The sequence below is a fragment of the Rhizobium sp. K102 genome, from assembly GCF_022385315.1.
Taxonomy (GTDB): Bacteria; Pseudomonadota; Alphaproteobacteria; order Rhizobiales; family Rhizobiaceae; genus Rhizobium; species Rhizobium croatiense.
In genome coordinates this window covers 1,549,612-1,660,755 of the sequence record NZ_CP092436.1, presented here as the reverse complement: position 1 = coordinate 1,660,755, position 111,144 = coordinate 1,549,612, and the positions used below count along the sequence as shown (strand labels likewise).

Sequence of the window (111,144 nt, the reverse complement as noted above, 5' to 3'; positions counted from 1 at the left end):
TAGAGGAATTCGATCGTGCCGGCGCCGCGATATTTCAGCTTCTTCATGGCGTCGGCGCAGATCTGGCCGATCTTCATCCGCTGCTCGACATTGAGCGCTGGCGAATTCGCCTCTTCCCAGACCTTCTGGTGGCGGCGCTGCAGCGAGCAGTCGCGCTCGCCGAGATGGATGGCATTGCCTTCGCCGTCTCCGAATACCTGGATTTCGATGTGGCGCGGCTTGCCGAGATATTTTTCCATGTAGACGGCATCGTTGCCGAAGGCGGCTGCCGCTTCCGTGCGCGCCGTCGACCAGGCCTCGATCAGATCGGCCTCGCTCCTGGCGACCTTCATGCCGCGCCCGCCGCCGCCGGCAGTTGCCTTGATCAGCACGGGATAGCCGATTTCGGCGGCCGTCCGCAGCGCATCCTCTTCGGTCTTCACTTCACCGTCCGAGCCGGGAACGACAGGGATGCCGAGTTCCAGCGCCGTCGTCTTGGCGGTGATCTTGTCGCCCATGATGCGGATATGATCCGCCGTCGGCCCGATGAAGGTGATGCCATGGGCGTCGAGAATATCGGCGAACTTGGCGTTCTCGGAGAGAAAGCCGTAGCCCGGATGCACGGCGTCGGCGCCGGTGATCTCGCAGGCTGCGACGATCTGGTGGATATTGAGATAGCTCTCACGCGAGGAGGGCGGACCGATGCAGACGCTTTCGTCGGCAAGGCGCACATGCATGGCATCGGCGTCGGCGGTGGAATGCACCACGACGCAGGCAATGCCGAGCTCCTTGCAGGCCCGGAGCACACGAAGGGCGATTTCCCCGCGATTGGCGATGAGGATTTTCGAAATCATGGGCATGGGCCTATTCGATGACGACGAGGGCTTGGCCGTATTCGACGGGATGCCCGTCATCGACGAGAATTTCGGTCACCTTGCCCGACTTCGGCGAGGGAATCTGGTTCATCGTCTTCATCGCTTCGATGATGATCAGCGTCTGGCCTTCCTTGACGGTGGCGCCGATCTCGATGAAGGGGCGCGCGCCCGGAGCCGGCGCCATATAGACGGTGCCGACCATCGGCGCATTGACGACATTGGCAGGATTGCGGGTGGGGGCAGCGGCCGGCGCGGCGCCTGCCGCTGCCGGAGCGGCGGCTGCGGGCGGGGCAAAGGCCGGTGCTGCGATCGGCGCCTGCACATATTGCGTCGTGCCGTTGCGCGAAACGCGGATGCGCAAGTCATCCTGCTCGACCTCGATCTCCGTCAGATCCGTCTCGTTGAGAATGTTGGCGAGATCGCGGATCAGTGCCTGATCGATACCCGATTTCTTTTCAGCCATGGTGTTGCCCTGTCTTCTTCTTATGCCGTGATGTTCTTCAGCGCATGCAGCGCCAGTATGTAGCTGTGAGGCCCGAAACCGCAGATCACGCCCTTGCATGCCGGCGCGATCATCGATTTGTGGCGGAATTCTTCCCGTGCATGGACGTTGGATATGTGGAGTTCGACGACGGGAATGGAAATAGCGCGGATCGCATCATGCAGCGCGACCGAGGTGTGCGTGTAGGCGCCTGCATTGATGGCGACGCCGACAGCCTTTTCGTCGGCCTCGTGAAACCAATCCACAAGCGTACCTTCGTGATTGCTCTGGCGGAAATCGATATCGAAGCCGAGTTCGCGGCCGGCGGCCTTGCAGTCCGCCTCGATGTCCTTCAACGTCTTGCCGCCATAGATGCCGGGTTCTCTTTTACCCAGCATGTTCAGGTTGGGGCCGTTCAGGACAAAAATCGTTTGCGTCATCGAATGTTCCGTAAAATGCACGACGGCAACCTATAGACTCCGCGAAGGCTGAATGAAAGCCCTTACGGATTGCCCGGCAGGAATCGCGCCACATTTGTCCACATGGCTGAAACGCTTCGATTTTGGCGATGAGATGGCCGCCTTGCTCAGCAGGCGGTCTTGCCGCAGCTGCGCATATTCTTGACCTTGGCTTCGAGATCGTCGAGCCCGACGGCGCCCGGCACCATTTCATTGCCGATTACGTAGGAGGGCGTGCCGCTGATGCCGAGGCTGGAGGCGAGCTGGTAGGTCGCCTGGACGATGCCGTCGTTCGGGCTCTTCGCCATCTCGGCGCGGATCTTGTCTTCGCTGACGCCAAGCGAGGCGGCAACCGCGATCGCGCTTTCGTCCGAGGCGCGACCCTCGCTGCTGAGCAAGGCGACATGGAAATCGGCGTATTTTTCAGGCGCCAGCTTGCGGAAGGCGTCCGCCACCTTGTGGGCGGCGACCGAATCCGGCCCGAGGATCGGAAATTCCTTGAGCACGAATCGGACGTTCTTGTCCTTCTTCAGCATCGCCTGCATGTCGGGAAGCGCATGACGGCAGTAGCTGCAATTATAATCGAAGAACTCGACGACGGTAACGTCGCCCTTCGGATTGCCGAGCGTGACGTCGTTCTTCGAATCGAAGATGTCGGTCGTGTTCTCTTCGATCGCCATGTTGGCTTTCGCCAGCCGCTGGGCTTCCTGCTTCTTCTGCAAGGCCGCCTGGACATCGAGCATGATCTCGGGATTCTCGATCAGATATTGCTTGATGAACTCGCCGAACTCCTTCTTCTGCTGGTCGTCGAGCGCTGCCGCTGGAAACGGAAGGGCGATCGATGCGGCAAGCGCCAATGCGGTGAAGGTTTTCGGGAAGAAGGCCATGATATCCTCGTCAACGGCGATGGGTGGTCTCCCGATCGAGAAGACCGTCGCCGGGTTAATGGACTTGAATGCGTCGCGTCAAGGTAGAGGGCGTTCGGTTCCGCTCAAACAGGAATTTTTCATCCCCGCGTAACGCTCGCGGGATTGTGATGAGCCGATTAATGCGGCAATTGTCGGGCCGTCATTGAAGAAGCCGAGCGAGAAACGATCTTGTTTTCCATATCCAAACGCAGCGAAGTCGAGCCTTTTCATGCCATGGACGTGCTGGCGGAGGCGACGAAGCGGCGTGCGGGCGGACATCCCGTCATCTCGATGGCGGTCGGTCAACCCTCGCATCCAGCCCCTCAGGCGGCCCTCCAAGCGGCGCGCGAAGCCCTTGCCGAAGGCCGGATCGGTTACACCGACGCGCTGGGAACGGCGCGGCTGAAATCGGCACTTGCCTGGCATTACAAGGATCGCCACGGCCTGGAGATCGATCCGGCGCGCATTGCCGTCACCACAGGTTCCTCGGCCGGCTTCAATCTCGCCTTTCTGTCGCTTTTCGATGCCGGCGATGCGGTGGCGATCGCAAGACCGGGTTATCCCGCCTATCGCAATATTCTCGGCGCGCTGGGTCTGTCGGTCGTCGAGGTGCCGGTAACGGCCGAGACCCACTTCACGCTCACCCCCGAGAGCCTCGAGGCGGTGCAGAAGGAAAGCGGCGTGAGACTGAAGGGCGTGCTGCTAGCAAGCCCCGCCAACCCGACCGGCACGGTGACCGGCCGCGAGGGGCTGAAGGCGCTTTCGGATTACTGCGCGGCCCATTCCATCGCCTTCATTTCCGATGAAATCTACCACGGGCTGACCTTTGCCGGCGAGGAGGCGAGCGCGCTGGAACTGACCGACGAGGCGATCGTCATCAACTCCTTCTCCAAATATTATTGCATGACCGGCTGGCGAATCGGCTGGATGGTGCTGCCCGAGCGCCTGGTGCGGCCGATCGAGCGGGTGGCGCAGAGCCTCTATATCTCCCCGCCCGAACTCTCCCAGATCGCCGCCACGTCCGCCCTCGGCGCAGCCGAAGAGCTTGATAAAGTCAAAGCAAGTTATGCCGCCAACCGCGACCTGCTGCTCGACCGCCTGCCGAAGATCGGCCTCGCACCGGCTTCGCCGATGGACGGCGCCTTCTATGCCTATCTCGATGTCTCGCGCTTCACCAATGACAGCATGGGCTTTGCCAAACGCATGCTCGCCGAAATCAACGTCGCTGCAACCCCCGGCATGGACTTCGATCCGCTGGAGGGACACCGCACCCTGCGCTTGTCTTACGCGGGATCGCAGGCAGAGATCGCCGAGGCGGTGGAGCGAATCGCCGGCTGGTTGAAGTAGCGTTTACGGGTGGCCGCTCGCCTGCTTATCCATCAGCTGCGAGATGAAAACAGCGAGGCAAGCGTCGAAGCCGGCTTGTTGTTCAGCCGCGGCACGACCACCAGCTGCTTGATCTCGCCGCGCTTGTAAGCGGCCAGGAAGCGCTTGTAATCCTTGAAGGAGACGCAGCCGTTGGAATCGCCGTTCTTGCCGAGCATGTAGGTGTGGGCCAGCAGGCCGACCCGGTCGTAGATGGCGTCCGAGCCCTCGACCGGCGTCAGCCGGATCGCCGCGACGCCGTGGAACAGGGCCTCGCGCATGGTGAGGATATAGGTGTGCGGCGGCGTCGGTCCGCGCATCTTCTTGTTGGCGTAACGCGGATTGTCGCGCATCCTGCCGAGGCCGGAATGAGCTTCCAGCCGTTCGCCGTTCGGCAGATAGACGGTGCTGTTTTCGATATCGTAGATAGCGACGCCTGCGCGCAGCTTCGGCGAGAAGACCGGCTTGTCGTAACGCGGGACGGCGTCGTCCTCATCGTCCTCGATCAGCGCGTTCGGCTTGGCATAGGCAAGGACCGGCTCGGCGGCACGCTGTGCCTCCTTGGAACCTGGGGCCGGTTTGCCGATCAGGCCGTCCGGGCGCGCCATCGGCAGCGGCACGGAGCCGGCATCCGGCGCCAGCACGAGATCGAAGGGCTGCTGCTCTTCGGCCTCGGCAACTTCCACGGGCGCAGGCTTTTCCTGCGGCAGCGACGCCGTCTTGAGGGCGGGTGCGGCCGGCTCGACCGGGATTGGCGCAATCTGCTGCGGCCCGGCATCGGCAAGGGCGAGCAGGGCAGGGAGTTCGACGGCTGCGACGGCTTCCTTGGAGGGGATGATGATCCGGTCGTCGCTGTTTTCTTGTGTCTCCACCCGCGCAAGCTCGACCGGCGGCGTGACGATATCGTCCTTGACGAATTTCGCGGTGTCGGAAGGTGTTGCCGCGGCAACGGCGACCGGCGGTTCGGCAGGGGTGACAAGACGATTCTTTGCAAGCGCCAGCGATGCCGCTGCGGCAGCATTGGTCTTTTGCGCATGCGAATGGATGAGATGAGCCGTCAGGGCAACGACCGGCTTGGCATTGAAGGCGGCCAGCCGATCGGCTTTGCCGACATGGATCAGTCGGTCGTGGGACGTCGCCGGCTTGAGTTTCGGCGCCGACGCGACGTGCGTGAGGCTCTCGGACGGGGAAACGGGTGCGCCGATCGAATGCATTGTCGCGAAGGTCGCGATCAGCCATGTCGAGGTCAGAAGTCCGGCGCCGACGACGCCGCAAAGAAAGCCGCGAGATCTGCGCGAACGAACAGCAGATCCGCCAAGAGAAGTGACGCCATCAAACGCCCCGACCGCAAACGCCATACCAAACTCGTCTTTCAAACTCGCTACGCAGGCCGGCGGCACTGACTGACTACACTTCGCCGGGGCCGGTAATGGCGCAAATGGGCCGAATTTAGACCGCTTGCGACATCCGACTGTTTCGCAAGGATGACGAATTATGGTTTCTAATTTGTTTACGCGGCGCCGGACTTTCCCATGACGTCTCAAAAAGAGATGCGTCCGGCGTTTGTCAGACGCGTTCCATCACGTAACTTCCCGGCGCTTCCTCGATCGCATTCAGCGCATCGCCGCCGGGTTTGCGCGCCGCAACGCGTCTGCCGTCATGCGTCTCGATCCAGGCTCGCCAATGCGGCCACCACGATCCCGGCGTCTCGGTCGCCTGTTCGAGCCAGGTTTCATACTCGCCCTTGGCCGGGCCGCCCGTCCAGAATTGGTACTTCTTCTTGTCGGGCGGGTTGACGACGCCGGCGATATGTCCGGAGCCGGTGACGACGAACTCCACCTTGCCGCCGAAGAACCGGCTGCCGAGGAAGACGGATTTGGCAGGCGCGATGTGGTCCTCGCGGGTGGCGAGATTATAGATCGGGATCTTCACGTCTTTCAGCGACACGGGCTTGCCGTCGAGGATCATCTCGTTCTGCGTTAGCGCATTGCGGAGATAGCAGTTGCGCAGATAGAAGGCATGATTTGCCGCCGCCATGCGGGTCGAATCGGCGTTCCAGAACAACAGGTCGAAGGGCATGGGCTCCTGGCCCTTGAGGTAGCTGTTGACGAAATAAGGCCAGATCAGCTCGGAAGCGCGCAGCATGTTGAAGGCCATCGACATCTTCGAGCCGTCGAGATAGCCGGCCGACTTCATATGCTCTTCGAGCGCGGCAAGCTGCTCCTCGTCGACGAAGACCTTCAGGTCGCCGGCATGGGTGAAGTCGACCTGGGTGGTGAAGAGCGTAGCGGTCTTGATGCGTTTGTTCTTTTCCTTGGCGTGCAGCGCCAGCGTTGCCGCCAGCAGCGTGCCGCCGACGCAGTAGCCGACGGCATTGACCTCCTTCTCGCCGGTCGCCTTCTCGATTGTCTCGAGCGCGAAATCGATGCCTTCGCGGGCATAGGCCGCCCAGTCCTTTTCGGCGTGGCGCGCATCCGGGTTGACCCAGGAAATGACGAAGACGGTCTGACCCTGGTCGACGCACCATTTGATGAAGGATTTCTGCGGATTGAGGTCGAGAATATAGAATTTGTTGATCCAGGGCGGGCAGATCAGCAGCGGCCGCTTCAGCACCGTCTCGGTCGACGCCTCGTACTGGATGATCTGGCAGATGTCGTTCTGGGCGATCACCTTGCCCGGCGTCAGCGCCATGTCGCGGCCGACGGCGAATTTTGTCATGTCGGTCTGGCGAAGGCGAAGCTCGCCGTGGCCGGCGGCGATATCCTCGGCCAGCATCCTCATGCCGCGCACCAGGTTTTCGCCGTTGCTGGCGATCGTCTCGCGATAGAGCTGCGGATTGGTGGGGATGAAGTTGCTCGGCGAAAGCGCTGCCGTGATCTGCTTCACGTAGAAGCCGGCCTTGTGCTTGGTGTGCTCGTCAAGGCCGTCGGTCTCCGACACCAGCTTCTCCACCCAGTCGGTCGTGACGAAATAGACCTGGCGCAGAAAATCGAAGAACGGATTCTTGTCCCAGTCCTCGTCGGAGAAACGCTTGTCCTTGCGGGTGTCGGGCTCGGGCGGCGGGGGCTCGCCCTGCAATCCGCTCATGCTTTGCATGCGCTGCATCGAGCGCATCCAGATGCCGAAGAACGAGGACATCAGCTGCGTCTGCGCCTCGAAGGTGCGGCGGGGATCGGAAATCCAGTATTCGCTGACTTTCGACAGCGTCTTGACCATGTCGGCCATCGGATCGATGGCGGTTTCGCTGATCTCGCCGCGTTCGCGCGGCGCAAGCCAGGCCGAAGCGGCTTGCCCGAGATTTTCGAGCGCCCGGGCGAAATTCATCGCCATGGTCTCGGGATCCTTCAGCACATAGGGATCGAGATCGGTTGCGTCGAAACCGGCCTTGCCGCCATTCTTCTGGCTGCCACTCTCCTGCTTGCTGTCGGTCACCATTTCCTCCGGCGGCAGCACCCTTTTATCTCTTCGTTGTACATCGTGACCGAACGAGAAAACAAGTTCCACCCGCATCGGCTCGTGCTATTGCTTTGTGGCTGCGACAAATTTAACAGTCGAAGCAGTCAGAACTGGATTTTGAGGCATGACGAAGAACGGCATCCGGCGCATCGCAACCTTCAACCGCACCGCATTGATTTGCGCCGCGGCGGCGATGGCCCTTGCCGGATGCAATCTGACGGCGGAAGAGAAGGCCGCGGCCGCCGCCAAGCGAGCGGCGCCGACCGCCGTCGTCATGCCGGCCACCAAGGGCGAGGCGGTCGAAGGCGGCCTTGCGAAGTCGCCGGACGGCTATCCGAATTTCGGCGCGCCGCTGACGGCTGCCAATGTCCAGATGAGCGACGAGCAGGCGGCCGAACTGCAACATCAGCTGACCGCGCTTGCCGCCCGGCGCAAGGCCGGCACGATCTCGGAAGCCGAATATCAGGCCAAGGTCGCCGAAATGCGCCGCCTGGCCGCCGAGCACGGCGAGCAGACGCTCTCCGAAATCTCCAAATAGACCTTGCCTTTCAGGCAATTTGGACGCAAAGCCTTCGGCAAGGAACGGAAGATGCAATTTTCCTGATAATGCGCTTTGCGCGGCCTTTTCGTCAAAGATTTGCCGCGCGGCTTGGGTCTGATGAATACGGCGCTGCGATTCTGAAGTTCGTGTCGCAGCCGCCGGGAGACGGAACGAACTTCGACTGCGGCCGAAATGCCGCCTTTCCATGGGGAATGAAATGGAAGAGTTTCACAAAGTCCGGCGTTTGCCGCCTTATGTTTTCGAACAGGTCAACCGTTTGAAAGCAAGCGCGCGAGCGGGCGGCGCCGATATCATCGATCTCGGCATGGGAAACCCTGACCTTCCCACCCCCAGGCGATCGTCGACAAGCTGTGCGAGGTCGTGCAGGACCCGCGCACCCACCGTTATTCCTCCTCCAAGGGCATTCCGGGCCTGCGCCGCGCCCAGGCCGCCTATTATGCCCGCCGTTTCGGCGTCAAGCTCAACCCGGATACGCAGGTGGTCGCCACCTTGGGCTCCAAGGAAGGCTTCGCCAACATGGCGCAGGCGATCACCGCGCCCGGCGACGTCATCCTCTGCCCGAACCCGACCTATCCGATCCACGCCTTCGGCTTCCTGATGGCGGGCGGGGTGATCCGTTCGATGTCGGTTGAGCCGGATGAGAGCTTTTTCCCGCCGCTCGAGCGCGCCGTCCGGCATTCGATCCCGAAACCCCTGGCGCTGATCCTCAACTACCCCTCGAACCCGACCGCCCTCGTCGCGACGCTCGATTTCTACAAGGACGTCATCGCTTTCGCCAAGAAGCACGACATCATCGTGCTCTCCGACCTTGCCTATTCGGAGATCTACTTCGACGGCGCGCCGCCGCCGTCGGTTCTCGAAGTGCCGGGCGCGATGGATGTGACCGTCGAGTTCACCTCGATGTCGAAGACCTTCTCCATGCCCGGCTGGCGCATGGGCTTTGCCGTCGGCAACGAGCGGCTGATCGCGGCGCTCACACGCGTCAAATCCTACCTCGACTACGGCGCCTTCACGCCGATCCAGGTCGCCGCGACCCATGCGCTGAACGGTGACGGCTCCGACATTGCCGAAGTCCGCAACGTCTATAAACGCCGCCGCGACGTCATGGTCGAAAGCTTCGGCAAGGCCGGCTTCGACGTGCCGCCGCCGGCTGCGACGATGTTTGCCTGGGCGAAGATCCCGGAAAAGTTCCGTCATCTCGGTTCGCTCGAATTTTCCAAGCTCTTGGTCGAAAAGGCCGACGTCGCCGTTGCCCCGGGCATCGGCTTCGGCGAAATGGGCGACGACTACGTCCGTCTGGCGCTTGTCGAAAACGAACACCGCATCCGCCAGGCTGCGCGCAACATCAAGAAGTTCATGTCGACCGCGGATGAGACGATGCATAACGTCATTTCGCTGAACGCACACCGTTAATCTCAACTCTCGGCAGCCGCTTTCGCGGCTGCCGCCACACAGACATTTCAGGATCGATCCATGGCAGATGCCCTCAAAATCGGCATTGCGGGCTTGGGCACCGTTGGCGCCTCGCTTGTCCGCATCATTCAGCAGAAGAGCAACGAGCTTGCCGTCACCTGCGGGCGTCCGATCATCATCACGGCGGTCTCCGCGCGTGACAAAACGAGGGACCGCGGCGTCGATCTCTCAGCCGTCACCTGGTTCGACCGGCCAGAAGAACTTGCCGAGAAGGGCGACATCGACGTCTTCGTCGAGCTGATCGGCGGCGCCGAGGGGGCGGCCAACGTCTCCGTTCGCACGGCACTGCAGCGCGGTCTCCATGTGGTGACAGCCAACAAGGCGCTGCTTGCCTATCACGGCGTCGAGCTTGCGACGATCGCGGAAGAGAAGGGCTCGCTCCTGAATTTCGAAGCGGCGGTCGCCGGCGGCATTCCCGTCATCAAGGCGCTGCGCGAATCGCTGACGGGCAATGCCGTCTCGCGCATCTACGGCATCATGAACGGCACCTGCAATTACATCCTGACCAAGATGGAGAAGGAAGGGCTTTCCTTCACCGAGTGCCTCAAGGAAGCGCAGCGGCTGGGTTATGCCGAGGCCGATCCCGCCTTCGATATCGAAGGCAACGATACCGCCCACAAGCTTGCCATCCTGACGACGCTCGCCTTCGGCAACCGCATCGCGGCCGACGACATCTATCTCGAAGGCATCACCAACATTTCGATCGAGGATATCCACGCCGCCGCCGAACTCGGTTATCGCATCAAGCTCTTGGGCGTTGCCCAGCGCACCGATACCGGCATCGAGCAGCGCGTCCACCCGACCATGGTGCCGGTCGATTCGGTCATTGCCCAGGTCGACGGCGTCACCAATGCGGTGGCGATCGAATCCGATGTGCTTGGCGAGTTGCTGATGGTCGGTCCCGGCGCCGGCGGCAATGCCACGGCCTCGTCGGTGCTCGGTGACATCGCCGATATCGCCAAGAGCCAGCCGGGCGCCCAGCGCGTGCCGGTGCTCGGCCATCCGGCAAAGGCGCTGGAGCCCTATCGCAAGGCGCAGATGCAGAGCCATGAGGGCGGCTATTTCATCCGCCTGACTGTGCTCGACCGCACCGGCGTCTTTGCAAGCGTCGCAACCCGCATGGCCGAAAACCACATCTCACTCGAATCGATCGTCCAGCGCTCCAAGCAGCATCTGGCGCCGTCGCATCACCAGACGATCATTCTGGTTACCCATGCGACGATGGAGGAGTCGGTGCGCAAGGCCGTCGCCTCGATCAAATCGGAAGGTTACCTCTTCGGCGAGCCGCAGGTCATCCGCATCGAGCGGCCGAAAGAAGAAGCTTGATCCTTTCCCATCCGGGAACATGAGCCGCCCTGTCTTCCTGAACTGACCCGCGAAAGTTGGACATCAACCTTCGCGGGCAGTTCATGATGGCAGGGCGGTTTTTCTGTTGATCGTGTAACCCGCCCGTACGGAAGTCTATATTAACAAATGCGCAAATATTGATATAAATAAAACCATAGATGGTGAGTCGTCGGCGTGGAGAATTTCATGAGCAAGGACAGCCATGCCGGGAAGGGGTATGGCTGCCCGAGCGAGGTGCCGCCAAACCGTCCTGATGTGCCTGAGGAAATTCTCGAGCTGGTCCATCGCGACAATCGCGACGAGATTCCCGATGACATTGACGGCGAAGAAAATACCGAAGGCCGCAACTGGGCCATCCTGCTGACGCTCTTTTCGTTCCTGCTGGTGCAAATCGGCGGCGTCGCCATGATCGTCTGGGCGATCTTCTGGTAAAAATCCGTGTCTGCAAGCCCATCGCTATGTTATCTCCGCTGCTCCTGTAGAAAGAACAGATGACATCAGCGGAGTTTGGCATGGCAGATCTCGTCGATCCGGTACAGCGCGCGTTTCTCGGCGTGGAGAAATCCGCGCTCGACAATCGCTGGGTTGCGCGGCTCGACCAGGCCGGTCAGAATCGGGCGCTCGCCATGTCGCAGGTTCACGGGCTGCCGGATCTGATCGCTCGCGTTCTCGCCGGGCGCGGCGTCCCGGTGGACGAGGCGATCGAATTTCTCGATCCGACGATCCGCAGCCTGATGCCCGATCCCCATTCGCTGACCGACTGCGAGAAGGCGGCGACCCGCCTCATGCGCGCGATCGAGAGCGGCGAGAGCGTGGCGATTTTCGGCGACTACGACGTCGACGGCGCGGCTTCATCGGCGCTGATGTTCCGCTTTCTCAGCCATTTCGGCGTCAAGGCGAACATCTACATTCCCGATCGGATCTTTGAAGGTTACGGCCCCAATCCGGCGGCGATCAACCAGTTGATCGACAATGGCGCCCGGCTGATCGTCACCGTCGATTGCGGCTCCACCAGTCACGAGGCGCTTGCGGCTGCTGCCGCGCGCAATATCGATGTCGTGGTTATCGATCACCACCAGGTGACACACGAGCTGCCGCCTTGCCATGCACTGGTCAACCCGAACCGCGAAGACGATCTCTCGGGGCAGGGGCATCTGTGCGCGGCCGGCGTCGTCTTCATGGTGCTGGTGGCGACGCTGAGGCTGCTGCGCGCGGCCGGCAACAAGCGCATCCTGGCCATCGACCTGTTGCAATGGCTGGATATCGTCGCGCTTGCCACCGTCTGTGATGTCGTGCCGCTGAAGGGGCTCAACCGCGCCTATGTGGTGAAGGGGCTGGTCGCCGCCCGCCACCAGAGCAATGCCGGGCTTGCCGCACTCTTCCGCAAGGCCGGGCTCGCCGGCCCGGTGACACCTTATCATTTCGGCTTCCTGATCGGCCCGCGCATCAATGCCGGCGGACGAATCGGCGATGCCGCCCTCGGAAGCCGCCTGTTGACGCTCGACGATGCCGGCGAAGCTGAAATGATCGCCCAGCGGCTCGACGAACTCAATCGCGAGCGCCAGGCGATGGAGGCCATGATGCTGCAGGAGGCGGAAGCCGAGGCGCTCGCCGAATATGGCGACGGCGAGGGCGCCTCCGTCATCGTTACCGCCCATGAGAAGTGGCATCCCGGCATCGTCGGGCTGATCGCGGCGCGGCTGAAGGAAAAGTTCAAACGGCCGGCCTTCGCGATCGCCTTCGATCCCTCCGGCCGCGGCACCGGCTCGGGCCGCTCTATCAACGGCTTCGACATGGGCAGAATGGTGCGGGCGGCGGTCGACGAGGGGCTGCTCGTCAAGGGCGGCGGCCACGCCATGGCCGCGGGGCTGACCGTCGAGCGCGCCGATCTCGGCAGGCTCAGAACCTTCTTCACCGAAAAGGCGGCAAGGACGGTGGCGAACCTCGTCGCCAACGAGACGCTGAAGATCGACGGGGCGATCGGCGCCAGCGGCGCCACGCTCGAACTCATCGACCGCCTGGAGGCGGCCGGCCCCTATGGCTCCGGCCACGCCCAGCCGCTCTTTGCCGTGCCGGCGCACCGCGTGCGCGACGCGCGCCTGGTCGGTGAGAAACATGTGAAGGTGACGCTGGAGGCAATGGACGGGTCGCGGCTCGACGGCATCGCCTTCCGCGCCGCCGATACGGCGCTCGGCAATCTTCTCGTCAATTCACGCGGCGCCAGCCTGCATGTGGCGGGTACGCTCGGTGCCGAGCATTACCAGGGCGCCCGCCGCATCCAGCTGCGCGTCTGCGATGCCGCGCCGGCAATATAGAAGGCCGCCCAAAAAGGCTGGTGATGAGGAATTCGAAGGGAAGAAAGTGGCACGCCCTAGGGGAGTCGAACCCCTCTTCCCAGAATGAAAATCTGGTGTCCTAACCGATAGACGAAGGGCGCTTCCTTCGTGGTGGCGCCCTTATAGTCAGCACCTTCAAAAGCCGCAAGCGCCAAGGCGCGAAAAAATCATCGTTTTCGCCGATTTTTTTGTGGCTGTGGAAAATCGTGGCGAACGGTGTGGCGGATCGGAAGAATTCAAGCCTGGCGGATCGTTTTGCGGCGCTACGCGCCCACGACAAGAGCTCTGCACGACGCCTTGCGACATCTGCCGCCTCGATGACAGAGCGGTGCGAGCCGCTTCCTCGATGAATCAGATTTGGTGCGACGCGCTAGCCTTAGGGAAGGCTCTAGCCCGAATGTGGTACGCCCTAGGGGAGTCGAACCCCTCTTTACAGAATGAGAATCTGTCGTCCTAACCGATAGACGAAGGGCGCAAGCCAGCCTCGTTAAAATAGGAGCGCTTGCCGGCTTCTGCAAGCGGATGCGATGGCTTCTATGTGGAGAGAGTGGCACGCCCTAGGGGAGTCGAACCCCTCTTCCCAGAATGAAAATCTGGTGTCCTAACCGATAGACGAAGGGCGCTTCCTTCGTGGTGGCGCCCTTATAGTCAGCACCTTCAAAAGCCGCAAGCGGCAAATTCGATTTTTTTCAAAAAAATGACAGATATTTTTGCGGCACCAGCGTTGGAGATTACCGCTGCCGAATCAACGGCTTGTACGACTTGTCGGAAGCGCGGCAAACCAGGCTGACGCAGCGTGACGCCGTTCCCTGCGCGGGATATCAGATTGCTCTGGCGGTCGTTATGGGCGCGCGTTTGCCGCCGCAGCCCCAGTTCCAGTCGCGGCTCTTGCCGGTGTCGAGATGGACGGAATCCGTGTGGCAATAGGTGCCCACACCGCCGCGATCCGGCAAGGAGCGGATATAGGCGGCGATATCCCATTTCGACACGCCCTCGATCTGGATGTCGGCGGCCTCGCAGCTCTTGTGCATCGATTCGTCAGCGCCGCCGACCAGGCGGTTATGCTCTTCGTCGCGATAGCCTGAGGTGACGATGACGGGCCGCCCGAAGTGGTTTTCGAGCGTTTTGATCACTTTCAACAGGTCGGGCTTGAAGCAGCCGACCTCGACATGATCGTTCTGGACATGCAGCCCGTTCGGCGCGACACGCGTCATGCCGGGCAGGGCGGCCTTGTGCAGGAGGCCGGAGAGGCTGCCGAGCAGGTTCTGCTTCGGCGCGCTGTAGAGCGCGTTCGTCGTTGCTGCCGAAATGCTGCCTGTCGCCAGCGAGGCGGTTTGCACGGGCACAGGCTGCGTGCCGGAGTTCTCCGAGGATTGCTGCGGCAGCACCGGCGTCGCCGGCTCTGCGGGCACGGCAGGCTGGCTGTAGACGCTGCTTTTTGTCGGTGCCACGCCTTCCGTCGGCGCATAGGCTTGCGGCTGGATGATGGTGAACGTGCTGTTGTTTTGTGGCAGCGGCTGGTGATCCGAAAAGATGCTCATCGCCTGCGCGTTGATCCGTGTCGACTGCATGACCAGCCCGCCGATATTGGTAGGCGCTGCCATTGCCGGATCGGCCGGCGGGACGGCCGCACTCGGATCCGCTGCCACGCCCTGGGGCGCGGTCTGGGCGCCGGAGACATTGACGAGCCGGGGGTCGGTATAGACCGAGCGCGGCGCAGATTTCGCGGGCGTTGTCGCGGCAAGCTGGGGCGCTGCGGCCGCTGTTGCCGGAACCGCCGGAACGGCCGCGGCTGAATCGAGCGCCTTCTTGTTCGACGCGCAGCCAGACAGCGCCAGCATCGAGGTGGCGATCAGCAAAGCGCCCGTTACAGGCATCCGCATCTCATTGTTACGCAAGCAACCAGTCTCCAGTTGATGCGGAAAACGGCCGAAATCGCCATCTTCCGCGTCGAGTCAGCTGGAGCTTGCCTGCGGGGCCGGATCGCGGCAAGCGCCAAGGCTCCGGCCGGATCCGAAATCGCAAAAGCCGCAAGCTTCGCAAAAGCCTTGCGGCGAAAACCCTTTACCAGGCGCCGGTATTGCCCATGGAAGCCCAGGGTTCGGCGGCTGGAAGCGGGCTTCCCTTCTGCAGGATTTCGATCGAGATGCCGTCGGGCGAGCGCACGAAGGCCATGTTGCCGTCGCGCGGCGGCCGGTTGATGGTGATGCCGTTGTCCATCAGCTTCTGGCAGATTGCATAGATGTCGTCGACTTCATAAGCGAGATGGCCGAAGTTGCGTCCGCCGCTGTAATCCTCTGTATCCCAGTTGTAGGTAAGCTCGAGGCAGGGCGCTTTTTCGCTCCGAGCACGCTCGAGATCGTCGTGGGCAGCCAGGAAAACCAGGGTGAAACGACCCTTCTCGTTTTCGTGGCGGCGAATCTCTTCCAGCCCGAACAGGGTGGTATAAAAGGCGAGCGAAGCGTCCAGGTCTCTGACTCGAACCATCGTATGAAGATAACGCATTCTATCTACTCCTTTATTGGGGCTGGCCCTTAACGGCAAGCCGTGGTCAGCTTCGGGCAAGTCAACATGATAAAATGTGCAGCTGGGAATAACCGAAAACTAGGACTTGCGCTTATCCGTTACCAAGATGTTAATCTTGATTTCAAGAATCAGTTAACCGTAACAGTGTGACGCGTATTCGAGGGGCTGGCGACTATGGCTGATAGGATTTCATCGAATGAATACACCGATCTCGACGAGCTGTCGTCAGAGACGGTCGATCTTGTTGAAATCACCGGGGTCGTCAAGTGGTTCGACGTCGCCAAGGGCTTCGGCTTCATCGTGCCGGACAATGGCATGCAGGATGTTCTCCTGCACGTGACCTGCCTGCGCCGCGACGGTTACCAGACGATCTTGGAGGGAACGCGCATCGTTGCCCTCATCCAGCGCCGCGAGCGCGGCTACCAGGCTTTCAAGATCCTTTCGATGGATCAATCGACCGCGGTTCATCCCTCGCAGCTGCCACCGGTCCGCACCCATGTGCAGGTCACCGCCACCAGCGGGCTCGAGCGCGCGCTCGTCAAGTGGTTCAACCGCACTAAGGGCTTCGGCTTCCTGACGCGCGGCGAGGGCACGGAAGACATCTTCGTGCATATGGAAACGCTTCGCCGTTTCGGCCTCACCGAGCTGCGCCCCGGCCAGGTGGTTCTCGTCCGCTTCGGCGACGGCGAAAAGGGCCTGATGGCGGCAGAGATCCACCCCGATATTCCGAGCCCGGCCAGCCGGTCGCACTAAGATGCGGGGTCTCGTCCTTCATGCGATCAGAAGCGCCATCACGGCGCTTTTTTCTTGGTTGCCCTGCCGGCCCTGGCTGAGGAGCCGATGCGGTTCGACAGGGAGCCGCTGCTCATCCAGACGGCCGCCGGCAAGACGCTGCATTTCACCGTCGAGGTCGCGGTGACCGCCGACCAGCGCGCCCACGGACTGATGTTTCGCAAGACGATGGCCGATGACGCCGGCATGATCTTCGATTTCGGCGAACCGCGGCGCGTCGCCATGTGGATGGAAAACACCATTCTGCCGCTCGACATGCTCTTTGCCGACAATGCCGGCACGATCCGCCACATCAAGGAAAACGCAACGCCCTATTCGCGCGACATCATCGATTCGATGAGCCCGGTGAAATACGTCGTTGAACTCAATGCCGGCATCGTCGGCAAATTGGGAATCAAGGTGGGCGACAGGATCATGAGCGCTACGACGACAAAGGCGAAGTGACGGCGCGCAAGCGCCTGCACCCGCAGGCTGGTGCGCGGCTATCGGGAAACTCGAGAATATCAGGATATTGAATGGTCGGAGTGGAGAGATTCGAACTCCCGACCCTCTGGTCCCAAACCAGATGCGCTACCAGACTGCGCTACACTCCGTGCCGTGAATGGCTGGGGGAATACACGGTTCACTTCGCCCTCGCAACCCATAAATCCGGCTCTGCGCCGAGATTTCTCGCCGGGCCTGTGGATGCAATACGGAAAATCTCGAAAGGCCGTCAACTTGCCTGCAAGGCGCAATTGGACGTGGGCACGGTTCAGCCTTAGCCGTGGCCGAGCAGGCCGATATATTGGGCGTAGCTGATGGCGACATAGAAGAACGCGGTAATGCCGGCTCCTATCACAATGGCGTTGAACTCTGCCGAACGTCTCATCATGCGCGCAAATCCATGAAATTAATTAAGCTGTAAATAATGCCGGGGGCCGGCCGCGGCAATCGGGTTGTGATCACAACATGAGACGATCGGTAATATTGCGCAACTCGGCCGGAATTCCCGCGCTTTGAGCGGCGGCTGAACACCTGGCGGAATATCCGTGGCTGCGCCGTCCGCCGATATCCCTGTTTCCGTATGATCGCATCACCGGGGCGGGTGGGCAGGGGGTCGCGCACTGCCTTTTTTCTTGAAAAAACGGGGATTCGCGGATAAGCAAAATACATCTCTTCGCGTTATCCCTGCGACGAAGCGAGGCCCGGCGACGGGATCGAGACCATGAAAGGCGGGCGCAGCCCCGCATATTCGGAGATGCCGCAGTCATGCCTGCCAAGATCTATCGTCCTGCTAAGACCGCCATGCAGTCCGGCAAGGCCAAGACCCATCTCTGGGTGCTTGAATTCGATCAGGAGTCACCCCGCAAAATCGATCCGATCATGGGTTACACCTCCTCGGGCGATATGCGCCAGCAGGTAAAACTCACCTTCGAAACGCAGGCGCTTGCCGAAGCCTATGCCCAGCGCAACGGCATCGAATACCGCGTCATCGCCCCGAAAGACCCGGCGCGCCAGGTCGTGGCCTATCCGGATAATTTCCGCTATACCCGCACACAGCCCTGGACGCATTGAGATTTCTCGTCCACATATGCCGCATCGGGTCGCGCTTCATAAACGCGGCCGCCGGACGGCCCCTTAGCTCAGCTGGATAGAGCACCTGCCTTCTAAGCAGGTTGTCGCAGGTTCGATTCCTGCAGGGGTCGCCATCAATCTGTTTTCGCTTTGGGTTTGACGCGGATGGCAGCGTCAGAGATTAAAAATCCTCTGGTTCACGAGGGTCCACGCCGAAACACTTCTCAATCAATTGCGAGCTTAGTTTCCGGCCGTTATTCCGACGGTTTGGAGAAAAGCGTGTCGGTTGCAGCAGCGAACTGACGATGTTGGCCACGATCGGCCCATCCGCCTCGCTCCTCGCCTTCGCATCCTTCCACTCACGGTCGGCGATGCTGGCTAATCTCCATGCCCTCGCCCCTGCCGCCAGCTTCTCAAAGATCGCACGGCGGGTCGGCTCTGCCAAAGCAGCTTGCTGTTGCTGCGGAAATCCTAAGTTCGACGACTGACCTCTCAGCATCAAAAAATAAGAGGAATTCCTGTCGCAAAACCCGTGTGCAAGCGACGGGGTTTTGCAATCGTCCGCGCAGCGTCTTGTCACCCGCTCGGATCAATCTCCTGAAACCAGCGTGTCGATTTCGACTGACCTGTTCGATTAAGACGGAGGGCCTTGAGCCAGTCAAAGGAGAGACAAGTATGGCTGCCACTAAGCATTCCGAACAGGTCGAACTACAGTTGCTACACCTCAGTGTCGTGGGCACTTTGCAAGCCGTTTGCATACTGCTGAAGCATCATCGAAAGTACCGCCGAAGCTTGAGCGAGCTCTCGCGGTTTGACTCTCGCCTTCTCCGTGACATCGGCTTGGAGCCTCTCAGAGATCTCCACTGGCAAGATCGGAGAGCAGCAAGCAACTCTCACCGGATAAGCTGAACTGGCAGCATTTTTTGCTCTTTGCCGAATCGCGGTGTTCAACTGCGACTAACATCGACAGCACTATGGAGGAACCGGATGCGCTACCTTTGTCTCTTCTACATCGATCAAACACTTGTTGATGCCGCCAGCAAGGAGGAATGGGCCGAGATCGACCGGGAGTCCTTAGCTTCCAATGAAGAACTCCAACGTTCAGGCCACTATCTCGCCTCCAACGCTCTTGCCGACCCAAAGACCGCAAAGACATTGCGCGTTCGCGCCGGCAAGGCGAGTTGGACCGACGGGCCCTTCGCAGAGACCAAGGAGCATCTGGGTGGCTTCCTGCTCATCGAAGCGAAGAACCTTGCGGAGGCAATGGAGATCGCGGAGCGGGACTCGCTCGCTCGGATGGGGGCGATCGAAGTGCGCGAGACCGCCGGCTTTTAGATTCGGCCCATTTATGCTCGCGCTCCGCCAGCGACCGCCATTCGATCAGATAGGTCAGATCGTTGCTGGAAGAACCGATCATCGTCGTCCAGAAGCCGAGAGAGCGGATGCCGAGGGTTCCCAGATCGCCAGCGTCGCGGTCTCGAAACGCTGTTGCAGTGCCGGCAGCCTCTCCGGCAGACATGTATAGATGCGCAATTCGTGGATCATCGGATGCTCCAACCTGAAAGGAAATTCGGAGGATTGAGGAACATGCGGCGATGCAGCGTCAGATGCGACGATTTTTGGTTCGCAAAAAATGCCGGCGCAACCGAAGGTCTAAACAGGCTCCTTTACTTCGCCGTCCCGAACATTGCGTTCACGAACCGATCCTTCTCGTTCATTTGGGCAGACGAGCTTCCTCGAGTGAACATCAGCGTTCGCCAGGCATCTCGTCCGCTAACAGCCACCGTCAACTCGACTGCGGCGTCGGCGGCTTTCTTGGAGGTCCCTGTGGCGCGCAACGCCGGCATTCCATTCACCTGCACCGTACGCCACTCGGTGTTGATCGCAATCTCCGAAGCTATCACATCCTTAATGGCATTGGCGTAGGCGGAATTGCCCATTTTATCGGAGGCAAGAGTCTCGTGTCCGAAGATTGCCTCCGACAGAAACTCGTTAGAAACGAAGTAGAAGGCACTGCCGCCATTGGTGTCGATCGGCTGCGGCTGCCATGTCCGACCGATGGTTGCCGTCTTGCCGGTCACCGGGCAGGTAAGGAGAAGGTCGGGTTTTGCCTCGGCAGGCTGGAAGGCAGGCCGCGGGACCTTCGGTGGCACTGGAGGCGTGGGAAGAGGAGGCGGGAATGCGTTGGCGAGGTCGGGCTGTTCGCCCGCAACCTGCCAGTCGTCCATCCCCTTGCGCCGCACATAGGTTTGTTGGACGATCTTTCGGCTCTCGATCAGGCTGCGGATTTCGTCCTCGGTCAAAGGACCCATTTGGTCCTGTCCCATGGCATAGTACCAAGTTGTGATGATTGCATCCCCATGCTCTCGGCAGAAGGAATAGCAAGGCAGGGCAGGACCGTAAAGGATGGCGTCGACGGGGCTGGCGCATCATCACAGCCAATCAGCCGGTGGACGTTACAAAGCGGAATCTATTGGCGGTATCAATCGCATCGCGCAAAGCGACACCAGAAAGGCCGGCCGACACCTGCCGAAAATAACAGCGCGCGGATGGGATCGCCGCTCGGGCTATGCCCTGCCAGCTTGCTCATCCACGCGCTGAAGTAACCGAAGTTTGCGCGCCGTGTGGCGGAGTTTACTCCGCCGTCGACATATTTCCGGATTGTTGGCACGATTGTTGCGGCGGTCGGACGACCGCCGCAACGGGTATCGTTACAGGAGAAAATCGCCTGCACCCAGCTGGACGTGGCCCTTCAGCTGAATCTCGAAGTCATGAACACCGTCGCCGTTCAAATCGGCCTGGATAACGGTAGCATCGTCCTGGTAGTGCCAAGCGAGCGCGCCAGCCTTCTTGTCGAACAAGGCATTCTCCTGCGCCTGGAAATGGAAGGTTGCATCGCCCAGCGCAGAGCCATTCGCATCGATCGCCGAGACATCGATCTTATCGGTGCCGTGCTGGAAGTCGGTGATGACGTCGCGGCTCCAGCCGGACCCGGTCTCCGTCGGTGCCTTGAAGGCGAAGGTATCCGAGCTGGTGCCACCGGCCATGATGTCCCTTCCGGCACCACCAATCAGGACGTCCGAGCCGGCGCCGCCCTTCAACACGTCATTTCCGCCGAGACCCTTGAAGGTCTCGTTGCCGCCGTTGGACTGACCGGTGTGTGGCAGGTAGTCGTTGCCATCGGTGCCGGTGTATACCTTCGTCGATGTGGTCGGTTGCGTCGGCGCGGTCGGCGCGGTCGGCGCGGTCGGTGCTGTCGGCGCTGTCGGTGCTGTCGGCGCTGTCGGCTCTGTCGGCGTGGTTGGCGCTGTCGGTTGCGTCGGCGTGGTTGGCGTTCCCGATACCGGGGCGGAGCCCGATTCGTAGGCACCCATATCGATAGTTCCAACGACGCGAGCGTCGCCGTCGAGATCGACCGAGTCGACGCCGTACTTGATGGTTCCGCTGTCGATTGCCGCCGAGCCCGAGGCGAGGTGGAAGTCGCCGTTCGCTGCATTCACGAAATGCGGGTCGATGCCGAGCTTGTTGCCGTTCGCCGCGCTCGGCGTCGCGTTGCCGCCGTCGGTCCTGACCGAGGCCTGGCCGGCCGTGCCATTGAAGGTGATGTTGTTGGCCCAGACGGTGTTCTGGTTGGTGTAGCCGCCGTACGACGTGTTATCGACCGCAGTGTTGTTCGGGTTGACCGACGGGTCCGCTACGGCGATGTTGTTGACCCAGGTGTTGTTGCTCGACTGCGCGTTACTGAGTTCGCCGCGCCAGGTGCCGTCGTTCAGCGGGTCCTGGTTGTTGTGGTATGCGGTGTTGTTCTGCACCGTGACGGAGTCGCTCCAGGCAACCTGAATGCCTTTGCCGCCGTTCTCGTAGACGAGGTTGTTCTCGACCAGGGTCTTGAACGTGTAGTTCGGATGACCGCTGGTCTGCGTGCTCTGGAAATCGTCGATGATGATACCGTTACCATCGGTGTGCGCACCCGTCTTGGTCACGTTGTCGTGCGAGATGTTGTCGCGCACGATCGTCCGGTAGCCTTCCGTCGAGGTATCGCCGGTGATGTTCCGGTTCTGGTAGATCGAGATGCCCGAGTACCAGCCCGACGACGCATTGTTGTAGGTCTCGTTGCCTTCGATCCTGATGAAGTCCGAATAGTTGAACTGAACGCCCGACTCCCCACTGTCGTGCACCTTGTTGTTGAGAATTGAGACGTGGTGGACGTTGTTCCCTTCGATGCCGTCACCGTTGCCGCCCTTGATGTCGAAGCCGTCGATCGTCACGTAGTTGGCGTTGACACTGATCCCGGTGTACGAGCCTGCGGGCGGCCGGATCAGCGCTGCGCCGGGCACTTCCGAGCGGAGCGTGATGTCGCCTGCTGCCGAGCCGTCCTTATCGAAGTTGATGCTCTCGTTGTAGGTCCCGGGCTTCACCACGACCTCGTCGCCTGGCTTAAGGTCCGCCCTCATCGCCTCACTGATCGTGCGAAAGGGAGAAGAGGCGCTGCCGTTTCCGCCGCTGCTGGTCGTCGATACGTAGTATGTTGTCATAGTCCTGTTCCTCAACTCTGACGTTGTGTTTGTCAGTTAATATTTTCTAGCTAATCAGCTGTTACGGCGGGGGTTATAGGACGTCATCCTGGGAAAGTGCAACAGCATCGCGGCAGTAAGTACTTGAGAAGTATGGCCATATTGCTGCCACAATGTCCCGATCACTCCGGAGTTACATTTTGAAATATTTGCGGAATTTTGAGTCGCTCAAAATGTGGCAGTATTTATATCTCGCACTCCGAGAATTATTCTTTCTGCAACTACAGCGATGTGCACGGATTGAAAACATTGCAAAAACTTGCTGGGTCTAAGCGGATTCCTTCGGCCAAAGGCGGAATCTGCATTTTTTGTGGATCTAGCGTTTTTTTGGGCAAATTCGGCTTCAAAAGTGATACTTATCGACATGCCACGGGAGGGCATGATCGTAGAATCGGCCACACCCCGAACTTCAAAATGAGCCCGATCAAAGGAATTGGCGGCAAGGCAATGCTCTCGTTTGCTGAGCCCGATACAACGATCGAGGTACTCGGAAAGCTGCTGCAGGCAGGCCGCAAGGAACCGCGCCAACCACTCACTCGAGCGGGGCTGAACCTGTTCCCAATTATACGCAGAGCAGGCGATCTCCGACCGTCAACATTGCTGAACCGGGCAGGACTCGCATCACTCGTTCAATTGCTTGCCGCTCAACCCATCGCCGAAGCGGCAGGCACGAGCGGCATCCTGGTGCGAGACCTCGGAACGGTGGTACCGAGAGCATTGCCTTTGCCAGGGCTGTCGCCGATACGACCTACGACGGTGAAGAAACGTACCTAAGGCATGAATGACAGCCGCCTGCGAACGGTCGCCGACGGCTTGCTAGTAAGAGACCGCAAGCCGGCGAGCGATCTTGTTTTAGCGACCTTGGAAAATCTTGATGATCTTCGGAGTAAAGCGGCGTTGTTTGACGTCGACGACATCGTCATAGGTAATGCGGCCGGAAACAACGGCGGCAACAAATCGCTCGCATGCAACCCTCGGAGCGTCTTTGTCCGAAACGTTTGTCACAAGCCCGGCGCCGCGACGTCCGTTTGCATCGAATCCCTTCGCGCATTCTTTTACCGCTTCACTTCTTGCCCTTGCGCTGCCCTGCAGCAGTGTGACGTAAGCATCGTAGTCCTGACGCGTAGGGACGCAGGCGGTCAGAAGTCCCATGGCAATCATCATTATTACGGTATGAGCGCGCATTTAAGTATTATCCCCTTAATTGCCCACCGACGGGCGTCCGATATCTATTTCGATTCGTGCGACGCGGGAAGACTACAGCTGAAATCCTATGGGTTCCGCCGAAAGCTAAAATAAATTGCTGTTAGTCGAAAATTATTCTCAGCGATCCAGGAAATGATCGAAGTAAACCTTGGGAATGGGGTAGGCGTAGACGCCTCGGTCGACGAAGCCGCGCCTGTAGAGGCAGTTTCTGAGCGCCGCATTGTAATGCAGGCTCTGTGGATCCGGCGAGCCGCGTTGCCATGAACCTGCTTCCGGAACGCACCAGCGGAGTGCCTTGTCGTATCGGGTCAGAAGGACCGGGTCGGTGTCGACCCGAACGCCGCGATAGGATTGATAGTTTGAAGGAGATTCTGCGGCCGAAATACAGCCCAGGCCAAGTGCAACGCCAACGACGGCCATCAATCTCATTGGATTTAATTCTCCCTTGATCGATCATCGAAGTAATCGAACGGGAGGTTATTTGTTTCAATGCCTGCGGGCAAGAGGGGCGCACTGCGGCAGCATGAAGCCGAAAAGTGTGAGCGATTTTCGGACGACATCATTCTCTAACTCTTTAATTTAGATACTGCCGCCGCAGCGCGGCGGCAGTCATCCCTCCTCTCCGCGGGTCAATCCAGGAGATCGGCCGGCACCTTGCCGCCATTTTCCGAAAGCCGCTTCATCAGCGCCTTGTGCAGCCACATATTCATTTTTGCGGAATCGTTGGTGTCGCCGGTATAGCCGAGTTCGGCGGCGAGCTCCTTGCGTTCGGTCAGGCTCGCATCCATCCCGACGGCTTTCATCAGGTCGACGATCGAGTGACGCCAATCGAGTTTCTGGCCGCTCTTTTTGACAGCGGCGTCGAGGATAGGGACGATATCGACCGCGGAGGCTGTGGCTGGGGCGCTGGCCGGTTTGCTCTGAGCGGGGGAGGCCGCAGGCGCCGGACTGGGCGCTGCCGACGGGGAAACGGGAGCCTGGGCGGGCGGCGTCTTTGGCGCGCCGGCTGCGGCCGGTTCGGCTGCTTTTGCTTCTCCGAAGATTGCATGCTTGATCTTGTCGAAAATGCCCATCCTTGAATCTCCAGTTTCGCTAAATGAGAACATGCTGAAACATGGAATTCCGGACGGACTTATCCAGACAAGAGGGAAGCTATTTTCGCAGGTTCAATCGTCGGCAGAAAAACAAATTCCTCGGATAGCTGTGCCCGATTTTTTTGAAGAGGTTCTGCGACGGGATGAAGATATGGAGTGCAACCGGAAGCTATAGTTTCCATCGCCGCTGCAAATGTCTCGGGATATGCTCCGTTCTGGTGCAGTCGGTCAGGAAATTCGTAGTCCGATAACCGTAGAGATCATTGCCGGCCATTAAATCGGCCTGCTGTGCGACATGCTGAAACATTCCGCATCCCGCCACGTTGCCTTGCCACGGATCGCCTGCAGACAGCAGGCGTCCAAATGATCGAAGGTACGCGCGTCCCTCGATTTTCAACCGCCGGACAGATCGCCGGCGAATGAAAACGGAGGAAGAAACATGACCCATAATCATCACGGACTATCGCTTGCGGTGCTTGCGTCGACTTGCGCCCTCCTTGCCATGCCGGCAGGCAAGGCCCATGCGATCGATGTCGGCGTGTCGGTGACTACAGGTAATGCCGTCAGCGCCGATGCCGGCGCGTCGCTCGGTAGAGGGAGCGGCATCGCTGCAGACGCCGATGCCTCCGTCGGCGGCTTAGACGGCATCAATGCCGATGTGAGTGCTGATGCCGGTGGCGGCAGTGGTCTCGACACAGATGCCAATGCCCGGCTCGGCGGTTCCGATGGAATAGACGCCAATGCCACGGCTTCGATCGGACGCAGCAGCCGCGTCGATGCCAATCTCGCTCTCGGCGGGGCGGAGGAGCAAAGCGGCGAAAGGTCCGCGGCTTACGGCACCCTCAACGCCTCCGAGGCGCGTATCGTGGAACTCTTCCGCAGCAGGCCCGTCGAAGAACAGCGCAAGATGCTCGTTCGTTGCGTCGATCTCTCCGCGTCAGGCGGTGGTGATTCCGGTCTTGCCGGTCTCTGCAGTCTGTTGCAGGCGACCGCCTCCCGCTGAACATGAAAGACCCGCCGAACCCAAAGGGCGCGGCGGGTCCTAAACTTAGCGTTCCGGTCAGTGCAGGATCTGGCTCAGGAACAGCTTGGTGCGTTCGTGCTGCGGATTGTCGAAGAATTCGGCCGGCGAATTCTGTTCGACGATCTGGCCCTGATCCATAAAGATGACGCGATTGGCGACCTGGCGGGCAAAGCCCATTTCATGCGTGACGCAAAGCATGGTCATGCCTTCCTCGGCAAGCCCCACCATGGTGTCGAGCACTTCCTTGATCATCTCAGGATCGAGCGCCGAAGTCGGTTCGTCGAATAGCATGATCTTCGGGTTCATGCAGAGCGACCGGGCGATCGCCACGCGCTGCTGCTGACCACCGGAAAGCTGACCTGGATATTTGTTGGCCTGTTCGGGGATCTTGACCCGCTTCAGGAAGTGCATGGCGATCTCTTCCGCCTGCTTCTTCGGCATCTTGCGCACCCAGATCGGCGCCAGCGTGCAGTTTTCCAGGATCGTCAGGTGCGGGAAGAGGTTGAAGTGCTGGAACACCATGCCGACTTCGCGCCTGACTTCATCGATCTTCTTCAGATCGTTGGTGAGCTCGGTGCCGTCGACGATGATCTGGCCCTTCTGATGCTCTTCCAGGCGGTTGATGCAGCGGATCATCGTCGATTTACCCGAGCCGGATGGGCCGGCGATGACGATGCGCTCGCCACGCATGACCTTCAGGTTGATGTCGCGCAACACGTGGAAATCGCCGTACCACTTGTTCATGTTGATGATTTCGATCGCCACTTCCGTTGCGGAAACGGTGAGCTTTTTAGCTGGAGCTTCAGCCATGATTGTTTTCCCTCATTCTTATCGTTTGTGGCCGGTGTCGAGGTGACGTTCGACGAATGCTGAATAGCGCGACATGCCGAAGCAGAAAAGCCAGAAGGCGAAGCCGGCAAATATCAGTCCCGTCAGCGGCGTTACTGCGGTCGCCCAGTTCGGATCGACGAAGTTGAGGCGGACGATGCCGAGAAGGTCGAACATGCTGATGATCGATACCAGCGAGGTATCCTTGAACATCCCGATGAAGGTGTTGACGATGCCCGGGATCACCAGCTTGATCGCTTGCGGCATGATGACCAACCGCATCTTCTGCCAGTAGCCCAGCCCCAGCGAATCCGCTCCCTCGAACTGCCCCTTGGGAATGGCCTGCAAGCCGCCACGGATGACTTCCGCCATATAGGCGGAGGCGAAAATCGATACCCCGATAATGGCGCGCAAGAGCTTGTCCACCGTCCAGCCGGCCGGCAGGAAAAGCGGCAGCATGACACTCGCCATGAACAGCACCGTAATCAGCGGTACGCCGCGGACGACTTCGATGAAGACGATGCAAATCATGCGGATGACCGGCATCTGTGAGCGCCTTCCGAGCGCCAGGATGATGCCGAGCGGGAAGGAGACGGCGATGCCGACGAAGGAGAGGACCAGCGTCACCAGCAGGCCGCCCCAGAGCGGGGTCTCGACGATTTCCAGGCCAAATCCACCATAAAGCACAAAGAAGGAAATGACCGGCAGCACGCCGAAGAGCAGGAGGGCGTTGAGGCCCTTGCGTGGTGCCGAAGGGATGAGCATCGGCACCAGCAGGAGCACGAAAAGAATGCCGACCAGCGTCGGGCGCCAACGCTCGTCAAGCGGATAACGACCAAAAATGAATTGGTCGAATTTGGCGTTGACGAAGGCCCAGCACGCACCGTTCCAGCTATCCGGCTGGATGCCGCCCTGTACGGCAGTGGCACAGAAGGTGCGGTCTGGGCCGCTCCAGACAGCTTGCACGAAGAGCCAGTCGATCGCATGGAGCATCGCCCAGGAGATAAAGACTAACGCCACCATGGTAAGAACGATGTCTTTCGGCGTGGCAAGCAGGTTGCGGCGAATCCAGGCGACCGCGCCCTTTTCTCCCGGTGGAGGCGGCTCCGGCGCGAGTATGGCGGTTCTGACGAAACTGTTGCTCATCTTACCTCTCCACCAGCGCCATCTTGGCATTGAACCAGTTCATGAACAGCGAAGTTACGATACTGAGCGCGAGGTAAATGACCATCCAGATGAGGATCACCTCGACGGCCTGACCGGTCTGGTTCAGCGTCGTGCTGCCGACGGCGACGAGATCGGCAAAACCGATGGCGATCGCCAGCGATGAGTTCTTGGTCAGATTGAGATATTGGCTGCTCAGCGGCGGAATGATGATGCGGAAGGCCTGCGGAATGACGACCAGCCGGGTGATCGACGAGGGATGAAGCCCTAGTGCGCCTGCCGCTTCCGTTTGTCCCTTCGCCACGCCGCGAATGCCCGCGCGCACGATCTCGGCGATGAAGGCTGCGGTGTAGAAGGAAAGCGCCAGGAAGAGCGACATGAACTCAGGCCCGACGACGGAGCCGCCGGTGAGGTTGAATTTACCCACGATCGGATAATCGAAGGAAAGCGGCGCGCCTGCGATCAGGAAGGCAATCAGCGGCAGGCCGATCAGCAGGCCGATCGAAGCCCAGATCGTGTGGAACGGCTGACCTGTGGCCGCCTGCCGGCGATGCGCCCATCGCGCCGTCGCGATGACGGCGATGATCGCGATGACGAAGGCGACACCGACGAGCCAGAAACCCTCACCGAAAATCGGCTTGGGGAAGGCAAGGCCGCGATTGTTCAGATAGGATCCGAGCGGCAGATGCAGCAACTCGCGCGCATTCGGCAGAACCGCCAGAACGCCCGAATACCAGAAGAAGATCACCAGCAGCGGCGGAATATTGCGGAAAATTTCCACATAGACCGTGCACAGCTTGGCAATCAGCCAGTTCCGCGACAAACGGCCGATGCCGATGATGAAGCCGATGATGGTGGCGGTGATGATGCCGGTCACAGCGATCAGCAGCGTGTTCAGAAGGCCGACGAGCAGCGCGCGGCCGTAGGTCGAATCGCTTGAATAGGCGATCAGCGACTGACCGACCTCGAAGCCGGCGCGGCCGTTCAGAAAGCCGAATCCCGATGCGATGTTGGCGCGCGCCAGATTGACGGCAGTGTTATGTGCAACCCACCAGACGAAGGCCACCAGCAATACGATGGTGAGAATCTGGAAGAAAATGCCCCGAATTCTCGGGTCGTAGAGGGCAGTCTGGAAGCTCCAGCCGCTCTTGGGTAAATGTGTCGAATCCACAGCCTGATGCGTCATGCCTGGCCAATTCCCCATTACGCTCCTTTTCGGAGCTTTTTATTGGAGGAGGAAAGGCGGTCGCCCGCCTTTCCGGCTTTCCTGCGTGATACCCCTCAGCGAACCGGCGGGGCGTACTGGATGCCGCCCTTGCTCCACAGGGCGTTGAGGCCGCGAGCGATCTTCAGCGGGCTGCCCTGGCCGATATTGCGCTCGAAGACTTCGCCGTAATTGCCCACGTTCTTGACGATGTTGTAGGCCCAATCGTTGGTCAGCCCGAGATCGGTGCCGATCTTGGTGTCTGCTTCCACGCCGAGGAAGCGCTTAATGTCAGGGTTCGGCGAATTTTTCATGTCGTCGACATTCGCCTGGGTGATGCCGAACTCTTCAGCATTGATCATGGCGTAGCCAACCCAGCTGACGATGTCGAACCACTGGTCGTCACCCTGGCGAACAGCCGGCGCCAGCGGCTCCTTGGAGATGATTTCCGGAAGGATCGCGTGCTCGTCGGGGTTCTTCAGCGTCAAACGCAGCGAATAGAGGCCGGACTGGTCGGTCGTGTAGACGTCGCAGCGGCCGGCATCATAGGCGGCGTTAACCTCGTCCAGCTTTTCGAAGACGACCGGATTGTACTGAAGGTTGTTTGCCTTGAAGTAGTCGGCGAGGTTGAGCTCGGTGGTGGTGCCCGACTGTACGCAGACGGACGCGCCGGAAAGCTCGAGCGCCGACTTCACGTTCAGGCTCTTGCGGACCATGAAGCCCTGGCCGTCATAATAGTTGACGAAACGGAAGTTCAGGCCGAGAGCGGTGTCGCGGTTGATCGACCAGGTCGTGTTGCGGGCCAGAACATCGACTTCGCCGGACTGAAGCGCCGGGAAACGGTTGGCGGCGCTGAGCGGGGTGAACTTCACCTTCGTGGGGTCGCCGAAGACGGCTGAAGCGACGGCCTTGCAGAAATCGACGTCGAAGCCGGCCCAATTGCCGGAAGCGTCGGGTGCAGCAAAGCCGGCCAGGCCGGTATTGACGCCGCATTGTACGAAACCCTTCGCCTTGACGTCACCGAGAGTGGTGGCCGAGGCTGCCGATGCGCCAAGTGCCAAAACCGCTGCGCCGATGGCGGCGGACAGGAGCTTATTCTTCATTTTCCCAACCTTTTTCCGTTGTCTTATCTTTATCTTGTGGGGAGTGCGCCTGAACGTTGCGTCGGCCTCCCCAATCGTCTCGACACCCTCCCGGCGCGAGTGGGTCTATCACAGTCGCAAATGTCACTATGGTCAAGTGTCGCCATCAATAATTGCGGCAAAATTCAGAAATTTGGTCAATTGCGCCGCATTCATAGGCGGCTGGTCAGGAAATGGGCGTCCGATTGCGGAAAAATAACGCGAAAATCATACTTTTCGATGGGATGCGCCCCAGAGTCCCGAGGGGTTGACCGGAGGCGACGGGGCGTCCAAAAGTCTCGTTTTCGCGTTCTTCGCCAAAGGCTATTCCCGATCATGAAAGACAAAGACAGCTTGCTGCAGAATGCCGGTATCAACACCCGCCTGAGCCATATCGGCAACGATCCCTTCGACTATCACGGTTTCGTCAATCCGCCGGTCGTGCATGCCTCGACGGTGCTGTTTCCGAATGCCCGGACGATGGAGACGCGTTCGCAGAAATACACCTACGGGACCCGCGGCACGCCGACGACGGATGCGCTCTGCGAGGCGATCGACGCGCTGGAAGGTTCGGCCGGCACCATCCTCGTTCCCTCGGGGCTTGCGGCCGTCACCATTCCGTTCCTGGGTTTCGTTGCCGCCGGCGACCATGCTCTTGTCGTCGATTCGGTTTACGGTCCGACCCGCCATTTCTGCGACACGATGCTGAAGCGGCTCGGCGTCGAGGTGGAATATTACGACCCATCGATCGGCGCCGGCATAGAGGCGCTGTTTCGGCCGAACACGAAGATCGTGCACACCGAGGCTCCGGGCTCTAACACCTTCGAGATGCAGGATATTCCGGCGATCTCGGCGGTTGCCCACCGCCACGGCGCCGTCGTCATGATGGACAATACCTGGGCGACGCCGCTTTACTTCCGGCCGCTCGATCATGGCGTCGACATCTCCATCCACGCGGCGACGAAATATCCGTCCGGCCATTCCGACATTCTGCTCGGGACGGTGTCGGCCAATGCCGAGCATTGGGAGCGCCTGAAGGAGGCGAATGGCGTGCTCGGCATCTGCGGCGCACCCGATGATGCCTACCAGATCCTGCGCGGATTGCGCACCATGGGTCTACGCCTCGAGCGTCACTATGAAAGCGCGCTTGCTATCGCCGAATGGCTGGAGGGCAGGGAGGATGTCGCGCGGGTGCTGCATCCGGCGCTGCCGAGTTTCCCCTCCCATCATCTCTGGAAGCGCGATTTCAAGGGGGCGAGCGGCATCTTTTCCTTCGTGCTTGCCGCCGATGGTCGCGAGCAGTCTAGGGCAAAGGCGCATGCCTTCCTCGATGCGCTGCGGATCTTCGGCCTCGGCTATTCCTGGGGCGGCTTCGAAAGCCTCGCTTTGCACGCCTATCTCAACGACCGCAAGGTCGCCAAGGCGCCGACCGACGGCGCGGTCATCCGCCTGCAGATCGGCATCGAAGATGTGGCCGACCTCAAGGCCGATATCGAACGCGGGTTTGCGGCGGCAAGCGCCGTCTGAGGGCGGGCGTGGAGCGCCGCCGTCGCTTGCGGCGCTCTATGGCCGCGTGGCGCGATAGCCGTAGATCCAGTCGAGATCCGCCGCCAGGCTTTGCGGAGGCTTCAGCCCGAGCACGAGGTCGCGGCCGATCCGGATCGGCCCTCTCGCATGATAGGCAAACCGGTTGAAGGCGCCGCGCTGGCGAAGCTTGGCGATGCGCGGCGCGCGATGCCTTTCGAAATGCGCCAGCGCTTCGGCGACGGGACGATCCGAAAGAAACGCGGCAAGTTCGTAGGCATCTTCGATTGCCATCGCCGCTCCCTGGGCGGCAAAGGGCATCATCGCATGAGCGGCGTCGCCGATCAGAACCGCCTTGCCGTCCTGCCACGCGCCCGATGTGGTTTCGAACAGCGGCCAGAATGTCAGCTTCCGCTGCCTTTCGAGCAGCGAGACCATGGCCGCGTTCCAGCCGGCAAGACGCGATCGCAGCTGTGCGCGCTGCTCTGCCGTCGGCTCGCTTTGCCAGGCCTGCGGCGCAATATTGCCGGCGGTGATTGCCACCATGTTGAAGCTGCCGGTCTCCTTCAGCGGATAGCTGACCAGATGCGCCGACCCGCCGAGGAAAGCGGAAACGCTTGTCCGATCGAGGAAGCCGGGGGCTTCATCCTCGGCAATGGTGAAGCGGTAGGCGATATTGCCGGAAAAACGCGGCGAGGGGCTGCCCGCAATGGATTGCCGCAGCTTCGACCAGACGCCGTCGGCGCCGATCACGACATCAGCCGGCCGTTCGGAAGGCGGCGGACCCGCTTCCATGCGCATGCCGAGACGAAGCCGGCAGAGCGGATCGGCTTCGACCGCGGCGAGCAGCGCTTTCTGCAAAGTGGTGCGGTGCAGGACGCCATAAGGTGCGCCCCAGCGCTGCCGCGCGAATTTGCCTGCCGGCACCGCCGCAAGCTGGCGCAGCGAACTGCCCGAAATCAGCCGGATGCTCTCCGGTTCGAGCCAGATCTTTGAAAGCCCGTCGAGGATGCCGAGGTCGGCAAGAATGCGCGAGGCATTCGGCGAAAGCTGCAACCCGGCGCCGACTTCGGTGAGTTCGTCCGCCTGTTCGAAAATCTCCGAGCTGATGCCCCGGCGCGAAAGCGACAGAGCAGCGGTCAGCCCCGCAATTCCGGCGCCGATGATGGCGGCATGTTCGACCGGCATTGCCTCTCCGATCCGGATTCTGATCGGGTTACGCCGCCTTCACATGGAAAACGCAGCCGGCCGGATTGGTCTGGCTGGGCTTGAGGGAAGAATTGAAGCGATAGAGCGTCGAACAATAGGAGCAGACCTTCTCGTTGTCGTCGCCCATGTCGATAAAGATGTGCGGGTGATCGAAGGGAACCGAAGCGCCCGTGCACATGAATTCCTTTACGCCGACCTCGATGACGCGATGACCGCCGTCGTTCTGGAAGTGAGGAATGTTGTGGCCGGCCATGTCGATCTCCGAATGCTTTGAAATTTGCGCGAACCTTATAAGCCTTCGTCGCAAATGTGTAGAGCCAAAGCGCCCCGGCAAGCACAGTTTTCAGCCACGGTTTTTGGCTTCACGCTGGCAGGCGGCTCGATTATGGTCGCGCCAAAAAGGAAGACCCGATGAACCTGAACACTCCAGTTTTTTCAAGCTTCACCCATGACGGATTGCGGCTCGCCTTTTTCGACGAAGGCGATCCCTCCGGTGTACCCGTCCTGTTGATTCACGGCTTTGCCTCGACGGCAAACGTCAACTGGGTGCATCCGGCCTGGCTGAAGACGCTCGGCGATGCCGGCTACCGGGTGATCGCCATCGACAATCGCGGCCATGGCGCGAGCGACAAGCCGCATGATGCCGAAGCCTATCGTCCATGGGTGATGGCCGCCGATGCGATCGCCTTGCTCGACCATCTCGGCATCGCCGAAGCCAATCTCATGGGGTATTCGATGGGCGCGCGCATTTCCGTCTTTGCCGCACTCGCCAATCCGCATCGCGTCCGCTCGCTGGTGCTCGGCGGCCTCGGCATCGGCATGACCGACGGCGTCGGCGACTGGGACCCGATTGCCGATGCGCTGCTGGCTCCGTCGCTGGACGTCGTGACGCATGACCGCGGCCGCATGTTCCGCGCCTTCGCCGAACAGACGAAGAGCGATCGCACCGCGCTCGCCGCCTGCATTCGCGGCTCGCGCGATCTCGTCGCCCGCTCCGATATGGCCAAACTCGACATGCCGGCGCTGATCGGCGTCGGCACCCGGGACGATATCGCCGGCTCGCCGCAGCAGCTGGCGGCACTGATGCCCGAAGCCGAGGCGCTCGATATTCCCGGCCGCGATCACATGCTCGCCGTCGGCGACAGGGTTTTCAAGCAGGCGGTGCTGGCCTTCTATGCAAGGGTTGCCGAGGGCTGACATCATCGTGATGCCGAAAAACCGTTCTAAAAAACCATGGTGACGGTACCCATTTATGTTATGGGCGTTTTCCACTATATACTGGCATTGCGGAAACGGCATTCCTGTTGGTAACGAGGAGAGCGGCGATGGTCGCCAAGACAGACATTCGTGCTTTTGAAACAGGCCATCCATTGAAGGTGATGGATCCCATCTGGGACAGCTTGCGCGAGGAAGCCCGCACTGCCGCCGAAACGGACCCGGTTCTCGCCGCCTTTCTCTATTCGACGGTGATCAATCACCGTTCGCTCGAAGAATGCGTCATTCACCGCATCTGCGAACGCCTCGATCACCCCGACATGCAGGCGATCCTCCTGCGCCAGACCTTCGAGGAAATGCTCGCCGATTGGCCGGAATGGAGCTCGATCCTACGCGTCGATATCCAGGCGGTCTATGACCGCGATCCCGCTTGCCTGCGTTTCATGGAGGCGGTGCTCTATTTCAAGGGTTTCCATGCGCTGCAGACGCATCGTCTGGCCCATTGGCTGCTGAACCGCGGCAGGCGTGACTTCGCCCTCTATCTGCAAAGCCGCTCCTCCAGCGTTTTCCAGACCGACATCAATCCGGCCGCCCGTATCGGCAAGGGTATCTTCCTCGACCATGCCACCGGCCTCGTGATCGGCGAAACGGCGGTTGTCGGCGACAATGTCTCGATCCTGCATGGTGTCACGCTCGGCGGCACCGGCAAGGAGGGCGCCGACCGCCATCCGAAGATCGGCAGCGGCGTCATGATCGGCGCCGGCGCGAAGATTCTCGGCAACATCGAGATCGGCTTCTGCTCGCGCGTCGCTGCCGGTTCCGTCGTCCTCAAGGCGGTGCCGCCGAAGAAGACGGTCGCCGGCGTGCCGGCCAAGGTCGTCGGCGAGGCCGGTTGTTCCGAACCGTCGCGCAACATGGACCAGGTGATCGGCGCCGACATCTGAGCGCCTGTTGGAAAAAGGATAGGAAAAGCCGGTAGGAACCGAGCGGGGACAGCCACTGCCCAAGCGGCAGCCCGCCTTTACACCGCTGCTTTTCCTGTGCAAGAAGCGGCCAATCAAGACCGCTTACGGAGATGACAGAGTGAAGCCTGAAGAAATCAAGAAGCTCGACGCCTATTTCAAGCGCATGTTCAACCCGCAGATGATCGTCAAGGCGCGTCCGCGCAAGAATGATTCTGCGGAAGTCTATCTCGGCGAAGAATTTCTGGGCGTCGTCTATATCGATGACGAGGACGGCGACCGCTCCTACAACTTTTCGATGGCGATCCTCGACGTCGATCTTTGATCGCGCTCGAAAGTTTTCAAGAGGACCGGGCGGCGCGATCCGCCCGGTTTTTTTGTTTTTTTGCTTCTCAAGCAATTTTTTTTAAAATCTCCGGTTGTGGCCATCTGATATATATTAGCAAAATCAGTTAAAGACGCACGTGCCCCGGCGCGAGGCCTTTGTTTTATTGCTGTCATACAACCCATGGGTTGTTTTGCGTCGCACAAGACTACTTGACTATTTGTGCGTCGCAGCTACCCTGCCGCCATCCCACAGCCCAACGGAGGACGGTCATGTTCAACTTTGACGATGCAAACAGGAAGAGCAAGGAAGCCGTAGATACGGCGCTGAGAACCTATTCCGATACGGCGAGGGGCTTTCAGGCAATCGCCGCCGAAGCTGCTGAATATTCGAAGAAGTCCTTTCAGGATGCGGTGACGCATTTCGAAACGCTGGCCGGCGCGAAGAGCTTCGAGGCCGTATTCGAACTGCAGACCAGCTACGTCAAGTCCAGCTATGAGAATTTCGTTTCAGAAGCCACCAAGCTCGGCGAAATGTACGCCGATCTCGCCAAGTTCGCCTACAAGCCTTACGAGGCTCCGATCGCCGCTGCCGTCGCCAAGACGGGCAGGCAGGCGCCGCCGGCAACGCCTGCCGCCGCATGAGTTGATTGCCACGGCGCAACTTGCGCGACATATTGAAATACCGGGACCGGCTACGCATCTGTAGCCGGTCTTTTTTGTTTCCACTTTCGCCACAGCGTCCGCTTGGATCGGGCCCGGGGACTTTTTTAGTCTTTCCCGTGCATGCCGGCATTTCTTGATTGCAGTGTCTGACAGGGGGCTTAAAATCGGCCTATTATGAACTAAGTTAGTGTTTCAGATATTCGGCGGGAAAAGCACCCTCCCATGCTCCGCCGGATTGATCGAGGAATGAATGACAATGATCGCAAAGCCGATCCGGATGCAGAACGACAGCGAAAGGAACGGGGACAACGGAAATCGCGGAACCTCGGTCATCACCCGCACCAAGCCGAAGACCAAGAAGCCCAACCTCTACCGCGTGCTGCTTCTGAATGACGACTACACACCGATGGAATTCGTCATTCATATTCTGGAGCGTTTTTTCAGAAGGATCGTGAAAGTGCCACCCGCATCATGCTCCATGTCCACAATCACGGCGTCGGCGAATGCGGAATATTCACATACGAGGTAGCGGAAACGAAGGTCAGCCAGGTGATGGACTTCGCCCGGCAGCACCAGCATCCGCTGCAATGCGTCATGGAAAAGAAGTGAGGATCTGAACGTGCCAACATTTTCGCCTAGTTTAGAGAAGGCGCTCCATCAGGCACTGACCTTTGCCAACGAGCGGCATCACGAATATGCGACGCTCGAGCATCTGCTGCTCGCCCTGATCGACGATGCCGATGCGGCCGCGGTCATGGGTGCCTGCAACGTCGATCTCGACGCGCTGCGCAAGACGCTCGTCGAATATGTCGATAACGAACTTTCCAATCTGATCACCGGATATGACGAGGATTCGAAGCCGACCTCCGGCTTCCAGCGCGTCATCCAGCGCGCCGTCATCCATGTGCAGTCTTCCGGGCGCGAAGAGGTGACCGGCGCCAACGTGCTCGTCGCGATTTTCGCCGAGCGCGAAAGCCATGCCGCTTATTTCCTGCAGGAGCAGGAGATGACCCGCTACGATGCCGTCAACTACATCTCTCATGGCATTGGCAAGCGGCCGGGCGCGTCTGAGGCCCGCCCTCCGCGCGGCGCCGAAGAGGAAGCCGAGAGCAAGCCGACGGCACGCGGCGGCGAGGAAGAGGGCGGCCCCAAGAAGCAGCAGGATGCGCTGAAAGCCTATTGCGTCAATCTTAACGAGAAGGCCAAAGGCGGCAAGATCGATCCGCTGATCGGCCGTCACGCCGAAGTGAGCCGTACCATCCAGATCCTCTGCCGCCGTTCGAAGAACAATCCGCTCTATGTCGGTGATCCCGGAGTCGGCAAGACGGCGATCGCCGAAGGCCTCGCCAAGCGCATCGTCGAGGGCAAGGTTCCCGAGGCGCTCGCCGATGCGACGATCTTCTCGCTCGACATGGGCACGCTGCTCGCCGGCACGCGCTACCGCGGCGATTTCGAGGAGCGCCTGAAGCAGGTCGTCAAGGAGCTGGAAGAATATCCGGGTGCGGTGCTGTTTATCGACGAGATCCATACGGTGATCGGCGCCGGTGCCACCTCGGGCGGGGCGATGGATGCGTCGAACCTCCTGAAGCCGGCGCTGTCATCAGGCGCGATCCGCTGCATCGGTTCGACCACCTACAAGGAATATCGCCAGTTCTTCGAGAAGGACCGGGCGCTGGTGCGTCGTTTCCAGAAGATCGACGTCAGCGAGCCGTCGATCAACGATGCGATCGAGATCATGAAGGGTTTGAAGCCCTATTTCGAAGAGCATCATCACCTGCGTTATTCGAACGACGCGATCAAATCGGCCGTCGAACTCTCGGCCCGCTACATCTCCGACCGCAAGCTGCCGGACAAGGCGATCGACGTGATCGACGAAACCGGTGCGGCCCAGATGCTGCTGCCGCCGTCGAAGCGCCGCAAGCTGATCACCGAAAAGGAGATCGAGGCAACGATCGCCACGATGGCGCGTATTCCGCCGAAGACCGTTTCCAAGGATGACGAAGCGGTGCTCGCCAATCTCGAGCAGGAACTGCGCTCGGTCGTCTACGGCCAGGATATCGCCATCGAAGCCCTTTCGACCTCGATCAAGCTGGCGCGTGCCGGCCTTCGCGAGCCGAACAAGCCGATCGGCTCCTATGTTTTCTCCGGTCCAACCGGCGTCGGCAAGACCGAGGTCGCAAAGCAGCTGGCGTCGTCGCTCGGCGTCGAGCTTCTGCGCTTCGACATGTCGGAATATATGGAGCGGCATACGGTCTCGCGTCTGCTCGGTGCACCTCCCGGCTATGTCGGTTTCGATCAGGGCGGTCTTCTCACAGATGGCGTCGACCAGCATCCGCATTGCGTGGTCCTGCTCGACGAAATCGAAAAGGCGCATCCTGACATTTATAATATCCTGCTGCAGGTCATGGATCATGGCACGCTGACCGACCATAACGGCAAGAAGATCGACTTCCGCAACGTCATCCTGATCATGACGACCAATGCGGGTGCGTCCGAAATGGCCAAGGCCGCGATCGGCTTCGGCTCGTCCAAGCGCACCGGCGAGGACGAGGAGGCGCTGACCCGTCTGTTCACGCCGGAGTTCCGCAACCGTCTCGACGCGATCATTCCCTTCGCGGCGCTACCGACGGCCGTCATTCACAAGGTCGTGCAGAAGTTCATCATGCAGCTGGAGGCCCAGCTTTCCGAACGGAACGTTACCTTCGACCTGCATGAGGACGCGATCGCCTGGCTGGCGGAAAAGGGTTACGACGAGAAGATGGGCGCCCGCCCGCTTGCCCGCGTCATCCAGGACACTATCAAGAAGCCGCTTGCCAACGAAATCCTCTTCGGCAAGCTGAAGAAGGGCGGCGTCGTCAACGTCACCGTCGGTCCGAAGGAAGACGGCAAGCCCGGCATCGTGCTGGAAGCCATACCGGATACGGCGCCGATCAAGCCGAAGCCGGAAGCTGAAGTCGTGCATCCCGAGGCCGACGGCGAGGGCGATGGCGAGCTGAAGACGAAGGCGGCCCCAAGACCCGCGCCAAGACGGTCCCGCAGGCAGAGCCTGAAGTTCGCGACGCCCCGAAGAAGGGAAGCACGGTCCCCAAGGTTCCGCGCAAGAAGTGAGATCTTGCCACTGAATTGGAAAAGGCCGCGTCATCCGCGGCCTTTTTGATTTTCCGCTTTGTATTACTAGCTAAGGGCGCACTGTAAAATCGCGGACGAAATCTGCGAAAAAGGCTGAGGCATGAACGGATCTTTTATGCACGGCGATCGTCTGGGGGATCTCGGAGAATGTTCCTTCCACGAGCCGGAAGCCTGAAATTCTTTCCAAAGTTTGGATGAGATATTCGGTCAGGCCAGCAGCCGCAGTGCACTGCGATTGGACAAGCAGATTGATGGCCGTTGCAGGGCTATCAGTGTGGGAGACTGAAGCTCTTTGAAGGATTCGTTCGAGCTGCTTCGTATAGGCTGCACTCCTTGCAGAGGCGATCTGAACTCCTTCGACGTCAACATCTTGGACACGCCGGAAGGACGAACTGGCAGGCACGAGATAGGTCGCTTTGACGGAGATGTATGGAGGTGAGAAGGAGAAGCGGTCGGCTCTTGATGGATCCGACGCAATGAAAGCGATGTCCCATTCGTCGCCGTCGGCATTGGCAAGTATGTCGGCAGCCGAGCCGTACTGAATTAGAGAGAGGCCGCAATCCAATTGTTCGGCAATCTTGTGGGCTATCTGGGCGCTCGGACCGACCAAGGCGCCCGCCTCATCGTCCCATCGGACCAACGCCGCATTTGACATATTGATGGCGGCCCTGATAGCGCCGGTCGGCGCTATCTCAGCCAAAATCTGCTTCCGCGTCGACATCTTCGAACTCCCTAAGATGCGAACCTGGCCGCGAGCGCTTCGGATCCTCTTGCGAGTAGGGCGACATCTACACCGACTGCGGTAAACAGCGTCCCCAGCGAAATGCAGCGGGCTGCGAACTTCTCGTCGGGGGTGAGTATGCCCGTCGGCTTTCCAAGCGCCTTCAAGCGCCTTATCGCGTCCTCGATCGCCAAAACCACTTCAGGGTGGCCCGGTTGACCAGGATGGCCAAAGCTCGCCGCGAGATCAGCCGGGCCGATGAAGATGCCGTCCACTCCTTCGACAGCGGCGATGGACTCGAGATGATCGAGCGCTTCCCGGGTCTCGATTTGAAGAAGCAAGCATATCTCCTGCTCCGCGAGCTGTGCGTAGTTCGAAACGCGCCCGAAGCGTGTGGCACGCGTCAAGGCGGAGACACCGCGAATCCCGCGCGGCGGATACCGTATGGCTGCTACGGCGGCCATCGCCTCCTCTTCATTCTGCACATACGGAACGAGCAGCGTCTGCACGCCGATGTCCAGGAACCGCTTGATCAGCACAGGGTCGTTGAAGGCAGGGCGTACGACGGGAGAAACGCTGTAGGGCGCGACCGCCTGCAATTGGGGCAGGACGGTGAGGACGTCGCTGGGAGAGTGCTCGGTGTCGAACAGTAACCAGTCGAAGCCCGCCGGCGCCACGATTTCCGCTGCGTAGCTTCCCGGAAGGCCGCACCATAGACCGATCTGGCTTTGCCCAGCCATAAGCTTCCGCTTAAAGTGATTGACGGGGAGTTCCATCGCCACCTCACACGAACGAAACGCCGATGGAGCCGACCGGCCCGTAATCAGCCTGGATGACATCGCCCTTGGCGATATCCACGGGGCGGGTGAACGAACCGGCAAGAACGATCTGGCCCTTCTTCAAGCCGCCTCCCACAGCATGGAGCTTGTTCACGAGCCATGCGATTCCGGCGGCTGGATGCCCCATGATGGCTGCGGAAACGCCCAACTCCTCGATGATGCCATTTTTCGAAAGCGTCGCGCCGACCCAGCGGATATCGACATCCATCGGCCGAACGATACGACCACCCACGACGATCGCTCCGAAAGCCGCGTTGTCGGCGATCGTGTCGGTGATCGCTCTTGGCACTTCGGTTCGATAGTCGATGATTTCGAGAGCGGGAACGACAAATTCGGTCGCCCTCATGACGTCATAGATACGGGTGCTTGAACCTTCAAGATCCTCACCCATTACGAATGCGAGTTCGACTTCGAGACGAGGCTTTATGAACAGATCCGCTTTGATCTGCGCTCCATCATTGAAGAGAGCGTCGTCGAGAATGACGCCGTAATCGGGCTCCGTCATCTTCGAGGCCATCTGCATTGCCCGCGACGTCAGTCCGATCTTGTGGCCGACGATCCGTGCACCTTTCGCAATCCGCGCCTGCGCCCAGAGCGCTTGTATATTATAGGCGTCTTCGAGTTCCAGGTCCGGATATGTCTTGCTTGGCTGGATGATTGGCTTGCGTTCGATTTCGGCCCTCAGCAGCGCGTCGGCTGCCTCCTGACGTTCCTTTTCCGTGATCATGATTTGGCTCTGCTGGTTTCGTTATTTGATCGGAGGGCGCGGCAGGGCTGCCTCACCCGGCTCCATGACATAGGTGTAGTCGAGCGAGAACCACGGTCCTGCGACGTCCGCGTCGGACGGGTGCGGTTCTTCATGCCGGACGAAGTTGCCCGTCAACGCCGCGGTCACGCCAAACTGCACGTCGGAGTCGATATTTGGATCGCTCGGGTCGAAGACCTGGGAGATGAGTGTCTTGTACCCGCGCTTAAAGATGAGTGCGTGCAGATGGGCGGGGCGATAGGGGTGACGGCCTTGCGCCTTGAGAAGGCGACCCACGACCCCGTCCACCGGGATCGGATAACCAACCATCTTGACCGTTCTGAACCAGAAGCGGCCTTCTTCGTTCGTGGTGAGCTTCCCACGGAGATTCATTTCTGCCTGATCGGGATCCTGGTTTTCGTAAAGTCCGACAGGCGACGCATGCCACACGTCGACCTCGGCGCCTGCTACAGGCTTGCCGTCCCGATCGATCACCTTCGCATGGACGAACAAAGGCGTGCCTGGAGTCTCGGACCGGATGATGGTTCCACCGTTCTCCACTCGCGGAGAGTTAAGCCGCCAGAATGGTCCGAGCAACGATTGAGACGTCTCCGTCTGCCCCTTATCACCGTTATTGAGCAGGCAGACGAGCGAAGAGACGCCGAGCGATCCTGCCATCAGCACGAACTCGTTGTGACTATCAGTCTGCAATTGGCCAATTTCGTTGAGGACCGCTGTGGCCTCGCGGAATTCAGCTTCCGAAAGCCTGACCTCCCGCACGAACGCGTGGAGATGCTTCACCATTGCGACGAGTATTTCACGCAGCCTAGGATCCGCGGTGCGGTTCATCACGGCGAGGACGGCAGGCGTCAACTCGCTCTCGGTTCTGATTGGCATGCTGCCACCTCCTCATAGGGTTCAAATATGAGAATAATCGATTATCTGTCAAGCTGAGAGAACGGCCCTCAAGCGCCGTGTTTTTCCTTTCTGCCTGCATAAGCTGGGTTAATATATTGAATTTCAATATAAACTTGTTTTGATTTAGTGCATTTCAAGGAAACTCAGCCGTTTTCTCAGTGGCGACTTGACGAAAATAATCGTTTATTATATCGATCATCGAAAGTTTGATTGCGTGGGAGGAGAGATGGACGCGAGCGACGACGGCGCCCGTGGCGCACTGACAGAAGAAGACGCGCCGTCCGCTGCTTTTGCCGACGATGGAAAAAACACCATCGGCAGCCAGCTCGCATCGCGTCTTCGAGAGGCCATCATTTCCGGGGAACTGGAGGCGGGCAGCAAGATCAATCTCGACAGGGCGCGAAAGACGTTCAACGTCAGCCTGAGCCCGTTGCGCGAAGGCCTGGCCCGACTCATTTCCGACGGCTTGGTTGAGTTTCAGGACAATCGAGGCTATCGCGTCGCCCCGATCTCGATTGGCAATCTCGAAGAAGTTACGACCCTTCGGGAGGAGCTCGAGGTCTTCGCGCTGCGCGAATCTATTCGCGTCGGCGACGTCGAGTGGGAGGGCAACATCATGCGTGCGCTCCATCGTCTGAACCGCACTGAGCGCGATGCCGCCCGTCCCGAGACGCTGGAATACTGGGAAACGCTGCACCGCGAATTCCACCTCACCTTAATCTCGGGCTGTGGCAAGCCGCTGCTTCTTCACTTCTGCAATCTTCTGCTGAATCTGAACGACCGATACCGCCGCGCCTTCCTTGTCCGCACATCCGGGGACCGCAATGTCGGTCAGGAACACAGCGAGATTGCGCAGGGCGCCGTGGCACGCGACGTTGAATATGCTTGCGAGAAGCTGCGACAGCACATCCACCGCACCGGAACCAATCTTCGCAACCATCTTGCGACGAAAGGTGTCGTATGATGGCCGCCTCAAGACCAAAATCGGCGCTCCCGATCGGCGTCGCGCACTTCTCGTCTATAATGCTGCCCCCCGCGGAGTTCGCGAAGAGTGCCGGACGCGCAGGTTTCTCCAGGATCGGCCTCAGGCTCCATCCAGCCTTTCCCGGTGCGCCGTACTATGAACTGCCTGTCGGTAGCGCAGCAGCCGGAGAGTTGAAGGCTGTGCTTGCCGGTGAAGAAGTAGAGGTCTTCGATATCGAGTTCTTCGTAATCGATCCCTCTTTCGACGCGTCGTCGGTGGAGGCGACCCTCGCCGCTGCTGCGAACATTGGAGCGCGTCGGCTCAGCGTCTGTGGTGACGATCAGGATCATGCCAGACTGTTATCGAACTTTTCGGATTTCTGCGTCCTCGCGGGACGGTACGGCTTGGCGGTCGACATCGAAAACATGGGCTGGCGGGTGGTCAAAGCCTTTGAAGACAGCGTCGACCTGGTGACAGGGGCAGGGATGGAGAATGCCGGAGTTCTCGTCGATGGCATTCATTTCTTCAGGAACGGCGCGGCTCTGGCAGACTTGCGGGCGAACCTCGACAAAGTGAAACATGTTCAACTATGCGACGTAGCCGGTCCGGCGCCGACAAAGCCGGAGGAAATGATCGCGGAAGCAAGAAGCGGCCGACTGCCTCCAGGCGAGGGGGAGCTGCCTTTGGGCGATTTGGTTGCCGTGGTCGGCACCGCCGCTTCCATCTCGGTGGAGGTGCCTCTGGTCGGATCCGTGGCGCCGGGGGTCCATCTTAAACATCTTTTCAACTGCGCGGAAAGAATGGTCAGGCCCGATCGATAGTCCGGCGCGGATGCAAATGATCCGCACCGGAAGGAGGAAATCATACATGGGTTATACATTCGATTTTGGTGCGGTCTTTGACCGCGCCCCGGAGTTGCTTTGGGGTTCGCTCGGTACGATCGGTCTGGCGCTGGCCGGAATGCTCCTCGCGCTCCTAATCGGCATTCTCGGCGTTGCCGCAAAAACGTCCAAGATCCCGCTCGTTCGAGCTCCCGTCACCGGGTTCGTCGAAGTCGTCCGGAACACGCCTTTCCTCGTGCAGATTTTCTTCATCTACTTCGCGCTTCCCTTGATGGGGATACGCCTGAACCCGACCGTCACTGCGATCATCGCGCTCGGCATCAACGGCGGTGCATACGCGATCGAGATCATCCGCGGCGGCGTCGAGAGCATCAGCAAAGGTCAGATCGAGGCAGGCTTCGCGCTTGGCCTCCATAAGGGCGACGTTTTCCGGCTGATCGTGCTGAAGCCGGCTCTCCGGGCAATCTACCCGTCGCTCACAAGTCAGTTCGTGATGCTGACCCTCACGACCTCCGTCTGCACCTCGATCGCAGCCTACGAGCTAACATCGGCGGCGCAGAGAATCGAATCCGATACGTTCCGCAGCTTCGAGGTCTACTTCACCGTAACCGCCATCTACCTCGTCATTTCGACCCTGATGATGGGTATGTTCGCCCTCATTTCCCGCCACCACTTCAATTACCCGACGCGATAGGAGGCACTTATGGGTCCCATCGGCGAAAACGAATTTCTCTTCATCTTGCAGGGCCTCAAATGGACCGTACTGCTAGCGCTCATCGGCTTTGTAGGTGGAGGCGTGTTCGGGATATTAATCGCCCTGGCGCGCGCATCAAAAAATCGGACTGCGCGCGTCGCGACTTCGGGCTACATCGCACTCTTCCAGGGCACGCCGCTCCTGATGCAGCTTTTCGTCGTGTATTACGGCGTGGCGCTACTCGGCATTGATGTTAATGCCTGGATCGCGGTGGCTATCGCCTTCACTCTTCATGCGAGTGCCTTCCTCGGCGAGATTTGGCGCGGCTCCATCGAAGCCGTTCCGAAAGGTCAGAGCGAAGCCGCTAACGCCCTCGGCCTGCACTACGTATCGCGGATGAAGGACGTCATCCTTCCACAAGCCCTGAAAATCTCCATGCCTGCGACCATCGGCTTCCTTGTCCAGCTCATCAAAGGAACGTCGCTCGCCGCGATCGTCGGCTTTATCGAGCTGACCCGAGCTGGACAGATTATCTCGAACCAGACCTACCGGCCGCTCCTCGTCTTCGGGATCGTCGGCGTGATCTATTTCATCATTTGCTGGCCGCTGTCGCACCTTGGAAGCGGCCTCGAAAAACGGATGGCGAAAGCAGTCCGCTAACCGCTTCGTTCGAAGCAAAACCAAAGAGGAGGAGTAAGCAATGCAGATCAACCGTAGGAAATTTCTGGGAATCGCTTTTGCGACGGCCGCTTTCGCCACCATCGGCGCCGCCGCCGCATCGGCCGCCACGGTCGAAGAGATCAAAGCCAAGGGCACTCTCGTCGTCGGCATTCAGGGCGACAATGCACCATGGGGCTTTGTGAATACGAGCGGCAAACAGGACGGCTTCGACGCCGACATCGCGACGCTGTTCGCCAAGGAACTCGGCGTGAAGGTCGAGTTCCAGCCGCTCGCAGTCGCCAACCGAATTCCGGCGCTGACGACGGGGAAGGTGGATATCCTGTTCGCCACAATGGCCATGACCGAGGAGCGTGCCAAATCGATCCAGTACAGCAAGCCGTATGCGGCGAACACAATCTCGCTCTATGCCGCCAAGGCCGATGCCGCAAAGGCGCCGGCCGATGTAGCTGGCTGGGAGATCGGTGTGCCGAAGTCAAGCTCGCAGGATAAGGCCGTGACGGACGCCGTAGGATCGACTGCAACGATCCGCCGCTTCGACGATGACGCCGCCACTATCCAGGCTCTCATTTCGGGACAGGTAAAGGCTGTCGGCGGCAACCAGTTCTACGGACAGAGGCTCGATGCGGCCAGCGCCGGGACTTACGAGCGTAAGATCGACTTCCTGAAGACCTATAACGGCGTCGGAACTCGCCTTGGCGAGAAGGACTGGAACGAAGCCGCCAACAGCTTCATCGACAAGATCAAGGCAAGCGGGGAGCTGGCGGCCATCACCAAGAAGTGGATGGGCATCGACCTTCCGACATTCCCAGAATCCATCCCCAACATCCCGTTCACCGTCAAGTAAAGCATACATGGAGGGCGCCGTGCTCAATTCTTCAAACGATCAGTCGACGTTGATTTCACTCGAGAAGCTGGAGAAATGGTACGGCTCCTTCCATGCTCTGAAAAACATCAGCCTGTCGGTTCGCAAAGGCGAGAAGATCGTCCTTTGCGGCCCGTCGGGTTCTGGCAAATCTACTTTGATCCGCTGCATCAACGCGCTTGAGACGATCCAGGACGGGAAGGTCGTCGTCGAGGGACAGCTGCTGGATGGCAGCACCAAGGCTGTGGACACGATCCGACGCGAAGTGGGCATGGTGTTCCAGAGTTTCAATTTGTTCCCTCACATGACCGTACTTCAGAACTGCACGCTAGCCCCCATGCGCGTTCGCGGCACCAGCCGCGCCGACGCCGAACGACTGGCACGAAAATATCTGGAGCGTGTCCGTATTCTTGATCAGGCGGAAAAATATCCCGCCCAGCTTTCCGGAGGCCAGCAGCAGCGGGTCGCGATCGCGCGTGCGCTCTGCATGGAGCCGAAAGTGATGCTGTTCGATGAGCCCACGAGCGCGCTAGACCCTGAGATGGTCAAGGAAGTGCTAGACACAATGATCGGGCTCGCACGCGACGGCATGACCATGATCTGTGTCACCCATGAAATGGGCTTCGCCCGCCAGGTAGCAGACAGGGTCATCTTCATGGCCTCCGGTGAGATCATCGAAGAGGCTGAACCCGAGATTTTCTTCAAGTCTCCTCAGCACGAGCGCACCAAGGCGTTTCTCGGCGAAATACTTGCCCATCACTGATTTGGTAGAGCTATCAAAATGGACAACAGGAAATTTCATGTCGGGCTGATCGGAGCGGACATTCAGATGTCGAAGTCGCCGGCTCTCCACGAGACCGAAGCATATCAGCTTGGACTGGAATATCGGTACGAGCTTCTCGATCTGGCCGAGCGTGGTCTCCCTGCATCTGCGCTGCCAGACCTTCTCGACGAGATCGAACGCCGGGGTTTTGCGGGAAGCAACATCACTCACCCGTGCAAGCAGACCGTTATCGCTCACCTTACCGATCTGTCGGAAGATGCCCGGATGCTCGGTGCAGTCAACACGGTTGTGCTTCGCAATGGAAAGCGGATTGGGCACAACACCGATTGGTATGGCTTTTATAAGAATTTCGAGCGCGGATTGCCCGATGTTGCCAAAACACATGCGGTCCTGCTCGGCGCTGGCGGCGCGGGGGTCGCAGTCGCGCACGCAGCCATCAAGCTCGGAATCGAGCTGCTTTCGATCTTCGACCAGGACGCAAATCGCGCCGCCACGCTTGCCGATCAACTCAATCAGCGCTTCTCAAAAAGGTGCGCGCAACCGATCGGGGATGTCAGCGCCACGCTCGCTTCGGCCGACGGGCTGATCCACGCCACGCCGACGGGTATGCCAAGCCATCCTGGCATTCCGATCGACCCGGAAGCGCTTCAGTCGCGTCACTGGGTCGCTGATATTGTCTACATGCCCGTCGTGACCGCACTTTTGGCTTTGGCCGAGAAGAAGGGCTGCAGAACGCTGCCTGGTGGTGGAATGACGGTATTCCAGGCCGCCGCGGCGTTCGAATTGTTCACGAACGTGCAGCCGGACGCGGAACGAATGTCGCGTCATTTCGAAGCGTTGTGCTGAGCTGGAGAACATGCGATGCCGCATATCATCATTGACTATAGCCGGGGCGCTGCCGAGCGCGTCGTTATTGACGAGCTGACCAGAGCAGTGCATCGCCGAGTCCGCGACGGGGGCCTGGTAAAGCCTACTATAGTTCGCACATTCGCCAGGGAAGCGACTTTCTCCTGCGTCGGTGACGAACATGCCGACAATCACTTCATTCAAATAATTGTGCGTGTGGCTCCCGGACGGCCGACGGAGACCAAACGAGAACTGCTGAAAGCGGTCCTCGACGCCGCTCGGAATGTCGCAGCACCGGCACTGCAGGAAGGGCGGCTTGGGCTTCGCGCCGATCTCTACGAATCCGATCCGAATTTCGCATTCCAGGAAATAGCACTCGCCTGACCTCGTCGGTGCTTTCACAAGGGTAATTGCAATGAGCCTGATCTATGTTCTGAACGGCCCAAACCTCAACCTACTGGGCAAGCGCCAGCCCCACATCTACGGCCACGAGACACTGGCCGACGTCGAGGCCTCCTGCCGCAGGCTGGCAGCGGAACTCGGACACGAGCTCCGCTTCCACCAGAGCAACCGCGAATACGAAATCATCGACTGGATCCATGAAGCGCGTGAGAATGGAGCCGGCATCGTGATCAATCCAGCTGCATTCACGCACACGTCGCTTGCCATCCTCGACGCTCTGAATACGTTCGAAGGTCCCGTCATCGAGATCCATATCTCCAACGTGCATAAGCGCGAAAGCTTCCGCCATCACTCCTTTGTCTCCCACCGGGCAGACGGCGTAATCGCCGGCCTTGGGACGGAAGGCTACCAGCTCGGTATCCGCCGCGTCGCGACAATGCTAAAGACCCCGAAGAACGACTAGCGCAAAATGGTCGACCGGGTCAAACTAGCGGTCCTCGGCGCGGGGCTGATTGGAAAGCCTCATATTTGACAAGTCTTGGAAGAACCTGCGGGCCTTGATTGAGAAGCCGGCGGAACACACGGATCACTCGCCGTTCCTTCACTCGACATCTGGCGCAACCCAGCGGAGCGGAGCTGGCTGTAGCCCTTCGACCGCAAGCGCATCGACGTCGAGACCCAGGATCCGCTCGTCCTTCGAGGTCACGAAGAGCTTCTGGTCAGCGCTGCCCTGATCTTTTCGGCATTGGCGGCAAGCACCGCGCCATCCTCCATCTTGCCGGAATGCGGCTTCAGCGCGACGCCTTCATGACGGGGAATGACGTGGAAATGCAGATGGAACACCGTCTGCCCGGCGGCCGGTTCGTTGAACTGGGCGATAAACACACCATCGGCATCGAAGACCTCTTCGAGCGCTTTGGCGACCTTCTGCACGACGGTGATGGCGTGGGCGAGGGTAGCGGGATCGGCATCGAGGATATTGCGGGAAGGCGCCTTCGGAACGACGAGCACATGGCCCGGCGCCTGCGGCATCACATCCATGAAGGCGACCGTATGCTGATCCTCATAGATCCGGTGCGAGGGGATTTCGCCGCGCAGGATCTTGGCGAAGATGTTGTTGTCGTCATAAGCGGCCGGCTTGGTCATCGCGAAATCTCCTCACTTTCTATTTGATCGGGTAGCGCGCTCGGCAGGGCGGCGTCAATCCTGCTGCGGGCGCTCGCCCTTGCGGAAGGGGCTGTGCTCGGCCAGCAGCTCGCTCATCTGTTCGACATCGGCGCGCTCGCGGGCGAGATAATCGCCGATCGCCCGACGAAGGCCGGCATGGGCGACATAATGGGCCGAATGCGTCGTCACCGGCAGGTAGCCGCGAGCGAGCTTGTGTTCGCCCTGGGCGCCGGCCTCGACCCGCTTCAGCCCTTTCGAAAGGGCAAAATCGATCGCCTGGTGATAGCAGACCTCGAAATGCAGGAAGGGGTGATCCTCGATGCAGCCCCAGTGACGGCCGTAGAGCGTCTCGCCGCCGATGAAGTTGATCGCGCCGGCGACATAGCGCCCGTCGCGCTTGGCCATGACGAGCAGGATGTCGTCGGCCATGCGCTCGCCGATCAGCGAGTAGAATTTGCGGGTGAGGTAAGGCCGACCCCATTTGCGCCCGCCGGTATCCATGTAGAACTTGAAGAACTGGTCCCAGATGCGTTCTGTCAGGTCGCTGCCGGTCAGCCAGTCGATGCTGATGCCGTTTTCCAGCGCGGCCCGGCGCTCCTTGCGCAATGCCTTGCGTTTGCGCGAGGCGAGCGTTTCGAGGAATTCCTCGTGATTGGCATAGCCGTCATTGATGAAATGGAACTGCTGGTCGGTGCGGTGCAGATAGCCGTCCATCTCGAAGACGCCGATCTCTTCATTAGGCACGAAGGTGACATGGGCCGAGGAGATGCCGAGCCGGCGCACGACCTCCTTCAGGCTTTCGGCGATCGCGCTCTGGATCGGCAGCCGCTGCAGCCCCTCGGTGACGAGAAGCCGCGGACCCGTCGCCGGAGTGAATGGGATAGAGCATTGAAGTTTGGGATAATAGCGCCCGCCGGCCCGCTCGAAGGCATCGGCCCAGCCATGGTCGAAGACATATTCACCCTGGCTGTGGTTTTTGAGGTAGCCGGGCAGGGCGCCGATCAGGTCGCCGCGATCGGTCTCGAGCAGCAGATGATGGCCGAGCCACCCGGTCTCGGCGGTGGCCGACCCCGATTCTTCCAGCGACGACAAAAAGGCGTGCGAGACGAAGGGATTGTAAGCGATCGTGGTGCCGCTCTTCGATGCCCCGGAAAGCCTGGACCAGCTCTCCGGGGAAATCGCGGTGAAGGAGCGTTCTACGCGAATGGATAATTCATCGGTCATGGAGCAGATGCGAAGCCTGTGGGAAGACGGTCTCGGCTTTGCTTCAGTCTGCGCATGATCTTGGCCAAAAAGCGAGCGTCAAACCGCCACACGCGGGTCGAAGCCTTCGAAGGTCATCTGGTCCGCATTGGCGAAGGTCCGCCGGCGCGCCTCTTCGTCGCGCACCGTCCAGGTGATGACGGGAATGCCCTTTTCGCGTTGGCCGGATATGAAGGCATTCGGCAGGTCGTCGTAATAATAGGAGATGAAATCGAGACCGATCTCCATCGCCTTGGCATGCGTCGCGAATTCCTCCGGCGTGTTGCCGTTGGCGGTCAGCCCGAGCGGGTAGGGGGAACCAAGCGCCTTCAGATCGCGCAGCAGCCAGTGGTCGAAGCTCATCAGCGCCACCTTGCCGTCATAACCCTGAAGCACTTCGAGAACAGATTCGGCAAACCCTTCGTCATCGGCCTCGCGGCCCTTCAGCTCCAGTACCAGCGGCACTTTGCCCCTGACGAGATCGAGAAGCTGGCTCAGCGTCGGCACCTTGTCGCTGGTGCCGCCGACGGCGATCAGTCCGAGTTCCCTGGAGGTGCGCTCCCTGATGTCGCCGGTGAGACTGCACAGGCGCTGCAGGTCCTCGTCATGAAAGATGATCGGTACGCCGTCGGAGGCGTAATGCAGATCGCATTCGATCGCAAAGCCCGCTTCGACGGCGCGCGAAAAGGCCGAAAGCGTGTTTTCCCAGACGAGCTTATTGAGGTCGTGAAAGCCGCGATGGGCGACCGCCACATCCTTGATCCAGGCCGCATTCGTCATTCTGCGATTTCCATGATAGCATCGATCTCGACGGCGGCGTTCAGCGGCAAGGCGGCCATGCCGACGGCGGCACGCGCATGTTTGCCGGCCTCGCCGAGCACGCCGGCAATCAGGTTCGACGCGCCATTGATGACGAGATGCTGCTCGACAAAGTCGGGCGCCGAGGCGACGAAGCCGTTCAGCTTGATGACGCGCCGGATGCGGCCGAGATCGCCGCCAAGTGCGGCCTTCGCCTGGGCGAGGATGTTGATGGCGCAGAGTTCGGCGCCGCGCTGGCCGCTTGCAACGTCAACCGTCTTGCCGAGATGGCCGGCGACGGCGACCTTGCCGCCTTCGAGCGGCAGCTGGCCGGAAATGTAGAGAAGATTGCCGCTGATGACATAGGGAACGTAATTTGCGGCTGGGGCCGCGGCTTCGGGCAGGGTTATCCCCATCTCAGTCAGGCGCGCTGCAATTTCATCGGACATTTTCGTCTCCGCTTTTGTTGTCAATGTTTCAAAAATTATGCATCAAGACTAGAATCTTTAATATGACAGCTTCGAGCCTCGATTTGGCCGAAAGAGTTCATATAACATCGCGGCCGAGTCCAACAGGAGTGAATGAATGTTCCGATCGAGTCTTGCCGCTCTGCTTCTTGCCAGCGTCTCCGCCAATGCATGGGCGGGTGCGCCTGCGGCAAGCGCTGCGGCCGCGACCGGCCTCATCGCCCATCGCGCCGTCTACGATCTCGAATTGAAGGACGCTTCGGACCGCTCCGGTATCGCCGGCATGTACGGCCGCATGGTCTATGAGTTCGACGGCAGCTATTGCCAGGGCTTCACCACCAATTTCCGCTTCGTGACGCAGATCGACACCGGCGACAGCGTGCGCGTCAGCGACCAGCAGACGAAAACCTTCGAGAACCTGAAGGACGGCAAGTTCACCTTCGACACCAAATCCTTCACTGACGACCAGCTCGACAAGGAGGTCAACGGTGCCGCTCAGGATCAGCCTGATGGCGTCAAGGTCGATCTCAAGCAGCCGGCGAGCCGCGAGCTGCAGCTGGCCGAAAGCCGCTTTCCCACGGAACACATGCTGGATGTGATTCAGAACGCCAAGGACGGCAAGCGCTTCTTCGAGGCGCGCGTTTTCGACGGTTCCGATGACGGCGACAAGGCGCTGGCGACGACGACGATCGTCGGCAAGCAGCAGACGCCGGTTGCCGAGGAGGCCGATGCCGGCAATGCCGGCGCCTTCTCCAAGACCGCGTTCTGGCCGGTGACGATCGCCTATTTCAACGAGAATGCGAAATCCGATTCGCTGCCGGTCTATCGAATGTCCTTCAAGCTCTATGAGAACGGCATCACCCGCGACCTGACGATGGATTACGGCGATTTCGTTCTGACGGGCAAGCTTGCCAAGCTGGAATTGCTCGAGCGCAAGGCCGAGGCGTGTCAGTAGCGGCTTTTCCGCTGTCATAAAACTGTATCATAAAGTTCATTATTGTGTGGGCGACCAGCGATGATTGAGTCGCCTTCTGTCGTCCTGCTCTTCGGATAGGTGCGATCCCAGCGGCCAGTCCATCGCGACGGGGCCTGTAATTTCAAAAGAGGGCCTCCAGACAATTACGCGCCGAAAGCCTGGAAAGCCCGCCTCATGGCCGATACCGATCTCGCGACTGCTCAGAATGCCGCCCTGCCGGTTGTTGTCGCCGATCCGGCGGAAATTGCCCGCATTTCCGATGGCATCGATATCTCCGACCGCGCCGGCATTTCGGTCTATGGCGACCGCGCCCAGCAGTCGGTCAGCGACTATGCCGACAGAATTCTGCGCGAGGTCCGCAACAAGGATCTCGGCGAGATCGGCCGCCTGCTGACCGACATCATCATCAAGTCGAAGAACCTCGATCCGGCATCGTTGAAGGACAAGGGTTTTCTCAGCCGTATGTTCCTTTCGGCGAAAGCGCGGCTCGAACGGTTCAAAGAGGAGTTCGAGGACGTGGCCGGCCAGATCGACCGGATCGGCCTGGAACTCGACAGACACAAGGATACGCTGAGGCGCGACATCGCGCTCCTCGATGATCTGCACGAGGAAACCAAGCAATCGATCATGCGGCTCGATGCCTATGTGCAGGCCGGCAAGACGTTCGCCGAACGTTTCCGCAGCGTCGAGCTGCCGAAACTGAAGGCGCAGGCCGAAGCGGCGGCGACCGGTCCCGGCGGCGGCATGCTGGAGGCGCAGACCTATCAGGACAGCCTGCAGGCGCTCGACCGGCTGGAAAAGCGGGTCTTCTACCTGCAGCAGGCGCGCCAGCTCGGCATCCAGCAATTGCCGCAGATCCGCATCGTCCAGTCGGGCGACGAGACGCTGATCGAGAACCTGCAGGCGACCTCCGCACTGACCGTCCCGGCCTGGAAGCAGAAGATGGTCATCCTGCTCGGCCTGACGCGGCAGAAATCGGCGCTCGACCTGCAGAAGGCGGTGACGGATGCCACCAACGACATGATCCGCCAGGCATCCGAGATGATGAAGGACCAGGCGATATCAATCGAGCAGCAGTCGCAGCGCGGCATCGTCGATATCGACACGCTCGCCAAGGCGAACAAGGATCTGATCGATACGATATCAGGGGTGCTTCTGGTTCAGGAGGAGGGACGTCGCAAGCGGGCGCTCGCCGAACAGCAGATGGAGCAGATGACGATCGAGCTCAAGAAAGCGATGACTCAGGCGTGATCGACAGAACGACGATGCGAGCGCTGCTTTCAGGCCTGGCACTTCTTGCCGCCCTGGGCCTTACCGGCTGCAATCCCTTCGGCCAGGGGCCGGAGTTCTCAATCGTGTCGGGCTCGGAAAATACCGTCCTGCAGCCGATCGTCGAAGAGTTCTGCAAGCAGAAGAACGCCACCTGCACCTTCAAATATGAGGGCACGCTTGATATCGGCCTGGCGCTGCAGAGCGACCAGGGTGTTGCGCAGGATGCGGTCTGGCCGGCCTCCAGCGTCTGGGTCGACATGTTCGACACCCGGCGCCGGGTCAAGAGCCTGACCTCGATCGCCCAGACGCCGGTGGTATTGGGGGTGCGCAGGTCGAAGGCTGAGCAGCTCGGCTGGATCGGCAGGGACGTGTTCATGAAGGACATCCTGGCGGCGGTCGAGAGTGGATCGCTGAAGTTCCTGATGACCTCGGCGACACAATCCAATTCGGGCGCCAGCGCCTATCTCGCCATGCTGTCGAGCGCGCTCGGCAACAAGCCTGTGATCGAACCCGGCGATCTCGACGATAAAAACGTGCAGGACAGCGTCCGGTCGCTGCTTTCGGGTGTTGTGCGCTCGTCCGGCTCCTCCGGCTGGCTTGCCGATCTCTACGTCGATTCCGCCGGCAAGGGTACGCTCTACGACGCGATGTGGAATTACGAGGCGGTGCTGAAGGAAACCAACGACAAGCTCGCCACCCTGTCGCAGGAGCCGCTTTATGCGATCTACCCGGCCGATGGCGTGGCTATGGCGGATTCGCCGATCGGCTTCGTCGATCATGGCCGCGGGCCCGAAGTCCAGACATTCTTCAACGATCTGCTCGCCTATCTCCGCTCTGGCCCCGTGCAGCAGCGTATCGCCGATACCGGCCGGCGCATCCCGTTGACCGACGTGGCCGCCAAGCCGGAGCCGAACTGGAATTTCGATCCGACCCGGCTGGTGACGGCGATCCGTATGCCCGAGCCGGGCGTCATCCGCCAGGCGCTCACCCTCTATCAGGCGGCGTTGCGCAAACCGTCGCTGACGGCCCTCTGCCTCGATTTTTCCGGTTCGATGCAGGGTGACGGCGAGGACCAGCTGCAGAAGGCGATGCGTTTCCTCTTGACCCCCGACGAGGCGAGCAAGGTGCTGGTGCAATGGTCGCCGGCCGACCAGATCATCGTCATTCCCTTCGACGGCAGTGTACGCAACATTTTCATGGCGAGTGGAAACCCGCTGGAGCAGGAGGGACTGCTGAACGAGATTTCCAGGCAGAAGGCGGATGGCGGCACCAACATGTATGCCTGCGCCGAACGGGCTTTGCAGCAGATCGCCAGAACAGACAGGCTCTCGACTTATCTGCCGGCCATCGTCATCATGACCGACGGCAGGTCCGATGATCAAAGCCGGGCCTTCATGAGCGAGTGGAACGCAATCGAGCCGCGTGTACCGATCTTCGGCATCACATTCGGCGACGCCGACAAGACCCAGCTCGACGCCCTTGCCAAGCAGACCTCGGCGCGCGTATTCGATGGCGGTTCGGATCTTGCCACCGCCTTCCGCACCGCGCGCGGCTATAATTAGGACGAGCATGCGCAACTGGCTCGGCAATGACGGCAACTGGATCGCGGCGGGACTGGCCGCCGCAATCACCGTGCCGCTGTTGAGTTTTGCCGCCGGCATGCCCTTCTGGATTGCCACCATTATCGCCCTTTTGGTCTTTGCCGGGCTTGTCATTCTGCTGGCGCCGCGCCGGCTGTTCGAAGGTCTCGATTTCAAGCGCATCGGCAGCGGGCGCGTCGCCTTTGCCCGCGACCTCTTGGAGGCGGCCGTTCCCTTTGCTGAAAGGCTTGAGACCGCCGCCGATGCGATCGCCGACAAGCCAGCGGCGGCGGCCGTCCGGCACCTCGCCGAAATCGCCGCCGATGTCTTTCGCAAGGTCGAGGCCAAGCCCGAAAGCGCCAATGCGGTTCGCCGGTTTCTCTCCTATTATCTGCCGCGTGCGGCCGAAGTGGCGGAGGGGTTTGCCGTGATCGAAGCCAAGCGCGTTCCCGACCCGAAGCAGTTGGGGGAGGTGCGCGGCGTGCTGGTGAAGCTCGAAGAGGCCTTCGTTCACTATGCCGACAGCCTTGTCGACGAGGAACTCGGCACGCTCGACACCGATCTGCGCCTCATCCAGGCATCGCTCAAAGAGGATATTGGACGCTGATGGCTCTTTCTCGTCGCGCCTTTGGAGTGGGATTGCTCGGAGCCGGTGTTGCCGGCACCGGCGGTTATTTCGCCGTGCGGGACCGGCCGGAATTCCAGGGTCTACTGGGTAACCGCACGACGCTGTTCGGATTCGTCGGCGGCGAGAAAGAGCCTTTCCTGGCCGACCCCGATGTCATCAAGGCGCTTGGCTCATATGGGTTGACGATAGACAGCCGCGTTGCCGGCTCCGTCGAGATGGTGCGCGAACAGGCGCTGCTGTCGCAGCATCCGCAATTCCTCTGGCCGTCCTCCTCGATCATGGTCGATATCGCCAGGCAGAACGGGATCGGTATCCGCAACGACCGCGTAGTGCTGAATACGCCTGTCGTCGTCTATTCCTGGCAGCCGGTGGTCGACGGCCTGATGAAGGCCGGATTGGTGACGGCGACCAAGGACGGCCATCATCAGCTCGATCTGAAGGCGCTGCTTGATGCGATCCTTGCCGGCGCCGACTGGTCGAAGCTCGGCGTCAACTCGCTCTATGGCGGCGCCCGCATCGTCTCGACCGATCCCAACCGCTCCAACTCAGGCTTCATGTTCGCGGGCCTGGTGCTCAGCCTTTTCAGCGGCAATGTCGCGACATCGGCTGATCTCGCTGGGTTCGGCGGCAAGGTGCAGGCGATCTTCCGCAACATGGGCTTCAAATCGCCGTCGTCAGGCAAGCTTTTCGACCAGTATCTGGCCGGCGGCCTCGGCGGCGAGCCGATGATCGTCGGTTACGAGAATCAGCTGGTCGAGTGGATCCTCGCCGATCCCACACGCTGGGATCGCATCAGGTCGAGCGCGGGCGCAAAGCCGGTGGTGCTCTATCCGCGTCCGACCGTCTATTCCGCGCATCCGCTGATCGTCGTCGACGAAAATGCCAATCGGCTGATCGAGGCGCTGACCAGCCCGCGACTGCAGGAACTTGCCTGGACGAGACACGGCTTCCGCGGTCCCTTGGGCACCGCGACCGGCAATGCCGACAGCGCGATCGGCAGCCTGCTGCCGGCCGAGGTCGACGCCATTCTGCCGATGCCGGACGCCGGCGTCATGCTGTCGCTGCTGCCGACGCTGGCAAGCTAAGCGGCGACATCTAACGGGCAGGGCAGCCGCCCGGATGTTTGGCAGAATCCGTGTTTTTATGCCGAATGGAATGTTTTCCTTGCTTTTATGCCGAACCGAATGTATGGGCACCGGCATTCCACACGTAAGGCATGGGATCGTCCGGGAGAAATCCGGGCTGTTCCGCCGGTGGCATCCTCGAAGAGGGTGCTGTTCGTCTTGCGGAGGTTCAACCGGAAAAGGAGTAACAAGGCATGGCATTGCCTGATTTTTCTATGCGCCAGCTTCTTGAGGCAGGCGTCCACTTCGGCCACCAGACCCATCGCTGGAACCCGAAGATGAAGCCGTATATCTTCGGCGACCGCAACAACATCCACATCATCGATCTGGCCCAGACCGTTCCGATGCTGTCGCGCGCCCTTCAGGTCGTCAGCGACACCGTTGCTCGCGGCGGCCGCGTCCTCTTCGTCGGCACCAAGCGCCAGGCGTCCGAGATCATCGCGGACAGCGCCAAGCGCTCGGCCCAGTACTACGTCAACTCGCGCTGGCTCGGCGGCATGATGACGAACTGGAAGACGATCTCCAACTCGATCCAGCGCCTGCGCAAGCTCGATGAGATCCTCGGCGGCGAAGCCCAGGGCTTCACCAAGAAGGAACGCCTGAACCTCGAGCGCGAGCGTGAAAAGCTCGACAAGGCTCTCGGCGGTATCCGCGATATGGGCGGCACCCCCGACCTGATGTTCATCATCGACACCAACAAGGAAAAGATCGCGATCGACGAAGCCAAGCGCCTCGGCATCCCGGTTGTCGCCATCATCGACTCGAATTGCGATCCCGACCTGATCGACTATCCGATCCCGGGCAACGACGACGCATCGCGCGCAATCGCTCTTTACTGCGAGCTGATCTCCCGCGCTGCCATCGACGGCATCGCGCGTCAGCAGAGCTCTTCCGGCCGCGATCTCGGCGCATCCTCCGAAGTTCCGGTCGAGCCGGCTCTCGAAGAAGCAGCCGAAGGCTGATGAAAGCGGGCGGATCGGAAGTTCCGCCAAGGCTTGCATGGACTGGGGAAGGCCGCTCGCGAACTCATCGAAGTTCGGCGGCCTTGCCTGTTTCATGGCGAAGGCGTCAGATGCCTCGCCAGATAAGTTTCGTTATGGCGCGTCTTCATCACGCTGTCATACATACAGGTACATTTCGTGCCTCAATCCGGTGCCGCGCCGCGCTTTGCGGCCCACCGTTGGAACCGACAAGAGGAAGATAATGAGCGAGATTACGGCTGCAATGGTGAAGGAACTGCGCGAAAAGACCGGCGCGGGCATGATGGACTGCAAGAAGGCGCTTGCCGAAACCAATGGCGACATGGAAGCGGCGATCGACTGGCTGCGCGCCAAGGGCATCGCCAAGGCCGACAAGAAGTCCGGCCGTACCGCCGCCGAAGGCCTCATCGGCGTTTCGAGCGAAGGCACCAAGGCCGTCGTCGTCGAAGTCAACTCCGAAACCGACTTCGTCGCCCGTAACGACGCCTTCCAGGATCTCGTCCGTGGCATCGCCAAGGTCGCCGTCTCCACCAACGGCAGCGTCGAGGCCGTTGCGGCCGCGACCTATCCGGCATCAGGCAAGTCGGTTTCCGACACGATCAAGGATGCGATCGCAACGATCGGCGAGAACATGAACCTGCGCCGCTCGGTCGCTCTCTCCGTCGAGGACGGCGTTGTTGCCACCTATATCCACAATGCCGTTTCCGACGGTCTCGGCAAGCTCGGCGTTCTCGTCGCGCTGAAGTCGACCGGCGACAAGGAAGCCCTGAACGCAATCGGCCGCCAGGTCGCCATGCACATTGCCGCGACCGCACCGCTGGCGATCCGCCCCGAGGAAGTCGATGCCGCCGTCGCCGAGCGCGAGCGCAACGTCTTCATCGAGCAGTCCCGCGCCTCCGGCAAGCCGGACAACATCATCGAGAAGATGGTGGAAGGCCGCATGCGCAAGTTCTTCGAGGAAGTCGCCCTTCTCTCGCAGGCTTTCGTCATCAATCCTGATCTGACCGTCGCAGCCGCCATCAAGGAAGCTGAAAAGGCCGTCGGCGCTCCGATCGAAGTTGCCGGCATGGCCCGTCTTCTGCTCGGCGAAGGCGTCGAGAAGGAAGAAACCGATTTCGCAGCCGAAGTCGCGGCTGCCGTCAAGGGTTGATCTTCCAGCCATAATTCTGAAAACACGAAGGGCATCGCGTGACAACGCGGTGCCCTTCGTGTATCGGGCATTCACGGCAATTTACGAGGAGCCAAGATGTCTTTAGAGCCTGTCTATAAACGCGTTCTGCTCAAGGCTTCCGGCGAAGCGCTCATGGGTGCCCAGGGTTTCGGGATCGATGTCGCGGTGGCGGACCGCATCGCATCCGATATCGCCGACGCAAGGCATATGGGCGTGGAAGTCGGCGTCGTCGTCGGTGGCGGCAATATTTTCCGCGGCGTCGCTGTGGCATCCAAGGGTGGCGACCGGGTGACCGGCGACCATATGGGCATGCTCGGCACCATCATCAACGCGCTGGCGCTGGCGACCTCGCTGCGCAAGCTCAACATCGACACGGTGGTACTTTCGGCCATCTCCATGCCGGAGATCTGCGAGAGCTTTTCGCAGCGTGCGACCCTCTATCATCTGTCGATGGGACGCGTGGTGATCTTTGCCGGCGGCACCGGCAACCCCTTCTTCACCACCAATTCTGCCGCGGCACTGCGTGCCGCCGAAATGGGTGCGCAGGCGATCTTCAAGGGCACGCAGGTCGACGGCATCTATACCGCCGACCCGAAGAAATACCCCGACGCGACCCGCTTCGACCGGCTGACGCACCAGGAAGTACTGGACAGGGGGCTCGCGGTGATGGACGTTGCCGCCGTGGCGCTCGCCAGGGAGAATTCCATTCCGATCATCGTCTTCTCGATCCACGAGAAGGGTGGTTTTGCCGAAATCTTGACGGGCGGTGGCCTCAAGACCATCGTCTCCGACAACTGATACACGCTGCGCCGCCTTTGGGGGTGCAGGTCTCGCTAGAACATGATGATGTCGGGCCCGGTTGGCCTCAGATCTGAATTATGTTCGTATATTAGATAGTTAGAGCATGATGTCGTCGCCGCTGACACGTTTGGGCATCATGCTTTCGACGGGAGCATCGACATGAGTGAAGGTATCGATATCAAGGAACTGAAGCGCCGCATGGATGGCGCAGTTTCCGCATTCAAGAGCGACATCGCATCGCTGCGCACCGGCCGTGCCTCGGCCAACATCCTCGATCCGGTGACGATCGAGGCCTATGGTTCGCGCGTGCCGCTGAACCAGGTGGCCAACATCACCGTGCCCGAGCCGCGCATGTTGACGGTTTCCGTCTGGGACAAGTCGATGGTCAGTGCCGTTGAGCGCGGCATCCGCGAATCCAACCTCGGTCTCAACCCGATCGTCGACGGCCAGAGCCTGCGCATCCCGCTGCCGGAGTTGAACGAGGAGCGTCGCAAATCGCTCGTCAAGGTGGCTCACGACTATGCCGAAAAGAGCAAGGTCGCGATTCGCCATGTCCGCCGCGACGGCATGGACGGCCTCAAGAAAGCCGAAAAGGATGGCGTAATCGGCCAGGATGAGAGCCGTGCACAGTCGGAACGTGTACAGAAGATGACGGACGAGACGATTTCCGAAATCGACCGCTTGCTTGGCGAGAAGGAAAAGGAAATCATGCAGGTCTAGTGGATCTGTGCCTTTGCCTGGAAAGACCGGACGGGAAATGTCGGAATCTGTATTTTTGACTGTGCCAGAGCATGTTGCCATCATCATGGATGGCAATGGCCGCTGGGCCAAGCAGCGTGGCCTGCCGCGCACGATGGGCCATCGCAAGGGCGTCGAGGCTGTGCGCGAGACAGTGCGCGCCGCCGGCGCGGCCGGCATAAGATATCTGACCCTGTTTGCCTTCTCCTCGGAGAACTGGCGCCGCCCCGAGGCCGAAGTCTCCGATCTGCTGGGTCTGCTCAAGGCGTTCATCCGCCGTGACCTGGCCGAACTTCATCGCCAGAATGTGCGCATCAGGGTGATCGGCGATCGCCACAGCCTGCGCAGCGATATCCTCGGCCTGCTGCTCGAGGCGGAGGAGACGACCAAGGACAATACAGCGCTGACGCTGGTCATCGCCTTCAATTACGGCTCGCGCGATGAAATCTCCCGCGCCGTGGCGAGCCTGGCCAAGGACGTCGAGGCCGGTCGCCTGAGGGCGCAGGACATCACGCCCGCGCTGATCGACGCGCGTCTCGACACGGCGGGTATCCCCGATCCGGATCTCATCATCCGCACCAGCGGCGAGGAGCGGCTTTCCAATTTCCTGCTGTGGCAGGCCGCCTATTCGGAATTCATCTTCGTTCCGGAATATTGGCCGGATTTCAGCCCCGAAATCTTTCGCTCGGCGCTTGAAAAATTTGCTTCCCGCGACCGGCGCTTCGGCGGCCTGTCGCAGGCAGCCGCGGTTGGCACCTGATGCAGCAGGAACTGAAACTGCGCATCGCTTCAGGGCTGATTCTCGCAGTCATCGTTCTTGCAGCCACCTGGTATGGCGGCCTAGCCTTCCGCATCCTGGCGGCCGTGATCGGCCTGCTGATCTATTATGAATGGTCGAAAATATCAGGCGTCGCGCGTGACGGGGTTGCCAATGGCGTCGGCTGGATCGGCGAGGCGGCGATTGCTTTGCTGGTGCTTGTCGGCAATTTCGAATTCGCCGCCGGAATGCTGGCCGGCGTGACCGCCGTCGGCATCGCCCTGATCATCCTGCACGGCACCAGCCGCTGGTTCCCGGCGGGCCTGTTTTATGCCGGCGCCACCGGCGTGGTGCTCGCCGGGATCAGAGGCGACGATCGGCTGGGCCTTTATGCCATGCTCTTCGTCTTTGTCGTCGTCTGGGCAACCGATATCCTCGCCTATTTCGTCGGCAGGGCTCTTCGCGGACCGAAGCTTGCCCCGTCGATCTCGCCCGGAAAGACGTGGTCCGGCGCCATCGGCGGCGCCGTTTCGGCAGTCGCAGCCGGCGTGGTCCTCATGCATTTTCTTCTGCCGGGCGCGGAAGTTGCCGCCGCCGTCGTGGCGCTCGTTCTGTCGGTTTGCAGTCAGGCCGGCGACCTGTTCGAATCTTTCATCAAGCGAAAATTCGGGGTCAAGGATTCAAGCCACCTCATCCCGGGTCATGGCGGCGTCATGGATCGTGTCGACGGACTGATTTTCGCCTGTTTTTCGGCGTTCTTGCTTGCGGGGCTTTTTTCCCTGATAAAGGGGGGCGGGATGACGTCGCTCGGCGCGGCATTGTTCGGCCTTTGATGACGCGGCAGCCTGACGGAAGGAACTCATGGACGTGATGACAGGCCTATATGCATTTGTGATGGGGAACATCGTCACCTTCATCCTGGTGCTCTCGCTGCTCGTCTTTGTTCATGAGATGGGCCATTACCTCGTCGGGCGCTGGAGCGGCATCCGCATTCTTGCCTTTTCGGTCGGCTTCGGCCCGGAGATATTCGGCTTCACCGACCGCCATGGCACGCGCTGGAAGCTCTCGGTGATCCCGCTTGGCGGTTACGTCCAATTCTTCGGCGACGAGGATGTTTCGAGCAAGCCGGACAGCGACAGGCTTGCCGCCATGTCGGAGGAGGACAGGGAGCGCTCCTTTGCGGGAGCCAAGCTTTGGAAACGGGCGGCGACCGTTGCGGCAGGTCCGATCGCCAATTTCCTGTTGGCGATTGTGATCTTCGCTGTTCTCTTCACCGTCTATGGCCGCATGATCGCTGACCCGGTCGTTGCCGAGGTCAAGCCGGAGAGCTCGGCCGCCGTCGCCGGGATTCTTCCCGGCGATCTCTTGATTGCCATCGACGGCGACAAGGTCGAGACCTTCGATGAGGTGCGCCGCTATGTCGCCATGCGTCCGAGCCAAAGGATCGTCGTCACGATCGAGCGCGGCGGCCAAAAGCTCGATGTGCCGATGGTGCCGCAACGCACCGACACGACCGACCAGTTCGGCAATAAGATTGAACTCGGCCAGATCGGCATCATCACCAACAAGGAGGCCGGTAATTTCCGCTTGCGGACCTACGCCCCGCTTGAGGCGGTGCGGGAAGGGGTGATCGAAAGCGCAGGCATCGTCACCGGCACCTTCAAATATATCGGAAATATCTTCGCGGGATCGATGCGGGCCGATCAATTGGGCGGTCCGATCCGTGTGGCGCAAGCTTCCGGACAGATGGCAAGCCTTGGTCTCGGCGCGGTGCTGCAGCTTGCTGCGACACTTTCAGTTTCGATAGGATTGCTTAACCTGATGCCGGTTCCGGTACTTGATGGCGGCCACCTGATGCTCTATGCGGTGGAGGCGGTGCGGGGCAAACCCTTGGGGCCTAAGGCTCACGAAATTGCGTTTCGCATCGGCTTGGCAATGATACTGACATTGATGGTTTTTACGACCTGGAACGACATAAGCCTGAGCTCAGGGTAAACGCGCAAGGTAAGGGAATTACTATTTATTTACGATGTTTCAAGGCTGTAGTGGCGAATGGGTCACGCTTCGAAATGAAGTAAACAGAAATTAACGCCCTCCCTTGCTTGTATGTCAAAAGCGGGTAAAACGACACACGTGACCGGAATCGGGTTCTCCCGGGGACGGGGACGAGGGAAAAAAGGTAATAGGTGAAATGAAGGCTGGTTCAAAGTTTTTGAACGCAGTATCGGCGGTTGCGCTGTCTGCTAGTGTTGTTGCTTCGGGCGCAGGCGCTTTGACGTTCGTTTCCGCTACGGCCGCCGAGGCCGCGGTTATCCAGCGCATCGATGTGCGCGGCGCCAGCCGCGTCGGCGCGGAAGCTGTCCGGTCGAACCTGACCATCACGCCCGGAAAGAGTTTTTCGAACACTGACATCGATGACTCGGTCAAGCAGCTCTACGGCACCGGTTACTTCTCCGACGTCAAGATTTCGGTCTCCGGCGGCACGCTTGTCGTCAATGTCCAGGAGGCCCAGCTCGTTAATCAGGTCGTCTTCAACGGCAACCGCAAGATCAAGGACGACAAGCTCGCGACGATCGTGCAGACCCATGCTGCCGGTCCTTACAGCGACACTCAGATCCAGTCCGACATCCAGGCGATCAAGGATGCCTACGCCGCCACCGGCCGCAGCGAAGTCGAAGTGACGACGCAGGTGGTGCCGCTCGGCGAAGGTCGCGTCAATCTCGCCTTCGTCATCAACGAAGGCGATCGCACCAAGATCGATTCGATCAATTTCGTCGGCAACAATGCCTACAGCGCCGGCCGTCTGGCTGCCGTCATCAATACCAAGCGTTCGAACTTCCTTTCGTTCCTGACCCGCAAGGACGTCTATAACGAAGACAAGCTTCACGCGGACGAAGAAGCGCTGCGCCAGTTCTATTACAACCGCGGCTATGCCGATATGCGCATTGTCTCTTCCGATGCGAGCTTCGACGAGGCAACCAACAAGTACACGCTCACCTTCAACATCGAGGAAGGTCAGCGTTACGACTTCGGGCCGGTGACCGTCCAGTCGACGGTCGAAGGCGTCGGCTCGGATCAGCTGCTGCCGCTGGTGCGCACCAAGGAGGGCCAGGTCTACAGCGCCAAGGAAGTGCAGAAGTCGATCGAGGCGATCTCCGATCAGGTGGCCTCTGCCGGTTATCCTTTTGCGCGCGTCACGCCGCGCGGCAACCGCGACCTCAACAACAATACGATCGGTGTCGAATATCTGGTCGACCAGGGCGAGCGCGCCTATGTCGAGCGCATCGAAATCCGTGGCAACAGCCGCACGCGCGATTACGTCATCCGCCGCGAATTCGACATGAGCGAAGGCGACGCCTTCAATCAGCAGATGATCACCAAGGCCAAGCGCCGCCTCGAAGCGCTCGGCTATTTCTCCTCCGTCAATATTTCCACCCAGCCGGGCAGCTCGCCGGATCGCGTCGTGGTGGTTGTCGACGTGCAGGATCAGTCCACTGGTTCGTTCGGCGTCGGTGCGGGTTATGCAGCCGGCGGTGACGGCCTGCTGCTCGAAGCGTCGATCGAAGAGAAGAACTTCCTCGGCCGCGGCCAGTACATCCGCATCTCGGCCGGCGGCGGTCAGGAAGGTTCGCGCGCCTACGGCGTCAGCTTCACCGAGCCCTATTTCCTCGGCTATCGTCTGGCGGCGGGCTTCGACGTCAACCACAGCGAGACGTCGAGCAATGATAACTACGATTACGAGGAAACCAGCGTCGTCCTGCGCGTCACCGCGCCGATCACCGAGGATCTGGCGACGACCTTCCGTTATAACTACAAGCAGATGAAGTATGACGCTGACAACAGCGATCTTTCCGATCTGTCGGCTCCGTATCAGCACCTCGTCGAGGACAGCCCGTGGACGCGGTCTTCCATCTCGCAGACGCTGACCTACAACACGCTCGACGACACGGTGCTGCCGCGCGAAGGCATCTACGCGACGGCGACGCAGGAAATTGCCGGTCTCGGCGGCGACTCGCAGTTCTACAAGATCTACGGCAAGGCCCGTTACTACCACCTGCTCGCTGACGATGCCGATATCATCGGCTCGGTTTCGGCCTCGGCTGGTTACGTCGTCGGCTTCGGCGAGCACCTGAACGTCTTCGACCAGTTCACGCTGACCAACAGCGACATTCGCGGTTTCGAAAACAAGGGCATCGGCCCGCGCGTTGCCGGCACCAACGACGATCCGCTGGGCGGTACGACGTATTTCACCGCGTCGGCCGAAGCAACCTTCCCGATGCCGGGCTTCCCGCGTGACTTCAATCTGCGCGGCGCGGTCTTCGCCGACGCGGGCACGTTGTTCGGCAACGACGTCGACCTCAGGGGCGACGGCATCGAGGGTGAAGACGCCTCGCTGCGCGCTTCCGTCGGTGTCGGCGTCGTCTGGCAGTCTCCTTTCGGTTCATTGCGTCTGGATTACGCAATTCCGGTCCTCAAGGAAGACTTCGACAAGACGCAGAACTTCAAGTTTGGCATCAACAACCAATTCTGATATCGGCAGTCCGGAACTGTAAGACTCAATTCCGTTCTGGAGCATTGCCGATGGAGCAAAACGTTTTTTTTCTGCCCCATGAAGGTCTGAAGCTCGCTGAGCTGGCAGAGTTTCTTGGGGCGGAACTCGCCAATTCCGATCATGCCGACATCATCGTCCGCTCCGTCGCTCCCATCAACCGGGCGCGGGCGGGCGACGTCTGTTATATCCTATCGCGCCGCAGCCGGGATGAGCTGCTGACCTGCCAGGCTTCGGCGGTGATCTGCGACAAGGCGCTCGCCGACCTCGTACCTCAGCATATCCCGATCATCCTGTCGTCCAATCCGCATGCGGCTTTCGCCATGGCAGGCGGCCTGTTCTACCCGGCGGCACTGCGCCCGGTCACCATTTCGCCGGGTGAAGGTGAGATCGCCCCGAGCGCGGTGATCGATCCGAGCGCCAAGCTGGAAAAAGGCGTGATCGTCGAGCCGCTGGCGGTAATCGGCGCGCATGCCGAAATCGGCGAGGGCACCCGCATCGGCGCGCACAGCATCATCGGTCCAGGCGTCAAGATCGGCCGGGATTGTTCGATTGCTGCCGGCGCCAGCATTCTCTGCGCGCTGATCGGCAACGGCGTCATCATCCACAACGGCGTTCGCATCGGCCAGGATGGTTTCGGGTATGCGCCGGGTCCGCGCGGCATGATCAAGATTGTCCAGATCGGCCGGGTGATCATCCAGGACAATGTCGAGATAGGCGCCAATACCACGATCGACCGCGGCGCCATGGATGATACGGTGATCGGCGAGGGGACGAAGATCGACAACCAGGTCCAGATCGGCCACAACGTCCAGATGGGCCGCCATTGCGCCATTGTCGCGCAGGTCGGCATTGCCGGCAGCACGAAGATCGGCAACGGCGTGCAGATCGGCGGCCAGGCCGGCATCAAGGGCCATGTGACGATCGGCGACGGCGTGCAGATCGCCGCCAAAAGCGGTATCATGACCGATCTTGCCGCCGGCGGGCAATATGGCGGCGTACCGGCTCGTCCGCTGAAAGACTATCTGAGAGAGGCGGCGCAACAAGTGTCGAAGTCCAAGTTGCGCGGGCGGAACCCTGGAGGCAAGGAAAATGACTGAGGAAGCCACGACGACGCTTTCTTCGGCTGACATCATCGAGATCATGAAGCTGTTGCCGCATCGCTATCCGTTTCTGATGGTCGACAAGATCATCGAGATCGATGGCGACAACGCGGCGATCGGCATCAAGAATGTCACGGTGAACGAGCCGCATTTCACCGGCCATTTTCCGGAGTCGCCGATCATGCCGGGTGTGCTGCTGATCGAGGGCATGGCGCAGACGGCGGGTGCGATCTGCGCTAAGAAGGAAGGCCAGCCGGGCAACCTTGTCTACTTCATGACCATTGAGAATGCGCGTTTCCGCAAGCCGGTTGTGCCGGGCGATCGCGTCGAATTCCACGTCAAGAAGCACAAGCAGCGCGGCAATATCTGGAAGTTTCACTGCGACGCCAAGGTGGACGGCGGGCTTGTGGCCGAGGCCGATATCGGCGCGATGATCGTTCGTAAGGATCAGGCATGAGCACGATTGCCGAAAGCGCCCGCATTCACCCGATGGCCGTCGTCGAAGACGGAGCCACGATCGGTGAGGGCGTCAAGATCGGTCCCTTCTGCCATGTCGGGCAGCACGTCGTCCTGCATGACAATGTCGAGCTCCTGGCGCATGCGATCGTCACTGGCCGCACCGTGATCGGCAAGGGCACGCGCATCTTCCCGATGGCGGTCGTCGGCGGCGATCCGCAGAGCGTGCATCACGCCGGCGAAGAGACGACGCTTTCAGTCGGCGCCAACTGCACGATCCGTGAAGGCGTGACGATGAACACCGGCACCGCCGATTTCGGCGGCCAGACGATCGTCGGCGACAACAATTTGTTCCTGGCCAATTCGCATGTGGCGCATGACTGCCGGGTCGGCAACCACGTGATCATGTCGAACAACGTCATGCTCGCCGGCCACGTCGTCATCGAGGATCGCGTCATTCTCGGCGGCGGCTCGGCCGTTCATCAGTTCACCCGCGTCGGCCGTCAGGCCTTCGTCGGCGGGCTGTCGGCAGTGAGTTACGACGTCATTCCCTACGGCATGCTGAACGGTAATCCCGGTCTGCTGGGCGGCCTCAATGTCGTCGGCATGACGCGCGCCGGCATCGACCGCGCCGTGATCCACAGGGTGCGCCGCGCCTACAAGGCGATCTTCGAGGGAACGGCCTCCGTGCGCGAGAACGCCGCGGCCATCCGCGAGGAATATGCCGATTGCGCAGAGGTGATGCAGATCCTGGATTTCATCGCCGCCGATAGCGACCGCGCCCTGTCCTCGCCGACCCGAGGTCAGAAGGGCTAGCCCGTGGCTTTATCAGGCGACACCGCGGCGGGCCGGCTGGCGATCATCGCCGGCGGCGGCCTTCTGCCTTCCTACGTCGCGGAAGCCGCACGCGCAGCAGGCGAAAATCCTGTTATCGTCGCCCTCAAGGACGAAAGCGACCGGCGTTGGGAAGGCTACGACCACGCCATTGTCGGCATCGGCGATTTCGCCGCCCTCGATAGTCTTCTCAACCGTTATGGCATCGGCCGCGTGGTGATGTCTGGCAGCGTGCGCCGCCGGCCGGAATGGCGTGAGGTGCGCCCGACGCTGCGCATTCTGATGAAGGTGCCGGCCGCGATCCGCACCCTGCTCTCCGGCGGCGACGATACGGTCCTGCAGATGGTGATCCGGCTGATCGAGGGAAATGGCCGGCGCGTCGTCGGCGCTCATGAGATCGCTCCCGACCTGCTGGCTTCCGTCGGTCCGCTTGGCGCCGTGGCACCCGGCGATGAAGATCAGCGCGATATCAGCCGTGCTGCCGAAGCCGCCGAGACGCTCGGCCGGCTGGATATTGGGCAGGGCGCCGTCAGCATCGGCGGGCGGGTTGTCGCGCTGGAAGGCCTTGAGGGCACCGATGAGATGCTCGACCGCGTCGCCGGCCTCAGAGCCGCCGGCCGCATCTCGACGCGCCGCCGCGGCGTGCTCGTCAAGCTCTGCAAGCCGCAGCAGGACATTCGCGCCGACCTACCGGCGATCGGCGTTTCCACGGTGCTGAACGCCGGTAAAGCCGGCCTTGCCGGTATCGCCGTCGAAGCCGGCCGCTCGCTGGTGCTCGATCGTGCTGCCGTCATCCGCGCCGCCGACGAGGCGGGGCTTTTCGTCTGCGGCATTGATCGCGGCCTGCCGGAATGGGGGCTGGAATGACCGGCGCGCCGCTGAAGATTGCCGTCATTGCCGGTGAGGTGTCGGGCGATCTCCTCGGCGCCGACCTCATCGCCGCGCTGAAGCGGATCCATGGCGGACCGGTGGAACTTGTCGGTGTCGGCGGCGAGGGTCTGCAGGCGGAGGGCTTGCGATCCCTGTTCGATTTTTCCGAACTGTCGATCATGGGAATCACCCAGGTGCTGAGCCGGCTGCCGAAGCTGTTTGGCCTGATCCGCCGGACAACGGCTGAAATCATCGCCGCAAGGCCTGACATCCTGCTCATCATCGACAGCCCGGATTTCACCCATCGCGTGGCAAAGCGCGTCCGCACGGCGCTGCCGGATTTGCCTGTCGTCGATTATGTCTGCCCGAGCGTCTGGGCCTGGAAGGAATATCGCGCCAACCGCATGCTTGCCTATGTCGATCACGTGCTCGCTGTCCTGCCTTTCGAACCGGCGACGATGCAGCGCCTCAACGGCCCGGCAACGACCTATGTGGGGCATCGCCTGACCGCCGACCCTGCGCTCCTGGAGACCCGACGCCTGCGCGCGGGAAGACGGCCCGGCAACGGCACAATCCTGCTTCTGCCCGGCTCACGCTCCTCGGAAATCCAGAAGCTTCTGCCGCATTTCGAGGTGGCGGCGAGCGAACTTGTCGCCCGCAACGGGCCGATGCGCTTTATCCTGCCGACGATGCGACACAAGGAAGGGCTTGTGCGCGAATTGACGGCGAAATGGGCGATAACGCCGGAGATCGTAGTCGGCGCGGAAGCAAAGTGGAAGGCTTTCGTCGAAGCCGACGCTGCCATGGCGGCATCCGGAACCGTTATTCTCGAGCTGGCGCTCGCCGACGTTCCCGTCGTCTCCGCCTATAAGGTCGACTGGATCATGCGGCTGCTGACATCGGGTATCAAGACCTGGACAGGGGCGCTGCCAAACCTGATTGCCGATTACGCGGTTGTGCCGGAATATCTGAACGATATCGTTCGTGGGGCAAGTCTCGCACGCTGGATGGAAAGGCTGTCGGCCGACACCTACCAGTTGAGGGCGATGAAGGAAGGCTATGAGCTGATCTGGCAGCGCATGCAGACCGAAAAGCCGCCGGGCGAATATGCTGCCGAAATCCTTCTCGAGGTGCTGAAAAAGAAAAAACCCGGTCGTTTCTGACCGGGTTTTCGTTTGAGCCGATTGGTCCGCGCGATCAGCGCTTCGAAACCGGGATGTAGTCGCGCTTAGGTTCGCCGACATAGAGCTGGCGCGGACGGCCGATGCGCTGTTCCGGATCCTCGATCATCTCATTCCACTGCGCGATCCAGCCGACGGTGCGGGCGAGCGCGAAGAGCACGGTGAACATGGTCGTGGGGAAGCCCAGCGCCTTCAGCGTGATGCCGGAATAGAAGTCGATGTTCGGATAGAGCTTCTTCTCGATGAAATATTCGTCGGTGAGCGCGATGCGCTCGAGCTCCATCGCCACTTCGAGCAGCGGATCGTCCTTGATGCCAAGTTCGCCGAGCACTTCATGCGTCGTCTTCTGCATGATCTTGGCACGCGGATCGTAGTTCTTGTAGACGCGGTGGCCGAAGCCCATCAGGCGGAACGGATCGTTCTTGTCCTTGGCGCGGGCGATATATTCCGGAATGTGATCGACAGTGCCGATCTCGTTCAGCATGTTGAGTGCTGCTTCGTTGGCGCCGCCATGCGCGGGGCCCCACAGGCAGGCGATGCCGGCCGCGATGCAGGCGAAGGGGTTAGCGCCCGACGAACCGGCGAGACGGACGGTCGAGGTCGAGGCGTTCTGCTCGTGATCGGCATGCAGGATGAAGATGCGGTCCATGGCGCGGGCAAGCACCGGGTTGACCACATATTCCTCGCACGGAACGGCAAAGCACATGCGCAGGAAGTTCGACGCATAGTCGAGGTCGTTTTTCGGGTAAACGAAGGGTTGGCCGATATGGTACTTATAAGCCATGGCGGCCAGCGTCGGCATCTTGGCGATCATCCGCAGGCTGGCGACCATGCGCTGGTGCGGATCGGTGATGTCGGTCGAGTCGTGATAGAAGGCAGAAAGCGCGCCGACGCAGCCGCACATGACGGCCATCGGATGCGCATCGCGGCGGAAGCCGGTGAAGAAGCGGCTCATCTGCTCATGCACCATGGTGTGATGCGTGACGCGATAGTCGAAGTCCTTCTTCTGCGCTGCCGTCGGCAGTTCGCCGTAAAGCAGGAGGTAGCAGACCTCGAGGAAGTCCCCATGTTCGGCGAGCTGCTCGATCGGGTAGCCGCGGTGCAGCAGAACGCCCTCATCGCCATCGATGTAGGTGATTTTGGATTCACAGGATGCGGTCGAGGTGAAACCCGGATCGTACGTGAAGGAGGCGGTGTTCTTGTAGAGAGCACCGATATCGATGACGCTCGGGCCGATCGTGCCGCTTTTGACGGCGAGGTCGACTGATTTATCACCGATTTTTATTGTTGCGCTTTGATCCGTCATGCTGATCCTCCGAAATGTCGGTGGCGCCACAAAAGCGCCATAGGGGTTAAGCGTCCTTTGCGATAGCTATATGATCGCGAGGCTAATGCCAAGTTACCGTGACGCCATTTTGTGCATTGCGGCATCACCTTTTAGGCACTGCAGCGATGAGCAGCACGCATAGCGGAAGCCGATGATTCGACTGATCTTTTCGCGCTCGCAATTTTCGACCGTATTTCAATCGATTATTCTTGCCGGATGAGCTCGGAGGTTGCATTCTGGACCCAGGGTAAGGTCATATCGGGCGGCGCATGCAGGAATTGACGACAGTCGAATTGCGGCCGCAAGCAGGCGTCGGCCTTGCCGATCCCGTCGCGTTTCCGGCTCCTGCCGTGGGATCGCGGCCGGTAACAACGCAGTCTGCGATGCCATTGCACCACCGGCTAACGACCGCGGTCGCACAATTGCTGCGCGCTGGCGGCCGTTTGCTCAGCGAGGAGGCCGATCACGGCCGCCTGCTCCTGTTCTCGCCGGTCTTCCTCGGCGCCGGCGCGGCATTCTGGTTTCTTGCTGCAACGGATTTTCCGCTCCTTCCATCGTTGCTCTGCCTGTCGGTGCTGATGTTTGCGGTGCTCGTCGCCGGCCGCAGCCGGCCGGTCTTGTGGGCAACGCTTATGGCGCTTGCCCTCGTGGTATGCGGCATGCTCTGCGCGCAGCTCGAAAGCTGGCGGGCCTCGACCGTCATCCTCGATTCATCAGTGACGACGACGGTGACCGGCCGCGTCGAGCGGCGCGAAGGCGACGATCGCGGGCGGTGGCGCTATGTTCTTGCCGTCACCGGCACCGAGGCGCCACAGGTGAAACGGCCGCCGAGGCGCATAACCGTGATCGCCCGCGGCGCCGATGCGCCCTTCGAGATCGGTGACGTCATCACCGGCCGAGCACGGTTGACGCCGCCGGCGGGGCCGGCGCTTCCCGCGCTCAACGACTTTTCCTTCGGTGCCTATTTCGATGGCATCGGGGCCAACGGCTTCTTCTACGGTGCGCCTGAGAAAGTCGACTCGCAGGCCGGCCCGCAGCCTGCGAGATCGACGTCCGAAGCTCTGCTCGAATGGCTTTACCAGTTGCGCAGCGGCATCGGCGATCGCATACGCTCGATTCTGCCCGGCGACACGGGCGCTTTTGCCGCTGCTCTGGTGACCGACGAGCGGCGCGCCATCTCGAAGGAAACGACGGAGGCGCTGCGCCAGTCCGGCCTTGCTCATATCGTGGCGATCTCGGGCCTTAACATGGCGTTGTCAGCCGGCATCTTCTTCGTCGGTTTTCGAATGCTGCTCAGCCTCGTTCCCGGTGTCGCTCAAGCCTATCCGACAAAGAAGATCGCTGCTGCCGGCGCACTCGTCGCCGTCACAGCCTACTTCCTGATCTCAGGATTCGGGGTTTCGGCCGAACGCGCCTTCATTATGATGGCGATCATGCTGATTGCCGTCTTCTTCGACCGGCCGTCGATCAGCCTACGCAATGTCGTTCTCTCGGCGCTCATCATCATCGCCATTTCACCCTCCGAAGTCTTGGGTCCGAGCTTCCAGATGTCCTTTGCCGCGACTTTGGCACTGGTATCGGGCTATCAGCTGTGGAAGGACCGGCGCGTCCGGGAGAACGCGTTGCTGAAGCTGCCGGTGCTGCGGCCGGTCGTGGCGGTCGCCGGTTTCTTCGGCGGCGTCTTCCTGACCTCGCTGATCGGCGGATTTTCCACGGCGCTGTTTGCGGTCGAGCATTTTCATCGCCTGACCGCTTATGGCCTGCCGGCAAACCTTGCGACAATGCCGATCATCTCCTTCATCGTCATGCCGGCCGGACTGCTGGCGATGTTGCTCATGCCGTTCGGTCTGGACGCTCCGCTCTGGAAGGTGGTCGGCTTCGGCCTCGATCTGGTGATTGCGGTCGCCAAGACGGTGTCCGGCTGGGGCGGCGATATCGACCTCGGCCGCTTGCCCGCCTGGTATTTCGCGGTCGCCGTGGCAGGCTTTCTGCTGCTGACGCTGCTCCGCACCCGGTTGCGCCATGCCGGCACATCGATCCTCGCCGTCTCGACGCTCATCGTGCTCACTCTGCCGGGGTCCCGGCCACCGGATCTGGTAATATCCGAGGATGGTGGTCTGGTCGCGCTTGTCGCGACGGCGGCACTGGCTTCCAACCGCGAAAATCCGCCGGATTTCATCTTCGGCCAGTGGCAGAGAGCGCTGGTCCTGCCGGCGCACTACCCGCCGAAGATTCTGGATGGCCCTGCCATCCCGCCACCGGGTGAGGACCGCCGCGTCAGGCTGTCCCGCGACCAGCAGAATGACGCGAGGACGGCAATGGTGGCCGCTGCAGCCGGCGGTGAGGTAAATCGATTTTCCTGCGTCAAGAAGGCCTGGTGCATAGCCAGGCTCGGCAATGGCCATGTCGTCGCCGTCATCGACAATGCCGCCTATCTCGGCCCGGCCTGCGACGCCGGCGAGATTGTCGTGACCGCGGTGCGCCTGCGTTTCGACCGCTGCCGCTCGGGTGCGACGCTATTCACCGGCGAGACGCTGCGCAGGACCGGTTCCGTCGAACTGCGTTTTGCGCAGACGGGATTCGAGGTCGCAACCGCATTCGATGTTTTGTCGCGTCCATGGATGCGCCATCGCGCCTATGATTGGCGCAAAGACAGTTTTACCGAATCCGGCCCGTCCGCTGTCAGTGATAACGGCGAATGAGGCCGACCAGCTTGCCCTGCACCTTGACCCGGTCAGGCCCGAAAATACGGGTCTCGTAAGCCGGGTTGGCGGCTTCGAGGGCGATCGAGGCACCTTTGCGGCGAAAGCGCTTGAGCGTCGCTTCCTCGTCGTCCACCAGCGCAACGACGATATCGCCGGGACTTGCGGTGCTGCCGTTGCGGATAATCACCGTGTCGCCGTCGAAGATTCCGGCGTCGATCATCGAATCGCCCTTGACCTCCAGCGCATAATGCTCGCCCGAGCCGAGCATATCCGCGGGAACGACGATGTCGTGCGTGTTGTTCTGGATCGCCGAGATCGGAACGCCGGCGGCGATCCGGCCCATGACTGGCACGGACACAGTGTTGCCGTTGTCGGCGATCGGCTTTGCGGGGGCGGGGGCGGCGACCGGCTGGGGCTTGCCGAGGCTGCCTTCAATAACGCTCGGTGAAAAACCGCGGCGCGGCTGAAGACTGGGGCTATAGGCCTCCGGCAGCTTGATCACTTCCAGGGCCCGGGCCCGGTTCGGTAGGCGGCGAATGAAACCACGTTCCTCCAGCGCCGTGATCAGGCGATGAATGCCGGATTTCGAGGCGAGATCCAGGGCATCCTTCATCTCGTCGAAAGAGGGCGGAACGCCGGATTCCTTCATGCGCTCATGAATGAAAAGGAGAAGCTCCTGTTGTTTGCGCGTGAGCATCGACGTCAGACCCCGTGATTGAAACAAATCCAGAACGGACACTATATGTTCCATATGTGTTCCGCAAGTAGCTAAATTTCCGTAAAACTTCGCACCAACTCGTCGAGATTTTTATTTTCATTCGCCGGATTGGCGCACATGTCTTGCATTGGGGTGGTGCTGTCGCACATCTCTGGCGTGTCAGGAGGGATATCATGATCGCACATTCCGCCAAACCGCACCCGCTGGATCATGTCGTACTGCCCGTCGTCAATATCGACCTGGCGCGCGAAAGGCTCGGCAAGCTCGGCTTTACCGTCGCCGCCGATGCGCGCCATCCGTTCGGAACGGAAAATGCCTGCGTTTTTTTCGCCGACAAGACCTATATCGAGCCGCTCGGCGTGGCGAGTGTCGAGGAGAGCGAGACAGCGGCCCGCCAGGGCAATGTCTTCATCGCCCGCAATCGCGCCTTCCGCTTCCGCTGCGGCGAGGAGGGACTTTCGGCGTTGGCCTTTCTCACCGAGGATGCCGGCCTCGATCATCGGCGATTCGTGGGCAACGGCGCGAGTGGCGGCGAGATGTTGCAGTTCAGCCGGCCGATGCGGATGCCGGACGGTTCGGAAAGCGTCGGCAGCTTCAAACTGGCCTTTTCAGGAGATCTGCGCGCGCCCGACTTCTTTCTCTTCACCTGTCAGCGCATCAATTCGTTCCCGGCCGGTCGTGCCGCCCTGGAGACGCATGCCAATGGCGTGACCGGCATTGCCGAGATCGCGCTTTGTTCGCCGGAGCCGGCTGCGTTTGCCGCCTTCGTTGGTCTTGCGGTCGGGCAGACGGTGGTGGAGAAAACCGGTTTCGGCATGAAGATCGCGGCATCCAATGCCAAGATCAGCCTGATGACGCCGGAAGGGCTGGAGGCCTATTTCGAGCTTGTCGTTTCCGCCGCCGATCGTGGCCTGCGCGGTCAGGCAATCCTCTTCACCGTCACCGATCTTGCCGTGACAGAAGCGCATTTGGCTGCTAACGGAGTGACATACACACGCAAGAACAATCGCATTCTGGTGAAGCCCACGCCCGGGCAGGGCGCGCTTTTTGCCTTCGAGGAACCACGATGAGCACTGATACCAATTCCGAAGTCAAGATCGGCGAGGGCGCAGGCCAGGTCACCTTTTCCAACACCGGCCGCCTGTCGCTGATTGCCGGCCCCTGCCAGATGGAAAGCCGCGACCACGCCTTCATGATGGCCGGCACGCTGAAGGAGCTCTGCGCAAAGCTCGGCATCGGCCTCGTCTACAAGAGCTCTTTCGACAAGGCGAACCGCACGTCGCTTTCGGCCGAGCGCGGCATTGGCCTTGAAAAGGGCATGGAGGTCTTCGCCGACCTGAAGAAGGAGTTCGGCTTTCCGGTCTTGACCGACGTCCACACCGCCGAACAATGCGCCGAGGTGGTGGAGGTGATCGACGTTCTGCAGATCCCCGCCTTCCTCTGCCGTCAGACCGATCTTCTGATCGCCGCCGCTCGGACCGGCCGCGTCGTCAACGTCAAGAAAGGCCAGTTCCTCGCCCCCTGGGATATGAAGAACGTCCTGAAGAAGCTCAATGCCAGCGGCAATCCGAACGTGCTGCTGTGCGAGCGCGGCGCTTCCTTCGGCTACAATACGCTGGTTTCCGACATGCGCTCGCTGCCTATCATGGCGGCGATGGGCGCGCCCGTCATTTTCGATGCGACCCATTCCGTCGCCCAGCCGGGCGGGCAGGGCGAATCCTCGGGCGGTCAGCGCGAATTCGTTGAAACGCTGGCGCGGGCAGCCGTGGCGACGGGAATTGCCGGCGTCTTCCTCGAAACCCACCAGGACCCTGACAACGCGCCGTCCGACGGCCCGAACATGGTTTATCTCAAGGATATGCCGCGCTTGCTTGAGAAGCTGCTTGCCTTCGACGCGGTCGCCAAGGCTTGATGTTCAACAGGCTGACTTGATCGTGGTTTAGGCCACGTCAGACGCCTCGCAGGCGGGGAATTGCGGCATTGTAATTTGCACGCCTTCGATTATGACAGGCTTCGAACGATTGATCACCCACCGAGCAGGAAGAACCCATGACTGCAATCACCGATATCATCGCCCGCGAGATCCTCGATAGCCGTGGCAACCCCACCGTCGAAGTCGACGTCTATCTCGAAGACGGCAGCATGGGCCGCGCGGCCGTTCCCTCGGGCGCCTCGACGGGTGGGCATGAGGCGGTCGAGCTGCGCGACGGCGGCAAGCGCTACCTCGGCAAGGGCGTCGAAAAGGCGGTCGAGGCCGCCAACACCGAGATCTTCGACGCCATCGGCGGTATCGACGCCGAAAACCAGATCCAGATCGACAACATCATGATCGAACTGGACGGCACGCCGAACAAGTCGCGCCTCGGCGCCAACGCCATCCTCGGCGTCTCGCTTGCCGTCGCCAAGGCTGCCGCCCAGGCTTCCGGCCTGCCGCTCTACCGTTATGTCGGCGGCGCTTCGGCGAGTCTGCTGCCGGTGCCGATGATGAACATTATCAACGGCGGCGCCCACGCCGACAATCCGATCGACTTCCAGGAATTCATGATCCTGCCGGTCGGCGCCGATACGATCGCCGAAGCCGTGCGCATGGGTTCGGAAGTCTTCCACACACTCCGCAAGGAACTTGCAGCCCAGGGCCACAACACCAATGTCGGCGATGAAGGCGGTTTCGCACCGGGCCTGAAGAGCGCCCCTGAGGCCCTCGACTTCATCATGAAGTCGATCGAGAAAGCCGGCTACAAGCCGGGCGACGACATGTGCCTCGGCCTCGACTGCGCCTCGACCGAATTCTTCAAGGACGGCAAATACGTTCTTGAAGGTGAAGGCCGCACGCTCGAATCGGGCGCCATGGCCGAATATCTGGCCGAGCTCGCCGACAAATACCCGATCATCTCGATCGAGGACGGCATGGCCGAAGACGACTGGGACGGCTGGAAGGCGCTGACCGACCTGATCGGCAATAAGACGCAGCTCGTCGGCGACGACCTCTTCGTCACCAACTCCGCCCGCCTTCGCGACGGCATTCGCATGGGTGTCGCCAACTCGATCCTCGTCAAGGTCAACCAGATCGGTTCGCTGACGGAAACCCTCGATGCGGTCAATACGGCGCACAAGGCGGCCTACACCGCCGTCATGTCCCATCGCTCCGGCGAAACCGAGGATTCGACCATCGCCGATCTCGCGGTTGCCACCAACTGCGGCCAGATCAAGACAGGCTCGCTGTCGCGTTCCGACCGCCTTGCCAAATACAATCAGCTGATCCGCATCGAGGAAGGCCTCGGCCCGCAGGCGCAGTATGCCGGCCGCTCGATCATCCGCGGCTGATCGAATCTGAACGTCAATGGCTTAACCCGCGCCCTCCCGGCGCGGGTTTTTTATTGCTCCTGTTTACGGTCAACGAACGGTTAATCTCTGCGCGTTATGCTGAACGAATTGGTAATGCGTTCAAGAGCATACGTGTATGTGGACAAAGCATCATAAGAAGAGAAAATTCGGCCGGTTCGTCATCCCGGCCATGACGGTCGCCTTCCTCTCCTATTTCGGTTATCATTGCGTTCATGGCGATTACGGCCTGCGGGCGACGGAGACGTTCGAGCGTCAGCGTGTCGCGCGCGAAAAAGAGCTTGCGGTGTTGAAGGCGAAGCGCGAACATTTGGAAGGTCAGGTCGCGCTCCTCAGTGACGGTTCGCTCGACAAGGACATGTTGGATGAAAAGGCGCGATATCAGCTGAATATGTCGCGTGCGGACGAGATCGTCATATTCAACCACTACTCCAATTAACCGGAATTCGGTTAATTCTTATTTCTGCTTTGTTTCCAATAGTTTAGTGACGAATACGAGCCATGCAATTATGGCATTGCTGTGGTCAAATTTCTTCCCTATGGTACGCGCCACCGAGAAACGACAAACCCATAGGGAGGGTTGAATGGCGCCGCGAAAGACCGCGACCGTTTCCAGCCGCAAAACTGCAGCAAAACCAGCAGCCAAAGCATCGAATGGAGGCCCGGTAGCCGACTTCGATCGGGATGAGGAACTCAAGGCCTATCGCGAGATGCTTTTGATCCGCCGCTTCGAGGAGAAGGCCGGTCAGCTTTACGGCATGGGCTTCATCGGCGGCTTTTGCCATCTCTACATCGGTCAGGAAGCTGTCGTCGTCGGCATGCAGATGGCGCAGAAGGAAGGCGACCAGGTCATCACCGCCTATCGCGACCACGGCCATATGCTCGCAACCGGCATGGAAGCGCGCGGCGTCATGGCCGAGCTGACCGGGCGCCGCAGCGGCTATTCCCACGGGAAGGGCGGCTCGATGCACATGTTCTCCAAAGAGAAGCATTTCTACGGCGGCCACGGCATCGTCGGCGCTCAGGTTTCACTCGGAACCGGCCTTGCCTTTGCCAACCATTACCGCGGCAACGGCAATGTCTCGATCGCCTATTTCGGCGACGGCGCCGCCAACCAGGGCCAAGTCTACGAGAGCTTCAACATGGCCGCTCTCTGGAAGCTGCCGATCGTCTATATCGTCGAGAACAACCGCTACGCCATGGGTACGTCGACGGCCCGCGCCACCGCGCAGTCGAACTACTCGCTGCGCGGCTCCGGCTTCGGCATCCCCGGCATCCAGGTCGACGGCATGGACGTCCGCGCTGTCAAGGCGGCGGCCGACGAGGCGCTCGAACATTGCCGCTCCGGCAAGGGCCCGATCATTCTCGAAATGCTGACCTATCGTTACCGCGGCCACTCCATGTCGGACCCGGCGAAATATCGCTCCAAGGAAGAAGTGCAGAAGATGCGCTCCGAGCAGGATCCGATCGAGCAGGTCAAGGCGCGCCTCATCGAAAAGGGCTGGGCCTCGGAAGACGATCTAAAGGCGATCGACAAGGATGTACGCGACATCGTCGCCGACAGCGCCGATTTCGCCCAGGCCGATCCGGAGCCGGATGCATCCGAGCTCTACACCGACATTCTGCTCTAATCGGGGGAGGGAACCCATGCCTATCGATATCCTCATGCCCGCCCTCTCTCCGACGATGGAAGAAGGCACGCTGTCCAAATGGCTGAAACAGGAAGGTGACAAGGTCACCTCGGGCGACGTGATCGCCGAAATCGAAACCGACAAGGCGACGATGGAAGTCGAAGCCGTCGACGAGGGCGTCATCGGCAAGCTGCTCGTCGATGCCGGCACAGAAGGCGTCAAGGTCAACACCAAGATCGCCGTGCTGCTGCAGGATGGCGAATCGGCCGACGCGATTTCCACTGCTCCTGCTGCTGCTCAGCCGGCTCCGGTCGCCGCGCCGCAGGTTGCCCAGGAAGAAAAGCCGACCAATAGCGGTTCTGCTTCCGCACCGCTTCCGGCCGAGCCGAAGGCTGCCGTTCCGAACGACCCGGAAATCCCTGCCGGCACCGAAATGGTGTCGATGACGGTGCGCGAAGCGCTCCGCGACGCCATGGCCGAAGAAATGCGCGCCAGCGACGACGTCTTCGTCATGGGCGAGGAAGTCGCCGAATATCAGGGCGCCTACAAGGTCACTCAAGGCTTGCTGCAGGAATTCGGCCCCCGCCGCGTCATCGATACGCCGATCACCGAGCATGGCTTTGCCGGCGTCGGCGTCGGCGCCGCCATGGCCGGCCTTCGCCCGATCGTCGAATTCATGACCTTCAACTTCGCCATGCAGGCGATCGACCACATCATCAACTCGGCCGCCAAGACGCTCTATATGTCCGGCGGCCAGATGGGCGCTCCGATCGTCTTCCGCGGTCCGAACGGTGCGGCCGCCCGCGTCGGCGCCCAGCACAGCCAGGATTATGCGGCCTGGTACAGCGCAATCCCCGGCCTCAAGGTCGTCATGCCCTATACGGCATCCGACGCCAAGGGCCTGCTGAAGGCGGCCATCCGCGATCCGAACCCGGTGATCTTCCTCGAAAATGAAATTCTCTACGGCCAGCACTTCGACGTGCCGAAGCTCGATAATTTCGTCCTGCCGATCGGCAAGGCCCGCATCCATCGTTCGGGCAAGGACGCTACCGTCGTCTCCTTCGGCATCGGCATGACCTATGCGACGAAGGCGGTTGCCGAACTCGAGAAGATCGGCATCGACGTCGAACTGATCGACCTTCGCACCATCCGCCCGATGGATCTTCCGACGGTCATCGAATCGGTCAAGAAGACCGGCCGTCTGGTCACCGTCGAGGAGGGTTATCCGCAGTCCTCCGTCGGTACCGAAATCGCCACCCGCGTCATGCAGCAGGCCTTCGATTATCTCGATGCGCCGATCCTGACGATTGCGGGCAAGGACGTGCCGATGCCTTACGCCGCCAATCTCGAAAAGCTGGCGCTTCCGAACGTCGGCGAAGTCGTCGATGCGGTGAAGGCTGTTTGCTACAAATAAAGGGAGGGTATCTCGATGCCGATCAATATCACGATGCCCGCCCTCTCTCCGACCATGGAAGAAGGCAATCTTTCCAAGTGGCTGGTCAAGGAAGGCGACAAGGTCAAGTCAGGCGATGTGATCGCCGAGATCGAGACCGACAAGGCGACGATGGAAGTCGAAGCCGTCGATGAAGGCACGGTCGCCAAGCTCGTCGTTGCCGCCGGCACCGAAGGTGTCAAGGTCAATGCGCTGATCGCCGTTCTCGCCGCCGATGGCGAGGACGTGGCCGCTGCCGCAAACGGTGCGGGTTCGCCCGCTCCCGCCAAGGCTGAAGCCGCTCCGGCTGCGAAGGCCGAGGCTGCACCGGCGAAGGCTGAGCCCGCTCCGGCTGCTGCGCCCGCCGCCGCACCCTCGGCGGTTTCAGCCGGTGGCAACCGCACCTTCTCTTCGCCGCTCGCTCGCAGGCTCGCGAGGGAAGCCGGCATCGACCTTTCGGCTGTCGCAGGCTCCGGTCCGTACGGCCGTGTCGTTAAGAGCGACGTCGAAGCCGCCGTTGCCGGCGGTGGCGCCAAACCTGCCGCCGCACCGGCTGCTGCTGCTCCGCAGGCTGCCGCAGCTGCTGCGCCTGCCGCCGCAGCGCCGAAGGGCGCTTCCGATGACGCCGTGCTCAAGCTCTTCGAGCCCGGCTCCTACGAGCTCGTGCCGCATGACGGCATGCGCAAGACGATCGCCCGGCGCCTGGTCGAATCCAAGCAGACGATCCCGCATTTCTACGTCAGCGTCGATTGCGAGCTCGACGGGCTGATGGCGCTGCGCGCCCAGCTGAACGATGCGGCTCCCCGCAAGGACAACGCTCCGGCCTATAAGCTCTCGGTCAACGACATGGTCATCAAGGCCATGGCGTTGGCGCTGCGCGATGTTCCGGATGCCAACGTCTCCTGGACCGACAGCAACATGGTCAAGCACAAGCACGCCGATGTCGGCGTTGCCGTCTCGATCCCCGGCGGCCTGATCACCCCGATCATCCGCAAGGCCGAGCAGAAGACGCTGTCTGTCATCTCCAACGAGATGCGCGATCTCGGCAAGCGGGCCAAGGACCGCAAGCTGAAGCCCGAGGAATATCAGGGCGGCACCAGCTCGGTCTCCAACATGGGCATGATGGGCGTCAAGAACTTCGCCGCCGTCGTCAACCCGCCGCATGCGACGATCCTCGCGGTCGGTGCCGGCGAACAGCGGGTCGTCGTCAAGAACGGCGAAATGGCGATCGCCACGGTCATGAGCGTCACGCTCTCGACCGACCATCGCTGCGTCGACGGTGCGCTCGGCGCCGAGTTGCTCCAGGCCTTCAAGGGCTACATCGAGAACCCGATGGGCATGCTTGTCTGATAGCTGGGCGGAGGCGGAAATGACCAAGACCGTTCTTTGCTATGGCGACTCGCTGACCTGGGGTTATGACGCCGAGACAATCGGCCGCCATGAGTACAAGAATCGCTGGCCGAGCGTGCTTCAGGCAACGCTCGGCAGCGAGGCGCGCATCATCGCCGAAGGGCTGAACGGTCGCACCACCGCCTTCGACGACCATCTCGCCGATTGCGACCGCAATGGTGCGCGCATCCTGCCGACGATCCTGCAGACGCATGCGCCGCTCGATCTCGTCATTCTCCTGCTCGGCACCAACGACATGAAGCCGGTTGTGGCGGGTTCGGCCTTTGCCGCCTGCCAGGGCATCAGCCGCCTCGTGCGGCTGATCCGAAACCATGCCTGGCCCTTCGAATTCGACGGACCGGAGATCCTGATCGTGGCGCCGCCGGCGATCTGCGCGACGGGCAACGTACCCTTCGCGGCATCCTTTCCCGGCGGCATCGAGGAATCGGCCAAGCTTGCGACGCTCTATCGTGATCTCGCCGACGAACTCGGCTGCGGCTTCTTCGACGGCAATTCCGTTGCCAGGACCACGCCGATCGACGGCATTCATCTCGATGCGGAAAACACCCGTGCGCTCGGACGCGGGCTGGAATCGATCGTGCGGATGATGCTGGGGATCTGAGGATATGACCGCCTTCATCGCGCTGCGGCAGGCCTCACGGCGTGATGCCTCGGAGCTGGCGATTCTGGCGGATATCGCATCGCATGGGTTTGCCTCCTGGCTCTGGTTCGCCGATGTGGCGAGCGGCATAAGCGACACGCCTTTGGAGCGGGGGCGGCTGAAAATGAGTGAGGAGGAAGCCGTTGGCGGCTGGCGGGATGCCGTCATCGCCGAGGCCTATGGCGAGATTGCCGGTGTGGCGATCGGCCATGCGCTGGATGAAGGCATAGGCGATATCGAGGCGACGATCCCGGCGACCGCGCCGATGCTCGCCTTGCAGAAAACGGTTGTGGGAAGCTGGTTCATCGGCAGTCTCGGCGTCTATCGCCATCTGCGCGGCATCGGCATCGGACGCAGGTTGTTGGAGGATCAGATCGAAAGGGCCGATCGCCGGCCCGTCAGCCTGATCACCGCAAGCAATAATGAAGCGGCATTATCGCTTTATGGAAGAAACGGATTCTTGGAGGCTGCGCGTGCGGATGCCGTGCCGGTCTTCGAAAACAGCAAGAGGCACGCGTGGGTGCTCATGACCCGCAGCGCAGCGTAACAAAGGGCAGGAAACACATGGCTGAATCCTACGACGTCATCATCATCGGCTCCGGCCCCGGCGGCTATGTTGCCGCCATCCGCGCCAGCCAGCTCGGCCTCAAGACCGCGATCGTCGAGCGCGAGCATATGGGCGGCATCTGCCTGAACTGGGGCTGCATTCCGACCAAGGCGCTGCTGCGCTCGGCCGAAGTGCTGGATCACGCCAACCACTTCAAGGATTTCGGTCTCGTTCTCGAAGGCACCGTCAAGCCGGACGCCAAGGCCGTCGTCGGCCGCTCGCGCGCCGTTTCCGCCCGTCTCAACGCCGGCGTCGGTTTCCTGATGAAGAAGAACAAGATCGACATCATCTGGGGCGAAGGAAAGATCACCAAACCGGGCGAGATCGTCGTCGGCAAGTCGTCGAAGCCGGTCGTCGAGCCGCAGCATCCGCTGCCAAAGAACGTCAAGGGCGAGGGCACCTATACCGCCAAGCACATCATCATCGCGACCGGCGCCCGCCCGCGCGCGCTGCCGGGTATCGAGCCTGACGGTAAGCTGATCTGGACCTATTTCGAGGCGCTGAAGCCCGAGGCGCTGCCGAAGTCGCTGATCGTCATGGGTTCGGGCGCGATCGGCATCGAATTCGCCAGCTTCTACCGCTCGATGGGCGTCGATGTGACGGTTGTTGAAGTCATGCCGACCATCATGCCGGTCGAGGATGCCGAAATCACCGCCATCGCCCGCAAGCAGCTGGAAAAGCGCGGCCTGAAGATCTTCACCAGCGCCAAGGTCACGAAGGTCGAGAAGGGGGCGGGCAGCATCACTGCCCATGTCGAGACATCGGATGGCAAGGTGCAGCAGATCACCGCCGATCGGATGATCTCTGCCGTCGGCGTTCAGGGCAATATCGAAAATCTCGGCCTTGAGGCGCTCGGCATCAAAACCGACCGCGGCTGCGTCGTCGCCGACGGTTACGGCAAGACCAATGTCGCCGGCATCTATGCGATCGGTGACGTCGCCGGCCCGCCGATGCTGGCGCACAAGGCCGAGCATGAGGGTGTGGTCTGCGTCGAGAAGATCGCCGGCCTGCCGAATGTTCATCCGACCGACAAGGGCAAGGTTCCCGGCTGCACCTATTGCAACCCGCAGGTCGCTTCAGTCGGTCTCACCGAAGCCAAGGCCAAGGAGCTGGGCCGCGACATCCGCGTCGGCCGTTTCTCTTTTGCGGCCAACGGCAAGGCGATCGCGCTCGGCGAAGACCAGGGCATGGTGAAGGTGATCTTCGACAAGAAGACCGGCGAGCTGCTCGGCGCCCACATGGTCGGCGCCGAAGTCACCGAGCTCATCCAGGGCTTCGTCGTCGCGATGAACCTCGAGACGACGGAAGAAGAGCTGATGCACACCATCTTCCCGCATCCGACCGTCTCCGAAACGATGAAGGAAGCGGTGCTGGATGCCTATGGCCGCGTGCTGAACGCTTGATAATTTCCAGGGCCGCCCTTTATCCCCAGGGCGGCGAAGCCGTCCCTCAGGCGGCAAGCCGTCCTCCGAGGCGACGAAGCTGTCCTATGGCTTAAGCCGCCCCTGGGTAGAAAAAACGAAAGGAAATCCTCATGTCTATGGAGACGCAGGCGTTGCTGGTGTTTTTGCTGATCGGCCTGGTGGCGGGCTTCCTCGCAAGTCTGGTCGTCGGTGGCGGCGGCTTGATCAGATGTCTTCTCAGCGGCATCATCGGCGCCTTCGTCGGCGGCTATCTGTTCAGCGCGCTGGGCATTTCGCTGGGCATTGAAAACGCCCTTGTCGTGCAGATCATCCACGCCACCGTCGGCGCGATCATCGTGGTGCTGGTTGCCAGGGCAGTCGCTTAGGGAGAAGGGCAGGCATGGAGAGCGTGGGCTGGATTTCGGCAATCATCATCGGGGGGCTCGCGGGCTGGCTCGCCGGGAAGCTGATGGATGCACGATACGGGATTTTCCTGAACATCGTGCTCGGCATCGTCGGCTCGGTCGTCGCCACCGCCATCCTCGCTCAGTTCCATGTCCAACTTGCCGGTGGACGCCTCGGTTACTTCGTCACGGGTTTCCTTGGCGCCTGCCTGCTGATATTCCTTGCGCGGCTGGTGCGGCGCTAGATCGAAGAGATGATGCCGCTTTAAGGGCGGCGGAAAGCTGAAACTGCAATGGTGACCATTCTCGATACGATCAATCCCGACGCCAAGCGCGTGCGCCATCCCGAGAAGGCGCATCGGCCGGATACGGAAGTCATGCGCAAGCCGGACTGGATCCGCGTCAAGGCGCCGACCTCCAAAGGCTATGCCGAAACGCGGGCGATCGTGAAGGAGCATAAGCTCGTCACCGTCTGCGAGGAGGCAGGCTGCCCGAATATCGGCGAGTGCTGGGACAAGAAGCACGCCACCTTCATGATCATGGGCGAGATCTGTACCCGCGCCTGCGCCTTCTGCAACGTCGCCACCGGCAAGCCGAATGCGCTCGATATGGCCGAGCCGGAGAATGTCGCCAAAGCCGTCAAGCAGATGGGCCTTTCCCACGTCGTCATCACCTCGGTCGACCGCGACGACCTCGAGGACGGCGGCGCCGAACACTTCGAAAAGGTGATCTGGGCGATCCGTGCGGCCTCGCCGGCAACGACGATCGAAATCCTGACGCCGGACTTCCTGAAGAAACCCGGGGCGCTGGAGCGTGTGGTCGCCGCCAAGCCCGACGTCTTCAACCACAATATGGAAACGGTTGCCGGCAACTATCTCACAGTTCGCCCCGGCGCCCGATACTTCCACTCCATCCGGCTGCTGCAGCGGGTGAAGGAACTCGATCCCACCATGTTCACCAAGTCCGGCATCATGGTCGGCCTCGGCGAGGAGCGCAACGAAGTGCTGCAACTGATGGACGACCTGCGCACCGCCGATGTCGACTTCCTGACGATCGGCCAGTACCTGCAGCCGACCCGCAAGCATCACAAGGTCGAAAGCTTCGTCACCCCCGAGGAGTTCAAGTCCTACGAGACGGTCGCCTACAGCAAAGGTTTCCTGATGGTCGCGTCCAGCCCGCTGACCCGCTCCTCGCACCATGCGGGTGACGACTTCGCGCGGCTCAGGGCGGCGCGGGAAAAGAAGCTGTTGATGGCGGCTGAGTAAGGTTCGGCGCGCAATCTTTCGCCCTAGTCGGTCTGCGGACGACAATGCTTGCTAACCTCTCCTTCGTCATGCTCGGGCTTGTCCGACGGTTGTTAGGTTCACACTCACGATTGCCCCTCACCCTAACCCTCTCCCCGTTCTGACGGGAGAGGGGACATGCCCTGCGAGTGGCTGGAGAGAGGCGGAGAGGTCGCGACTTGTCCCCTTGTCCCCGCGGACGGGGAGAAGGTGGCGGCAGCCGGATGAGGGGCAGCCTTCGCCGATCTCCCAGGCGGCCGGGATGTCGCGCAGGTATTGAGCTCACGATTGCCCCTCACCCTAACCCTCTCCCCGTTCTGACGGGAGAGGGGACATGCCCTGCGAGTGGCTGGAGAGAGGCGGAGAGGTCGCGACTTGTCCCCTTGTCCCCGCGGACGGGGAGAAGGTGGCGGCAGCCGGATGAGGGGCAGCCTTCGCCGATCTCCCAGGCGGCCGGGATGTCGCGCAGGTATTGAGCTCCCGTTCGTGTCCCGAACAGCGAAAACGCCAGAAACAAAGACAATCAATGTCTTCCGTCCAGCCCAAATTTTTGAACCGGACGGCTGTGGGCTTGTCCGAAGCGTCTGCTACCGATTGATGCGCAGCAGAGCCTCCTTCTAATGATGCTCAATCTGTGCAGATGCCAGACATGGCGACCTTCTGAAACAGGTGCGGCCCGGCGATGGCGGATGCCGGATATGCAGCGACCTGGGCGCGAAAGTCGGGATGATTGAAGGCGGCTCGGAATGCCTCGTTCGATTCCCACACCGCATAGTTCAGGTAGCTCATGCTCTCGCCGAGTGCTCGATGGAGCTGAGTCGAGATGAAGCCCGGTTGTCGCTTCATAAACTCGGCATCACGGCTCCAGACTTCGAGGAAATGTGATTCATCGGCGGGATCGAGCGTGAAGAGGTTGATCAGCACGACCGGGGCTGCATCGACATCGAGCTGGCGCTGGATCGGAAAATTCTCATCAAGTGGTTGCATGTGCGTCACTTCAGAACTCCTTTCTTATTGGTGTAATGATGTCAATTTGGTATGGTGCATACACAATAACTTGACATGATGATGTCAATAACAATATATGGTGACAAATGGATGAAGCGACGAGAACCGCGATAGGCGACGCCTTGACGGAACTGATCCTTTCGATGTTTCGGGTGAATAACTTGACCTTGACCTGGGGAGACAGACTTGTGGCGGCCTATGGGCTGACCAGCGCACGCTGGCAGATCCTCGGGGCGATCGTCCATGCGGATCGGCCGCAGCCGGTGGCATGGCTGGCCCGAGACCTCGGCGCCAACCGTCAGAACGTGCAGCGCATCGTCAATGATCTGCACGGAGAGGGGCTGGTCGCCTTTGAACCCAATCCGCATCACCGGCGGGCGCAGCTCGTCGTGCTGACCGACAAAGGACGACAAACCTACGATGCTGCGATCGCAGCCTACAACCCACGCGTCAACGCCATGGCCGCGGGGCTTTCACTTGCCGAAATCCAAACCGCACATCGCGTCATGACGAGGCTGCGGCACAGTCTCGAAGGAGAAATTGATGCTGAAAAGCACGACTGATAGCTACGGCGCCATGGCCGTCTCCATGCATTGGCTGACCGCCATATTCTTGCTCGTTGCCCTCGTCTCCGGCTTTCGAGCAGGCAACATCGTCGAACCGGTCGCAAAGGCGGCGCTTCTTCGTGTTCATATCCCAGCGGCGATCATGGTTCTTCTGCTGACCGTGTGCCGCATCGTCTGGTGGTGGCTTTTCGACAGGAAGCCGCTGCCTGTTCAGGGCGCGCCCTCGTGGCAAGAGTGGCTGGCCCGCGCCGTCCATCTTGCCTTCTACGTGGTCATCCTCGGCATGATTGCGAGCGGCGTCGGCATCATCGCGCTGAGCGGCGCGGCGCAAGCCATATTCGGTGCTGGCACGGAACTGCCGAACTTCCACCTCTATCCGCCGCGCCTGCCGCATGGGCTTGGGGCAAATCTCCTGCTGGCACTGCTTTCCGCACATGTTGGAGCGGCGGTGTTCCATCAGTTCGTCCGCAGCGACAGGTTGCTCCAGCGTATGTGGTATAGGCGCTGAGACCGCGCCGCCTTCGCCCCGTTCTCAGCTAAAATCCCGCCGTCGTATGCGCCAGCTTCTTGATCTTCTTGGCGCAGCCGCTTAAGTGCCGCCTATGCCGCACTTCGAAACGCACCGTTCCGTCCCGCATACGCCCGACCAGATGTTCGATCTCGTTGCCGATGTCGAACACTATCCCGAGTTCCTGCCGCTTTGCGAGGCGCTGTCTGTCAGAAGCCGCAAGGAGCGTGACGGCAAGATCCTGCTCGTGGCCGATATGACCGTCGGCTACAAGGCGATCCGCGAGACTTTCACGACCCAGGTGCTCTTGAACCAGGCCGAGCGCGTCATCGAGGTCAAATATATCGACGGCCCATTCAAATATCTCGACAATCGCTGGCATTTCGCCGAGACGCCGGCTGGCGGCTGCACCATCAATTTCTTCATCGATTACGAATTCAAAAGCCGCATCCTTGGCGCGCTCATGGGCTCGATGTTCGACCGCGCCTTCCGCATGTTCACCGAAGCCTTCGAAACGCGCGCAAGCAAGATCTACGCTCCAGCCTGACGGGCGGTTGCAGGTACATCAGTGCGTGAGGAGCAAACGCAGCATCTCGAGTGCCGTCCTGACCGTTGCCAGCCGAACCTCGCAGCGGCCGATGTCGCCATAGAGCATTTTGCGGTGAATGAGCGCGCCGCTGCGCGATTTCGCGGCAAGATGCACGAGGCCGACCGGTTTCTCGGCCGATCCGCCGCCGGGGCCGGCAATGCCCGTGACGGCGACGGCGATGTCGGCGCGCGAGCGGAAGAGGGCGCCGTGCGCCATCTGCCGGGCGGTCTCCTCGGATACTGCGCCGAAACGCAGCAGCGTTTGCGCCTGCACCCCGAGCAGCTCGGTCTTGGCGCTATTCGTATAGGTGACGAAGCCGCGGTCGACGACGGCGGATGAGCCGGATATCTCCGTCAGCGCGCCTGATATCAGCCCGCCGGTGCAGGATTCGGCCGCCGACACCATCAGCCGGGCGGCGGTGAAGTCGCGGATGATTGCCGCTGCCTCCGAATGGATATCCTCGGGAAAGAGGCTCATCATTTCCTCCCGCGATAAACGACGGTCGCCGTGGCGATCGCCGCGATGCCTTCGCGCCGACCGACGAAGCCGATCGTCTCGTTGGTCGTCGCCTTGACCGAGCAGCGCTCGAGATCGATGCCGAGATATTCCGACAGGTTCGCCCGCATGGCCTCCCGATGCGGGCCGACCTTCGGCGCCTCGGCGATCAGCGAGACATCGGCATTCATGATCGTGCCGCCGCGTTCGCGCACGATCCGGGCGGCATGCTCGATGAAGATCCGGGAAGCCGCTCCCTTCCATTGCGGGTCGGATGGCGGGAAATGATCGCCGATATCGCCGGCGCCGCAGGTGGCGAGCAGCGCGTCCGTTAACGCATGCAGCGCGACATCGGCATCCGAATGGCCTTTCAGCTTCTGATCGTGCGGAATGAATACGCCGCACAGAGTCACGCCGTCGCCCGCTTCGAGCTGGTGCACATCGTAGCCATTGCCGGTGCGCACATCAGGAAGCAGTGAGGCAGACAGCTTGTCGTCGGCCATGGCAATATCGCTCTTGACCGTCAGCTTGACGTTGTCGGCCGTGCCCTCGACGATCGTCACCGGAATGCCCAGCCATTCGGCGATCGAGGCGTCGTCGGTGAAATCGCTCCGCCCGCTCGCCGCCGCCTTCTCATGCGCGTCGAGAATCGTTTCGAAGGTGAAGGATTGCGGCGTCTGCGCAGCGTAGAGCTGCTCGCGCGAAACCGTTGTCAGCACCGTGCCGGCGCTATCTGCCCGTTTCAGCGTATCGGTCACCGGCTTGGCCGGCAGCACTGCCGTCGCGCCGTTGCCAAGGCTTTCGGCAATGCGGTCGAGAAGTGCGTGGTCGAGAAAGGGCCGCACCGCATCGTGAATCAGCACGTGGCTGACATGCTTGTCCTTGAGGTATCGAAGGCCGGCCAGCACCGATTGCTGCCGCGTCGGGCCGCCATGCACGATTTCGATCGGCGTTGCCGAAATGATATGGCGGAACGCCTTGGCAAACAGCGCCTCGTCATCGGGATGAATGACGACGACTATCTCGGTTGCCGGCTCCCATGTCATGAAGTTTTCAAGCGTATGGACGATAACCGGCTTGCCGCCGATCAGGCGATATTGCTTGGGACCTTCCTTGGAGGATCCGGCACGCTCGCCGCGGCCGGCGGCAACGATGACAATTCCAGCCGATATCGGTTGCTTGGACGGCATTTGCAGCATAAATCCCCTAAAATATGCGGAATTGACCGGAGTGCTCTAACCTCTTGCTTTGGCCTTTTCCAGCATCTGCCCGAAAAATATCGATTCCTATCCGAGCCCCCTTGGCAAAGCCATGGATCTATGGCTAAAAATAATGCAGTTACTTGGTGTGCCTGAAAGATAATCATTTGAATTCCAATGACCTCGCAGCGCCTTTCCGAATTGGATCCGTATCGGTGCGGAACCGCGTGGTGCTGGCGCCGATGTCCGGTGTCACGGACATGCCTTTCCGCGAGCTGGCCTGGCGCTTCGGCGCCGGGCTCGTCGTCACCGAGATGGTGGCGAGTTCGCGAACTGGTCAACGATACCACCGAATCCTGGTCGCGGCTCAAGGCCGCCGGCTTCCGGCCGCACATGGTGCAGCTCGCCGGCCGGGAGGCGCACTGGATGGCGGAAGCGGCCAAGATCGCCGCTGATCATGGCGCCGATATCATCGACATCAACATGGGCTGTCCGGCAAAGAAAGTGATCGGCGGTTACTCCGGCTCGGCGCTGATGCGCGATCCCGATCACGCGCTCGGCCTGATCGAAGCGACGGTCAAGGCCGTCGACATTCCCGTGACGCTTAAGATGCGCCTCGGCTGGGACGAGAATTCCATCAACGCGCCCGACATTGCGCGCCGCGCCGAAGCCGCCGGTATTCAGCTCGTCACCATTCATGGGCGCACCCGCATGCAGTTTTACGAAGGTCGCGCCGACTGGGATGCGATCCGTGCCGTTCGCGACGTCATCTCCATTCCGCTGATCGCCAATGGCGACGTCGAAACCGCCGCGGATGCGCAGGAAATCCTGCGCCGCTCCGGCGCCGATGCCGTCATGATCGGCAGGGGCTGCCAGGGCAGGCCGTGGCATGCCGGCGTGCTTGCCGGCGCGGCGGAGCCGCGACGCGAAGACATTGCCGATATCGCCGTCGAGCATTACCGGATGATGCTCGATTTCTACGGCGAGGCGGTGGCGATCCGCCATGCCCGCAAGCATCTCGGCTGGTATCTCGAGCGTTTTGCGCCCGCACTTGCCGGCGGCGAGAAGGCTGCGATCATGACCTCGCGCGATCCGGGCGAGGTGGCCGCGCGCCTTTACGATGTGCTTGATGCAGCTCTTGTCGACAGCCGGGAGGCGGCATGACGAAGGATACGATATCTCCGCCCGACCAGACCGGCGGAACCGTCGCCATGGCCGTGCTGAACGCCATCCAGAACCCGGTCGTCATGGTGGACGAATCCGGCTTCGTCGCCTTTGCCAATTGGGAGGCGGAGGCCTTTTTCGGTGCCAGCGCCTCGCATCTAGCGCGATACCGGATCTCGACCTTCATCCCCTTCGGCAGTCCGCTGCTTGCCCTGATCGATCAGGTGCGCGAGCGCAAGGCGCCGGTCAATGAATATCGCGTCGATCTGAGCTCGCCACGGCTCGGTCAGGACAAGCTCGTTGACCTCTATGTCGCCCCCGTGATCAGCGAACCCGGCGCCGTCGTCATTGTCTTCCAGGAACGCTCGATGGCCGACAAGATCGACCGGCAGTTGACGCATCGCGCCGCCGCCCGCTCGGTGACCGGCCTCGCCTCGATGCTGGCGCATGAGATCAAGAATCCGCTCTCCGGCATTCGTGGCGCCGCGCAACTGCTCGAACAGTCCGCGGTCGACGACGATCGGGCGTTGACCCGGTTGATCTGCGACGAAACCGACCGCATCGTCTCGCTGGTCGATCGCATGGAAGTCTTTTCCGACGAACGTCCGGTCGACCGCATGCCGGTCAATATCCATTCCGTGCTCGATCACGTGAAGGCGGTCGCCAAGGCGGGTTTTGCCCGCAACATCCGCGTCACCGAAAGCTACGACCCGTCGCTGCCGGCCGTCTATGCCAATCGCGACCAGCTCGTCCAGGTCTTCCTCAATCTGGTGAAGAACGCCGCCGAAGCGGTCGGTGACCGGCCGGACGGCGAGATCATGCTGACGACCGCCTATCGACCGGGCATCCGCCTTTCGGTCGCCGGCACGCGTGAAAAGATCTCGCTGCCGCTGGAGTTCTGCGTCCACGATAACGGCCCCGGCGTTCCCACCGATCTGCTGCCGCATCTCTTCGATCCCTTCATCACCACCAAGACGAACGGCAGTGGTCTTGGCTTGGCGCTGGTCGCCAAGATCATCGGTGATCACGGCGGCATCATCGAATGCGACAGCCAGAACAGCCGCACGACTTTCCGCGTTCTCATGCCGGCGTCGAAGGACGTTTCGCTCGAGGATGCTTCTTCCGTAAGCTCGACAGGACCTTCTCGATGACAGCCACGATCCTCGTTGCAGATGATGATGCGGCCATCCGGACCGTGCTCAACCAGGCTTTGAGCCGCGCCGGCTATGATGTGCGCATCACCTCCAACGCCGCTACCCTCTGGCGCTGGATTTCGGCGGGCGAGGGCGATCTTGTCGTCACCGACGTGGTGATGCCTGACGAAAACGCCTTCGATCTGCTGCCGCGCATCAAGAAGGCGCGTCCGGATCTTCCGGTGCTCGTCATGAGCGCGCAGAACACCTTCATGACGGCGATCAAAGCTTCCGAGAAGGGGGCGTACGACTATCTGCCGAAGCCCTTCGACCTGACCGAGCTGATCGGCATTATCGGTCGGGCGCTCGCCGAGCCGAAGCGCAAGCCCGCCAAGCTCGAAGAGGATATGCAGGACGGCATGCCGCTCGTCGGCCGCTCGGCGGCTATGCAGGAAATCTACCGAGTGCTCGCCCGCCTGATGCAGACGGACCTGACGCTGATGATCACCGGCGAATCCGGCACCGGCAAGGAGCTTGTCGCCCGCGCGCTGCATGATTACGGCAAGCGCCGCAACGGCCCCTTCGTCGCGATCAACATGGCGGCCATCCCGCGCGACCTGATCGAATCCGAGCTCTTCGGCCATGAGAAGGGCGCCTTCACCGGCGCGCAGACCCGCTCGACCGGCCGCTTCGAGCAGGCCGAAGGCGGTACGCTCTTCCTCGACGAAATCGGCGACATGCCGATGGACGCCCAGACGCGGCTTCTGCGCGTGCTGCAGCAGGGCGAATACACCACCGTCGGCGGTCGCACGCCGATCCGCACCGATGTGCGCATCGTCGCCGCCACCAACAAGGATCTGAAGCAGGCGATCAACCAGGGACTCTTCCGCGAGGATCTTTACTACCGCCTGAATGTCGTGCCGCTGCGCCTGCCGCCGCTGCGTGACCGCGCCGAGGATATTCCCGATCTCGTGCGCCATTTCATCCAGCAGGCCGAAAAGGAAGGCCTCGGCTCCAAACGCTTCGATCAGGAAGCGCTGGAATTGATGAAGGCCTATGCCTGGCCAGGCAATGTGCGCGAGCTGGAAAATCTCATCCGCCGCCTGATGGCGCTCTATCCGCAGGATGTCATCAGCCGCGAGATCATCGATGCCGAGCTGCGCTCCGACGTACCCGACAGCCCGATCGACAAGGGGCCGATCCGCAACGGCTCGATGACGATCGCGCAAGCCGTCGAGGAGAACATGCGCACCTATTTCGCCAGCTTCGGCGAAAACCTGCCGCCGCCCGGCCTCTATGACCGCGTGCTGACTGAAATGGAATATCCGCTGATTCTCGCTGCGCTCACAGCAACGCGCGGCAACCAGATCAAGGCGGCCGATCTGCTCGGCCTCAACCGCAACACGTTGCGCAAGAAAATCAGGGAATTGGGCGTCTCTGTTTACAGAAGCTCCCGCACCGCCTGAGCGTGTTCGGGCTCGCACGGTGCTGCGGAGGGACGTCGAAGGCGCATCCTTCCGGTCGCGATAACGCTCATGAATGGCTCATCAGGGCACGCGCCGGCTGATGAGCTGGCCAAGCGCTTCTGAGCATGGTCACCTTGCAACTCAGGCTTCAAAACGACTGAGCGCAAGACTGACAGAAAGGTGTGTGTGGGACGGCGTCAAGCCTCTTCTCGCCGATCGGCTTGCCGCATTTCACACATGTGCCAAAAGTTCCGGCTTTAATCCGGTCCAACGCCGCTTGGACGGCGAGGAGCTCCTTTTGTCCAGCCTCGCCGAGTTCTTCCAGGACTTCATCGTTATTTCGCTCTGTGGCACGATCATCATCGTCAGGGTTCCGAGGCTCTTCGAAATCATGCTCGATCGCTTGCAGCCGGGTTTCCAGCTCGCGCCCGCGTTGGTCAAGGATCGCCTTGTACTTTTCGATATGCTGCCTCGTTTGCGAGGAGGATTGCTTCTGCATGATCGCTCTCCAGCCGGCCTTATGTTCGCGACCGACACCGTGTTCTACTGGGAATTTCAACCCTGACGGGAAGCGGCAAAGCTAGGCGTGTCGGGCGTCCGTCGCATTGATCCGAATCAAGGTAGCTTTCGATCCGCGAGTGTCCAGGCTTCCTTGTCCGAAGAGCCAACTGCAGGATACTGTTTTAGCGTGGCGTCGCCGGCGGCTGTGACTCGGAAACGGGCGGAAGCAGGTCACAGACCCACGCGGGCAGTTCCCTTCAATGTGACATGAGCACCGGGAGCAGAGGCTTTTCCAAGACGCCATCGGTTGCTCCACCCAGAACGAAATCTCGCAATCTCGAGTGTCCAAATCCTCCCATGACCAGCATATCGGCGCTCAGTTCCAGTGCTGTTTGTTGAATGCTCTGACCGATCGATGACGACGTAAAGCGAGCGACCGTTGCGCTTGCATTGACGCCGCTCGAAACCAAAATCTCAGCGAGATGCGCCCCGGTTGTTTCCGGCAGCGGTTTTTCGCCCGTCAGGGATAGGACCGAAACCCGCTTGGCCTTGTGAATGAATGGGTTTGCATCGCTGACGGCCCGAGCTGCGGCTCGGCTTCCGTCCCAGGCGATGACCAGATGGTCGATTGGGCCTGCAAGGGTCTTGTTGGGAAAGATGACGGCCGGCCGGCCGGAGCCAAATAGGACCGCTTCGGCGACAATACGGGTGTCTGGAACGTCCGCGACACATTCGAGAATGGCCAAATCGAAGAAGCGTGCTTCCGTGGCTGCCGTCTCGTGCAATAGAGGCAAGGTGGTCTTGACCGTTCGGGAAGATAATTCAACCTTGGCGTTCGCTGCGAGGTTGGTCGCTGCTGCAATCAGCGTTTCGGCACGATCACGGCTCAGAAGTCTCGGCATGCTCGATCATCTTTGGAGTATCGAGCAGCAACGACGACCAGGCGTTGGGAATATGCGGAATCCCGACCCTTAGCGCGCAGGCGTGAAGACTTGCACCGTAGTGCCCAGCAAACGCTACAGCGTTCGAAATGATCAGTCCTGAACTTGAATCGGGATATGTTGATAGCGGGAGAAAATATTGTGCCGTCATGTCCTGCTCCATGTCTCGCGGACCGCCGCGATCGCAATGATCTATCTCCATTCGTCGCAAGTCGGCATTGATATAACGCAATTGCCGGCGCTCCGGTTTCTCTGGCCTCGGCACGGCGCCGCCGCGTAAGGCAAGCCCCGAAGGAGCTGCGCACCTGGAGTTGGTGGTAGCTGCTCACATGGGGTGGCAAATGCCGAGCTGCCGGTCACATGTTCTGCATAAACGCCTGCATTTCTTCAGGTGTGACTTTGCGGTCATCGTTTGCGTCGACCGCCTCGAAGACGCGTTTGTGGATTGCGGTCAACTCTTGGAAAGAAATTGCGCCGTCCCCATCAGTATCGGCGACGACGAACATGATCTTCATCATATGACCGCGCATTGGCCCCATCATGCGCATTCCTTCATTCATGTCCGATGACATCATGTTGCGGCCCATCATGCCGGGCATCATTTCCGATCCTTCGGCCGCGGGCTTAGCCTCCGAATGAGCCGAGTTTGGACTTTTCGTCTGGGCGGACGCGATGCCCATGGCACCGGCGGCACCGAGCAACGCCAGCAGAGCGATAGTTGGCAGTCTGAACATGGACATTCTGCATCTCCTCTTTGAGCCATTATCCTCCATGACTATGGAGCTGCTCTTAGGGATACGATGAATACCGGGTTCAAGCGTTGCATTGGATCAAACTGCCTGTGCTACTTCGCAGGCTTCGGGGACAATCTGCCGCCGCCCGGCCTCTATGACCGCGTGCTGACCGAGATGGAATATCCGCTGATTCTCGCTGCGCTCACAGCAACGCGCGGCAATCAGATCAAGGCGGCCGATCTTCTCGGCCTCAACCGCAACACGTTGCGCAAGAAAATCAGGGAATTGGGCGTCTCTGTTTATCGAAGCTCCCGCACCGCCTGAAAGAGGCGGTGAGCCCCTCGTTGGCCCACCGCCTCCTCCTCCCAGTATCCGCCGCCACGGTCGGGAACAGAGTAAATCTATCCGAGCCGGATCGCGGTTTGTATCTGCGCCCGCAAACAAAAGCGCAGTGTCATTCGATGGTCACATAGTATTTGTGAGCTATTGTTTGCCGCCGGCCGAATGTCATTGAAGTTGCTGAGGTCGTCGCCGCCGCTCCTGTGGATAGGCTGTGGATAACAGGTGGATGACATGGGCCGATCGACCGGCCGTGACCTCCTCAATTTCGCTTCCATGTTGCCTATCTGTTCCGAATCTCTTCATCTGCTGTTGCTGCTGTCGATTTCCGCCGCAACTGTCCTCGACCGCATGCCATGGGCGCCCCGACTTAAGTAGCGGAGCGCCCTTTTTCTTTACGAGCGGGGCTGACGCGAGCTGCGACATCGTGTTTCATGCCGGTCGATTTGGTGGGGGCCAAGCCTCGCATATCTTTGTTCATGCCATAGATTACGCGCATCGCTCGTGCGACGTCGACGCCGGTTGCCCCGCACATGTTCATAACGTCTGGGAGCTGCATGATGGAATATCGTCGTTTGGGAAAGTCGGGCCTGAAGGTGAGCGAGTTCTCGTTCGGCACATGGGTTACCTTCGGCAAGCAGGTGAACGGCGGTGACGCCGTCGACCTCATGCGGCTTGCTTATGATAACGGGGTGAACTTCTTCGACAATGCCGAAGGATACGAAAGTGGCAAGTCCGAGCACGTCATGGGCGAGGCGCTGAGGTCGCTCGGCTGGAGTCGCGATAGTTTCGTCGTCTCGAGCAAGGTTTTCTGGGGAGGCCAGAAGCCGACGCAGCGCGGCCTGTCACGCAAGCATGTGACCGACGCCTGCCATGCGGCACTCAAGCGGCTTCAGGTCGATTATCTCGACCTCTACTTCTGCCATCGTCCTGACATTGACACGCCGATCGAGGAAACGGTTCGGGCGATGCACGATCTGGTCGCCCAGGGCAAGGTGCTCTATTGGGGGACGTCCGAATGGTCGGCGCAGCAGCTGACCGAAGCCTACGCCGTGGCTCGGGACCTGCGCATCACGCCGCCGACCATGGAGCAGCCGCAGTACAACATCTTCGAGCGCCAGAAGGTCGAATCCGATTATCTGCCGCTCTATGACCTTATCGGCCTCGGCACCACCATCTGGTCGCCGCTCGCCTCGGGCGTTCTGACCGGCAAATACAATAACGGCGTGCCGGCCGACAGCCGCATGAACCTGCCGGGCTATGAATGGCTGAAGGAGAAGTGGTCGAGCGACGCGGGCCGCGCCCAGCTCCAACAGGTCGGCCAGCTCGCAAAACTCGCCGACGAGATCGGCCTGTCGATCACCCATCTCGCCCTTCTGTGGTGCCTCGCCAATCCGAACGTCTCCACCGTCATTCTCGGCGCCTCACGCGCTAGCCAGCTGCAGGACAACCTCGCGGCCCTCTCGCACCGGCACAAGATGACACCTGAGGTGATAGAGCGGATCGATGCGATTGCCGGAAACAAGCCGGAAGGTCCACGTCGATTCTGACGCGTGTCGCGCAAAAGTGTCTGAGGGCGGGGCTCCGCCGGAGCTTGACAACGTGACAAGGCGCGTTGCATTTTCGCCACAATGCGTTGCTTAAAGGTCACGCAAGGGTTTTGGACATTTCGCTCCCGATCGAGTCGTTCCGACGCTGGCTTTCTTGAGCCGGCGTTGTTTGGTTTCGATCGGCGGGCAGGGCGGCAGAGTGCCGTCCGAAGAGAGGCCGAATGACGCAGGATGGGGTAGCGCCGGCGGCGGCGGGCGAGGCGGTGACGACGGTGACCGATCGCCGCGCCCTTTTCGCCGTGCCCGGCCTCGTGCTCGCCGGCGGCGCGCTTCTTTGCGCCACGATCACGCTTTTCGTGCTGCTCGGTCTGACGCCAATTGCGCCGACATCGCATGTCGTCATCACCTCGGTCATCGTCAATTCCTTCTTCGTGCTGACGCTGCTGGCGCTGATCGGCCGCGAGGTGGCAAGGCTGCTCAAGGCGCGCACACGTGGTCGCGCGGCCGCACGCCTGCATATCCGCATCGTCGTGCTCTTCTCGATCGTCGCGATCACGCCGGCGATCCTCGTCGCCATCTTCGCCAGTATTACGCTGAATGCCGGCCTCGACCGCTGGTTTGCGCTGCGCACCCAGTCGATCGTCAGCTCGTCGCGCAATATCGGCCAGGCCTACATGATGGAGAACGCCAGCTACCTGCAGGGGCAGACGGTTTCCATGGCCAACGACCTGGAGCGCAACCGCGCCCTCTACAGCCTCGACCGGACGGGCTTTGCCGAGTTGATGACGCGCCAGGCGAGGGGCCGCGGCCTGCTCGGCGCCTTCCTGGTCGAAAGCGACGGTTCGGTGGTCGTCCAGGCCGATATCACCACGGAAAAACCGTTGCCGGCCATTCCGCAGGACGCGCTGCAAAAGGCGGCGGCGGGCCAGCCGACGCTGATCCCGCCCGGCGTCACCAACCTTGTCGGCGCCATCATCAAGCTCGATGCCATCCAGGGCACCTTCCTCTATACGGTGCGCGCGGTCGATCCCAAGGTCATGGGCGCCATGCGCATGATGGAGGAGAACGCCACCGAATACCGCTCGATGGAGGCCAATCGTTTCTCGCTGCAGGTCGCCTTCGCGGTTCTCTACATCGGCTTCGCGCTGATCGTGCTCTTGGCAGCGATCTGGACGGCGATTGCCGTCGCCGATCGCATCGTCCGGCCGATCCGGCTGCTGATCACCGCGGCCGACAGCGTCGCCTCGGGCAATATGGATATCGTCGTGCCGGTGCATGCCGTCGATGGCGACGTCGCCAATCTGTCGCGCACCTTCAACAAGATGATCTCGGAAATCCGCACCCAGCGTGATGAAATCCTCGAGGCCAAGGACGAGGTCGACGACCGCCGCCGCTTCATCGAGGCGGTGCTGTCTGGTGTTACCGCCGCCGTCATCGGCGTCGAACAGGACCGCCGCATCGCCATCGTCAACAGCTCGGCCGAAACGCTGATGTCGCTGTCGGCCGAGGCGATGCTCGGCAAGCAGCTGGCCGATATCGCCCCCGAGGTCGATCAGGTGCTGACCGAGGCGGCGGTGCGCCACCGCGGCGATTTCCGCAAGCAGATCGCGCTGGTGCGCGGCGGCACGGTAAGGACGCTGAGCGTCCAGGTCACCCGCGAGGAAGTGCGCGACATGAGCGAATCCTACGTGATCACGCTCGACGACATCACCGACCTCGTCATCGCCCAGCGCTCGACCGCCTGGGGCGACGTGGCACGGCGCATCGCCCATGAGATCAAGAACCCGCTGACGCCGATCCAGCTGTCGGCCGAGCGCATCCAGCGCCGCTACGGCAAGCAGATCGACCAGGACGACCGGGCCGTGTTCGACCAGTGCACCGATACGATCATCCGCCAGGTCGGCGATATCGGCCGCATGGTCGACGAATTCTCCGCCTTTGCCCGCATGCCGAAGCCGACCAAGGAGCCGAGCGACCTGCGCGATATCCTGCGCGACGCGATCTTCCTGCGCGAGATGGGCAACCACCATGTCACCTTCGAGCGGGATTTCGGCGACCAGCCGCTGGAGGGCCTGTTCGACAGCCGCATGCTCGGCCAGGCCTTCGGAAATCTCATCAAGAATGCCGTGGAGGCGATCGAGGCGGTTCCGAGCGACGAGCGCGACGAGCGCAAGATCCTCGTCCGGGCCGCCCTCGATACGGGCCGCGACCGCTTCACCGTCGACGTGATCGACAATGGCCGCGGCCTGCCGGTGGAGAACCGCCACAGCATTCTGGAACCCTATATGACGATGCGCGAGAAGGGCACCGGCCTTGGCCTCGCCATCGTCAAGAAGATCATCGAGGAACATGGCGGGCAGCTGGAGCTGCACGATGCGCCCGCCGATTTTGACCGGGGAAGAGGGGCCATGATCCGCGTGCATCTGCCACGCCGGGATCCGACGCCTGCCGCTCCCGCACCCAATGACAAGGAAAGCGTTTATGGCCTCTGATATTCTCGTCGTCGATGACGAGCACGATATTCGCGAGATCGTTTCCGGCATTCTCTCGGACGAGGGACACGAAACGCGCACGGCCCATGACAGCGACAGCGCGCTGGCGGCGATCTCCGACCGCGTGCCTCGGCTGATCTTCCTCGATATCTGGATGCAGGGCAGCAAGCTCGACGGCCTGTCGCTGCTCGACGAGATCAAGACCCGCCATCCCGATTTGCCGGTCGTGATGATCTCGGGCCATGGCAACATCGAGACCGCCGTCTCGGCGATCAAGCGCGGTGCTTTCGATTTCATCGAAAAGCCGTTCAAGGCCGACCGGCTGATCCTGATTGCCGAACGGGCGCTGGAAAATTCCAAGCTGAAGCGCGAGGTTTCCGAGCTGAAGCGGCGCACCGGCGACGCCCTGGAACTGATCGGCACCTCGGTCGCCGTCTCGCAGCTGCGCCAGACGATCGAGAAGGTGTCGCCGACCAACAGCCGCATCATGATCCTCGGCGCCTCCGGCTCCGGCAAGGAGCTGGTGGCGCGGATGATCCACAAGAAGTCGGCGCGCGCCAACGGCCCCTTCGTCGCCCTGAACGCCGCCAACATCACGCCCGATCGCATGGAAGTGGCGCTGTTCGGCACCGAGGGCACGCCCGGTCAGGCGCGCAAGATCGGCGCGCTCGAGGAAGCCCATCGCGGTATCCTCTATCTCGACGAGGTCGGCGAGATGCCGCGCGAGACGCAGAACAAGATCCTGCGCGTGCTGGTCGATCAGCAGTTCGAGCGCGTCGGCGGCTCCAAGCGCGTCAAGGTCGACGTCCGCATCATCTCTTCGACCGCCTATAATCTCGAAAGCCGCATCGCCGAGGGCTGGTTCCGCGAAGATCTCTACCATCGCCTCGCCGTCGTGCCGGTGCGTGTGCCGGCGCTTGCCGAGCGGCGCGAGGATATTCCTTTTCTCGTCGACCAGCTGATGCGCCAGATTTCCGAACAGGCCGGCATTCGCCCGCGCCGCATCGGCGACGACGCCATGGCCGTGCTGCAGGCGCATGACTGGCCGGGCAATATCCGCCAGCTGCGCAACAATATCGAGCGGCTGATGATTCTCGCCCGCACCGACGGGCCGGACGCGCCGATCACCGCCGACATGCTGCCGACCGATCTCGGTGACATGCTGCCCAAGGTTTCGGCCAAGAACGACTATCACATCATGACGCTGCCGCTGCGCGAAGCCCGCGAGATGTTCGAGAAGGATTACCTGATCGCCCAGATCAACCGCTTCGGCGGCAATATCTCGCGCACCGCCGAATTCGTCGGCATGGAGCGTTCGGCGCTGCACCGCAAGCTAAAGTCGCTCGGCGTCTAGAGCATGATGCCGAAAAGTGTCAGCGGTTTTCGGGCAACGTCATGCTCCACTTTTTGATCTACTAGGCGCAGCCGCGCCGTATCCCTTTATCGCCTCCCGGAACACCAGGTTTCCCATGCCGAGAATTGCCTATGTGAACGGCCGTTACGTCAAGCATTCTGATGCAAGCGTCCATATCGAGGACCGCGGCTATCAGTTCGCCGACGGGGTCTACGAGGTGTGCGAGGTTCGCCACGGCTATATCGTCGACCTCACGCGCCATCTGAACCGTCTCGACCGGTCGCTTGGTGAGCTCCGCATCGCCTGGCCGATGAGCCGGGCTGCGCTGACGCAGGTCATTCGCGAGACCTTGCGCCGCAACCATGTCCGCAACGGGCTTTTCTACCTGCAGGTGACGCGCGGCGTCGCGCGCCGCGATCATGTCTTCCCGGTGGAGGGCACGCCGCCGTCGCTTGTCATCACCGCCAAGAGCACCGATCCCAAGATCATCGCCGCCAAGAATGCCAACGGCATCAAGGCGATCACCGTTGCCGACAACCGCTGGGACCGCGTCGACATCAAGTCCGTCGGCCTGCTGCCGAACGCCATGGCCCGTCAGCAGGCCAAGGAAGCCGGCGCCCAGGAGGCGATCTATGTCGATGCCGACGGCATGGTGAAAGAAGGGGCGGCGACCAATGTCTGGATCGTTGATTCCGAGGGAATCCTGGTGACGCGGCCGGCCGAACACGGCATCTTGCGCGGCATTACCCGCACCACCTTGATCGACGTCGCAGACCGGCTGGGGATTGAGATCACCGAACGGAATTTCTCCGTTTCAGAAATGCTCGCAGCCCGCGAGGTTTTCTTGACGGCAGCCACAAGTATTTGTTTTCCGGTGGTTTCCGTCGATGGCCAGGCCATTGCCAACGGCCATCCCGGCAGCGTCTCGCAGAAAGTCCGCGAAGCCTTTTTCGACGTTGCGGAAAAGATTGCGATTTGATACCAAGATTTGCTGGACAGGTGGAATGAGGGTGCCGCCGGTCTTGCATGGTGAGGTTGATTGATATTCTACCGGCCAACTCAGGTCGGCAATAAAGAAAGAAGCGGCGCGATGGCGGAACGTTCTCAGAATTTGCAGGACTTATTTCTCAATACTGTTCGCAAGCAAAAGATTTCCCTGACAATCTTTTTGATCAACGGCGTGAAACTCACGGGCGTTGTTACCTCTTTCGACAATTTCTGTGTTCTTCTTCGCCGTGACGGCCATTCGCAGCTGGTGTATAAGCATGCGATCTCGACAATCATGCCGGGTCAGCCGATGCAGATGTTCGAGAGTGAAGAAGCCGCGTCCTAACAGGATCAGCCGTCATTTCGACACGCGATACCAAGAACGATTCGATCATCCCTGAGGCCGCCAAGCACAGGGACGATATGCGCGCGACTGTCGTGGTGCCGGTTCTGAAATCGCGCAGCCGTGGCGGCCAGACCGAATCGGCCTCGACCCGCACGCCGGAAAGCCGGCTGGAAGAGGCGACCGGCCTTGCCCAGGCGATCGACCTCGATGTCGTCAACGGCCAGGTCGTCCCGGTTAACGATCCGAGACCAGCGACGCTGCTCGGCACCGGCAAGATCGAGGAGATCAAGGCGCTGCTCGACGAGCGCGATTCCGGTCTCGTCATCGTCGATCATCCGCTGACCCCGGTGCAGCAGCGCAATCTCGAAAAGGAATGGAACGCCAAGGTCATCGACCGGACGGGCCTCATCCTCGAAATCTTCGGCCGCCGCGCCTCCACCAAGGAGGGCACGCTGCAGGTCGATTTGGCGCATCTCAATTATCAAAAGGGCCGGCTGGTCCGCAGCTGGACCCACCTTGAGCGCCAGCGCGGCGGCGGCGGTTTCATGGGCGGCCCCGGCGAAACCCAGATCGAAGCCGACCGGCGGCTCTTGCAGGACCGCATCATCAAGCTCGAACGCGAGCTGGAGCAGGTCGTGCGCACCCGCCAGCTCCACCGCGCCAAGCGCCGCAAGGTGCCGCATCCGATCGTGGCGCTCGTCGGCTATACCAATGCCGGCAAGTCGACGCTGTTCAACCGCATCACCGGCGCCGGCGTGTTGGCCGAAGACATGCTCTTTGCGACGCTCGACCCGACGCTTCGCCGCATGAAGCTACCGCATGGGCGAACCGTCATCCTGTCCGACACCGTCGGCTTCATCTCCGACCTGCCGACCCATCTCGTCGCCGCCTTCCGGGCGACGCTGGAAGAGGTGCTGGAAGCCGATCTCATCCTGCATGTCCGCGACATGTCAGATCCCGACAACCAGGCGCAGAGCTCCGACGTGATGCGCATCCTCGGCGATCTCGGCATCGACGAGGCCGAAGCCGGCAAGCGGCTGATCGAAGTCTGGAACAAGATCGACCGGCTGGAACCCGAGGTCCACGACGCCATGGTGCAGAAGGCTGCCGGCGCCAGCAACGTCGTGGCGGTCTCGGCCGTCAGCGGCGAGGGCGTCGATACGCTGATGGACGAGATCAGCCGCCGGCTCTCCGGTGTGATGACCGAAACCACCATCCGCCTTCCCGTCGACAAGCTCGCGTTGCTTCCCTGGCTCTACGATCACGCAATCGTCAACGGCCGCGAGGACAATGAGGACGGCTCGATCACGCTCGACCTGCGCCTCTCCGAAACCGAAGCCGCCGAACTCGAACGGCGCATCGGCAATGGGCCGAAGGCTTCGAAGGAAGATTGGGAGCGGTAGAGCACTCCCTTCTCCCCAGCGGGGTCCGAAGGACGGGGCGAGACCTGTGGCTCGACCCCGGTTGGTGGCCCGAAGGTCGGATGAGGGCGCATGGCACGCCATTATTGCTCTTCGCTCGCGCTCAGGGTGAGCTATCTCCAGCGACTTTCGCCCCACCCTCCGTCATGCTCGGCCTTGAGCCGAGCATCCACGCCGCATCCGCCAGCCGTCGTGGCATGGGTCCTCGGCTCAAGACCGAGGACGACGGAGGGCGGGGTTGGCTTCTCGCCAAACTCGGCCGGACCTACTCAGCCACGAGCGCTCTTTCGATCGCCTTCGCCGCCTGCCAGATTTCTTCCATGCGTTCGAGAGTAGCCGCTTCCAGCGTTTCGCCTTCTGCATCAAGAACCTGCTCGATATGATTGAATCGACGACGAAACTTCGTATTGGTTCCGCGTAAGGCCTGTTCCGGATCGGTCTTGACATGCCGGCCGATATTGACGACGGCGAAGATCAGGTCGCCGAGTTCGTCGCTGACCTTCGCCCGGTCGCCGTCCCGGAGCGCCGTCCGCAATTCGCCGATCTCTTCCTCGATCTTGTCGAGGATGGGCTCCGGCGCCGACCAGTCGAATCCGACCTTGGCGGCGCGTTCCTGCAGCTTCAGCGCTTCCGTCAGAGCCGGGAAACTGCGTTGCACGGAGCCAAGGAACCCGCCCTTGAAATCCTCGGTAATCCCCCGCCTCGACCGGCGCTCGGCGCGTTCGCGCTTTTCCGCCTGCTTGATCTCGTCCCACTGGATCTTCACCGCGTCGGGTGTATCCGCTTCCGAGCGCGCAAAGACATGCGGGTGGCGGCGGATCATCTTGGTGGTGATGGCATTGACCACGTCGCCGAAGGAGAACTCTCCGGCTTCTTCGGCCATGCGGGCATGGAAGACCACCTGCAGCAGCAGGTCACCCAGCTCGTCGCAGAGATCGTCCATATCGCCGCGCTCGATCGCGTCGGAGACCTCATAGGCCTCCTCGATCGTATAGGGCTTGATCGTCTGAAAATTCTGCTCGATGTCCCAGGGGCAGCCGGTCTCGGGATGGCGCAATGCTGCCATGATCTCGATCAGCCGCGAAATGTCTTTTGAAGGTTCCATGGTGCCTCGGTTCAGCATCCTCAATTGAGGGGAATATCGTTGGCGCTCTTTGACGATTGGTAGCTGGTGGAAAGCGCGTCGTAGCGCGCCTTGATACGGATGGTCTGCGCCTTCAGCGCCTCTCTCAGTTGCTCGTCTTCGGTCTCGACGAGATCGGCGATGGCAAAGCTGTTCCAGAAGGCGTTCTGCCTGTGATAACCGCCGGGTTCAAGGCCGAAGACCTCCTTCAGGATCTTCAGGTCGTGCGGAATGGCGAAGGCGTCGCGGGAATCCTCGTGGCTGAAGAAATAATAAAAATTGTCGAAGCCCGCCCAGGTGATCGCCGACATGCACATGGTGCAGGGTTCGTGCGTCGACAGGAAGATCAGATCCTTGGTCGCCGGCTTGTCGCCAAGTTCGTAGAAGCGCTTCATCGTATGCACCTCGCCGTGCCAGAGCGGATTCTCCAATTCGTTATTGGTCTCGGCGACGACGAGCGACAGATCGGATTTGCGCAGGATCGCCGCGCCGAACACCTTGTTGCCAAGCGAAACGCCGTGTTCGGTGAGCGGCAGGATATCGTCCTCGATTACCGAAAGCAGGCGGGCAGCGATGGTCTTGTCAGGCATTGGCGTCTCCGGTTTTCCCCAGTCTATCGCCTTGGTGGCGCGAGCGAAATGCGCCAAACGCCGATGGACGCCGTTTATCACAGGCTTTATACTGCACCGCAACAAAGAGAGTGGGAACAGGTGGTTTTCGTCGGCACGGTTGACTTTTCTCAAATCGCCGGTGGCGCGAGCAAAAGAATACGCGCTTGCTGGGGCTTTCGAATTTCTGTTCCTTCAATCCCTTGTCGATCACGGGCATATTCTGGCAACTTCGAAGTGGATTGATGATGTCTCCCAAGACTGAGCAGCTTTCGGTATTTCCAGCCTTCTTTCGCGTGGAGGGCCAGAAAACGGCTGTCTTCGGCAATGGCGACGAAGCCTTCGCCAAGGTGCGGCTGCTGCTCAACACGCGGGCGCGGATTATCGCCTATGCCGAGCGGCCGGAAGCCGATTATCAGGCCTTCCTGATCGCCAACCGCATCGAAACCGTGCGTGGCCGTTTTTCCGCCGAGCAGGTCGAGGGGGCGGCCCTCGTCTTCGCCGCAACCGGCAATGAAGCCGATGACCGCGAAATCGTCGATGCCGCCCGCGCCGCAAGCATTCCGGCCAATGCCGTCGATCAGCCCGATTATTGCGATTTCTTCACGCCGGCGCTGGTCAATCGTGCCCCCGTTGCCGTCGCGATCGGCACTGAAGGGGCGGGGCCGGTTCTGGCGCAGATGATCCGAGCCCAGATCGATCAGCTTCTTTCTCCATCGCTTGGGCGTCTGGCTGCGCTGGCGACGAGCTACCGCAAGGCCGTCGATCAACTGATCCCCCGTGGCGTTTCCCGCCGGGTTTTCTGGCGCCGCTTCTTTTCCGGCGCCGTTGCCGATGCGGTCGCCAACGGCAACCTGCCGCAGGCCCGCCAGGCAGCCGACCGGCTGCTGGGGTCTATGGACAGGGTCGCAGGCCATGTCTGGCTGGTCGGCGCCGGTCCGGGTGCCGAAGACCTGCTGACGCTACGCGCACAGCGCGTGATGATGGAAGCCGACGTCATCATATTTGACGCGCTCGTGCCGCAGGCAATCGTCGATATGGGCCGGCGCGATGCCGAGCGGCTGTCGGTCGGCAAGCGCAAGGGCTGCCATTCGAAATCGCAGGAGGAGATCAACGAGCTGCTGGTCGAGCTCGGCCGTCAGGGGAAACGTGTCGTTCGGCTCAAATCCGGCGACCCGCTGGTCTATGGCCGGGCAGGCGAAGAGATGGCGGCGCTGCGCGCTGCCGGCATCACCTATGAGGTCGTGCCCGGCATCACCTCGGCTTTCGCCGCCGCTGCCGATTTCGAGCTGCCGCTGACACTGCGCGGCGTCGCCTCCTCGCTTGTTTTCACCACGGGCCATGATCTGACGGGCGATGTGCTGCCCGATTGGGCGAGCCTTGCTGTCTCCGGCGCGACGATCGCCGTCTATATGGGCCGCACGGTTGCCGCCTCCGTCGCCGAGCGGCTGATGCAGGCCGGCATTCCCGCCGAAACGACAGTCGCCGTCATCGAAAACGCCAGCCGCGCGGAGCGCCGCCTGCTGCATGGCACGCTTGCCGACCTGCCCGATCTGCAGCACCGCGACGAGCTGACCGGACCGGTCATGGTCATCATCGGCGATGCGGTCGCCGGCGCCAATTTCGAACTGTCCGAGCCGCTGGTGCGTGCGAACGCCCGGCTCGAGGAACTTGCAAGGAGCTGAATATGGTAGACAAGGTTCTGACGGCCAACCGGCTGACGGACGGCATTGCCGTCTGGCTGGATGCGAACGGGAAATGGTCCACCTCGCTGCAGGAGGCGCTTGTCGCCCGTCACAACGAAGCCGTCGAAGCGCTGGAAGCGATCGGCAAGAAATCCTATGCCGACAACGAAGTCGTTGACGTCGCCGTCGTCGACGTTCAGGAAACCAACGGCATTCTCTGGCCGCTTCGCCTTCGCGAGCGCATCCGCGCGCAAGGGCCGACCATGGAATATGCTCCGGGCTACGCTCCCGCCGATCCCGAATTCATTGCAGTCTGAGGAAGACGATGTACCGTTACGACGAATTTGATCATGCCTTTGTCAGCGAGCGCGTCGAGCAGTTCCGCGACCAGGTTCAGCGCCGCCTTTCCGGCGAGCTTGCCGAGGATGCGTTCAAGCCGCTGCGCCTGATGAACGGCGTCTACCTGCAGCTTCATGCCTATATGCTGCGCATCGCCATTCCCTATGGAACGCTGAGCGCGCGCCAGCTGCGCATGCTCGCCCATATCGCCCGCACCTATGACCGCGGCTACGGCCACTTCACCACGCGCCAAAACCTGCAGTTCAACTGGCCGAAGCTGTCGGAAATCCCCGATGCGCTGGCCGACCTCGCAAGCGTCGAGATGCATGCGCTGCAAACCTCCGGC

At 61.0% G+C, this 111,144-nt stretch carries 108 protein-coding genes, 5 tRNA genes and 8 pseudogenes (2 of these 121 cut by a window edge); 78 read left to right on the top strand and 43 right to left on the bottom strand.

Annotation, left to right across the window (positions count from 1 at the left end; all coding sequences use genetic code 11):
• The 4 genes from accC to MHI61_RS14060 form a co-directional block, all read right to left on the bottom strand.
• Positions 1-839, bottom strand: the 5' portion of a protein-coding gene (accC, locus tag MHI61_RS14075) for an acetyl-CoA carboxylase biotin carboxylase subunit (protein WP_016732915.1). 517 nt of this gene lie to the left of the window's left edge; only the first 839 of its 1,356 coding nucleotides appear in the window; its start codon is at positions 837-839; the stop codon falls past the left edge of the window.
• Positions 840-843: 4 nt separating this feature from the next.
• On the bottom strand, positions 844-1,317 hold the full coding sequence (gene accB / locus MHI61_RS14070; protein WP_239792453.1) for an acetyl-CoA carboxylase biotin carboxyl carrier protein: 474 nt from the start codon (positions 1,315-1,317) through the stop codon (positions 844-846).
• A gap of 20 nt (positions 1,318-1,337) precedes the next feature.
• On the bottom strand, positions 1,338-1,775 hold the full coding sequence (aroQ, locus tag MHI61_RS14065; RefSeq protein WP_085742420.1) for a type II 3-dehydroquinate dehydratase: 438 nt from the start codon (positions 1,773-1,775) through the stop codon (positions 1,338-1,340).
• 146 nt (positions 1,776-1,921) lie between these two features.
• A complete protein-coding gene (locus tag MHI61_RS14060; protein WP_239792452.1) occupies positions 1,922-2,680 on the bottom strand; it encodes a DsbA family protein in 759 nt (252 codons plus the stop codon).
• 210 nt (positions 2,681-2,890) lie between these two features.
• On the opposite strand from MHI61_RS14060, the gene MHI61_RS14055 reads away from it, so the two are divergent.
• Positions 2,891-4,048, top strand: coding sequence for an aminotransferase class I/II-fold pyridoxal phosphate-dependent enzyme (locus MHI61_RS14055; protein ID WP_239792451.1), 1,158 nt, complete (start codon positions 2,891-2,893; stop codon positions 4,046-4,048).
• Between the two features lie 32 nt (positions 4,049-4,080).
• Here MHI61_RS14055 and MHI61_RS14050 read toward each other — a convergent pair whose 3' ends face one another.
• The gene (locus MHI61_RS14050; protein ID WP_239792450.1) at positions 4,081-5,424 is read right to left on the bottom strand and encodes a DUF2778 domain-containing protein; all 1,344 of its coding nucleotides are present in this window, start codon (positions 5,422-5,424) and stop codon (positions 4,081-4,083) included.
• 208 nt (positions 5,425-5,632) lie between these two features.
• Complete coding sequence (phaC, locus tag MHI61_RS14045; RefSeq protein ID WP_239792449.1) at positions 5,633-7,501, bottom strand: class I poly(R)-hydroxyalkanoic acid synthase; 1,869 nt, start codon at positions 7,499-7,501, stop codon at positions 5,633-5,635.
• Between the two features lie 145 nt (positions 7,502-7,646).
• On the opposite strand from phaC, the gene MHI61_RS14040 reads away from it, so the two are divergent.
• The 5 genes and pseudogenes from MHI61_RS14040 to recJ all read left to right on the top strand — a co-directional run bounded on the left by MHI61_RS14040 (position 7,647) and on the right by recJ (position 13,219).
• Positions 7,647-8,060: a hypothetical protein gene (locus tag MHI61_RS14040; RefSeq protein ID WP_222139788.1), complete on the top strand. Its 414-nt coding sequence runs from the start codon at positions 7,647-7,649 to the stop codon at positions 8,058-8,060.
• 220 nt (positions 8,061-8,280) lie between these two features.
• A pseudogene (locus tag MHI61_RS14035) lies at positions 8,281-9,497 on the top strand (LL-diaminopimelate aminotransferase).
• Between the two features lie 60 nt (positions 9,498-9,557).
• On the top strand, positions 9,558-10,883 hold the full coding sequence (locus MHI61_RS14030; protein ID WP_097579132.1) for a homoserine dehydrogenase: 1,326 nt from the start codon (positions 9,558-9,560) through the stop codon (positions 10,881-10,883).
• A gap of 207 nt (positions 10,884-11,090) precedes the next feature.
• Positions 11,091-11,336: a hypothetical protein gene (locus MHI61_RS14025; protein WP_239792448.1), complete on the top strand. Its 246-nt coding sequence runs from the start codon at positions 11,091-11,093 to the stop codon at positions 11,334-11,336.
• A gap of 80 nt (positions 11,337-11,416) precedes the next feature.
• Positions 11,417-13,219, top strand: a complete 1,803-nt coding sequence (gene recJ, locus MHI61_RS14020) for a single-stranded-DNA-specific exonuclease RecJ (RefSeq protein ID WP_239792447.1) — start codon at positions 11,417-11,419, stop codon at positions 13,217-13,219.
• Positions 13,220-13,266: 47 nt separating this feature from the next.
• Here the strand turns inward: recJ and MHI61_RS14015 are convergent.
• The 5 genes from MHI61_RS14015 to gloA all read right to left on the bottom strand — a co-directional run bounded on the left by MHI61_RS14015 (position 13,267) and on the right by gloA (position 15,745).
• A tRNA-Glu gene (locus MHI61_RS14015) sits at positions 13,267-13,341 on the bottom strand.
• Between the two features lie 299 nt (positions 13,342-13,640).
• Positions 13,641-13,715, bottom strand: a tRNA-Glu gene (locus tag MHI61_RS14010).
• A 73-nt stretch (positions 13,716-13,788) separates the two neighbouring features.
• Positions 13,789-13,863: transfer RNA gene (locus MHI61_RS14005), tRNA-Glu, on the bottom strand.
• A 198-nt stretch (positions 13,864-14,061) separates the two neighbouring features.
• On the bottom strand, positions 14,062-15,138 hold the full coding sequence (locus MHI61_RS14000; RefSeq protein ID WP_239792446.1) for a D-Ala-D-Ala carboxypeptidase family metallohydrolase: 1,077 nt from the start codon (positions 15,136-15,138) through the stop codon (positions 14,062-14,064).
• A 166-nt stretch (positions 15,139-15,304) separates the two neighbouring features.
• A complete protein-coding gene (gene gloA, locus MHI61_RS13995; RefSeq protein ID WP_239792445.1) occupies positions 15,305-15,745 on the bottom strand; it encodes a lactoylglutathione lyase in 441 nt (146 codons plus the stop codon).
• Positions 15,746-15,940: 195 nt separating this feature from the next.
• Here gloA and MHI61_RS13990 point away from each other — a divergent pair, with 195 nt between their 5' ends.
• Together MHI61_RS13990 and MHI61_RS13985 are read left to right on the top strand one after the other, a co-directional pair.
• The gene (locus MHI61_RS13990) at positions 15,941-16,519 is read left to right on the top strand and encodes a cold-shock protein (protein WP_004675946.1); all 579 of its coding nucleotides are present in this window, start codon (positions 15,941-15,943) and stop codon (positions 16,517-16,519) included.
• A gap of 1 nt (position 16,520) precedes the next feature.
• A pseudogene (locus MHI61_RS13985) lies at positions 16,521-17,002 on the top strand (DUF192 domain-containing protein).
• A 72-nt stretch (positions 17,003-17,074) separates the two neighbouring features.
• On the opposite strand, the gene MHI61_RS13980 reads toward MHI61_RS13985, so the two are convergent.
• Positions 17,075-17,151: transfer RNA gene (locus MHI61_RS13980), tRNA-Pro, on the bottom strand.
• 655 nt (positions 17,152-17,806) lie between these two features.
• Between MHI61_RS13980 and MHI61_RS13975 the strand changes: the two genes are divergently transcribed.
• Together MHI61_RS13975 and MHI61_RS13970 are read left to right on the top strand one after the other, a co-directional pair.
• A complete protein-coding gene (locus MHI61_RS13975; protein WP_010004800.1) occupies positions 17,807-18,112 on the top strand; it encodes an ETC complex I subunit in 306 nt (101 codons plus the stop codon).
• A 57-nt stretch (positions 18,113-18,169) separates the two neighbouring features.
• Positions 18,170-18,246: transfer RNA gene (locus tag MHI61_RS13970), tRNA-Arg, on the top strand.
• A gap of 47 nt (positions 18,247-18,293) precedes the next feature.
• On the opposite strand, the gene MHI61_RS13965 is transcribed toward MHI61_RS13970, so the two are convergent.
• Positions 18,294-18,614, bottom strand: coding sequence for a hypothetical protein (locus MHI61_RS13965; protein WP_239792444.1), 321 nt, complete (start codon positions 18,612-18,614; stop codon positions 18,294-18,296).
• Between the two features lie 485 nt (positions 18,615-19,099).
• On the opposite strand from MHI61_RS13965, the gene MHI61_RS13960 reads away from it, so the two are divergent.
• Positions 19,100-19,447, top strand: coding sequence for a YciI family protein (locus MHI61_RS13960; RefSeq protein ID WP_004675939.1), 348 nt, complete (start codon positions 19,100-19,102; stop codon positions 19,445-19,447).
• A 1-nt stretch (position 19,448) separates the two neighbouring features.
• Here the strand turns inward: MHI61_RS13960 and MHI61_RS13955 are convergent.
• The 3 genes and pseudogenes from MHI61_RS13955 to MHI61_RS13945 form a co-directional block, all read right to left on the bottom strand.
• Positions 19,449-19,657: pseudogene (locus MHI61_RS13955) on the bottom strand (NIPSNAP family protein); the annotation flags it as partial.
• A gap of 122 nt (positions 19,658-19,779) precedes the next feature.
• Positions 19,780-20,439, bottom strand: a complete 660-nt coding sequence (locus MHI61_RS13950) for a DUF4339 domain-containing protein (RefSeq protein ID WP_275593090.1) — start codon at positions 20,437-20,439, stop codon at positions 19,780-19,782.
• A gap of 384 nt (positions 20,440-20,823) precedes the next feature.
• Entirely contained in the window at positions 20,824-22,647 is a 1,824-nt protein-coding gene (locus MHI61_RS13945; RefSeq protein ID WP_239792442.1) for a right-handed parallel beta-helix repeat-containing protein, read from the bottom strand.
• A gap of 279 nt (positions 22,648-22,926) precedes the next feature.
• Here MHI61_RS13945 and MHI61_RS13940 point away from each other — a divergent pair, with 279 nt between their 5' ends.
• Entirely contained in the window at positions 22,927-23,460 is a 534-nt protein-coding gene (locus MHI61_RS13940) for a hypothetical protein (RefSeq protein WP_239792441.1), read from the top strand.
• 78 nt (positions 23,461-23,538) lie between these two features.
• Here MHI61_RS13940 and MHI61_RS13935 read toward each other — a convergent pair whose 3' ends face one another.
• The 3 genes from MHI61_RS13935 to MHI61_RS13925 form a co-directional block, all read right to left on the bottom strand.
• Positions 23,539-23,871 carry a hypothetical protein gene (locus MHI61_RS13935; RefSeq protein ID WP_239792440.1) on the bottom strand — a complete coding sequence of 111 codons (333 nt, stop codon included), beginning with the start codon at positions 23,869-23,871 and terminating at the stop codon, positions 23,539-23,541.
• Positions 23,872-24,009: 138 nt separating this feature from the next.
• A complete protein-coding gene (locus MHI61_RS13930; protein WP_239792439.1) occupies positions 24,010-24,321 on the bottom strand; it encodes a hypothetical protein in 312 nt (103 codons plus the stop codon).
• Between the two features lie 200 nt (positions 24,322-24,521).
• A complete protein-coding gene (locus tag MHI61_RS13925; protein ID WP_239792438.1) occupies positions 24,522-24,965 on the bottom strand; it encodes a DUF3597 domain-containing protein in 444 nt (147 codons plus the stop codon).
• 460 nt (positions 24,966-25,425) lie between these two features.
• Between MHI61_RS13925 and MHI61_RS13920 the strand changes: the two genes are divergently transcribed.
• A complete protein-coding gene (locus tag MHI61_RS13920) occupies positions 25,426-25,989 on the top strand; it encodes a hypothetical protein (RefSeq protein ID WP_239792437.1) in 564 nt (187 codons plus the stop codon).
• A 57-nt stretch (positions 25,990-26,046) separates the two neighbouring features.
• Here MHI61_RS13920 and MHI61_RS13915 read toward each other — a convergent pair whose 3' ends face one another.
• The 4 genes from MHI61_RS13915 to MHI61_RS13900 form a co-directional block, all read right to left on the bottom strand.
• Positions 26,047-26,820, bottom strand: coding sequence for an amino acid ABC transporter ATP-binding protein (locus MHI61_RS13915; protein WP_038688615.1), 774 nt, complete (start codon positions 26,818-26,820; stop codon positions 26,047-26,049).
• An 18-nt stretch (positions 26,821-26,838) separates the two neighbouring features.
• Positions 26,839-27,984 (bottom strand): amino acid ABC transporter permease, encoded by a 1,146-nt coding sequence (locus MHI61_RS13910; protein WP_097579147.1) that lies wholly within the window; start codon positions 27,982-27,984, stop codon positions 26,839-26,841.
• Position 27,985: 1 nt separating this feature from the next.
• Positions 27,986-29,188, bottom strand: a complete 1,203-nt coding sequence (locus tag MHI61_RS13905; RefSeq protein WP_239792436.1) for an amino acid ABC transporter permease — start codon at positions 29,186-29,188, stop codon at positions 27,986-27,988.
• A 95-nt stretch (positions 29,189-29,283) separates the two neighbouring features.
• Positions 29,284-30,309: an amino acid ABC transporter substrate-binding protein gene (locus tag MHI61_RS13900; protein WP_239792435.1), complete on the bottom strand. Its 1,026-nt coding sequence runs from the start codon at positions 30,307-30,309 to the stop codon at positions 29,284-29,286.
• A 354-nt stretch (positions 30,310-30,663) separates the two neighbouring features.
• Between MHI61_RS13900 and MHI61_RS13895 the strand changes: the two genes are divergently transcribed.
• Entirely contained in the window at positions 30,664-31,854 is a 1,191-nt protein-coding gene (locus tag MHI61_RS13895) for a cystathionine beta-lyase (RefSeq protein ID WP_239792434.1), read from the top strand.
• A 36-nt stretch (positions 31,855-31,890) separates the two neighbouring features.
• Here the strand turns inward: MHI61_RS13895 and MHI61_RS13890 are convergent, their stop codons facing one another.
• Positions 31,891-33,039: an FAD-dependent monooxygenase gene (locus tag MHI61_RS13890; RefSeq protein ID WP_239792433.1), complete on the bottom strand. Its 1,149-nt coding sequence runs from the start codon at positions 33,037-33,039 to the stop codon at positions 31,891-31,893.
• A gap of 28 nt (positions 33,040-33,067) precedes the next feature.
• Positions 33,068-33,313 carry a zinc-finger domain-containing protein gene (locus tag MHI61_RS13885; RefSeq protein ID WP_010024961.1) on the bottom strand — a complete coding sequence of 82 codons (246 nt, stop codon included), beginning with the start codon at positions 33,311-33,313 and terminating at the stop codon, positions 33,068-33,070.
• Between the two features lie 158 nt (positions 33,314-33,471).
• Between MHI61_RS13885 and MHI61_RS13880 the strand changes: the two genes are divergently transcribed.
• From MHI61_RS13880 to clpA, 6 genes and pseudogenes are all read left to right on the top strand, one after another.
• On the top strand, positions 33,472-34,257 hold the full coding sequence (locus MHI61_RS13880; protein ID WP_239792432.1) for an alpha/beta fold hydrolase: 786 nt from the start codon (positions 33,472-33,474) through the stop codon (positions 34,255-34,257).
• Between the two features lie 128 nt (positions 34,258-34,385).
• Entirely contained in the window at positions 34,386-35,219 is an 834-nt protein-coding gene (gene cysE, locus MHI61_RS13875) for a serine O-acetyltransferase (RefSeq protein WP_004675925.1), read from the top strand.
• A gap of 139 nt (positions 35,220-35,358) precedes the next feature.
• A complete protein-coding gene (locus MHI61_RS13870; protein WP_038688627.1) occupies positions 35,359-35,562 on the top strand; it encodes a DUF3126 family protein in 204 nt (67 codons plus the stop codon).
• Between the two features lie 272 nt (positions 35,563-35,834).
• Positions 35,835-36,206, top strand: coding sequence for a phasin family protein (locus tag MHI61_RS13865; protein WP_222139773.1), 372 nt, complete (start codon positions 35,835-35,837; stop codon positions 36,204-36,206).
• Positions 36,207-36,483: 277 nt separating this feature from the next.
• Positions 36,484-36,836, top strand: a pseudogene (clpS, locus tag MHI61_RS13860) (ATP-dependent Clp protease adapter ClpS).
• 10 nt (positions 36,837-36,846) lie between these two features.
• Positions 36,847-39,335 (top strand): annotated as a pseudogene (gene clpA / locus MHI61_RS13855) (ATP-dependent Clp protease ATP-binding subunit ClpA).
• A gap of 70 nt (positions 39,336-39,405) precedes the next feature.
• Here clpA and MHI61_RS13850 read toward each other — a convergent pair.
• From MHI61_RS13850 to MHI61_RS13835, 4 genes are read right to left on the bottom strand one after another with little or no spacing between them, the layout of a single operon-like run.
• Positions 39,406-40,077 carry a transporter substrate-binding domain-containing protein gene (locus MHI61_RS13850; protein ID WP_239792431.1) on the bottom strand — a complete coding sequence of 224 codons (672 nt, stop codon included), beginning with the start codon at positions 40,075-40,077 and terminating at the stop codon, positions 39,406-39,408.
• Positions 40,078-40,088: 11 nt separating this feature from the next.
• The gene (gene hpaI / locus MHI61_RS13845; RefSeq protein ID WP_222144346.1) at positions 40,089-40,853 is read right to left on the bottom strand and encodes a 4-hydroxy-2-oxoheptanedioate aldolase; all 765 of its coding nucleotides are present in this window, start codon (positions 40,851-40,853) and stop codon (positions 40,089-40,091) included.
• A 7-nt stretch (positions 40,854-40,860) separates the two neighbouring features.
• Positions 40,861-41,643, bottom strand: coding sequence for a 2-oxo-hept-4-ene-1,7-dioate hydratase (gene hpaH, locus MHI61_RS13840; protein ID WP_239792430.1), 783 nt, complete (start codon positions 41,641-41,643; stop codon positions 40,861-40,863).
• 21 nt (positions 41,644-41,664) lie between these two features.
• Positions 41,665-42,558: an intradiol ring-cleavage dioxygenase gene (locus MHI61_RS13835; RefSeq protein ID WP_222139769.1), complete on the bottom strand. Its 894-nt coding sequence runs from the start codon at positions 42,556-42,558 to the stop codon at positions 41,665-41,667.
• A 247-nt stretch (positions 42,559-42,805) separates the two neighbouring features.
• On the opposite strand from MHI61_RS13835, the gene MHI61_RS13830 reads away from it, so the two are divergent.
• The 9 genes from MHI61_RS13830 to aroQ (MHI61_RS13790) are packed head-to-tail and all read left to right on the top strand — an operon-like array spanning position 42,806 to position 49,117.
• Complete coding sequence (locus MHI61_RS13830) at positions 42,806-43,543, top strand: GntR family transcriptional regulator (protein ID WP_222139768.1); 738 nt, start codon at positions 42,806-42,808, stop codon at positions 43,541-43,543.
• A complete protein-coding gene (locus MHI61_RS13825; RefSeq protein WP_239792429.1) occupies positions 43,543-44,364 on the top strand; it encodes a sugar phosphate isomerase/epimerase in 822 nt (273 codons plus the stop codon). The genes MHI61_RS13830 and MHI61_RS13825 overlap by 1 nt, the downstream gene beginning before the upstream one ends.
• Positions 44,365-44,410: 46 nt before the next feature.
• The gene (locus MHI61_RS13820; protein ID WP_239792428.1) at positions 44,411-45,079 is read left to right on the top strand and encodes an amino acid ABC transporter permease; all 669 of its coding nucleotides are present in this window, start codon (positions 44,411-44,413) and stop codon (positions 45,077-45,079) included.
• Between the two features lie 9 nt (positions 45,080-45,088).
• Positions 45,089-45,739 (top strand): amino acid ABC transporter permease, encoded by a 651-nt coding sequence (locus MHI61_RS13815; RefSeq protein WP_239792427.1) that lies wholly within the window; start codon positions 45,089-45,091, stop codon positions 45,737-45,739.
• A gap of 40 nt (positions 45,740-45,779) precedes the next feature.
• Positions 45,780-46,604 carry a transporter substrate-binding domain-containing protein gene (locus MHI61_RS13810; protein WP_239792426.1) on the top strand — a complete coding sequence of 275 codons (825 nt, stop codon included), beginning with the start codon at positions 45,780-45,782 and terminating at the stop codon, positions 46,602-46,604.
• A 19-nt stretch (positions 46,605-46,623) separates the two neighbouring features.
• The gene (locus MHI61_RS13805) at positions 46,624-47,385 is read left to right on the top strand and encodes an amino acid ABC transporter ATP-binding protein (protein WP_345774867.1); all 762 of its coding nucleotides are present in this window, start codon (positions 46,624-46,626) and stop codon (positions 47,383-47,385) included.
• Positions 47,386-47,403: 18 nt separating this feature from the next.
• Positions 47,404-48,252: a shikimate dehydrogenase gene (locus tag MHI61_RS13800; protein ID WP_239792425.1), complete on the top strand. Its 849-nt coding sequence runs from the start codon at positions 47,404-47,406 to the stop codon at positions 48,250-48,252.
• 15 nt (positions 48,253-48,267) lie between these two features.
• Positions 48,268-48,636 carry a 5-carboxymethyl-2-hydroxymuconate Delta-isomerase gene (locus MHI61_RS13795; protein WP_222144339.1) on the top strand — a complete coding sequence of 123 codons (369 nt, stop codon included), beginning with the start codon at positions 48,268-48,270 and terminating at the stop codon, positions 48,634-48,636.
• A 31-nt stretch (positions 48,637-48,667) separates the two neighbouring features.
• Complete coding sequence (aroQ, locus tag MHI61_RS13790) at positions 48,668-49,117, top strand: type II 3-dehydroquinate dehydratase (RefSeq protein WP_239792424.1); 450 nt, start codon at positions 48,668-48,670, stop codon at positions 49,115-49,117.
• Positions 49,118-49,356: 239 nt separating this feature from the next.
• Here the strand turns inward: aroQ (MHI61_RS13790) and MHI61_RS13785 are convergent, their stop codons facing one another.
• The 4 genes from MHI61_RS13785 to MHI61_RS13770 form a co-directional block, all read right to left on the bottom strand.
• A complete protein-coding gene (locus tag MHI61_RS13785) occupies positions 49,357-49,800 on the bottom strand; it encodes an HIT family protein (RefSeq protein ID WP_239792423.1) in 444 nt (147 codons plus the stop codon).
• Positions 49,801-49,854: 54 nt separating this feature from the next.
• Positions 49,855-51,045 carry a GNAT family N-acetyltransferase gene (locus tag MHI61_RS13780; protein ID WP_239792422.1) on the bottom strand — a complete coding sequence of 397 codons (1,191 nt, stop codon included), beginning with the start codon at positions 51,043-51,045 and terminating at the stop codon, positions 49,855-49,857.
• A gap of 78 nt (positions 51,046-51,123) precedes the next feature.
• Entirely contained in the window at positions 51,124-51,843 is a 720-nt protein-coding gene (locus MHI61_RS13775) for a glycerophosphodiester phosphodiesterase (protein WP_239792421.1), read from the bottom strand.
• Positions 51,840-52,310, bottom strand: a complete 471-nt coding sequence (locus tag MHI61_RS13770; protein WP_239792420.1) for a RidA family protein — start codon at positions 52,308-52,310, stop codon at positions 51,840-51,842. The genes MHI61_RS13775 and MHI61_RS13770 overlap by 4 nt, the downstream gene beginning before the upstream one ends.
• Before the next feature lie 136 nt (positions 52,311-52,446).
• Between MHI61_RS13770 and MHI61_RS13765 the strand changes: the two genes are divergently transcribed.
• The 18 genes from MHI61_RS13765 to lpxB all read left to right on the top strand — a co-directional run bounded on the left by MHI61_RS13765 (position 52,447) and on the right by lpxB (position 71,330).
• Positions 52,447-53,283, top strand: a complete 837-nt coding sequence (locus MHI61_RS13765; protein ID WP_097607106.1) for a cell envelope integrity EipB family protein — start codon at positions 52,447-52,449, stop codon at positions 53,281-53,283.
• Between the two features lie 195 nt (positions 53,284-53,478).
• Positions 53,479-54,555, top strand: a complete 1,077-nt coding sequence (locus MHI61_RS13760; RefSeq protein ID WP_239792419.1) for a toxic anion resistance protein — start codon at positions 53,479-53,481, stop codon at positions 54,553-54,555.
• Positions 54,556-54,569: 14 nt separating this feature from the next.
• Positions 54,570-56,138 (top strand): substrate-binding domain-containing protein, encoded by a 1,569-nt coding sequence (locus MHI61_RS13755; protein WP_239792839.1) that lies wholly within the window; start codon positions 54,570-54,572, stop codon positions 56,136-56,138.
• Between the two features lie 7 nt (positions 56,139-56,145).
• Positions 56,146-56,763 carry a 5-bromo-4-chloroindolyl phosphate hydrolysis family protein gene (locus MHI61_RS13750; protein ID WP_239792418.1) on the top strand — a complete coding sequence of 206 codons (618 nt, stop codon included), beginning with the start codon at positions 56,146-56,148 and terminating at the stop codon, positions 56,761-56,763.
• Positions 56,763-57,869: a substrate-binding domain-containing protein gene (locus tag MHI61_RS13745; protein ID WP_239792417.1), complete on the top strand. Its 1,107-nt coding sequence runs from the start codon at positions 56,763-56,765 to the stop codon at positions 57,867-57,869. The genes MHI61_RS13750 and MHI61_RS13745 overlap by 1 nt, the downstream gene beginning before the upstream one ends.
• 233 nt (positions 57,870-58,102) lie before the next feature.
• Positions 58,103-58,870, top strand: a complete 768-nt coding sequence (gene rpsB / locus MHI61_RS13740) for a 30S ribosomal protein S2 (RefSeq protein ID WP_008526906.1) — start codon at positions 58,103-58,105, stop codon at positions 58,868-58,870.
• 241 nt (positions 58,871-59,111) lie between these two features.
• The gene (tsf, locus tag MHI61_RS13735) at positions 59,112-60,038 is read left to right on the top strand and encodes a translation elongation factor Ts (RefSeq protein WP_064683596.1); all 927 of its coding nucleotides are present in this window, start codon (positions 59,112-59,114) and stop codon (positions 60,036-60,038) included.
• A gap of 96 nt (positions 60,039-60,134) precedes the next feature.
• Entirely contained in the window at positions 60,135-60,857 is a 723-nt protein-coding gene (gene pyrH / locus MHI61_RS13730) for a UMP kinase (protein WP_239792416.1), read from the top strand.
• 162 nt (positions 60,858-61,019) lie between these two features.
• On the top strand, positions 61,020-61,580 hold the full coding sequence (gene frr / locus MHI61_RS13725; RefSeq protein ID WP_004678618.1) for a ribosome recycling factor: 561 nt from the start codon (positions 61,020-61,022) through the stop codon (positions 61,578-61,580).
• Between the two features lie 37 nt (positions 61,581-61,617).
• Positions 61,618-62,358, top strand: a complete 741-nt coding sequence (locus MHI61_RS13720) for an isoprenyl transferase (protein WP_239792415.1) — start codon at positions 61,618-61,620, stop codon at positions 62,356-62,358.
• Entirely contained in the window at positions 62,358-63,188 is an 831-nt protein-coding gene (locus tag MHI61_RS13715) for a phosphatidate cytidylyltransferase (RefSeq protein ID WP_239792414.1), read from the top strand. The genes MHI61_RS13720 and MHI61_RS13715 overlap by 1 nt, the downstream gene beginning before the upstream one ends.
• A 28-nt stretch (positions 63,189-63,216) precedes the next feature.
• Positions 63,217-64,350 (top strand): RIP metalloprotease RseP, encoded by a 1,134-nt coding sequence (rseP, locus tag MHI61_RS13710; protein WP_239792413.1) that lies wholly within the window; start codon positions 63,217-63,219, stop codon positions 64,348-64,350.
• Positions 64,351-64,546: 196 nt separating this feature from the next.
• Complete coding sequence (gene bamA / locus MHI61_RS13705) at positions 64,547-66,886, top strand: outer membrane protein assembly factor BamA (RefSeq protein ID WP_239792412.1); 2,340 nt, start codon at positions 64,547-64,549, stop codon at positions 66,884-66,886.
• Between the two features lie 50 nt (positions 66,887-66,936).
• On the top strand, positions 66,937-68,004 hold the full coding sequence (gene lpxD / locus MHI61_RS13700; RefSeq protein WP_097607115.1) for a UDP-3-O-(3-hydroxymyristoyl)glucosamine N-acyltransferase: 1,068 nt from the start codon (positions 66,937-66,939) through the stop codon (positions 68,002-68,004).
• Entirely contained in the window at positions 67,997-68,464 is a 468-nt protein-coding gene (gene fabZ / locus MHI61_RS13695; RefSeq protein ID WP_239792411.1) for a 3-hydroxyacyl-ACP dehydratase FabZ, read from the top strand. The genes lpxD and fabZ overlap by 8 nt, the downstream gene beginning before the upstream one ends.
• Positions 68,461-69,279, top strand: coding sequence for an acyl-ACP--UDP-N-acetylglucosamine O-acyltransferase (gene lpxA, locus MHI61_RS13690; protein ID WP_239792410.1), 819 nt, complete (start codon positions 68,461-68,463; stop codon positions 69,277-69,279). Before fabZ ends, lpxA begins: the two co-directional genes overlap by 4 nt.
• 3 nt (positions 69,280-69,282) lie before the next feature.
• On the top strand, positions 69,283-70,164 hold the full coding sequence (locus tag MHI61_RS13685; RefSeq protein WP_239792409.1) for an LpxI family protein: 882 nt from the start codon (positions 69,283-69,285) through the stop codon (positions 70,162-70,164).
• Positions 70,161-71,330, top strand: coding sequence for a lipid-A-disaccharide synthase (lpxB, locus tag MHI61_RS13680; protein WP_239792408.1), 1,170 nt, complete (start codon positions 70,161-70,163; stop codon positions 71,328-71,330). Before MHI61_RS13685 ends, lpxB begins: the two co-directional genes overlap by 4 nt.
• Before the next feature lie 34 nt (positions 71,331-71,364).
• Here the strand turns inward: lpxB and gltA are convergent, their stop codons facing one another.
• Entirely contained in the window at positions 71,365-72,654 is a 1,290-nt protein-coding gene (gene gltA, locus MHI61_RS13675) for a citrate synthase (protein WP_008526864.1), read from the bottom strand.
• A gap of 290 nt (positions 72,655-72,944) precedes the next feature.
• Between gltA and MHI61_RS13670 the strand changes: the two genes are divergently transcribed.
• The gene (locus tag MHI61_RS13670; protein WP_239792407.1) at positions 72,945-75,377 is read left to right on the top strand and encodes a ComEC/Rec2 family competence protein; all 2,433 of its coding nucleotides are present in this window, start codon (positions 72,945-72,947) and stop codon (positions 75,375-75,377) included.
• Here the strand turns inward: MHI61_RS13670 and lexA are convergent.
• Positions 75,358-76,077 carry a transcriptional repressor LexA gene (gene lexA / locus MHI61_RS13665; protein WP_239792406.1) on the bottom strand — a complete coding sequence of 240 codons (720 nt, stop codon included), beginning with the start codon at positions 76,075-76,077 and terminating at the stop codon, positions 75,358-75,360. The two genes, MHI61_RS13670 and lexA, sit on opposite strands and share 20 nt — an antisense overlap.
• A 194-nt stretch (positions 76,078-76,271) precedes the next feature.
• Between lexA and MHI61_RS13660 the strand changes: the two genes are divergently transcribed.
• From MHI61_RS13660 to lipA, 13 genes are all read left to right on the top strand, one after another.
• Positions 76,272-77,168, top strand: a complete 897-nt coding sequence (locus MHI61_RS13660; RefSeq protein ID WP_239792405.1) for a VOC family protein — start codon at positions 76,272-76,274, stop codon at positions 77,166-77,168.
• The gene (gene kdsA, locus MHI61_RS13655) at positions 77,165-78,010 is read left to right on the top strand and encodes a 3-deoxy-8-phosphooctulonate synthase (protein WP_239792404.1); all 846 of its coding nucleotides are present in this window, start codon (positions 77,165-77,167) and stop codon (positions 78,008-78,010) included. The genes MHI61_RS13660 and kdsA overlap by 4 nt, the downstream gene beginning before the upstream one ends.
• Before the next feature lie 137 nt (positions 78,011-78,147).
• Entirely contained in the window at positions 78,148-79,422 is a 1,275-nt protein-coding gene (eno, locus tag MHI61_RS13650; protein WP_239792403.1) for a phosphopyruvate hydratase, read from the top strand.
• A 136-nt stretch (positions 79,423-79,558) separates the two neighbouring features.
• Positions 79,559-79,879 carry a septum formation initiator family protein gene (locus MHI61_RS13645; protein WP_064683613.1) on the top strand — a complete coding sequence of 107 codons (321 nt, stop codon included), beginning with the start codon at positions 79,559-79,561 and terminating at the stop codon, positions 79,877-79,879.
• A 145-nt stretch (positions 79,880-80,024) separates the two neighbouring features.
• Positions 80,025-81,071, top strand: a complete 1,047-nt coding sequence (gene pdhA / locus MHI61_RS13640) for a pyruvate dehydrogenase (acetyl-transferring) E1 component subunit alpha (protein ID WP_003579069.1) — start codon at positions 80,025-80,027, stop codon at positions 81,069-81,071.
• A gap of 16 nt (positions 81,072-81,087) precedes the next feature.
• Positions 81,088-82,485: a pyruvate dehydrogenase complex E1 component subunit beta gene (locus MHI61_RS13635; protein WP_064683615.1), complete on the top strand. Its 1,398-nt coding sequence runs from the start codon at positions 81,088-81,090 to the stop codon at positions 82,483-82,485.
• Positions 82,486-82,500: 15 nt separating this feature from the next.
• Positions 82,501-83,853, top strand: a complete 1,353-nt coding sequence (locus MHI61_RS13630; RefSeq protein WP_239792402.1) for a pyruvate dehydrogenase complex dihydrolipoamide acetyltransferase — start codon at positions 82,501-82,503, stop codon at positions 83,851-83,853.
• Between the two features lie 19 nt (positions 83,854-83,872).
• Positions 83,873-84,514, top strand: a complete 642-nt coding sequence (locus MHI61_RS13625; protein ID WP_239792401.1) for an SGNH/GDSL hydrolase family protein — start codon at positions 83,873-83,875, stop codon at positions 84,512-84,514.
• A gap of 4 nt (positions 84,515-84,518) precedes the next feature.
• Positions 84,519-85,100 (top strand): GNAT family N-acetyltransferase, encoded by a 582-nt coding sequence (locus MHI61_RS13620; protein ID WP_097579189.1) that lies wholly within the window; start codon positions 84,519-84,521, stop codon positions 85,098-85,100.
• Positions 85,101-85,117: 17 nt separating this feature from the next.
• Complete coding sequence (gene lpdA / locus MHI61_RS13615) at positions 85,118-86,563, top strand: dihydrolipoyl dehydrogenase (protein ID WP_239792400.1); 1,446 nt, start codon at positions 85,118-85,120, stop codon at positions 86,561-86,563.
• A gap of 131 nt (positions 86,564-86,694) precedes the next feature.
• The gene (locus MHI61_RS13610; RefSeq protein ID WP_011425215.1) at positions 86,695-86,949 is read left to right on the top strand and encodes a GlsB/YeaQ/YmgE family stress response membrane protein; all 255 of its coding nucleotides are present in this window, start codon (positions 86,695-86,697) and stop codon (positions 86,947-86,949) included.
• A gap of 14 nt (positions 86,950-86,963) precedes the next feature.
• Complete coding sequence (locus MHI61_RS13605; RefSeq protein ID WP_064709026.1) at positions 86,964-87,212, top strand: GlsB/YeaQ/YmgE family stress response membrane protein; 249 nt, start codon at positions 86,964-86,966, stop codon at positions 87,210-87,212.
• Between the two features lie 48 nt (positions 87,213-87,260).
• Positions 87,261-88,232 (top strand): lipoyl synthase, encoded by a 972-nt coding sequence (gene lipA / locus MHI61_RS13600; RefSeq protein WP_239792399.1) that lies wholly within the window; start codon positions 87,261-87,263, stop codon positions 88,230-88,232.
• Between the two features lie 645 nt (positions 88,233-88,877).
• On the opposite strand, the gene MHI61_RS13595 is transcribed toward lipA, so the two are convergent.
• Positions 88,878-89,246, bottom strand: a complete 369-nt coding sequence (locus tag MHI61_RS13595; RefSeq protein WP_239792398.1) for an antibiotic biosynthesis monooxygenase family protein — start codon at positions 89,244-89,246, stop codon at positions 88,878-88,880.
• Positions 89,247-89,344: 98 nt separating this feature from the next.
• Here MHI61_RS13595 and MHI61_RS13590 point away from each other — a divergent pair, with 98 nt between their 5' ends.
• From MHI61_RS13590 to MHI61_RS13580, 3 genes are all read left to right on the top strand, one after another.
• Complete coding sequence (locus tag MHI61_RS13590; protein ID WP_239792397.1) at positions 89,345-89,821, top strand: MarR family winged helix-turn-helix transcriptional regulator; 477 nt, start codon at positions 89,345-89,347, stop codon at positions 89,819-89,821.
• Complete coding sequence (locus MHI61_RS13585; protein WP_239792396.1) at positions 89,802-90,332, top strand: cytochrome b/b6 domain-containing protein; 531 nt, start codon at positions 89,802-89,804, stop codon at positions 90,330-90,332. Before MHI61_RS13590 ends, MHI61_RS13585 begins: the two co-directional genes overlap by 20 nt.
• 94 nt (positions 90,333-90,426) lie before the next feature.
• Positions 90,427-90,879, top strand: coding sequence for a type II toxin-antitoxin system RatA family toxin (locus tag MHI61_RS13580; RefSeq protein WP_239792395.1), 453 nt, complete (start codon positions 90,427-90,429; stop codon positions 90,877-90,879).
• A gap of 18 nt (positions 90,880-90,897) precedes the next feature.
• Here MHI61_RS13580 and MHI61_RS13575 read toward each other — a convergent pair whose 3' ends face one another.
• Both MHI61_RS13575 and MHI61_RS13570 read right to left on the bottom strand, forming a co-directional pair.
• On the bottom strand, positions 90,898-91,398 hold the full coding sequence (locus tag MHI61_RS13575) for a CinA family protein (RefSeq protein ID WP_239792394.1): 501 nt from the start codon (positions 91,396-91,398) through the stop codon (positions 90,898-90,900).
• Entirely contained in the window at positions 91,398-92,615 is a 1,218-nt protein-coding gene (locus MHI61_RS13570; RefSeq protein ID WP_239792393.1) for a bifunctional 2-C-methyl-D-erythritol 4-phosphate cytidylyltransferase/2-C-methyl-D-erythritol 2,4-cyclodiphosphate synthase, read from the bottom strand. Before MHI61_RS13570 ends, MHI61_RS13575 begins: the two co-directional genes overlap by 1 nt.
• Before the next feature lie 146 nt (positions 92,616-92,761).
• On the opposite strand from MHI61_RS13570, the pseudogene dusB reads away from it, so the two are divergent.
• From dusB to ntrC, 3 genes and pseudogenes are all read left to right on the top strand, one after another.
• A pseudogene (gene dusB / locus MHI61_RS13565) lies at positions 92,762-93,779 on the top strand (tRNA dihydrouridine synthase DusB).
• Positions 93,776-94,930 (top strand): nitrogen regulation protein NR(II), encoded by a 1,155-nt coding sequence (locus MHI61_RS13560; protein WP_239792392.1) that lies wholly within the window; start codon positions 93,776-93,778, stop codon positions 94,928-94,930. The pseudogene dusB and the gene MHI61_RS13560 overlap by 4 nt, the downstream one beginning before the upstream one ends.
• Positions 94,927-96,378 (top strand): nitrogen regulation protein NR(I), encoded by a 1,452-nt coding sequence (gene ntrC / locus MHI61_RS13555; protein WP_222139735.1) that lies wholly within the window; start codon positions 94,927-94,929, stop codon positions 96,376-96,378. Before MHI61_RS13560 ends, ntrC begins: the two co-directional genes overlap by 4 nt.
• A gap of 148 nt (positions 96,379-96,526) precedes the next feature.
• Here ntrC and MHI61_RS13550 read toward each other — a convergent pair whose 3' ends face one another.
• The 3 genes and pseudogenes from MHI61_RS13550 to MHI61_RS13540 all read right to left on the bottom strand — a co-directional run bounded on the left by MHI61_RS13550 (position 96,527) and on the right by MHI61_RS13540 (position 98,560).
• A complete protein-coding gene (locus tag MHI61_RS13550) occupies positions 96,527-96,877 on the bottom strand; it encodes a TraR/DksA C4-type zinc finger protein (RefSeq protein ID WP_239792391.1) in 351 nt (116 codons plus the stop codon).
• A gap of 259 nt (positions 96,878-97,136) precedes the next feature.
• Positions 97,137-98,022: pseudogene (locus tag MHI61_RS13545) on the bottom strand (universal stress protein).
• Between the two features lie 154 nt (positions 98,023-98,176).
• Entirely contained in the window at positions 98,177-98,560 is a 384-nt protein-coding gene (locus MHI61_RS13540; protein ID WP_239792390.1) for a hypothetical protein, read from the bottom strand.
• Positions 98,561-98,665: 105 nt separating this feature from the next.
• Here MHI61_RS13540 and MHI61_RS13535 point away from each other — a divergent pair.
• The 7 genes and pseudogenes from MHI61_RS13535 to hflX all read left to right on the top strand — a co-directional run.
• A pseudogene (locus MHI61_RS13535) lies at positions 98,666-98,878 on the top strand (helix-turn-helix domain-containing protein); the annotation flags it as partial.
• 575 nt (positions 98,879-99,453) lie between these two features.
• The gene (locus tag MHI61_RS13530; RefSeq protein WP_239792389.1) at positions 99,454-100,443 is read left to right on the top strand and encodes an aldo/keto reductase; all 990 of its coding nucleotides are present in this window, start codon (positions 99,454-99,456) and stop codon (positions 100,441-100,443) included.
• A 221-nt stretch (positions 100,444-100,664) separates the two neighbouring features.
• Complete coding sequence (locus MHI61_RS13525) at positions 100,665-102,935, top strand: PAS domain-containing sensor histidine kinase (RefSeq protein WP_239792388.1); 2,271 nt, start codon at positions 100,665-100,667, stop codon at positions 102,933-102,935.
• Complete coding sequence (locus MHI61_RS13520) at positions 102,925-104,289, top strand: sigma-54 dependent transcriptional regulator (protein ID WP_064683635.1); 1,365 nt, start codon at positions 102,925-102,927, stop codon at positions 104,287-104,289. Before MHI61_RS13525 ends, MHI61_RS13520 begins: the two co-directional genes overlap by 11 nt.
• Before the next feature lie 115 nt (positions 104,290-104,404).
• Positions 104,405-105,268 carry a D-amino-acid transaminase gene (locus MHI61_RS13515; RefSeq protein ID WP_239792387.1) on the top strand — a complete coding sequence of 288 codons (864 nt, stop codon included), beginning with the start codon at positions 104,405-104,407 and terminating at the stop codon, positions 105,266-105,268.
• A gap of 111 nt (positions 105,269-105,379) precedes the next feature.
• Positions 105,380-105,622 (top strand): RNA chaperone Hfq, encoded by a 243-nt coding sequence (gene hfq / locus MHI61_RS13510; RefSeq protein WP_003539403.1) that lies wholly within the window; start codon positions 105,380-105,382, stop codon positions 105,620-105,622.
• A gap of 77 nt (positions 105,623-105,699) precedes the next feature.
• Positions 105,700-107,025, top strand: a complete 1,326-nt coding sequence (hflX, locus tag MHI61_RS13505) for a GTPase HflX (RefSeq protein WP_239792386.1) — start codon at positions 105,700-105,702, stop codon at positions 107,023-107,025.
• Between the two features lie 283 nt (positions 107,026-107,308).
• On the opposite strand, the gene mazG is transcribed toward hflX, so the two are convergent.
• Both mazG and MHI61_RS13495 read right to left on the bottom strand, forming a co-directional pair.
• Complete coding sequence (gene mazG / locus MHI61_RS13500; RefSeq protein ID WP_239792385.1) at positions 107,309-108,148, bottom strand: nucleoside triphosphate pyrophosphohydrolase; 840 nt, start codon at positions 108,146-108,148, stop codon at positions 107,309-107,311.
• 20 nt (positions 108,149-108,168) lie between these two features.
• Entirely contained in the window at positions 108,169-108,756 is a 588-nt protein-coding gene (locus MHI61_RS13495) for a nucleoside deaminase (RefSeq protein ID WP_239792384.1), read from the bottom strand.
• Between MHI61_RS13495 and MHI61_RS13490 the strand changes: the two genes are divergently transcribed.
• The 4 genes in view from MHI61_RS13490 to MHI61_RS13475 are tightly spaced (at most 8 nt apart) and all read left to right on the top strand, a layout consistent with a single transcriptional unit that may run on beyond the window.
• Positions 108,740-109,039: a hypothetical protein gene (locus MHI61_RS13490; protein WP_239792383.1), complete on the top strand. Its 300-nt coding sequence runs from the start codon at positions 108,740-108,742 to the stop codon at positions 109,037-109,039. The genes MHI61_RS13495 and MHI61_RS13490 overlap by 17 nt on opposite strands.
• The gene (gene cysG / locus MHI61_RS13485; protein ID WP_239792382.1) at positions 109,023-110,459 is read left to right on the top strand and encodes a siroheme synthase CysG; all 1,437 of its coding nucleotides are present in this window, start codon (positions 109,023-109,025) and stop codon (positions 110,457-110,459) included. Before MHI61_RS13490 ends, cysG begins: the two co-directional genes overlap by 17 nt.
• Positions 110,460-110,461: 2 nt before the next feature.
• Entirely contained in the window at positions 110,462-110,776 is a 315-nt protein-coding gene (locus MHI61_RS13480) for a DUF2849 domain-containing protein (protein ID WP_038688777.1), read from the top strand.
• A gap of 8 nt (positions 110,777-110,784) precedes the next feature.
• Positions 110,785-111,144, top strand: the start of a protein-coding gene (locus MHI61_RS13475) for a nitrite/sulfite reductase (protein WP_239792381.1). Its footprint extends 1,311 nt past the window's final position; the window shows 360 of its 1,671 coding nt (coding positions 1-360); it begins with the start codon at positions 110,785-110,787; the stop codon falls past the right edge of the window.

Bases quoted from the DNA above. Each gene is read 5' to 3' on its own strand.
- accB (WP_239792453.1), bottom strand. From the start codon at position 1,317: ATGGCTGAAAAGAAATCGGGTATCGATCAGGCACTGATCCGCGATCTC.
- aroQ (WP_085742420.1), bottom strand. From the start codon at position 1,775: ATGACGCAAACGATTTTTGTCCTGAACGGCCCCAACCTGAACATGCTG.
- MHI61_RS14060 (WP_239792452.1), bottom strand. From the start codon at position 2,680: ATGGCCTTCTTCCCGAAAACCTTCACCGCATTGGCGCTTGCCGCATCG.
- MHI61_RS14050 (WP_239792450.1), bottom strand. From the start codon at position 5,424: ATGGCGTTTGCGGTCGGGGCGTTTGATGGCGTCACTTCTCTTGGCGGA.
- phaC (WP_239792449.1), bottom strand. From the start codon at position 7,501: ATGGTGACCGACAGCAAGCAGGAGAGTGGCAGCCAGAAGAATGGCGGC.
- MHI61_RS14040 (WP_222139788.1), top strand. From the start codon at position 7,647: ATGACGAAGAACGGCATCCGGCGCATCGCAACCTTCAACCGCACCGCA.
- MHI61_RS14030 (WP_097579132.1), top strand. From the start codon at position 9,558: ATGGCAGATGCCCTCAAAATCGGCATTGCGGGCTTGGGCACCGTTGGC.
- MHI61_RS14025 (WP_239792448.1), top strand. From the start codon at position 11,091: ATGAGCAAGGACAGCCATGCCGGGAAGGGGTATGGCTGCCCGAGCGAG.
- recJ (WP_239792447.1), top strand. From the start codon at position 11,417: ATGGCAGATCTCGTCGATCCGGTACAGCGCGCGTTTCTCGGCGTGGAG.
- gloA (WP_239792445.1), bottom strand. From the start codon at position 15,745: ATGCGTTATCTTCATACGATGGTTCGAGTCAGAGACCTGGACGCTTCG.
- MHI61_RS13990 (WP_004675946.1), top strand. From the start codon at position 15,941: ATGGCTGATAGGATTTCATCGAATGAATACACCGATCTCGACGAGCTG.
- MHI61_RS13975 (WP_010004800.1), top strand. From the start codon at position 17,807: ATGCCTGCCAAGATCTATCGTCCTGCTAAGACCGCCATGCAGTCCGGC.
- MHI61_RS13960 (WP_004675939.1), top strand. From the start codon at position 19,100: ATGCGCTACCTTTGTCTCTTCTACATCGATCAAACACTTGTTGATGCC.
- MHI61_RS13950 (WP_275593090.1), bottom strand. From the start codon at position 20,439: ATGGGACAGGACCAAATGGGTCCTTTGACCGAGGACGAAATCCGCAGC.
- MHI61_RS13945 (WP_239792442.1), bottom strand. From the start codon at position 22,647: ATGACAACATACTACGTATCGACGACCAGCAGCGGCGGAAACGGCAGC.
- MHI61_RS13935 (WP_239792440.1), bottom strand. From the start codon at position 23,871: ATGCGCGCTCATACCGTAATAATGATGATTGCCATGGGACTTCTGACC.
- MHI61_RS13930 (WP_239792439.1), bottom strand. From the start codon at position 24,321: ATGAGATTGATGGCCGTCGTTGGCGTTGCACTTGGCCTGGGCTGTATT.
- MHI61_RS13925 (WP_239792438.1), bottom strand. From the start codon at position 24,965: ATGGGCATTTTCGACAAGATCAAGCATGCAATCTTCGGAGAAGCAAAA.
- MHI61_RS13920 (WP_239792437.1), top strand. From the start codon at position 25,426: ATGACCCATAATCATCACGGACTATCGCTTGCGGTGCTTGCGTCGACT.
- MHI61_RS13915 (WP_038688615.1), bottom strand. From the start codon at position 26,820: ATGGCTGAAGCTCCAGCTAAAAAGCTCACCGTTTCCGCAACGGAAGTG.
- MHI61_RS13910 (WP_097579147.1), bottom strand. From the start codon at position 27,984: ATGAGCAACAGTTTCGTCAGAACCGCCATACTCGCGCCGGAGCCGCCT.
- MHI61_RS13905 (WP_239792436.1), bottom strand. From the start codon at position 29,188: ATGACGCATCAGGCTGTGGATTCGACACATTTACCCAAGAGCGGCTGG.
- MHI61_RS13900 (WP_239792435.1), bottom strand. From the start codon at position 30,309: ATGAAGAATAAGCTCCTGTCCGCCGCCATCGGCGCAGCGGTTTTGGCA.
- MHI61_RS13895 (WP_239792434.1), top strand. From the start codon at position 30,664: ATGAAAGACAAAGACAGCTTGCTGCAGAATGCCGGTATCAACACCCGC.
- MHI61_RS13890 (WP_239792433.1), bottom strand. From the start codon at position 33,039: ATGCCGGTCGAACATGCCGCCATCATCGGCGCCGGAATTGCGGGGCTG.
- MHI61_RS13885 (WP_010024961.1), bottom strand. From the start codon at position 33,313: ATGGCCGGCCACAACATTCCTCACTTCCAGAACGACGGCGGTCATCGC.
- MHI61_RS13880 (WP_239792432.1), top strand. From the start codon at position 33,472: ATGAACCTGAACACTCCAGTTTTTTCAAGCTTCACCCATGACGGATTG.
- cysE (WP_004675925.1), top strand. From the start codon at position 34,386: ATGGTCGCCAAGACAGACATTCGTGCTTTTGAAACAGGCCATCCATTG.
- MHI61_RS13865 (WP_222139773.1), top strand. From the start codon at position 35,835: ATGTTCAACTTTGACGATGCAAACAGGAAGAGCAAGGAAGCCGTAGAT.
- MHI61_RS13850 (WP_239792431.1), bottom strand. From the start codon at position 40,077: ATGTCGACGCGGAAGCAGATTTTGGCTGAGATAGCGCCGACCGGCGCT.
- hpaI (WP_222144346.1), bottom strand. From the start codon at position 40,853: ATGGAACTCCCCGTCAATCACTTTAAGCGGAAGCTTATGGCTGGGCAA.
- hpaH (WP_239792430.1), bottom strand. From the start codon at position 41,643: ATGATCACGGAAAAGGAACGTCAGGAGGCAGCCGACGCGCTGCTGAGG.
- MHI61_RS13835 (WP_222139769.1), bottom strand. From the start codon at position 42,558: ATGCCAATCAGAACCGAGAGCGAGTTGACGCCTGCCGTCCTCGCCGTG.
- MHI61_RS13830 (WP_222139768.1), top strand. From the start codon at position 42,806: ATGGACGCGAGCGACGACGGCGCCCGTGGCGCACTGACAGAAGAAGAC.
- MHI61_RS13825 (WP_239792429.1), top strand. From the start codon at position 43,543: ATGGCCGCCTCAAGACCAAAATCGGCGCTCCCGATCGGCGTCGCGCAC.
- MHI61_RS13820 (WP_239792428.1), top strand. From the start codon at position 44,411: ATGGGTTATACATTCGATTTTGGTGCGGTCTTTGACCGCGCCCCGGAG.
- MHI61_RS13815 (WP_239792427.1), top strand. From the start codon at position 45,089: ATGGGTCCCATCGGCGAAAACGAATTTCTCTTCATCTTGCAGGGCCTC.
- MHI61_RS13810 (WP_239792426.1), top strand. From the start codon at position 45,780: ATGCAGATCAACCGTAGGAAATTTCTGGGAATCGCTTTTGCGACGGCC.
- MHI61_RS13800 (WP_239792425.1), top strand. From the start codon at position 47,404: ATGGACAACAGGAAATTTCATGTCGGGCTGATCGGAGCGGACATTCAG.
- MHI61_RS13795 (WP_222144339.1), top strand. From the start codon at position 48,268: ATGCCGCATATCATCATTGACTATAGCCGGGGCGCTGCCGAGCGCGTC.
- aroQ (WP_239792424.1), top strand. From the start codon at position 48,668: ATGAGCCTGATCTATGTTCTGAACGGCCCAAACCTCAACCTACTGGGC.
- MHI61_RS13785 (WP_239792423.1), bottom strand. From the start codon at position 49,800: ATGACCAAGCCGGCCGCTTATGACGACAACAACATCTTCGCCAAGATC.
- MHI61_RS13780 (WP_239792422.1), bottom strand. From the start codon at position 51,045: ATGACCGATGAATTATCCATTCGCGTAGAACGCTCCTTCACCGCGATT.
- MHI61_RS13775 (WP_239792421.1), bottom strand. From the start codon at position 51,843: ATGACGAATGCGGCCTGGATCAAGGATGTGGCGGTCGCCCATCGCGGC.
- MHI61_RS13770 (WP_239792420.1), bottom strand. From the start codon at position 52,310: ATGTCCGATGAAATTGCAGCGCGCCTGACTGAGATGGGGATAACCCTG.
- MHI61_RS13765 (WP_097607106.1), top strand. From the start codon at position 52,447: ATGTTCCGATCGAGTCTTGCCGCTCTGCTTCTTGCCAGCGTCTCCGCC.
- MHI61_RS13760 (WP_239792419.1), top strand. From the start codon at position 53,479: ATGGCCGATACCGATCTCGCGACTGCTCAGAATGCCGCCCTGCCGGTT.
- MHI61_RS13755 (WP_239792839.1), top strand. From the start codon at position 54,570: ATGCGAGCGCTGCTTTCAGGCCTGGCACTTCTTGCCGCCCTGGGCCTT.
- MHI61_RS13750 (WP_239792418.1), top strand. From the start codon at position 56,146: ATGCGCAACTGGCTCGGCAATGACGGCAACTGGATCGCGGCGGGACTG.
- MHI61_RS13745 (WP_239792417.1), top strand. From the start codon at position 56,763: ATGGCTCTTTCTCGTCGCGCCTTTGGAGTGGGATTGCTCGGAGCCGGT.
- rpsB (WP_008526906.1), top strand. From the start codon at position 58,103: ATGGCATTGCCTGATTTTTCTATGCGCCAGCTTCTTGAGGCAGGCGTC.
- tsf (WP_064683596.1), top strand. From the start codon at position 59,112: ATGAGCGAGATTACGGCTGCAATGGTGAAGGAACTGCGCGAAAAGACC.
- pyrH (WP_239792416.1), top strand. From the start codon at position 60,135: ATGTCTTTAGAGCCTGTCTATAAACGCGTTCTGCTCAAGGCTTCCGGC.
- frr (WP_004678618.1), top strand. From the start codon at position 61,020: ATGAGTGAAGGTATCGATATCAAGGAACTGAAGCGCCGCATGGATGGC.
- MHI61_RS13720 (WP_239792415.1), top strand. From the start codon at position 61,618: ATGTCGGAATCTGTATTTTTGACTGTGCCAGAGCATGTTGCCATCATC.
- MHI61_RS13715 (WP_239792414.1), top strand. From the start codon at position 62,358: ATGCAGCAGGAACTGAAACTGCGCATCGCTTCAGGGCTGATTCTCGCA.
- rseP (WP_239792413.1), top strand. From the start codon at position 63,217: ATGGACGTGATGACAGGCCTATATGCATTTGTGATGGGGAACATCGTC.
- bamA (WP_239792412.1), top strand. From the start codon at position 64,547: ATGAAGGCTGGTTCAAAGTTTTTGAACGCAGTATCGGCGGTTGCGCTG.
- lpxD (WP_097607115.1), top strand. From the start codon at position 66,937: ATGGAGCAAAACGTTTTTTTTCTGCCCCATGAAGGTCTGAAGCTCGCT.
- fabZ (WP_239792411.1), top strand. From the start codon at position 67,997: ATGACTGAGGAAGCCACGACGACGCTTTCTTCGGCTGACATCATCGAG.
- lpxA (WP_239792410.1), top strand. From the start codon at position 68,461: ATGAGCACGATTGCCGAAAGCGCCCGCATTCACCCGATGGCCGTCGTC.
- lpxB (WP_239792408.1), top strand. From the start codon at position 70,161: ATGACCGGCGCGCCGCTGAAGATTGCCGTCATTGCCGGTGAGGTGTCG.
- gltA (WP_008526864.1), bottom strand. From the start codon at position 72,654: ATGACGGATCAAAGCGCAACAATAAAAATCGGTGATAAATCAGTCGAC.
- MHI61_RS13670 (WP_239792407.1), top strand. From the start codon at position 72,945: ATGCAGGAATTGACGACAGTCGAATTGCGGCCGCAAGCAGGCGTCGGC.
- lexA (WP_239792406.1), bottom strand. From the start codon at position 76,077: ATGCTCACGCGCAAACAACAGGAGCTTCTCCTTTTCATTCATGAGCGC.
- MHI61_RS13660 (WP_239792405.1), top strand. From the start codon at position 76,272: ATGATCGCACATTCCGCCAAACCGCACCCGCTGGATCATGTCGTACTG.
- kdsA (WP_239792404.1), top strand. From the start codon at position 77,165: ATGAGCACTGATACCAATTCCGAAGTCAAGATCGGCGAGGGCGCAGGC.
- eno (WP_239792403.1), top strand. From the start codon at position 78,148: ATGACTGCAATCACCGATATCATCGCCCGCGAGATCCTCGATAGCCGT.
- MHI61_RS13645 (WP_064683613.1), top strand. From the start codon at position 79,559: ATGTGGACAAAGCATCATAAGAAGAGAAAATTCGGCCGGTTCGTCATC.
- pdhA (WP_003579069.1), top strand. From the start codon at position 80,025: ATGGCGCCGCGAAAGACCGCGACCGTTTCCAGCCGCAAAACTGCAGCA.
- MHI61_RS13635 (WP_064683615.1), top strand. From the start codon at position 81,088: ATGCCTATCGATATCCTCATGCCCGCCCTCTCTCCGACGATGGAAGAA.
- MHI61_RS13630 (WP_239792402.1), top strand. From the start codon at position 82,501: ATGCCGATCAATATCACGATGCCCGCCCTCTCTCCGACCATGGAAGAA.
- MHI61_RS13625 (WP_239792401.1), top strand. From the start codon at position 83,873: ATGACCAAGACCGTTCTTTGCTATGGCGACTCGCTGACCTGGGGTTAT.
- MHI61_RS13620 (WP_097579189.1), top strand. From the start codon at position 84,519: ATGACCGCCTTCATCGCGCTGCGGCAGGCCTCACGGCGTGATGCCTCG.
- lpdA (WP_239792400.1), top strand. From the start codon at position 85,118: ATGGCTGAATCCTACGACGTCATCATCATCGGCTCCGGCCCCGGCGGC.
- MHI61_RS13610 (WP_011425215.1), top strand. From the start codon at position 86,695: ATGTCTATGGAGACGCAGGCGTTGCTGGTGTTTTTGCTGATCGGCCTG.
- MHI61_RS13605 (WP_064709026.1), top strand. From the start codon at position 86,964: ATGGAGAGCGTGGGCTGGATTTCGGCAATCATCATCGGGGGGCTCGCG.
- lipA (WP_239792399.1), top strand. From the start codon at position 87,261: ATGGTGACCATTCTCGATACGATCAATCCCGACGCCAAGCGCGTGCGC.
- MHI61_RS13590 (WP_239792397.1), top strand. From the start codon at position 89,345: ATGGATGAAGCGACGAGAACCGCGATAGGCGACGCCTTGACGGAACTG.
- MHI61_RS13585 (WP_239792396.1), top strand. From the start codon at position 89,802: ATGCTGAAAAGCACGACTGATAGCTACGGCGCCATGGCCGTCTCCATG.
- MHI61_RS13580 (WP_239792395.1), top strand. From the start codon at position 90,427: ATGCCGCACTTCGAAACGCACCGTTCCGTCCCGCATACGCCCGACCAG.
- MHI61_RS13575 (WP_239792394.1), bottom strand. From the start codon at position 91,398: ATGAGCCTCTTTCCCGAGGATATCCATTCGGAGGCAGCGGCAATCATC.
- MHI61_RS13570 (WP_239792393.1), bottom strand. From the start codon at position 92,615: ATGCTGCAAATGCCGTCCAAGCAACCGATATCGGCTGGAATTGTCATC.
- MHI61_RS13560 (WP_239792392.1), top strand. From the start codon at position 93,776: ATGACGAAGGATACGATATCTCCGCCCGACCAGACCGGCGGAACCGTC.
- ntrC (WP_222139735.1), top strand. From the start codon at position 94,927: ATGACAGCCACGATCCTCGTTGCAGATGATGATGCGGCCATCCGGACC.
- MHI61_RS13550 (WP_239792391.1), bottom strand. From the start codon at position 96,877: ATGCAGAAGCAATCCTCCTCGCAAACGAGGCAGCATATCGAAAAGTAC.
- MHI61_RS13540 (WP_239792390.1), bottom strand. From the start codon at position 98,560: ATGTCCATGTTCAGACTGCCAACTATCGCTCTGCTGGCGTTGCTCGGT.
- MHI61_RS13530 (WP_239792389.1), top strand. From the start codon at position 99,454: ATGGAATATCGTCGTTTGGGAAAGTCGGGCCTGAAGGTGAGCGAGTTC.
- MHI61_RS13525 (WP_239792388.1), top strand. From the start codon at position 100,665: ATGACGCAGGATGGGGTAGCGCCGGCGGCGGCGGGCGAGGCGGTGACG.
- MHI61_RS13520 (WP_064683635.1), top strand. From the start codon at position 102,925: ATGGCCTCTGATATTCTCGTCGTCGATGACGAGCACGATATTCGCGAG.
- MHI61_RS13515 (WP_239792387.1), top strand. From the start codon at position 104,405: ATGCCGAGAATTGCCTATGTGAACGGCCGTTACGTCAAGCATTCTGAT.
- hfq (WP_003539403.1), top strand. From the start codon at position 105,380: ATGGCGGAACGTTCTCAGAATTTGCAGGACTTATTTCTCAATACTGTT.
- hflX (WP_239792386.1), top strand. From the start codon at position 105,700: ATGCGCGCGACTGTCGTGGTGCCGGTTCTGAAATCGCGCAGCCGTGGC.
- mazG (WP_239792385.1), bottom strand. From the start codon at position 108,148: ATGGAACCTTCAAAAGACATTTCGCGGCTGATCGAGATCATGGCAGCA.
- MHI61_RS13490 (WP_239792383.1), top strand. From the start codon at position 108,740: ATGGTCTTGTCAGGCATTGGCGTCTCCGGTTTTCCCCAGTCTATCGCC.
- MHI61_RS13495 (WP_239792384.1), bottom strand. From the start codon at position 108,756: ATGCCTGACAAGACCATCGCTGCCCGCCTGCTTTCGGTAATCGAGGAC.
- cysG (WP_239792382.1), top strand. From the start codon at position 109,023: ATGTCTCCCAAGACTGAGCAGCTTTCGGTATTTCCAGCCTTCTTTCGC.
- MHI61_RS13480 (WP_038688777.1), top strand. From the start codon at position 110,462: ATGGTAGACAAGGTTCTGACGGCCAACCGGCTGACGGACGGCATTGCC.